Below are 115,343 nucleotides of genomic sequence, written 5' to 3' on the forward strand. Positions count from 1 at the left end.
CCGTCGGGCCCACCCCCGCGGACCGCTACGTGTCGGCCCACCTGGCGGCCCTCCGCGCGGCCGCCGGGATCCTCGCGGCGCGTCCGCGGCCGATGGACGGCCGCAGGCGGCGCCTGCGCAGCGCCTGGGAGCTGCTGCCGGAGGCCGAGCCCAAGCTCGCGGACTGGGCGGCCTACTTCGCGGTGAGCGCGACCAAGCGTGCGGCGGCCGAAGCCGGCATGGTCCGCGCCGTCACGCAGAACGACGCGGAAGAGATCATAGCGGAGGCGGACAGGTTCGTCGGCGAGGTCGAGTCGATCCTCGGCCTGCCCGGCCGTCCCACCCTGCCCATGGCCGGCTGACGCCGCGTCCTGGGCTGTGAGCCGGACCGTGACCGGACCCACCGGTGGGCCGGCGGTTCTGGCGCCGCAGACGCGACCGCCGACGTTCGCGTACTTGCCCGGCCCGTCTGCGGAACCGGCTGATTTCCTCGTCTGATCGACGATGCCGGAGGCGGCGCGGGGTACGCCCGCACGGCGACCATGTCCGCCCTCACGTCGTTGCTATTGGATCGCATCCCGGGTCCCGGTAGTGGGCGGGTGTGGATGATGGCGGGTATGGGAGGGGATCGTTGGCGCGGCCGTTTCTCGGCGGGCGCGTGTGTCCTGTTACTGATCGTGGCCGGCCTGGTGCTGTGGCGCGGCGTGCAGACGGCGAAGTTCGAGTTCGGCGACGTCGATCCCGCCAGTCTGGTGGTAGGGCTGGTCGCGCTGGCCCTGGCGGTATGGGCGGGGTGGCAATCCGCCCAGGCGCAGCGTGTCGGCGATACCGACACTGTGGCCTGGGCCGACCGGCTCGCCCAGGCGGTGCTGGTCGCCGAGACTCGGCAACGAGACCAGTTGCTGGGAGACGCGGGGCGGACGATCGATGTGGCTTTCACGCCGCGGCCCGCGCCCGCGCACAACGCGCGTGGTGCAATGCCTCATGGCGCCCTGGCCGACGTAACCGGCTATTTCGGCGACCTGTGCCCGCAGCGACTGGTCATCACGGGCCCACCCGGGGCCGGGAAGACAGTCCTGGCGGTCGAGCTCATCCTCGGAATGCTGGAGCGCCGCAAGCCCGGCGGGCCGGTGCCGGTGCGGATCTCGGCGGCCGGCTGGAATCCCGACGACGGAATGCAGTCGTGGCTGGTCGCTCACTTGATGCGGACCTTTCAGATGCAAGAGCGGGCGGCCGTGGCGCTGGTGGAGGCCTATCAGGTCATCGCGGTCATCGATGGGCTGGACGAGATGGACTCCGCGGATGAGCCCGGCTACGGTTCACGGGCCGGCCGGGCGCTGCGGGTCCTCAATCGCTACCAGCAGGGCCGGGACAAGGCGCGGCTGGTGCTGACCTGCCGCACCGGCCAGTATCAGGCGCTGACCGCCGGGCAGGTGTGGGCCCGCGACGCCGCGCGCATCGAGCTGGGGCCGGTCACTCCCGCCCAGGCCGGAACGTTCATCGAGGCGGCCGCCGGAACCGACCAGCTGACGCGCTGGCAGCCGGTGCTGCACGCCCTCAACCACCCCGGCCACCCGCTCGCCGGGGCGCTGGCCACCCCCTGGCGGCTGACCCTGGCGGTCACCGTCTACCAGCAGCGGCACCCTGCGACCGGCGCCTACCTGCGCGACCCCGCCGACCTGACCACCGGCCACGGCACCACAGAGCAGATCGGCGCCCACCTGCTGGATCTGTTCATCGACTCCGCCACCGCGGCTGCCACCGCAGCCGGTCGCAACCCTCGCGGTTACAGACCCGACAGGGTCCGCGCCTGGCTGACCGAACTGGCCGTCTACCTCACCTCCAACGCCACCCGGCCCCTGGTCGCCGGTCGATCCCTGTCCAGCACCGACCTTGTGTTGCACGAGCTGTGGCCGCTGGCCGGCGATCGCCCTCGCACTCTGACCCGTCTCCTGGCCGCCGTCGTCTTGCTGGCGCTCACACCGCTGGCCGCCGCTCTCCACTCCCGGCCGCTCTCGCTGATCGTTCTGCTGGTAATCGGCGGTGGCCTCATCGCGGCATGGAGGGATCACCCGTGGCCTGATCCGGCGAACATCGACCTGACGCAGCTGAAGACTCGCCGCGGCCGATGGAATTCACCATTTGGCTGGCGTTCGGGCTCGCGGGCGGGCTCGCGTTCACGCCCAGGTTCGGGCTCGCGGGCGGGTTCGGGCTCGCGTTCGGGCTCGCGGCCGGGCTCCTGGAGGGGCTCGAAGCTTCCGGTGTAAGCAGGGGGATCGATCGCCGCATGCCCCTGCTCAACGATCTCGCCGGCTGGCTCGGGACCGGGCTCCGATGGGCGGTCCTGGGTGTGGTGTTCACCCAGCATCCGGTCGGGCTGGCATTCGGGCTCACGCTCGGGCTCGTGCTCGGGCTCACGAGCTTCTCTGACGGGGGGCCTGTCGTAGCGCGGTACCTCATGTTGTTGATCGTCACTCGCGGTCGGTTGCCCTGGCGGCTGGGGCGCTTCCTGCGATGGTGCCACGCCGACGCCGGGCTGCTGCGAACCGCCGGCATCGCCTGCCAATTCCGCCATCGTGAACTTCAAGACCACCTGGCCGCGACCTCCCTGCCGTAGGCGCCGCCTGCGTCGTGCGGACGATGTGCACAGTCAGGGTGCGACCCGGATGAGCGCCGCCCCCCGGCCCGCCTGGGGCGGAGGACGGCTGCCGCCGTCTGCCGCCGCGCAGGGTGAGGATCGGGCGGACCGACATGTCCGCGATGGCGGCGGCATGGGCGTCGTGGGTGTCGAGCCCGGTGCCGCCATCGTGTGGACGAGCGTGACGGTCGTGGTCAGACGGGGTCGCGCTCCAGCGGGCAGCTCATGCAGCGGGGGCCGCCGCGTCCGCGGCCGAGTTCGCTGCCGCGGATCGTGATGACCTCGATGCCATGCCTGCGCAGGTGGTTGTTGGTCGTGGTGTTGCGTTCGTAGGCGACCACCACACCCGGCTCCAGCGCCAGCACGTTGCAGCCGTCGTCCCACTGCTCGCGCTCGGCCGCGTGCACATCCTGCGTCGGCGTGAGGACCTTGATGTCGTCCAGGCCGAGGGCCCGCGCGATCGCCTTGTGCATGTCCTCCGGCGGGTGGTCGGTGACCTTCAGCTCCTTGTCGGTGTCGCCCGGCTCCACGGTGTACGAGGGGAGCATGCCGAGCCCGGCGTACTTGGTGAACACGCCCACGTCGACGTTGGTCATCACGGTGTCGAGGTGCATGAACGCGCGGGTCTTGGGCAGGTCGAGCGCCACGATGCGGGTCGCCGACCCCGCCCGGAACAGGTTGGTGGCCAGCATCTCGACCGCCTGCGGCTGGGTGCGCTCGCTCACCCCGACGAGCACGACGCCGTCGCCGAGCACCAGCACGTCGCCGCCCTCGATGGTGGCCGGGGCCATGCGCACGCCCTCGTACCAGACGTTGAACCCGCCGTCGTCGGGATTGCCGTAACCCGCGGCGAACAGCGGATGCCAGCGATAGACGGCCTCGTAGTTGACGGTCTCCCGCCTGCGCGCCTTCTTGCGCATCGCGTTGATCGACACCCCGTCGTACACCCAGCAGGAGGTGTCGCGGGCGAACAGGTGGTTGGGCAGCGGCGGGAGGACGAAGTCGTCCATCGCGAGCGTGTGGAAGGTGATGGAGCCCGGGTCGCAGCCCAGCTCCATGATCTCGCGTTTGGTGATCCCGCCGGTCAGCAGCGGTGCGAGCGCGTCGGCGTCGAGGGAATCGAGCGTGTTGCGGATCGCGTCGGCGGCCAGCGGGCCGAACCAGTGCTCGTCGACGCTGCCGTCGAGGATGTGCTTGCGCGCGTCGGGGATCTCGATCACCTCGCGCAGGAGGTCACCGAGGTGGTGCACCGCGACGCCGCGTCCGGCGAGCACCTCGCACCACTCCCGGTGCTCCTCCAGCGCGCGCTGCACCCAGAGCACGTCGTCGAACAGCAGGCCGTCCTTGTTGCCCGGGGTGAGCCGCTTGAGCGCGAGTTCGGGAATGTCGACCAGGACGCGGCGAAGCCTGCCCACCTCGGAGCCCACGTGAAACGTCATGTCCTGCCTATCCCCGCGTGACAGGAATCACTCGTACCGACGGCTCCCCGATGCGGAGACGCCGCCCGTGACTACGCCGAGAGGGCGGGCACGGGGAGCCGCGTACGGGCCAAGACGGGAGGTCAGAAGGACTCGACGGCGCGGCGGGCCTCCGCGTCGAGCACGCCCCAGTGGATGAACTCCTCGGTCAGCTCGACCGGCGACTTGTCGTAGATGACCGCGAGCGAGCGCAAATCCTCCTGCCGGATGGACAGCACCTTGCCGTTGTAGTCGCCACGCTGGCTCTGGATCGTCGCGGCGTAACGCGCCAGCGGGCCGGCCTTGTCCTTCGGCAACTGCGACAGACGCTCCAGGTCGATGACCAGCTTGGGCGCGGGCGCGAGCGGGCTGGGCGCGGCTCCGCCGGGAAGAAGCTCCGACACCGGCACTCCGTAGAAATCCGCGAGCTCGGCGAGCTTCTGCACGGTCACCGCGCGGTCGCCCCGCTCATAGGAGCCCACGACGACGGCCTTCCACCGTCCGCGGGACTTCTCTTCCACACCGTGCAGGGACAGCCCCTGCTGGGTCCGGATGGCGCGCAGGCGCGCGCCCAGCGACTTGGCGTAGTCAGACGGCATCGTGTGGCCCCCGGCTTTCTATGTCTCTTCTCACTTGATTGTGCGTCCTTGTCCTAAGCGTTCCGAACACCGGGGCTGGTGGCCGAGACCGGCACCTTCGGTGACCGCTGCGTCGGGTTTTACCCAGGAAGGTCGCGTGTTGTGGTTACGGACAGTGACGGTAAAGCCGACACTCCCAAAGGTCAAGCTGATTGGAAAAAAGAGCGTCAAACAGTGCTCTCCCCGAAATCCCCGACACCCGGCGCCATGCGGCTTCCGATCCCCGATGCGTCACCGGCGCGTCTCCCGTCGCGTCCTCCCCGCGCCGCCGGCGAGCTCCCCCGGGGGTGCATCACCCCTGGCGGGAGGGGGGTTCGCAGACGGCCCTGATACTCTAAGCAGACCGAACACCCTTTAAGACCCGTCCTGTGAGGCGGGAAAGGCGGTGACTTTTTCATGTCTGATGCCCGAAATCCGGCCCGCGCCGTCCTGGAGGGGCCCGACATCCACCGGGCGCTCACCCGGATCGCACACGAGATCCTCGAACGGACCAGGGGCGCGGAGAGCGTCGTCCTGATCGGCATCCCCACCCGCGGCGCCACCCTCGCGCAGCGCATCGCCGGGCGCATCGCGCAGTTCGAGGGGATCAAGGTCCCCGTCGGCGCCATCGACGTCACGATGTACCGCGACGATCTGCGCCTGCGGCCCGCGCGCCCGCTCGGCCGCACCGAACTGCCCCCGGACGGCGTGGACGGCAGGACCGTCGTCCTGGTGGACGACGTCCTCTACTCCGGCCGCACCGTGCGCGCCGCGCTCGACGCGCTGAACGACGTGGGCAGGCCCAGGGCCGTCCAGCTCGCCACGCTCGTCGACCGCGGCCACCGGGAGCTGCCGATCCGCGCCGACTACGTCGGCAAGAACCTGCCGACGTCCAAGAGCGAGAAGGTCAAGGTCTTCCTGGAGGAGACGGACGGGCGCGACGCGGTCGTGCTCATCAAGGAGGACGACCGATGAAGCGTCATCTGATCTCGACCGGCGACCTCACCCGCGACGACGCCCTCCTCATCCTCGACACGGCCGAGGAACTGGCCCAGGTCTCGCAGCGGTCCATCAAGAAGCTGCCGACGCTGCGCGGCCGCACGGTGGTGAACCTCTTCTTCGAGGACTCCACCCGGACCCGCATCTCGTTCGAGGCCGCGGCCAAGCGCCTGTCGGCCGATGTGATCAATTTCTCGGCCAAGGGGTCGAGCGTGTCCAAGGGCGAGTCGCTGAAGGACACCGCGCTCACCCTGGAGGCCATGGGCGCCGACGCCGTGGTGATCCGGCACAGCGCCTCCGGCGCGCCGCACCGCCTGGCCAACTGGGTGCGCGGCAGCGTGGTCAACGCCGGCGACGGCACGCACGAGCACCCCACCCAGGCGCTGCTCGACGCCTTCAGCATCCGCCGCCGGCTGGGCCGGCTCGAGGGCCTGAAGGTCGCCATCGTGGGCGACGTGCTGCACAGCCGGGTCGCCCGGTCCAACGTGCTGCTGCTGCACACGCTCGGCGCGGAGGTCACGCTGGTCGCGCCGCCGACCCTGCTGCCGGTCGCGGTCGGGACGTGGCCCTGTCAGATCTCCTACGACCTCGACGCGGTGCTGCCCAAGTCGGACGTCGTGATGATGCTGCGGGTCCAGCTCGAACGGATGAACGCGGCCTACTTCCCCTCGGCGCGGGAGTACAGCCGCCGCTACGGCCTCGACCGCGACCGGTTCGCCCGTCTGCACGACGACGCCGTCGTCATGCACCCCGGCCCGATGAACCGCGGCATGGAGATCTCCGCGGAGGTCGCCGACTCGCCGCGGTCGACGATCGTCGAGCAGGTCACCAACGGCGTGACGGTCCGGATGGCCGTTCTCTACCTGCTGCTCGGCGGATCCGAGCCCGCGATCGGAGGCGCCGAATGAGCACCCACGAACTTCACGAGGGGACGGCTGTGAGCACCATCCTCATCAGGGGCGCCCGGATCCTGGGCGGCGCCCCGGGCGACATCCTGCTGCGCGACGGCGTCGTGGCGGAGACCGGCGACCTCGCGGGCGCGAGGGCCGACCAGACGGTCGACGCCGACGGGCTGGTCGCCCTGCCCGGCCTGGTGGACCTGCACACCCATCTGCGGGAGCCCGGCCGGGAGGACGCCGAGACGGTCGAGACCGGCACCCAGGCCGCGGCGCGCGGCGGGTACACCGCCGTCCACGCGATGGCCAACACCTCCCCGGTGGCCGACACCGCCGGCGTGGTGGAGCAGGTCTGGCGGCTCGGCCAGGAGCACGGCCACTGCGACGTGCAGCCCGTGGGCGCGGTGACCTCCGGCCTGGAGGGCCGCCAGCTCGCCGAGCTCGGCGCGATGGCCGACTCCGCGGCCCGCGTGCGGGTCTTCTCCGACGACGGCAAGTGCGTGTCCGACGCCGTGCTGATGCGCCGGGCGCTGGAGTACGTCAAGGCGTTCGACGGCGTCGTCGCCCAGCACGCCCAGGAGCCCAGGCTGACCGAGGGCGCCCAGCTCAACGAGGGCGAGGTGTCGGCCAGGCTCGGCCTGACCGGCTGGCCGGCGGTCGCCGAGGAGGCGATCATCGCGCGTGACTGCCTGCTCGCCGCGCACGTCGGCTCCCGGCTGCACGTCTGCCACGTCTCCACCGCGGGCTCCGTCGAGATCATCCGCTGGGCCAAGTCGAAGGGCTGGGACGTGACCGCCGAGGTCACCCCGCACCACCTGCTGCTGACCGACTCCTGCGCGGAGAGCTCGCCGCTCGGTTCGTACAACCCGATCTACAAGGTGAACCCGCCGCTGCGCACCGCCGAGGACGTGCGGGCGCTGCGCGAGGCGCTGGCCGACGGCACGATCGACTGCGTGGCCACCGACCACGCGCCCCATCCGGTCGAGGACAAGGAGACCGAGTGGGCCGCGGCGGCCATGGGCATGATCGGTCTGGAGACCGCCCTGTCCGTGGTCCAGGAGGCCATGGTCGACACCGGCCTGCTCGACTGGGCCGGGGTCGCCGACCGCATGTCGGCGCGGCCCGCGCGGATCGGCCGCCTGAGCGGGCACGGCCGCCCGATCGAGCCCGGCGCCCCCGCCAACGTCACCCTGTACGACCCGTCGGCCCGGCAGCCCGTGGACCCCGCCGCGATGGTGTCGAAGAGCCGCAACACCCCCTACGAGGGGCTGACCCTGCCCGGCCGCGTCGTCGCGACGTTCCTGCGCGGCCGCCCCACCGTTCTCGAAGGGAAGCTCGTATGACAGCCCTGCTCGTGCTAGAGGACGGACGCGTCTTCGAGGGAACGCCGTACGGCGCCGTGGGCGAGACGTTCGGCGAGATGGTCTTCAACACCGGGATGACCGGCTACCAGGAGACGCTCACCGACCCCTCCTACCACCGGCAGATCGTGGCGATGACCGCCCCGCACATCGGCAACACCGGCGTCAACGACGAGGACCCCGAGTCCCGCAGGGTCTGGGTCGCCGGCTACGTGGTGCGGGAGCCGTCGCGGATCCCGTCGAACTGGCGCTCCCGCAGGACGCTCGACGACTACCTGCGTGACCAGGGCGTCGTCGGCATCGCGATGCCCGGCACCCGGGCCCTGACCCGCCACCTGCGCGAGCGCGGCGCGATGCGCGCGGGCATCTTCAGCGAGGGCGGCGAGGTGGCCGAGCTCGTCGAGCGGGTGCGGCGCGCGCCCGGCATGGAGGGCGCCGACCTGGCCCGCGAGGTCAGCACGCCCGAGCCGTACGTCGTGCCGGCCGTCGGCCGCAAGCGCTTCACCGTCGCCGCGGTCGACCTCGGCATCAAGGCCATGACGCCGCAGCGGATGTCCGAGCGGGGCTGCGAGGTGCACGTGCTGCCCGCGACCGCCAAGGCGGCCGACATCCTCGCCCTCGACCCCGACGGCGTCTTCTTCTCCAACGGCCCCGGCGACCCCGCCGCCGCCGGCTACGCCGTCGAGACCCTGCGCGAGGTGCTGGGCGAGAGCGTGCCGTTCTTCGGCATCTGCTTCGGCAACCAGATCCTCGGCCGGGCGCTCGGTCTCGGCACCTACAAGCTGCGGTACGGCCACCGCGGGGTGAACCAGCCGGTGCAGGACCGCAGGACCGGCAAGGTCGAGATCTCCGCGCACAACCACGGCTTCGCCGTGCGCGCGCCGCTGGACGGGCCCTTCGAGACGCCGTACGGCGCCGCCGAGGTGAGCCACGTCAACCTCAACGACGACTGCGTGGAGGGGCTGCGCCTGCTGGACCGCCCGGCGTTCAGCGTGCAGTACCACCCCGAGGCGGCCGCGGGACCGCACGACGCCGCGTACCTGTTCGACGAGTTCTGCCAGCTGATGGACGACAAGAAGGGGGCCAAGGGTGCCTAAGCGTACGGACATCAGGTCCGTCATGGTGATCGGCTCCGGCCCGATCGTCATCGGACAGGCGTGCGAGTTCGACTACTCCGGCACCCAGGCCTGCCGCGTCCTGCGCAGCGAGGGATTCCGGGTCATCCTGGTCAACAGCAACCCCGCCACGATCATGACGGACCCGGAGTTCGCCGACGCCACCTACGTCGAGCCGATCACGCCGGACATCGTCGAGAAGATCATCGCCAAGGAGCGGCCCGACGCGCTGCTGCCCACGCTGGGCGGCCAGACCGCGCTCAACACGGCCGTGGCGCTGCACGAGGCGGGCGTGCTCGGCAAGTACGGCGTCGAGCTGATCGGCGCCGACATCGACGCCATCCAGGCGGGGGAGAACCGCGAGCGGTTCAAGGAGATCGTCGCGAAGGTGGCCGCCGAGCACGGCCTCAACGCCGAGTCGGCGCGCAGCGCGATCTGCCACACCATGGACGAGTGCCTGCGCGCGGCCGGCGAGCTCGGCTACCCCGTCGTCGTCCGCCCGAGCTTCACCATGGGCGGCGCGGGCTCCGGCTTCGCCCACGACGAGCAGGAGCTGCGCCGCATCGCGGGCGCCGGCCTCGACGCGTCCCCGACCACCGAGGTGCTCCTGGAGGAGTCGATCCTCGGCTGGAAGGAGTACGAGCTGGAGGTCATGCGGGACCGCAACGACAACGTGGTCATCGTGTGCTCCATCGAGAACATCGACCCGATGGGCGTGCACACCGGCGACAGCGTGACCGTGGCGCCCGCGCTGACCCTGACCGACCGCGAGTACCAGAACATGCGCGACGTCGCGATCGCGGTCATCCGCGAGGTCGGCGTCGACACCGGCGGCTGCAACATCCAGTTCGCGGTCGACCCGGAGACCGGCCGGATGATCGTCATCGAGATGAACCCGCGTGTGTCGCGGTCGTCGGCGCTGGCGTCCAAGGCCACCGGTTTCCCGATCGCCAAGATCGCCGCCAAGCTCGCGATCGGGTACACCCTCGACGAGGTCCCCAACGACATCACCAAGGAGACCCCGGCGTCGTTCGAGCCGTCGCTCGACTACATCGTGGTCAAGGTGCCCAGGTTCGCGTTCGAGAAGTTCGCCGGGGCCGACGAGACGCTGACCACCCACATGAAGTCGGTCGGCGAGGCGATGGCGATCGGGCGCTCCTTCCCCGAGGCGCTGCAGAAGGCGCTGCGGTCGCTGGAGAAGAAGGGGTCGTCGTTCAGCTGGGCGGGCGAGCCCGGCGACCGGGACGAGCTCCTGGAGGCCTGCCGCAGGCCGCACGACGGACGGCTGCGCACGATGCAGCAGGCCATCAGGGCGGGCGCCACCCCCGAGCAGGTCCACGAGGCCACGAAGGTGGACCCGTGGTTCGTCGACCAGCTCTTCGCGATCGACGAGGTCGCCCGGTCGATCACCGCGCTCGACCGGCCCACGCTGGAGCTGGCCAAGCGGCACGGGTTCAGCGACGCGCAGATCGCCGAGATCCTGGGCGTGCCGGAGGCCGAGGTGCGGGCCACGCGCCACGAGCTCGGCCTGCGGCCCGTCTACAACACCGTGGACACCTGCGCCGCCGAGTTCGCCGCGCGCACTCCGTACCTCTACTCGACGTACGACGAGGAGACCGAGGTGCCGGTGGGGGACCGGCCCAAGGTGATCATCCTGGGCAGCGGGCCCAACCGCATCGGCCAGGGCATCGAGTTCGACTACGCCTGCGTGCACGCGTCGTTCGAGCTGGCCAAGGCCGGCTACGAGACCGTGATGGTCAACTGCAACCCCGAGACCGTCTCGACCGACTACGACACCTCCGGCCGGCTCTACTTCGAGCCGCTCACGCTGGAGGACGTCCTTGAGGTCGTGCACGCCGAGCAGGAGACCGGGCCGGTGGCCGGCGTCATCGTGCAGCTCGGCGGCCAGACGCCGCTCGGGCTCGCCCAGGCGCTCAAGGACGCCGGAGTGCCCATCGTGGGCACCTCGCCCGAGTCGATCCACCTCGCCGAGGACCGGGGCGCGTTCGGCCGGGTCCTCGCCGAGGCCGGGCTGCCCGCGCCCAAGCACGGCACCGCGACGACGGTGGACGAGGCGAAGGCCGTCGCCGAGGAGATCGGCTACCCGGTGCTCGTCCGGCCGTCGTACGTGCTCGGCGGGGCCGGCATGGCCATCGTGTACGACGAGGACACCCTCGGGGCGTACATGGCCAAGGCGGCCTCCGAGCACCCGGTGCTGATCGACCGGTTCCTCGACGACGCCATCGAGATCGACGTGGACGCGCTGTTCGACGGCGAGGAGCTCTACCTCGGCGGCGTCATGGAGCACATCGAGGAGGCCGGCATCCACTCCGGCGACTCGGCCTGCGCCCTGCCGCCGATCACGCTGGGCGGCTTCGACATCAAGCGGATCCGCGCGGCCACCGAGGGCATCGCCCGCGGCGTGGGCGTGCGCGGCCTGCTGAACGTCCAGTACGCGATGGCCTCCAACGTGCTGTACGTCCTGGAGGCCAACCCCAGGGCCAGCCGTACGGTGCCGTTCGTGTCCAAGGCCACGGCGGTGCCGCTGGCCAAGGCGGCGGCGCGGCTGATGATGGGCGCGACGATCGCCGAGCTGCGCGCCGAGGGCATGCTGCCGGCCGGCTACGACGGCGGCACGCTGCCGCTGGACGCGCCGGTCGCGGTCAAGGAGGCGGTGCTGCCGTTCAACCGGTTCCGCGGCGTGGACACCGTGCTCGGGCCGGAGATGCGCTCGACCGGAGAGGTCATGGGCATCGACGAGTTCTTCGGCACGGCCTTCGCCAAGTCGCAGTCGGCGGCCTACGGCGCGCTGCCCACCAAGGGCCGGGCGTTCGTCTCGGTCGCCAACAAGGACAAGCGGGCCATGATCTTCCCCGTGAAGGCGTTGGCGGATCTGGGCTTCGAGATCCTGGCCACGGAGGGCACCGCCGAGGTGCTGCGCCGCAACGGCGTCCATGCCAAGATCGTGCGCAAGCACAGCGACGGCGCCGGTCCCGAGGGCGAGCCGACGATCGTGCGGCGCATCCTCGACGGGGAGGTGGACCTCATCGTGAACACGCCGTTCGGCAGCCCCGGCCAGTCCGGGCCGCGCCTGGACGGGTACGAGATCCGCACCGCCGCCGTCAACCGCGGCATCGCCTGCATCACGACCGTCCAGGGCCTGGCCGCCGCCGTCCAGGGCATCCAGCACATCGTCAGGGGCGACATCGACGTGCGTTCCCTGCAGGAACACGCCAGGAGGCTGCGAGACTAGCGCGGAGCCGCGCGAGCGGAGCGAGCGCCACGAACAAGGAGCGGAGAGTGGCCGGTAGTCCGGTTCAGGTCACGGGCACGGTGCTGACGACGCGCCGGGTGGACGCCTACCATGCGCTCACCGTCGTCGCCCCGGGCATCGCCGACCGGTTCCGGCCCGGCCACTTCGTCACGGTCGCCGTCGGAGGCCGCGACTCCTCGATGCTCACCCGGCGGGCCTTCGCCGTCCACGACGTCAAGCCGGACTACGGTGGCACGGTGGAGCTCGTCTTCGGCGTGCGCGGCGCGGGGACGGCCTGGCTCGCCGACCGCAAAGCGCGCGACACGCTCGACCTGGTCGGACCGCTCGGCCGCCCCTTCCCCCTGCCGCGCGACCCCTGCACCTGCGTACTGGTCGGCGACGAGCACGGCTCGGCGGCGCTGTTCGCGCTGGGGGACGCGCTGCAGCAGCGGGGCTGCCGCGTCGACTTCGTGCTGGGCGCGCAGTCGGCCGACCGGGTCTTCGGCGCGCTGCGGGCGCGGCGCATGGGCGAGACGACCACGCTGACGACCGAGGACGGCTCGCTCGGCATGCGCGGCACGGTGACCGACGTGCTGCCCGGGGTGATCGCCGACGCGCGGGCCGACGCGGTCTACGCGTGCGGGCCCATGGCGACGCTGCGCGGCGTCACGGCGGTCGCCGCCCAGTTCGGCATCCCCGTGCAGGTGGCCGTGGAGGAGTCCATGGCGTGCGGCATCGGCGTCTGCATGACGTGCGTCGTGCCCGTCATCGGAGACGACGGCGTGACCCGCATGGTCCGCGCCTGCACCGAGGGGCCGGTGTTCCGGGGCGAGCGGGTGCGGTTCGACGACGTCGGGACGATCCCCTTCGACGCGCTGGGCGCGCCCGGCGGGCGGCATGCCTGAGCCGGGACGGGAGGGCCGGCGGTGACGACCGACCTCCGGACCTACCTGGCGCACGTGGAGCTGCCCAACCCGGTCCTGACCGCCTCCGGCTGCGGCGGGACCGGCCGCGAGCTGGCCCACTTCTCCGACGTCCACCGGCTGGGCGCGTTCGTCACCAGGTCGATCACCATGGCCCCCCGCGCGGGACGGCCGACGCCGCGGATGGCCGAGACCCCCTCGGGGCTGCTGAACGCCGTGGGACTGCAGGGCCCGGGCGTCGAGGCGTTCCTGGAGCGCGAGCTGCCCTGGCTGGCCGAGCGCGGGGCCCGCACGGTGGTGTCGATCGGGGGCGGCACCGTGACCGAGTACACCGCGCTGGCGCGGCGCCTGGCCGGGGCCGAGGGCATCACCGCCGTGGAGATCAACCTGTCGTGCCCGAACGTCGAGGACCGCGGCAGGGTGTTCGCCCGCGACGGGTCCGCCGCGGCGGAGGTCGTGGCCTCGGTGCGCGCGGCCACGCCGTACGAGGTGCCGGTCATCGCCAAGCTGTCCCCGGACGTGGCGGACATCGTCGCGGTCGCGCGGGCGTGCGTGGACGGCGGCGCCGACGCCCTCGCGATGATCAACAACCCGGTCGGGATGAGCATCGACGTGGACACGATGCGTCCCGCGCTCGCCGCCGGGACCGGGGGCCTGTCGGGCCCCGCCGTACGGCCCCTGGCCGTGCGCTGCGTCTGGCAGGTCCACGCGGCGCTGCCCGGGGTGCCCATCGTGGGCATGGGCGGCGTGGCGACCGGCAGGGACGCCCTTGAGCTCGTCCTGGCGGGCGCCTGTGCCGTCGCGGTGGGCACGGCCCTGTTCCACGACCCCTACGCCTGCCCGCGCGTCCTGAGAGAGCTCGAGGAGCTTCTGCAGGCGCGCGGGTTCGACCGGCTCGCCGACGCGGTGGGCCTGGCCCACCGGCCGGCGGGCGCGCAACCACGAACGCGATCAGATCTCGAGGAGAGTTCGCTTTGACCACGCCCGCTCCCATCGCCGTAGCCCTGGACGCGCCCGACCTGGAGACCGCGGCCCGCTGGGCCGGCCTGGTCACCCCGCACGTCTCCACGGTGAAGGTCGGCCTGGAGCTCTACCTGCGGTACGGGCCCGACGTGATCGCCTCGGTGCGCGGCGCCAGCGGCGTGCGGGTCTTCCTGGACCTCAAGCTGCACGACATCCCGAACACGGTCGGCGCCGCCGCCCGCGCGGTCGCGCGGCTCAAGCCGACGTACCTCACCGTGCACGCCGCGGGAGGGCCCGCGATGGTCAGGGCGGCCGTCGAGGCGGCGCCCGGCACCCAGATCGCGGCCGTGACGCTCCTGACGTCCCTTTCCGAGGCCGATCTCGCCGGAATCGGCATCCAGGGACCCCCGGAGGACGTCGTGCGCCGTATGGCCGCCGTGGCCGTCGGGGCGGGCGCCCAGGCTCTCGTCTGCTCCCCCCGGGAGGTGGCCGCCGTACGCGCGGAGGTCGGCCCCGACGTGACGCTCATCACGCCGGGCGTGCGGCTCGCCGGCGCCGACACCCAGGACCAGGCGCGGGTGGCCACCCCGGAGGAGGCGATCGCCCAGGGGGCCGACCTCCTCGTGATCGGGCGGCCCATCACGGGGGCCCCCGACCCCGGCGCGGCGGCCGCCGGGATCGCCGCCGCGCTGCGCCGCGTCAGCCCCTGAGCGCTCGTCCGGGGGCGTGTCCGGCCGGAGCCGCGAAGCCGCCGGGAGGCGACCGCGCCCGGCCGTTCGCGGTCCGTTCCCGGCCCCTTCCCGGCGCGTGAACGTCTCATGCGCCCGTCACCAAGCGTCATCCGGTTCCGGTCCTGCTGAGGCGGTTTTGATCTACGAAGAGTAACTTTTCGAATACCAAAAGTAGTAAAATCAATTTTGTCGTCGCAGAACCCGCCCTTGACGTTGCCGTTACGGCCAAGACCAGCTAGTTTCCCCCATCGTCCGAGTACATCGACAAGAAATTCGAGGTGACCCGGCGTGGCTCTTCCTCCCCTGACCCCCGAGCAGCGCGCCGCAGCTCTTGAGAAGGCTGCCAAGGCACGCAAGGAGCGTGCCGAGGTCAAGAACCGACTCAAGCACGGCGCGGTTTCTCTGGCTGAGGTGCTGAAGGATGGGCAGACCGATGACGTCATCGGCAAGATGAAGGTCTCGGCTCTGCTGGAGTCGCTCCCTGGCGTCGGCAAGGTCCGCGCCAAGCAGCTCATGGAGCGCCTTGGTATCGCCGAATCCCGCCGCGTGCGGGGTCTCGGCGCCAACCAGCGCGCCTCCCTGGAGCGCGAGTTCGGCGGCGCCGAGAACTGATCTCGGCGGCGTACGAGCGAGTTTCACGGGGGTACGGAGTGACCGACACGTCCCGGTCCGCTGGAGATCGGGCCCACGAGGCAGTCGCGACCAGCGAGTTCCGGGCACGCGACGGTGACTCCTTGCCTCGCCCGCGCCTGACGGTCCTTTCCGGTCCGTCGGGTGTGGGGAAGTCCACGGTCGTCGCCGAGCTCCGGCGGTCCCACCCCGAGGTGTGGCTGTCGGTCTCGGTGACAACCAGGAAGCCCCGCCCGGGGGAGCGGCACGGCGTGGAGTACTTCTTCGCCGCCGACGACGAGTTCGACGAGCTCGTCGCCTCCGGCGAGCTCCTGGAGTGGGCCGAGTTCGCCGGCAACCGGTACGGCACGCCCAGGCGGCCGGTGCTGGAGAGGCTGGCGGCGGGCGTCCCCACCCTGCTGGAGATCGACCTGCAGGGCGCCAGGCAGGTGCGCACGACGATGCCCGAGGCCCTGCTGGTGTTCCTGGCCCCGCCGAGCTGGGAGGAGCTGGAGCGGCGGCTGCGCGGCCGCGGCACCGAGCCTCCCGACGTGATCGCCCGCCGCCTGGACGCGGGCCGGATCGAACTGGCGGCGGAGAAGGAGTTCGACCTCACGATCGTCAACACGTCCGTCAAGGACGTGTGCCACCGGCTGATAGCCTTGATGGGAAACTCACCTAGCTAGGGGAATCACTGACGTGGCAAGCAGCTCCGCCTACGCGGAAGGCATCACCAACCCGCCGATCGACGCGCTTCTCGACATCGTCGACAGCAAGTACAGCCTTGTGATCATGGGTGCGAAGCGGGCGCGCCAGATCAACGCTTACTACTCTCAGCTCGGCGAGGGCCTGCTGGAGTACGTGGGGCCCCTCGTGGAGACCCACGCCCAGGAGAAGCCGCTGTCCATCGCCCTGCGCGAGGTCTCCGAGGGTCTGCTCACCTCCGAGCCCATCGAGGGCTGAGCACCGCCTCGAGCCGATGACCTCTGTCGTGCTTGGCGTGAGCGCCGGCATCGCGGTCTACAAGTCCTGCGAGCTGCTCCGCCTTTTCACCGAGTCGGGCCACGACGTGCGCGTCGTGCCGACCCGGGACGCTCTGCGGTTCGTCGGCGAGCCGACCTGGGCGGCGCTGTCCGGCAATCCGGTGACCACCGAGGTGTGGGAGTCGGTGCACGAGGTGCCGCACGTGCGCATCGGGCAGTCGGCCGATCTGGTGGTCGTGGCCCCGGCGACGGCGGACGTGCTGGCCAGGGCCGCGCACGGCATGGCCAACGACCTGCTCACCAACACCCTGCTCACGGCGCGCTGCCCGGTGGTGTTCGCGCCCGCGATGCACACCGAGATGTGGGAGCACCCGGCCACGCGGGCGAACGTGGCGACCCTGCGCGAGCGCGGCGCGATCGTGATCGAGCCCGCCGTCGGCAGGCTCACCGGCGCCGACACCGGCCCGGGGCGGCTGCCCGACCCCGCCGAGATCTTCGAGGTGTGCCGCCGCGTGCTGGCGGGCGGGCGCGAGGACCTGGCCGGGCGGCACGTCGTCGTCTCGGCCGGCGGCACCCGCGAGGCGATCGACCCCGTGCGCTTCATCGGCAACCGGTCCTCCGGGCTGCAGGGGTACGCCCTCGCCCGTACGGCCGTCGCCCGGGGCGCGGAAGTGACGCTCGTGGCGGCCAATGTGACGCTGCCCGATCCCGCGGGCGCGAAGGTCGTGCGGGTGGAGTCGGCGCGGCAGCTGCGCGACGCGGTCCTGGCAGCGGCCGAGCACGCCGACGCGGTCGTGATGGCCGCCGCGGTCGCGGACTTCCGGCCCGTACGGCAGAGCGACACCAAGATCAAGAAGTCGTCCGCCGAGCCCGACCCGATCCAGCTGGTGAAAAATCCGGACATCCTGGCCGAGCTGGGTGAGATCCGCCGGGCCAGGCGGGAGGCGTACGCCGGGGGAGACGGGGCGTACGAGGCGCCGGCGGGCCGCGGGCCCGGAACCGGCGACGGCGCGGGCGCCCCGGAAGAGGCCGCGCCCGGCGGGCCCGGTCCCCGGGTGATCGTGGGGTTCGCGGCGGAGACCGACGACGTCCTGGCCAACGGCCGGGCCAAGCTGCGGCGCAAGGGCTGCGACCTGCTCGTGGTGAACCAGGTCGGGGAGAACCTGGCGTTCGGCACGCCGGACAACGCGGCCGTCGTCCTCACGGCGGAGGGCGGCTCCGTGGACATTCCGAGGGGTCCCAAAGAGGATCTCGCCGACGTAGTGTGGGACTTGGTGGCGCAGCGTCTCGCCTGACCTTCGCGTGGTGCCGGCGCGGGCGCCCGCCCCGCCCCCCGCAGGTCGTGCATCGAGGGAGCGATCGTCATGCCGGTGTCGGCCACGATCAGGGAGCGCTGCCGGGCGATGCTCGGCCCCGGCGAGGACATCCGCTACGTGTTTCCCGCGGTGGCCCTGCCGCCCCCCGCCACGATCGGGTTCCTCGTCGTGGTGACCGACCGCTCGATCACTCTGCTGTCCACCAAGATGTTCAGCAGGGACGAGCCGTCCGGGGTGTGGGCCCGATACCCCCGCCGCACCCGCCTCGGGCCGCTCGAGTTCGGGTCGGGCCCCCGGATCGAGATCGGCGGGATGACCCTGGAGGTCGACGACGAGTACGCGGCCGTGGTCGCGGCGGCGGACGCGGAGGCGTTCTCGCCCGGTGACCTGCCCAGAGATCCCTTACCCGACCTCTGACTCGCCGTCCGGGGGAGTGGCAGGCCTTCTCCCGGACTGCTGACCCTGTGACCGGAACCCGGACGGCTTCGCCGCTCCGCAGCGCCTAGGGCTAGACTCGCGTGAGCATCGGGTGGCCGCGGTAGGGCTCGGGCTCTACCGCCGGTCACTCATGGACGTCAGCAGCCGCTGCATGAGGAGCCCTGAGTTGTCCCGTCGCCTGTTCACCTCCGAGTCGGTCACCGAGGGCCACCCGGACAAGATCGCCGACCAGATCAGTGACGCGATTCTCGACGCCATGCTCAAGGACGACCCCAAGAGCCGGGTCGCCGTCGAGACGCTGATCACCACTGGCCAGGTCCACGTCGCCGGCGAGGTGACGACGGAGACCTACGTCGACATCCCCGCCCTGATCCGCGAGAAGATCCTCGAGATCGGGTACGACGCCTCCCACAAGGGCTTCGACGGCGCCTCCTGTGGCGTGTCGGTGTCCATCGGCGCCCAGTCGCCGGACATCGCGCAGGGCGTGGACGACGCCTACGAGCACCGTGAGGGCGAGGGCGCCGACGACTTCGACCGCCAGGGCGCGGGCGACCAGGGCCTGATGTTCGGCTACGCCTGCCGCGAGACCCCCGAGCTGATGCCGCTGCCGATCACGCTCGCGCACCGGATGGCCCGGCGGCTGTCGGAGGTCCGCAAGAACGGCACGGTTCCCTACCTGCGCCCGGACGGCAAGACCCAGGTCACGATCGAGTACGACGGCGACCGGCCGGTCCGCCTCGACACCGTGGTCGTCTCCACTCAGCACGCCCCGGAGATCGACCTGCGGGAGATGCTGACCCCGGACATCCGCGAGCACGTGGTCGAGCCGATCCTGGCCGACCTGGACATCGAGACCGAGGGCTACCGCCTGCTGGTCAACCCGACCGGCCGTTTCGAGATCGGCGGCCCGATGGGCGACGCCGGGCTCACCGGCCGGAAGATCATCATCGACACCTACGGCGGCATGGCCCGCCACGGCGGCGGCGCGTTCTCCGGCAAGGACCCGTCCAAGGTCGACCGCTCGGCCGCCTACGCCATGCGCTGGGTCGCCAAGAACGTCGTCGCGGCCGGTCTGGCCGACCGCTGCGAGGTCCAGGTCGCCTACGCCATCGGCAAGGCGCAGCCGGTCGGCCTGTTCGTCGAGACGTTCGGCACCGAGAAGGTGCCGGTCAACGTGATCCAGGACGCGGTGCTCCAGGTGTTCGACCTGCGTCCGGCCGCGATCATCCGCGACCTCGACCTGCTGCGCCCGATCTACTCCGAGACCGCCGCCTACGGCCACTTCGGCCGTGAGGGCTTCTCCTGGGAGTCCACCGACCGGGCCGACGCCCTGCGTACGGCCGCCGGTCTGTGACCCGCTCCTGACGCGTACGGCGACCACTGTCGCCCCAGGCGGCGCCCGCCCTTGCGGCGGGCGCCGCTCGCGTGTGCGCGCCGCCGGTCCGGGCCGTCGGTCCGGGCCGTCGGTGCGGGCCGTCGGTGCGGGCCGTCGGTGCGGGCCGTCCACAGGCGGCGGGCGTACGTGCGATTGCGGCGCGCCGGGTCTGGTAGGACGTAGGAGTGACCGAGCCGACCCCCGTTCCGCACCCGCAGGAGGCGCTCCTCCCGGTACCCCCCGCCGCCGCCATCGAGCGGCAGCGGGGTAGTGCGGAGCGGCAGCGGGGAGACAGCGAGCGGCAGCGGGGTAGTGCCGAGCGGCAGCGGGGAGGCGCGGGTGGGACGCGGACGGGCGCGGCCAAGGGCGCGCGCGAGGCGGCGCAGGAACTGCCCGTCGCCCGGGTCGTGGTGGACACGCCGCTGCCGCACCTCGACCGGCCCTTCGACTACCTCGTCCCCTCCACCTTGGACGCCGAGGCGGTGCCCGGCTGCCGGGTGCGCGTCCGCTTCGCCGGGCAGCTCGCCGACGGCTATCTCCTCGAGCGGCTGGCCGACAGCGAGCACACGGGCAGGTTGTCCTTCCTGGAACGGGTGATCTCCCCGGAGCCCGTCCTCACCGCCGACATCGCCCGGCTGGCCCGCGCCGTGGCGGACCGGTACGCCGGGACCATGCCGGACATCCTGCGGCTGGCCGTTCCGCCGCGTCACGCCCGGGTCGAGTCCGAGGCGAAGGCTCCCGCCCGCCGGGCGGAGTCCGCCGGCGGGGAGGTTCCGGCGCCCGCCGCGCAGCGCGTCCGCGCGACGCCGGACACCGGCGGCGCACCCTCCGCCGAGGGCGGGGAGATCGCGGGGCAGGAGCCGGTTCAGGAAGACACGGCGCACGCGCGCACGACCCACGGGGACGCGATCCGGGCGGACACCGCGGACGCGGGCACGGCTCGCGCCCGCGAGGGCGCGGCGCCGGACGACACGGCCCCGGACGACACGGCCCCGGACGACACGGTGCCGGACGACACGGTGCGGAAGGAGACGGCCGGGGCGGGTACGGCGCGCACGGACGGGGCCCGCGCGGAGGGGGCACACGAGGGCGCGGCGCCGGACGACACGGCCCCGGACGACACGGCGCGCGAGGCCGTGACAGGGGAGGGCACGCCGGGCGGGACGGCGGGACGGCGGGCGGCGCGGGCGTACGGTGACGCCTGGAGGGCCTACCCCGCGGGCGCGTCCTTCCTGGAGGCGCTGGCCGAGGGCAGGGCGCCGCGCGCCGTGTGGACGGCACTGCCCGGCACGGACGCCGGCGGGCCGTCGTGGCCGCACGCCATCGCGGCCGCCGCGCGGGCGACCCTCGACGGCGGCCGGGGCGTCGTCGTGGCGGTGCCCGACGGCAAGGACGTGGCGCTGGTGACCGCGGCCCTGGGCGAGACGCCGCACGTGGCGATCACGGCGGACCTCGGGCCCGCCGAGCGCTACCGGCGCTGGCTCAAGGCGCTGCGCGGCGAGGTCGGGATCGTGGTGGGCAACCGCCCCGCGGCCTACGCGCCGGTGGCCCGGCTGGGGCTGGCGGTCGTGTGGGACGACGGCGACGACCTGCACGCCGAGCGCCACGCGCCCTATCCGCACACCCGGGAGGTGCTCGGCCTGCGCGCCCACCAGGCCGGTGCGGGCCTGCTGGTCGGCGGCTACGCGCGTACGGCGGAGGCCACGGCGCTCGTCGAGACGGGCTGGGCCGCCCCGCTCGTCCCGGACCGGGCGGCCGTCAGGGCACGGGCGCCCAGGGTGCGCCCGGCGGGCGACGACGCGGAGCTGGCCCGCGACCAGGCGGCCAGGGCCGCCCGCCTGCCCAGCGTCGCCTGGCGGGCGCTGCGGGAGGGGCTGGAGCACGGGCCGGTGCTCGTCCAGGTGCCGCGCAGGGGTTACCTGCCCGCGCTGGCGTGCCGGCACTGCCGCGCCCCGGCGCGCTGCTCCGGGCTGCCACCGGCGCGCCCGGCCCCGCCGCCGGATGCCGCCCCGGGAGGCGCGGCGGCGCGCGGCGGCGACGCGCGGGGCCGTGACGGGACGGGACCCGGCCGCGGACCGGGTGTCCTCCCGGCCGTCCGCGGCGCCGAGGTCCGCACCGATGCCCACGGCGCCGGAGCCGGGACGGGCCCGGCGGGCGGCAGGGCGAGGATGCTCGCGGAGCCGGTGCCGGCGGAGTCCCCGGCCACGGGACCGGTCTGCTCGGGCCCGCTCGCGCTGCGCGGCGGGCACGCCGTGCCGTACTGCCGCTGGTGCGGCCGGATCGCGGGCGACTGGCGCTGCCCGTCGTGCGGCGGAACCGGCGTACGGGCCGTCATCGTCGGCGCGCGGCGCACCGCCGAGGAGCTGGGCCGGGCCTTCCCGTCGGTCGCCGTCCGCACCAGCGGGCGCGACGGCGTGCTCGCGACGGTGAGCGGCGCCCCGGCGCTGGTGGTGGCGACGCCCGGGGCCGAGCCCGTGCCGGACGGCGGCTACGCGGCCGCGGTGCTGCTCGACGGATGGGCGCTGCTGGGCCGCCCCGACCTGCGGGCGGCCGAGGAGGCGCTGCGCCGCTGGACCAACGCCGCCGCCCTGCTGCGGCCGGCGGGGGAGCTGGTGGTCCTGGCCGACGCCGCGGTGCCCGCCGTCCAGGCCCTGCTGCGCTGGGATCCCGTCACCTTCTCCGAACGCGAGCTCGACGAGCGGGCCGAGCTGGGCTTTCCCCCGGCCGTGCGGATGGCGACGCTGACGGGGCCGGCGGCGGCGATCAGGGAGACGCTCGCGGACGCCGTGCTGCCGCCGGGAGCGCAGATCCTGGGGCCGGTGCCGGTGGAGGGCGGGCCGGAGCGGGCCATGGTCCGGGTGCCGCGTCACCTCGGATCCGCACTGGCCCGCGCGCTCAAAGGCGCCTCCGGTGTGCGCTCCGCGCGCAAGGCGCCGGACGTGGTACGTGTGAACATTGATCCTCTCGACCTCATCTGACCGATTCGCCTCGCACTAAGCGAGCCGTTAGCGTGCCTGTGTGTCGATCGAATGGGTGAACCGGGCCATCGACGGCCTCCGCGCCTGGGGGCGCGAGCGGAACGTCGAGGTCGACGTCGACGAGGTACGTCTGCTGTGCGACTACGCCAGCGACTACCTAGAGGTGAACGAACTGGGTGATTTCCGGCCGGGCACCTTCGAGGAGCTCCTGCTGGAGATCTATCCGCGCAAGGTCATCGCGCCACCGGAGAGCGCGCCGGAGACGGTCGCCGCGGCGCGGACACTGGTCGAGTTCCTGCTGGACACGGGCGAGATCGGCAGCAAGACGGCCGTCCGCATGCGGGAGACCATCGACCGCATCGAGCCGGAGATGCCGCGAGCGCTCGCCGACACGTCCAAGTTCGGCATGGCCAAGAGCCTGTTCAGCGCCATCGGGCCCGACTCGCTGGAGCTCGACGCGGCCCAGGGCGCGTCCGCCGAGGGCGCCGCGGACGGCGGCGAGTGCGACTGCCCCGGATGCGCGCCCCTGCCGCCCGTACGGCTCGCGCCGCGCGAGGAGGTGGCGCGCGCCGTCCGCGAGGTGCCGCTGCTGCGCGACGCCCACCGGGTGGTGGGGTGGCTGGTGGAGGGCGGCCGGACGGTGACGACGCGCCGGTCCCTGCGGGTCAGGGACGCGCGCGCGTGCACGGCCGAGCTCGGCGTCGAGCGTCCCGAGCCGGCCTGGCGTCTCGCGCTCGACCTGGGCCTCGCCCGGCTCGACGGCACGGCCGTCGCGACCGGCGAGGTGTTCCGCGAGCTGAGCTCCCGCGGGGAGGAGGAGCTGCTCGGCCTGTGGCGGGAAACGCTGGAGTTCCTCGTCGAAAGATGCGGGTCGTTCACCGGGGAGGCGGTGGTGGACGAGGGGATGTCCCAGATCCACGACCTGCTCTACCGGCTGCAGTCGCCCGTCCCGGTGGACGCGCTCGCCGACTACCTGCGCGAGGTGGCCGCCGGGCGGCCGGTGGGCAGGCTCGACGAGGCGCTGAGCGCTCTGGCGTACGCGGGAACGGTCCAGCCCACCGAGGACGGCCTGGCCCTGACCCCGCACGCGCTGTGGGGCCTGCGCGAGCTGTACGCCGGCATGGGCCTGGACGCCCCGCTCGCGCCGGCCCCGGCCGAGGGGGACGCGAGCGGATTGATCGCCGGCCTCATCGGCGACGGCACGGCGGACGAGGCGGCCGAGCGGGACATCGCCGAGTGGCTGTCGCGGCGTACCCCCGAGCAGGCGGCGGCGGAGCTGCTGGCCGCCGTGGCCGGAGCCCCGGCGGAGGTGCGCGGGGTCGCGGTGACCATCGTGGACCGGCTGGGCGTGGAGGCGGCGGCGGTCGTGCGGTCCTACCTGGACGACGCCGAGCTCCGCCCGCACGCCATCCACTGGCTGTCCTCGCGCGGCCTCGACGCGCCCGCGCTCACCCCCGAGGAGGTCCTGTGGGTGAGCGTCGACATGCTCGCGCTGGCGCTGCCCGCCGCCGAGGCCGACCCGGAGGGCTTCGCGGAGAACATCGCGGCCTCGGGCCCGCCCGCGCACCTGATCGAGGACATGTGGCGGGTGGACCATCCCGACGTGGTCGAGGTTCTCGAACTGCTCGGCAGCACGCTGGCGGACCAGGCGGCGGCCAAGGCCGCCCGGAAAGCGGCTTTCAAGGCTCGTTCGCGGGGCATCAGGTGACTGCTGTGCAGTAAGTTGCTGGAATGGCCGACAGCGACGTGCTCACCTTCCCGCCGGTCGACATCGTCCCAGACGAGCAGCTCGTCCACGTGGTGCGGGAGGTCCCGCTCGTGCGGGACGCCCGCCGCCTCGCCGAGTGGGTCGGCGGCCGCTGCGACGCCTCCGCGCGGGGCGTCTGCGAGGTGACCGAGCAGGGGATGCCGCACCCGGCCGAGGCCGAGACGGCGATCGCCGAGCTGGGCCTGGAGGCCGCCAGGCTGCGCCTGCTGTGGGTGGTCGCGGTCAACGGCCGTCTGGTGGAGGTCACCCGGCAGGGCGCGCGCCCCGGGCCCGGCGTGCCCGATCCGATGGAGTTCTGGGACGGCGTGGTCATGGACGTGCTCGACCGGACCGAGGAGGGCCTGACCGGGTCGGCCGTCATCGACGAGCACCTGACCGAGATCCTCGCGACGATCTACTCGGTGCGTGAGGGGATGCCGCTCGCGGCCCTGGCCGGCGGCATCCTTCAGGCCCACGAGGTGGGCTGCGAGGCGCGGCCGGCGGATCTGCGGCGGCTGCGGATGACGCTGCCGGGGGAGCTGGCGGCGGCCATGGCGCTGCTGGAGTACTGCGGGCTGATCGAGCTGACCGGCGAGCTGGTCCGGCTCACCCAGCCGGGCGTGTGGGCCGTACGCCGGGACCTGCTCAGGGAGGGCCACGACGCGCCGTCTCTGGGAGAGGTGGCCGCGCTCGCCGAGCTGGGGGCCGCCGAGCTCATCGACGCCATGCTGACCGGCCGGGCCTCGGCCAGCGCCGCCACGCTCTGGCTGGAGCGCCGGGTGCCGGAGGACGCGGCGCGCGAGCTCATCAAGATCGCCGCGTCCGGCAACGCCGCCCAGCGCGGCACCGCGGGGACCGTGCTGGAGGAGCTGGGCCCGGAGGCCGAGCAGGCCGTACGGGAGGCTCTGGACGAGCCGATGATGTGGCGTTACGCCGCGGCCTGGCTGGGCGTGCGCGACCTGGACGCGCCGGCCCTCGGCGAGGGCGACGGCGCCTGGGTCGCGGTGGACACCCTCGCCGCCCTTCTCTACATCGGCGCCCCGGTCGACTCGGTGGCCCACTTCGACCTCCTCGGGGAGGACCTGCTCACGCTGGTGCCCGAGATGGGCCGCGCCGATCATCCCGATGCCCTGGCCGTGCTGGAGATGCTCGGCAGGCACCACCCCGATCCGCTGATCGCGAAGACCGCCAGGAAGACGGCGATGAAGGTGCGCTCACGCCCGTAGACTGAGGTGATCCTCCTCGTGTACGTGACGTGAACGGAGCCGACCCTTGGCCATTCAGCCGATCCGCCTGTTCGGCGACCCGGTGCTGCGCACCCCGGCCGAGCCGGTGGTCGACTTCGACAAGGAACTGCGCAAGCTCGTCAAGGACCTGACCGACACGATGATGGACGCGCCGGGCGCCGGCCTGGCCGCGCCGCAGATCGGCGTCGGCCTTCGCGTGTTCACTTACTACGTGGACGAGCAGCTCGGGCATCTCATCAACCCCGATCTCGACCTCGGCGGCGAGATCGACGAGGAGGGCGAGGAGGGCTGCCTGTCCTTCCCCGGCCTGACCTTCCCGACGCCCCGCGCGATCAGGGCGGTGGCCAAGGGCTTCAACATGTACGGCGAGCCGGTGACGCTCGAGGGCACCGACCTCATGGCGCGCTGCTTCCAGCACGAGACCGACCACCTCGACGGCGTGCTGTTCATCGACCGGCTGGACCCCAAGCAGCGCAAGCTCGCCATGAAGGCGATCCGCGAGGCCGAGTGGAGCGGCCTGTCGGCGCCGGTGGTGAAGATCTCCCCGCACGCGACGCAGGGGAGGGCGCTGTAGTGCGCCTGGTCTTCGCCGGCACCCCCGACACCGCGCTTCCGTCGCTGCGTGCGCTGCTGGACTCGCCCCGCCACGAGGTGGCGGCCGTGGTGACCCGGCCGGACGCGCAATCCGGCCGGGGGCGCAAGGTCCACCCCAGCCCCGTGGCCCAGCTCGCGGAGGAGTCGGGCATCGAGGTGCTCAAACCGGCCAAGGCCGGGGACCCGGAGTTCCTCGGCCGGCTGAGGGAGATCGGCCCCGACTGCTGCCCGGTCGTCGCGTACGGCGCCCTGCTGCCGCAGGCGGCGCTCGACATCCCCCCGCAGGGGTGGATCAACCTGCATTTCTCGGTGCTTCCGGCCTGGCGCGGCGCGGCGCCCGTGCAGCACGCCGTGCTGCACGGAGACGACGTCACCGGCGCCTCGACCTTCCGCATCGTGAAGGAGCTGGACGCGGGGCCGGTCTTCGGCGTGCTCACCGAGCCGATCCGCTCCGACGACACCAGCGGCGCGCTGCTGGCCCGGCTCGCGGAGGCCGGAGCGGGCCTGCTGCTGGCCACGCTCGACGGCGTCGAGGACGGCACGCTGGAGGCGCGTCCGCAGCCCGCCGACGGCGTCAGCCTGGCCCCCAAGATCACGGTCGAGGACGCCAGGATCGACTGGGCCGCGCCCGCCATGCGGGTGGACCGGCTGGTGCGGGCCTGCACGCCGGGTCCCGGCGCGTGGGCCGAGTTCCGCGGCCAACGGGTCAAGATCGGCCCGGTGCGGCTCGCGCCCGACGCCGGCAAGCTCGCGCCCGGGGAGATCGCGGCCACGCGGAAGACCGTCCTCGTCGGGACCGGCACCCACCCCGTCGAGCTCGGCGAGGTGCAGCCGCAGGGCAAGCGGCAGATGACGGCGGCCGAGTGGGGCCGCGGCGTCCGGTTCGCGGACGGTGAGACCCTGGTCTGAAGGACCGTCCCGCGGGGCTCGGCCCCGCGCCGGAAGGGCGCGTGCGCGGGGACGGCGGCGGCGGAGTGAAGGCCGCCAAGCCGGAGACGGCGGACCAGTGGCGGCGGATCGGCGATTGACAGGGTCGAAGGTGGCAGGGTCGAAGGTGACACCGTGAAGCAGGGCAGAGGTCAGGGCGGCGGCGCGCGGCGCGGCCAGGGCGGCGGCCAGAGCGGCCAGGGCGGAGGCGGCGGGCAGGTCCGTCCCGGGCACGGCGGCAGGGCGGGCCACGGCGGGCCGTCCGCGCACGCGGCGAAGGCCGGGCAGCGGCAGGGCCGCGGACGCCCGCCCCGCGACGAGGCGCGCAACGCCGCCTACGACCTGATGCGGGCCGTCGACGAGCGCGACGCGTACGCCAACCTGCTCATGCCGACGCTGCTGCGGCAGCGGCGGCTCACCGGCCGCGACGCGGCCCTCGCCACCGAACTCGCCTACGGCACGCTGCGCGGCCTCGGGACCTACGACGAAATCATCGCCGCGTGCAGCGACCGGCCGCCGGAGGAGGTGGACCCGCCGCTGCTCGACGCGGTGCGCCTCGGCGTCCACCAGCTTCTGCGCACGCGGATCCCGCCGCACGCGGCGGTCAGCGCCACGATCGACCTCGTACGGCTGCGGGTGGGGGCCGGGCCCTCCCGCTACGCCAACGCCGTGCTGCGCAAGGTGGCGGGCCGCACGCTGGAGCAGTGGCTGGAGATCGTCGCTCCGCCGCGCGCGCAGGATCCGGTGGGCAACCTGTCGGTCACCTACAGCCACCCACGCTGGATCGTCTCCGCCCTGCGGGACGCGGTCGGCGGGGACCCGGACGAGACGGCCGCGCTGCTCGAGGCCGACAACGAGCGGCCCCGGGTGGCGCTGGTGGCGCGGCCCGGGCGGGCCACGGTGGAGGAGCTGGTCGAGGCCGGGGCCGAGCGGGCCGCCTACTCGCCGTACGCCGCGTATCTGCCGGAGGGCGACCCGGGCGCCATTGCGGCGGTGGGGGAGGCGCGCGCCGCGGTGCAGGACGAGGCCAGCCAGCTCGTCGCGCTCGCGCTGACCCGCGTGCCGCTCGACCGCGACGCCACGTGGCTGGACATGTGCGCGGGCCCCGGCGGGAAGGCCGGGCTGCTCGACGCGGTGGCGACGCGGCAGGGCGCCCGGCTGCTCGGCGCCGACGTGCAGTATCACCGCGCCCGGCTGGTGTGGGGCACCACCCGTGAGGCGAGAGTGATCACGGCCGACGGCACCCGGCCCGCCTGGCGGCCCGGCGCGTTCGACCGGGTGATGCTCGACGCGCCCTGCACCGGGCTCGGCGCCCTGCGCAGGCGGCCGGAGGCGCGGTGGCGGCGCGACCCCCGCAGCATCCCCGAGCTCACCGCGTTGCAGCGGCGGCTGCTGGACTCGGCGCTCGAGGCCGTCCGGCCGGGCGGCGTGGTGGCGTACGTGACCTGCTCGCCGCACCTGGCCGAGACCCGGGCCGTGGTGGAGGACGTGCGCGACCGCGCCGAGGTGCTGGACGCGCGCGCGTTCCTGCCGGAGGTGCCCGGCCTCGGCGACGGGCCGTACGCGCAGTTCTGGCCGCATCGGCACGGCACGGACGCGATGTTCCTGGCGCTGCTGCGCCGTCCCTAGCGGGCGCCGCCGGCACCGGTCGTGACTCTTCGGAGGCCGTGAACACCACGGCCTCCTTCTCGCCCGAGATGACGTCCGCGCCCGGCGAACGGTCCTGCCCGTGGCGGCGGATTTCGCCCGCGGCGGGATTTTCGCGGCCGTTCCCGGGGTGCTGAGGGATCTTGGTTGGTAACGTTCGGGCCGTGCCGCCGTCCGGCGGCGCCCTTGTGAGCATGAGGCAGGCCCATGACCACGACCGACTTCGACCGCGCCCGGCTGACCAGCCCGCCGCGCATCCGCTCGCTGCGCCTGGGCGAGCTCACGGTCAGCTTCGTCCCGGACGGGGCGGGGCGCCTGAAGCGCGGATGGCTGCCCGCCGCCACCGCCGCCGACTGGGAGTCCCACCACGACTATCTCGACGAGGACGGCTTCCTGACCGGAGGCTTCGGCGCGCTGCTGGTGGAGCGGGGCGACCGGGCGCTGCTCATCGACACCGGTCTTGGGCCCGCCTCCCTCCCCGACGACCCCGACAACCCGCTGATGGGCAGCCTGTCCGGCGGTGAACTGCTCGGCAACCTGCGGCGGCTGGGCCGCGAGCCGGGCCAGATCGAGGCCGTCGCCATCACCCACCTGCACATCGACCACCTGGGCTGGTCCTGGAGCGCCGCCCCCGGCGCAGGCGCCCCGCCGTTCGCGCACGCCCCCCACCTCGTCGCGGCGCCCGAATGGGAGCGGCGCGATCTGGCCGCCCATGCCGGGGTGACCGAGGACCGGCTGGCCGCCTTCGCCTCCCGCGTCCGCACGGTCGACGACGGCGAGGAGATCTTCCCCGGCGTCCGGGCGTCGTTCGCCACCGGCCACACCGTCGGCCACACCACCTACGTCATCACCGGCGGCGACCAGAGGCTCATCGCCTTCGGCGACGCTCTCCACTCGCCGGTCCAGGTCATCCATCCCGAGTGGTCCTGCGCGATCGACCACGACCCCGCGGAATCGGCGGAGCGCCGCCGCCGCCTGATCGAGGAGCTGAGCCGTCCCGGCACCATCGGCTACGGCGGCCACTTCGCCGACGTCGTCTTCGGCCGGGCCGAGCGCCGCGCCGACGGCCGGTTCACCTGGGTTCCCGTCGCCTGACCGTTTCCCGGCGCCGGGGTGGGGCGGGCGGGACGCCCGGGCGAAATAGACTGCAGGGACTATGGCCGTTCAGATCTCGCCCAGCATCCTGTCCGCTGACTTCGCCCGCCTCGCCGACGAGGCCGCACGGGTGGAGAACGTCGCCGACTGGCTCCACGTCGACGTGATGGACTACCAGTTCGTGCCCAACCTCACGCTCGGACTGCCGGTCGTCGAGTCGCTGCTGAAGACCACCTCGACGCCGATCGACTGTCACCTGATGATCCAGGACCCGGACCGGTGGGCGCCGGACTACGCGGAGGCGGGAGCGGCGAGCGTCACGATCCACGCCGAGGCGGCCAAGGCCGCCGTGCGTACGCTGCGGGCGATCCGCGCCGCCGGGGCGAGGGCCGGTCTGGCGCTGAACCCGGCGACCGCCGTCGAGGGATACGAGGACCTGCTGCCCGAGATCGACATGCTGCTCGTCATGACCGTCGAGCCGGGCTTCGGAGGGCAGCGCTTCCTCGACATCGTGCTGCCCAAGGTGTCCCGGGCGAGGGCGCTGATCGACAAGCACGGCGGCGAGGTGTGGCTCCAGGTCGACGGCGGCGTCTCCACGGAGACGATCGAGCGCTGCGCCGAGGCCGGGGCCGACGTGTTCGTGGCGGGCAACGCCGTCTACGGCGCCGACGACCCCGCCCGCGCCGTCGCGGAGCTCAGGAGCCTGGCCGGGCGGGCCACCCCGCCCGCCTGACCACCCCCACCCAGGTGGTGATCTTGTAGTTTGTCGCAGAGACATGGCTTGACCTGCGCATCGCCGGTCCGTGATGTTGCAGTAATTCGCTACTTCATGCCCTGAGCAGGAAGAATGCCAGCCGTGATCTTGCAATCGTCTCACCAGTGCAAGATCACGGCTGGCGAGAGCGGAGGCCGGCCGGAATCGCCGGACGTGTTTGCATGATCGCGAATCATGTTCGCCGAGGTCGTAGCGGTGCGTTGCGACCTATTGCAAGATCACGATGAGCGGAGGCCGAGCTCGGAGGGGCCTCCTGCGACTAACTGCAAGATCAGGCGGAGGGGTCAGGCGAGGGCGGGGTCCAGCACGACGTCCTCGCCCTGTGTGGTGGGCGCCTCCGGGAAGTGGCAGGCGGTCAGGTGACCCTCGCGGTTGCCGCTGAGCCGCACCAGGGGCGGCACCTCGGTGGCGCACTTGTCCTGCGCCTTCCAGCATCGGGTGCGGAACCGGCAGCCGGACGGCGGATTGATCGGCGAGGGCACGTCGCCGGCCAGGCGGATGCGCTCGCGCGGCTCGCTCGACACGTCCGGATCGGGCACGGCCGACAGCAGGGCGTGCGTGTACGGATGCCGTGGCCGCTCGTAGATCGACTGGCGGTCGCCCACCTCGACGATCTTGCCGAGGTACATGACCGCGACCCGCTGGGAGAAGTGCCGTACGACGGCCAGGTCGTGCGCGATGAACAGGAACGCGATGCCGAGGTCGCGCTGCAGTTCCTGCAGCAGGTTCACCACCTGCGCCTGGATGGAGACGTCCAGCGCCGACACCGGCTCGTCGGCGATGATGAGCTTGGGGTCGAGCGCCAGGGCGCGGGCGACCCCGATGCGCTGCCGCTGGCCCCCGGAGAACTCGTGCGGGAAGCGGTTGTAGTGCTCGGGGTTGAGACCGACGATCTCCAACAGCTCCTGGACCCGCTTCTTGCGCCCGCCGGGCGGGTCGATGTCGTTGACCTCCATGGGCCCGCGGATGATCGTGCCCACGGTCTGGCGCGGGTTCAGCGAGCTGTAGGGGTCCTGGAAGATCATCTGGATCTCGGGCCGGATCGGCTTGAGCTGCCTGCGGGAGCTGTGGCTGATGTCCTGCCCCCGATACAGGATCTGGCCGGAGGTGGGTTCGAGCAGGCGCGCCGCCAGGCGGCCCGTCGTCGACTTGCCGCAGCCCGACTCGCCGACCAGGCCCACGGTCTCGCCCGCGCCGACCGCGAGGTCGATGCCGTCGACGGCGTGCACGGCCCCGACCTGACGCTTGATCAGCGTGCCACCGCGTACGGGGAAGTGCTTGACCAGCCCCTTGAGCTCCAGCAGCGTCTCGTTCATGCGTCGTCCCCGGTCTGCGCGGTGTCCTTGTTCTGCACGGATTCCCCGGCCTGCGCGGCGTCATCGGCATTCGCTGTGCCGTTGGCCCGCGCGATGCGGAGCTCCCTCTTCTGTCCGAGGGTGAGGTAGCAGGCGTCCCCGTGCCCGCTCTCCGGCGAAAGGGACGGCCGCTGGTTGAAGCACAACTCCGGCCCGGCGAGCCGCGGGTAGTCGCAGCGCGGATGGAACGGGCAGCCGGACGGCGGGTTGAGCAGGCTCGGGGGAGTGCCGCGCACCGGCATCAGCGGCACGTCCACCGACGAGTTCAGACGCGGCATGGACGACAGCAGCCCCCACGTGTACGGGTGCTGCGGCTCGCGCAGCACCTCGCGCACGGTGCCGCGCTCGGCCGCCCGCCCCGCGTACATCACCAGGACGTTGTCGGCGGTGTTGGCCACCACGCCAAGGTCGTGGGTGATCAGGATGATCGACGTGCCGAACTGCTGCTGGAGCTCCTTGAGCAGGTCGAGGATCTGCGCCTGCACCGTCACGTCGAGCGCGGTCGTCGGCTCGTCGGCGATGAGCAGATCGGGGTCGCACACCAGCGCCATCGCGATCATCGCGCGCTGCCGCATACCGCCGGAGAACTCGTGCGGGTAGCTGTCGACGCGGCGCTCCGGCTGGGGGATGCCCACGCGGCGGAGCATCTCGATCGCCCGCTCGCGGGCGTCCTTCTTGCTCGCGCCCTTGTGCTTGCGGTAGACCTCGCCGATCTGCCGGCCGATCGTGTGGAACGGCGACAGCGCGGTCAGCGGATCCTGGAAGATCATCGCGACGCGGTTGCCGCGGAGCTTCTCCATCGTGCCCTGACCCGCCGAAAGCAGTTCCTCGCCCTCCAGCCAGATCTCGCCGCCGATCTTGGTGTGGGCGGGATCGTGCAGGCCGAGGATGGCGAGGTTGGTCACCGACTTGCCCGATCCGGACTCGCCGACGATGCCGAGCGTGGTGCCCTTCTCCAGATCGAAGGACAGGCCGTCGACGGCGTGGACGATGCCGTCCTCGGTGCTGAACTCGACGCTCAGATCGCGGACGGACAGGAACGGCCCGGGGCCGCGCGAGGTCTCCGGCTCGCCGCTCCACGACACGGTGGTCACTTGCTGCTCCAGTTCCAGGTTCGACTAGGTGGGGCGGGGCTCAGCCCAGGCGGACCCGCGGATCGATGAACGCGTAGAGCACGTCCACGACGATGTTCAGCAGAACGATCGCCGCCGCGCCCACGATGGTCACGCCGAGCAGCATCGGCAGGTCGGTGTTCTGCACCGCCCGTACGGCGAGCTCGCCGATGCCGTGCAGGCTGAACGTCTGCTCGGTGATGATCGCGCCGCCCAGGAGCGTGGCCAGGTCGACGCCGAAGATCGTGACGATCGGGATCATCGCGCCGCGCCAGGCGAAGCGGAAGAAGACCGCACGGTTCGACATGCCCTTGGCGCGCGCCGTGCGCACGTAGTCCTCGGCGAGCTGTTCGACCATCTGCGATCGGGTCATACGCGTGTAGTTGGCGGTGAAGATGATCGACAGCACCACCCACGGCAGCATCAGGTGGGTGAACCACTCCACCGGGCTCTCGGTGATCGGCACGTAGGACGGACGAGGGATCAGCTGCATGGTGTCCACGAGGTAGAACGCCAGCAGCGGCCCCACGAAGTAGATCTGCAGGGAGGCGCCGATGACCGAGGACGCGCTGGCGACCTTGTCGAGCGGCTGCCCGACCTTCCAGGCGGCGATCATGCCGGTGAGGATGCCGAACGCCAGGATGACCACGGACGCGCCGACGGTGAGCGACAGCGTCACCGGGAAGCGGTCGACGATGGCGCCGAAGACGGGCTCCTGGGTGGCGAAGGAGTAGCCGAGGCACGGCGCGGGACACTCGCCGAACTGGACGAACTCACGGCCCACGAAGATGCCCACGAGCCAGTGCCAGTACTGCACGAACAGCGGCTCGTCCATGCCGAGGTTGTGGCGGATCAGCGCCAGCGTCTCGGGCTGGCAGATCTTGCCGCAGAACGCCCGGGCGGGGTCACGCGGGATCGCGTAGAAGAGGTAGAACGTGATCGCGCTGATGATCAGCAGGATCACGAGGGCGCCGGCGACGCGGCGTACCAGAAAGCTGGTCATGATCTCGCACTTGCTCCTGCGGGCGGGCCGGAGGTCCGCCGTCCCCCGTGACGGGGACGGCGGACCTGGTTGCTGCTACTTGACCCAGATGTCGAGCGCCGACTGCTCGCCCTCGATCGGGTCCATCTTCACCCCGCCGAGACCCGAGCCGTACAGGCCGAAGTAGGTCTGGTAGTACTCGGGCACGATCGCGGCCTGCTCCATGATCATCCTGTCGATCGCGGCCCAGGCCTTGCCCGCCTCGGCGGCGTCGGTGATCGCGTTGGCCTTGTCGATGGCCTCGTTGATCTCCGGCACGTTGAGGTGGGTGTAGTTCGGCGCGTTGTCCGCGATCTGGCGGCCGTCGAACTGCGGTTGGATCGCGGTCGAGCCGGTCGGCCAGTCGGCCGCCCAGCCGCCCCAGTAGATGTCGAACTTGTTGTCGACCGGACCGATGGCGTCGTAGTACGTCGTCGGGTTGAGCGGCTTGGCCACCACCTTGAAGCCGGCCTTGGTCAGCGCCTCCTTGATGGCGACGGTGACCTTCTCCTGCGTCGGCGTCTGGTTGTAGGCGTAGACGACGGTCGGGTTCGGGTTGCCCGAGTCGGCCAGCAGCTTCTTGGCCGCCTCGGGGTCGCCCTCGGGCTTGGCCAGCTTGCCGTACAGGTCGAACGCCTCGTAACCGAGGACGGTCGGGCTCATCACGGTCGTGGCGATCTTGCCGGTGTTCACCTCGCCGCCCGAGATCTGCTGGATCTGCTTGGCGGGCCAGGCCGTGATGATCGCCTTGCGGACGTTGACGTCGGTGATCCGCTTGGTGTTGATGTTGTAGAAGGTGGTGAACGGCGTCAGGCCCTGCACCGACCGCTTCATCAGTTCGGCGTTGCCCAGCACCTCCTGGACCCGCTCGGCCGCGACCGCGTTGTGGAAGGTGAACGCGTTCTTGTCGTTGCCGGTGTCGGCCATGAAGCGCTCGGTGGTCTGCTGCGCCTGGACCCCGAACTCCATGTGGAACTTGTCCGGGTAGGCGTGCCGGATCGGGTCGGTCTTCGGGTCCCAGTGCTCGTTGCGCTCCAGGTCCATCGACTTGTCCGTGATGTGGCTCACGATCTTGTACGGACCGGACGAGAACGGCTGCTTGTCGTACTTCTGCTTGGTGTCGTGCGCCTTGGGCACGGCGCCGTAGCCGGTCATGGCCACGGTGAAGTTGAAGTCCGGGTGCTCCCCGTTGAGGTGGAAGACCACCGTCTTGTCGTCCGGCGTCTCGATCGTGTCGAGCTCCTTGCCGTCGTACGGACCCTTGTACTGGTCGCGGAACGGCTTGTTCGGGTCGGGGACCAGCCAGGTCTCGGCGTAGTCGGGGCCCTCGGTGATGAAGTCGGCGAACAGGCGCTCGAAGCTGTACTTGATGTCAGCGGAGGTGATCGGCGCGCCGTCCTGCCACTTCAGGCCGTCCTTGAGCGTGAACTTCCACGTCTTGCCGCCGTCGTCGGTGGTGCCGGTGTCCGTCGCCAGGTCGCCGACGAGCTTGATGTTGCCCGACTCGTCGTGCTTGTACGCCGTCAGCGTCCGGGTGAACAGCTTGGACACCGAGGAGTTGTAGTTCACGTAGACGCGGCCCGGGTCCAGGTGGCTGAAGTCGTCACGGTCGATCATGTAGACCGTGCCGCCGGACTTGGCGCCCTGGATCTCCGGGGCGGGGCCCGTGGAGTCCTGGGGCGTGCCGACCGTGATCGCGCTGACCGCCTTGTTCTCGAGCGGCTTCTGGGAGGTGCTCGCGGCGCCCTGGGGCGCCCCGCCGCCACCGCCCTTGGCGCAGCCGGCGAGGGCGAGCGCACCCGCCGCGAGCACGGCCGTCATCGAGGCGATCCGCCTGCTATGCGATCTCATATGGTCCTTCCTATGGGGGAGAGCGCGTGTGGTCAGCGCTTGGTCTTGGGGTCGAAGGCGTCGCGGATGGAGTCCCCGAGCAGGTTGAAGGCGACGACGAAGATCAGCATCGACACGCCCGGGAAGATCAGGTACGTCACGTCGGAGTGGTAGACGTTGGCGCCCACCTGGAACATCCGGCCCCAGTCGGGGGTGGGCTCGGTCATGCCGACGCCCAGGAAGCCGAGGCCGGCCTCGGCGCCCACGTACAGCGGCAGCGCGAGGGTGGCCTGGATGATGATCGGCGTCCAGAGATTGGGCAGCAGTTCCTTGAAGATGACGCGCCCCGGCGAGGCGCCCGTGACGCGGGCGGCCTCGACGAACTCGCGGGTCCGCAGCGACAGCACCTGGGCGCGTAGCAGCCGGGCGATCGTGGCCCAGCCGAGGACGGTCAGGACGACGCAGATCGACACGTACCGGAGCCAGACCGGCGTCTCCTCCTCCGGCAGCACGATCGCGGCCTCGACGACCGGAAGGAAGACGATCAGGAAGAGCTGCGAGGGGAAGGCCAGCAGCGTGTCGATGACACGGCCGATCACGTAGTCGGTCTTGCCGCCGAGGTAGCCCGAGGTGATGCCCATGACGACGCCGATGATCGTGGTGATCACGGTCACGATGACCGCGATGCTCAGCGATGTGCGGATGCCGTACACGAGCTGCATGAACACGTCGCGGCCCAGGCCCGGCTCCAGGCCGAACCAGAACTCGCCGCTCATGCCGCCGTTCGGGGCGACGGGATAGCCGTACTCATTGAGCAGGCCCGGCTGGTTCTGCCCATATGTCGTGTACGGGTCCTTGCCGTACAGGGCGGAGATCACGGGCGCCAGGAGCGCGATCAGGAAGAACGCGAGCACGATGATCGCCGAGACCACGCCGGTCTTGTCGCGCCGGAACCGGCGCCACATGAGCTGACCGGGCGAACGGCCGACGATGGCGGGACCGGACTCGGACGACGCCGTCGTCTCCACGGAGTCCGCGGCGGCGTCGTCGGTCGTGGTCGAGGAGGGGAACGTCATGGTGCGGTGCTCCCGGATGGACCATTAACGATCGGAAGAGATCCGACTATAGGGAACCCTGGCAACTAATTTTGCGCGGGTCAATCACTTGGGGCGGGCAGTTCGCCACTTGCTTGCTTCGTTGTGCAAAGTAAATCACCTTGTGTCCTGCGACCGCATTGACCTCGGTATATGCGGCGCGAGAGACTGCTTATTACATAAATGCTGTTGTGTCACAACTTTGTGACACAACCCGCACATGCCTGAGACTGAGCGCTCCCGATAAGCGTGTGCCGCAGATCACCGCAATCCCGCGCTAGGGCAACGAGCCGGGCATCGCTACACTGGCGGGTAGCAGAGCAGCGTGCTCCGGGGTCGGTGTAATTCCGAACCGGCGGTGACACCCCTGCCCCCAGGGGTGACAGTCCGCGACCCGGCCGAAGCCATCGGCCGGTGGACCTGGTGAGATTCCAGGACCGACGGTGAAAGTCCGGATGGGAGGAAGCGCGCGAACGGGCGGCCGTGGTGCCGCCGGGCGGCCGTACGGCCGCGCCGGCAGCGATGCCGCCCGTGCGGGTGATGCGAGATCGCATCCCCGACCATCCCCGGGGCCCGCCGTGAACAACGGCGAGAGGAAGACCGGGGTGACCTCAGGGGACATCCTTCACATGCGGCGCGCCATCGCGCTCGCCGCCCGGGGCCTGGGCGGCACCAGCCCCAATCCCGTCGTCGGCTGCGTGGTCCTCGACTCGTCGGGCGAGATCGCGGGAGAGGGCTTCCACGCCTACGCCGGCGGCCCGCACGCCGAGGTCGTGGCGCTGCGCGAGGCGGGCGGACGGGCCAGGGGCGGCACGGCCTACGTGACCCTGGAGCCCTGCGACCACACCGGCAGGACCGGCCCCTGCACCGCCGCCCTCCTGGAGGCGGGCGTGGCCCGCGTCGTCGTCGCCGTCTCCGACCCCAATCCCAAGGCCGCCGGCGGAGCCGCCACCCTGCGGCGGCACGGCGTCGTGGTGGACGAAGGCGTGCTGACCGCCGAGGCCGAGGAGGTCAACGCCGCCTGGCTGACCTTCGTGCGGGCCGGCAGGCCGTACGTGACCTGGAAGTTCGCCGCCACGGTCGACGGGCGCTCGGCGGCCGAGGACGGCACCAGCCAGTGGATCACCTCGCCGGAGGCCAGGGCCGACGTGCACCTCCTGCGGGCCGCGAGCGACGCCGTCGTCGCCGGCATCGGCACCGTGCTCGCCGACGACCCCCGGCTCACCGCCCGTGTCCCCACCCCGTCGCGCGCGGCGCCCGTGCTGCGCGTGGTCGTGGATCCGGGCGCCCGCACCCCCGCCACGGCCCGCGTGCTCGACGACGAGGCCCCCACGCTGGTCGCCGTGGCCGAGGACGCCGCCGTCCCCGCCCACCTGTCCCGCCACGCCGTACGGCTCCCGCGGGTCCCCGGCGGGATCGACCTGCACGCCCTCCTGGCCGAACTGCACGGCAGGCAGGTCGTGAGCGTGATGGTCGAAGGCGGGCCCACCCTCGCGGGCGCCTTCCTCCGGGAGGGCCTGGTCGACCGGGTCGTCGGCTACCTCGCCCCGGCGCTGCTGGGCGCGGGGCCGGCCGCGCTCGGCGCCGCGGGAGTGTCGACGATCACCGGGATCCACCGGCTGGAGTTCGCCGAGGCGACCCCCGTCGGACCGGACCTCAAGCTGGTCCTGCGTCCGAAGTCCCCTGTGTCTCCGGAACCCACTTTGTCTCCCGAACCCACTGTGCCGCCGAGGTCCTCCGGCCGCACGTCCCCTAAGGAGAGCTGAATGTTCACCGGAATCGTCGAGGAGCTCGGCGAGGTCGTGGCACTCGAGCCGCGGGGCGACTCCGCGCGCCTCACGGTGCGCGGCGCGGTCGTCACCGGCGACGCCCGGCACGGCGACTCGATCGCCGTCAACGGTGTCTGCCTCACGGTGGCCGAGGTCGGAGGGGACTCCTTCACCGCCGACGTGATGAGGGAGACCCTCGACCGGTCCTCGCTCGGCGCCCTGCGCCCCGGCGCGCGGGTCAACCTGGAGCGGGCCGTACGGGCCGACCAGCGCCTCGGCGGGCACATCGTGCAGGGCCACGTGGACGGGACCGGGGAGGTGCTGTCGCGCGAGCCCGGGGAGCACTGGGAGATCGTACGGGTCTCGCTGCCCGCGGACCTCGCCCGGTACGTCGTGGAGAAGGGCTCGATCGCGGTGGACGGCGTCAGCCTCACCGTGGCCGGTGTGACGGAGGACTCCTTCGCCGTCAGCCTGATCCCCACCACCCTCGGGCTCACCACGCTGGGCCGCAAGCAGCCCGGCGAGCCGGTCAACCTCGAGGTAGACGTGATCGCCAAGTACGTCGAGAAGCTCACCCAGGGGGTGCGGGCATGAGCTGGGCGGACGCGGCGGCGTTCCACGTCTTCGGCAAGCCCGTGCTGTGGACCGACCTGGTGGGCAACGTGTGCGCGCTCGGCACGGTCTGGCTCGCGATCAGGAGAACGATCTGGACCTGGCCGGTGCAGCTGCTCGGGTCGGTGCTGCTGTTCGTGGCGTCGGTCGGCGCGCACATCACCGGCAACGCGCTCAAGCAGGCGTTGTTCGGCATCCTGGCCGTCTACGGCTGGGTGAAGTGGTCGCGCGGCACCCGCGGCGGCGCCGAGCTGCCCATCCGCTCGGCACGGCTCAAGGAGCGGGCGGCGCTCGTGGGCGTCATGGCCGCCGGGACGGTCGCGGTCGCCCTGCTGTTCACCTATCTCAACGCGCGGGGCCTGGACATCTCCTGGGCGCCCTGGCCCGACGCGTACATCTTCGTCGGCAGCGCGGTCGCGACGTGGGCGCAGGGCAGGGCCCTGGTCGACTTCTGGATCGTCTGGGTGGCCGTGGACCTCGTCGGCGTGCCGCTGGCGTTCAGCTCCGGGCTGGTGGTCTCCGGCCTGGTCTACGGGGTGTTCTTCGTGATGGTCATGATCGGTTTCCGCGGCTGGCTGCGGCAGTCGCGCGAGTTGCGGGCGGTGGTGGCATGAGTGGGATAAGGCTGGACCCGATCGAACGGGCCGTGAACGACATCCGGGACGGGCGGCCCGTCGTGGTCGTGGACAACGAGAACCGCGAGAACGAGGGCGACCTCATCTTCGCGGCGTCCAAGGCGACGCCGGAGCTGGTCGCCTTCATGATCCGCTACACCAGCGGCGTGATCTGCGTGGGCATGGAGGGCGCCACGCTCGACCGGCTCGGCCTGCCGCTGATGGTGCAGGACAACCGCGAGCGGCTGCGCACGGCGTACACGATCAGTGTGGACGCCAGGGACGGGGTGACGACGGGCATCTCCGCCGCCGACCGGGCCAAGACGATCAGGACGCTGTGCGACTCGGCCACCGAGCCGTACGAGCTGGTCCGGCCGGGGCACATCTTCCCGCTGCGGTACCGCGAGGGCGGCGTGCTGGTGCGGCCCGGGCACACCGAGGCGTCGGTGGACCTGGCCAGGCTCGCCGGGCTCTCCCCGGCCGGCGCGCTCGCCGAGATCGTCAACGACGACGGCACGATGGCCCGCCTGCCCCGCCTGCGCGAGTTCGCCGACGAGCACGACCTCGCGCTGGTGTCGATCGAGCAGCTCATCGAGCACCGCCGCAGGTCCGAGCGGATGGTCACCCGGGTCGCCGAGACGCGCATCCCCAACCGGTACGGCGTCTGGCGCGCGTACGGCTACGCCAGCGCGCTCGACGGCGGCGAGCACGTCGCGCTGGTGTACGGCGACATCGAGGACGGCGAGAACGTGCTCGTCCGGGCGCACTCGGAATGCCTCACCGGCGACGTGCTCGGCTCGCTGCGCTGCGACTGCGGCGTGCAGCTCGACACCGCGATGCGCATGATCGCCGAGGACGGGCGCGGCGTGATCGTGTACCTGCGCGGCCACGAGGGGCGGGGCATCGGCCTGCTGGCCAAGCTGCGGGCCTACAGCCTGCAGGACGACGGCAGCGACACGGTCGACGCGAACCTGGAGCTGGGGCTGCCGGTGGACGCCAGGGAGTTCTCCAACGCCGGGCAGATGCTCGCCGACCTCGGGGTGAAGTCGGTGCGGCTGCTCACCAACAACCCGGCCAAGGTGCGGGGGATGGACGGGTACGGCATCAAGGTCCTCGGCCGCGAGCCCATGCCGGTCGCGATGAACCCGTACAACGAGAGGTACCTGACGGCCAAGCGCGACCGGCTCGGCCACGAGATCTCCGGCGGCGTCCCGCGCGACATCCACGGCGAGCACTTCGGCAGGGAGGCCTCGTGAACGGCCGGACCGGCTCCGACCATGAGGAGGGCGTATGAGTGAGCGCAGCGAGCGAGTCGATAGGCACGGCGCGGTCCGCTCATGCGGCTCCGAGCCGTCAGGCGAGGAGGACGTATGAGTGAGCGCAGCGAGCGAGTCGATAGGCACGGCGCGGTCCGCTCATGCGGCTCCGAGCCGTCAGGCGAGGAGGACGTATGAGCGGCGAGGGACGGCCGGACGCGGGGGCGGTGGAGGCGGGCGGGCTGACCGTCGGCATCGTCGCCGCCCGGTGGCACGAGAAGATCACCGACCAGTTGCTGGCGCGGGCCGAGCGGGCGGCGCGGGACAGCGGCGCGGCCGTGGTCGCGGTCCGGGTGGCCGGGTCGCTGGAGATTCCGGTGGTCGCGCAGGCACTGGCCCGGCGCTGCGACGCCGTCGTCGCGCTCGGGGTGGTGATCCGGGGGGAGACGGCCCACTTCGACTATGTCTGCGACTCGGTGACCGCGGGCCTGACCAGGGTCTCGCTCGACGAGTCGACCCCGGTGGGCAACGGGGTGCTGACCTGTGACACCCTTGATCAAGCGATCGAGCGGTCCGGCGTGCCGGGCAGCAAGGAGGACAAGGGTTACGAGGCGACGATCGCAGCCCTGGAGACCGCGCTCCTCCTGCGCGGCCTCGCCCGCTGACTGGCCCGAACCTCGTAGCCGCAGCGCTCGCATCCGCAGCGCCGAGCCGGGAAGACTTGACTGGTGATCACGCAGCATCCGCCCGCGGCCCCGCCGGCCGGGCACGCCGTACGCCGCCGCGCAGTGCCCACGCGCGGGGGTGGTCATGTCTGAGAGCGCGCCGCCGCTGCCGGTCACCTGGCGGCCCCGCGTCACGACGGTCATCGCGTACGGCCTGGCGGCGGTGATGGTGATCGGGTCGATCTTGATGGCGGTCGGCCTGCCGGAGCAGTTCAAGCTTCCCGACCGGCTGGGCATGGTCGCCTTCGGCGTCGCGGTGGCGTGCGTGCTGCACCTGCTCGGCCGCCTGCGGGTGCGGGCGGACGAGACGGGCATCACGGTGGTGAACGCGCTGCGGGTCCACCGCTTCGAGTGGGCCGAGGTGCTCGACGTCACGATGGCGGAGGGCGACCCCTGGCCCAAGCTGGACCTCGCCGACGGCAACAGCCTGGGCGCGATGGGCATCCAGAGCACCGAGCGGGAACGCTCGCGCCGGGCGGTGGCCCAGCTCACCGCCCTCATCCGCGAACGCGGCGAGGCCCCCGACCGCCCGTGACGGCGGCGGGGGCCCCGGCGGGCCGTCAGGCGCTCAGCCGTACGGGCGCGGGCGCGCCGAGCAGGCCGCGCCGGCGCAGCTCGGGCAGCACGCCCTCGCCGAACCAGAAAGCCTCCTCCAGGTGCGGGTAGCCCGACAGGACGAACTCCTCGACGCCGAGCGAGGCGTACTCCTCGACGAGGTCGGCGACCTCCGCGTGGCTGCCGACGAGCGCGGTGCCGGCGCCGCCGCGCACCAGGCCGACCCCGGCCCAGAGACCCGGGTGGATCTCCAGGTCCCGTACGCTGCCGCCGTGCGAGCCTCCCCGGTAGCCCTCGTGGAGCGCGAGCATCCGCTGCTGCCCGACCGACTCGCTGCGGGACAGGACGGCCCGCGCCGACGCGATGTCCTCGGGGGAGATCTGGTCGAGCAGCCGCTTCGCCTCCGCCCACGCCTCCTTGGACGTGTCCCTCGTGATCACGTGCAGGCGTATGCCGAAGCGCAGCGTGCGGCCCTCGGCGGCGGCCAGCTCGCGCATCCGGTCGAGCTTGGCCGCGACCTGGGACGGCGGCTCGCCCCAGGTGAGGTAGACGTCGACGTGCCGGGCCGCCACCGGGCCCGCGGCGGCCGAGGAACCCCCGAAGTACAGCTCGGGCACCGGGTCGGGACGCTCGGCGACCGTCGCCCCCTCGACCTCGTAGTAGTTCCCCCTGAAGTCGAACGGGCCGTCCCACGCGCCGCGGACGATCGACAGGAACTCATCCGTCCGCGCGTACCGCTCGTCCTTGCCGAGGTGGTCGCCGAACCGCCGCTGCTCGGCCGCCTCCCCGCCGGTCACCACGTTCAGCAGCAGCCGGCCGCCGGAGATCCGCTGGTAGGTGGCGGCCATCTGCGCCGCGAGCGTCGGGGACAGCGCCCCGGGCCGGAACGCGACCAGGAACTTCAGCCGGGTCGTCACCTGGGTCAGCGCCGCGGTGACCAGCCAGGCGTCCTCGCAGTAGGTGCCCGTGGGGGTGAGCACGGCCTCGAACCCGGCCTGTTCCGCCGCGCGGGCCACCTGGGCGAGGTAGTCGATGGTGGGCGGCCGGGACGCGGAGGCCGCCGTCTGCCCGTGCCGGCGCGCCAGGCCGTGCCCGCCGCCGGTGATCGCCCTGCCGTCGCCCGAGGTGGGCAGGAACCAGTGAAATCTCATGGCTGCGCCTTTCCGACGACGTCGTTGAACCGGTCGTCCACGAACTGGGAGAACGTGACGGTGCCCGGGATGAGGCCCCCGGCGGTGAACGCGTCGGCGATCTCCTGCTCGGAGGAGACGACCGAGTCGTCGATCACGACAGGGGTGGCCACGGCGTTGGCGACGGCCGCGTCCGCCACCTCGACCGGCAGGCCGGTCTCCTGCGCCCACACCTTCGCCCACTCGTCCAGGTGGGTCGCGGCCCAGATCCGCGCCTTTGCCAGCCGCGTGAGGAAGTCGCCGACGGCGGCGCGCTTGCCCGCGTCGCCGAGCGCGGCGGGAGCGGCGACCTGGAAGCCCAGGCCGTTGACGACGCCCTCGCCGTCGACCAGCAGCCGGGCCTGGTGCTGGATCCTGGCCTGGGAGGTGAAGGGGTCCCAGATGGCCCAGGCGTCCACGGTGCCGGACGAGAAGGCCGCCAGGGCGTCGGCGGGCTGCAGATACTGCGGCTGGATGTCCGCGAAGGACAGGCCCTCCTTCTTCAGGACCGCCAGCAGGTGGTAGTGGGCCGAGCTGCCCTTCGCCACCGCGATCTTCTTGCCCCTGAGCTGGGCCGTCGAGGTGATCGCGGATCCGGTGGGGACGAGGATCGCCGATCCCTTGGCGCTCTGCCGGTACGCCGCCACGATTTTGATCTTCGAGCCGGAGGCGGCGGCGAAGACGGGCGGGGTGTTGCCCACGCCGCCGATGTCGACGGCCCCGGCGTTGACCGCCTCCAGCAGGGGCGGGCCGGAGGTGAACTGCGACCACGTGATGGCGTACGAGGTGCCGTCGAGCAGCCCCGCGGCCTTGAGGAGGGCCTGCGATCCGGCCTTCTGGTCGCCGACCCGCAGCGTGACGCGGCCGGAGGCCTGTCCGTCCTGCCCACCCGACGCGCCCTGTCCCGTCGAGGCGCAGGCCGTGCCGGCCGTCAGGACGAGCAGCAGCGCGGCGAGGAGTCTCCTGGTCATGCCGGTCCCTCCGGGGTGACGCCCAGCGCGGTCAGCAGTGCCGTGCGCAGGGTGAGCAGGTCGGGGTGGTCGCGGTGCCGGGGGCGCGGGGCGGCGACGGTCCACTCGTGCGCCACGCGCCCGCCGTCGAGGACCAGGATCCGGTCGGCCAGCAGCAGCGCCTCGTCCACGTCGTGGGTCACCAGCAGCACGGCCGGGCCGTGCGCCGCCCACAGGTCCAGCACCAGGCGGTGCACGGTGATCCGGGTCAGCGCGTCGAGCGCGCTGAACGGCTCGTCGAGCAGCAGCAGCCCCGGTTCGCGGACGAGGGCGCGGGCCAGGCTCGCCCGCTGGGCCTCGCCGCCGGACAGCGTCAGCGGCCAGGCCTCCGCCCGCTCGCTCAGGCCCACCTCGGCCAGCGCGGCCTCCGCCCTGCTGACCGGGTCGGGTGCGGTCAGGCCGAGCGTGAGGTTGTCGCGCACCCGCCTCCACGGCACCAGCCGGGGCTCCTGGAAGGCCACGGCCACCGAGCCGTCCACCTCCAGACCACCCTCGATCTCCTCGTCCAGGCCGGCGAGCGCGCGCAGCAGCGTGGACTTGCCCGAGCCGCTGCGGCCGAGGAGCGCGACGAACTCGCCGCGCCCGATCGTCAGGTCGAGGCCGTCGAGCACGGTGCGGTCGCCGAACCGGCGGGTGAGCCCGCGTACGGTGGCCTGCGCCGTGGTTCGCGCCGTGACCTGGGCGCCCGCCGTGACACTCGCGGGGACACTCGCAGGGACGTTCACCGGGACATTCACCGGGGCAGGAACTCGCGGCGCCATGCCAGTGCCCTCCTCTCCAGGAGCCGGACCAGGGCGTCGGTGAGCAGGCCGAGCGCGCTGTAGACCAGCAGGCCGACCACGATCACGTCGGTGCGCAGGAACTCCCGTGCGTCGTTGATCATGTAGCCGAGCCCGGCGTCGGCGTTGACCTGCTCGGCCACGATCAGCGCCAGCCAGGCCACGCCGAGGCTCTGCCGCAGCCCGACGAGCGTCTGGGGGAGCGCGCCGGGCAGCACGATGTGCCGTACGAGCGCGGCCCTGCCGAGCCTGAGCGTCCGGGCGACCTCGGCGAGCTTGCCGTCCACGCCCCGGATTCCCGCGAACGTGTTGAGGTAGAGCGGGAAGGAGACGGCGAGCGCGACCAGCAGCACCTTGGGCGTCTCCCCGATCCCGAACCAGAGGATGAACAGCGGGATCAGCCCGAAGAACGGCAGTGCCCGGAGCATCTGCATGATCGGGTCGACGGCGCTCTCGCCGGCCCGGCTCAGCCCGGCGACCAGCGCGAGGCCGACACCGGCGACCGCTCCGGCGGCGAAGCCGAGCAGCACCCGTTCGAGGGACACCGCGATCGCCGTGGGCAGCGTCCCGGTGCTCACGAGGTCGAGCGCGGTCGAGGCGATCTGCGACGGGGCGGCGAGCAGCCGGGCGGGCAGCAGCCCCGACGCGCTGGCGGCCTGCCACAGCAGCACGACCACGAGAGGGCTGACCCACCTGTGCCACCCCCTCCGAGGGCCGCGGGCCGTGGCGGAGCGGGGGCGGGGCCGGGGATCGGCCCGGACCGCACCCCCGAACTCGCCCTCGAGTTCGGCGACGGACATGAGACACCTCGCAGACGACGAAGGAAGATTCGCCACCAGAGTTGCCTATATTTCCTACCAAGTCAATAGGTTATGTCCCCGGAGTCCGGGCGGCGCGAGCGGCGCGGGCGGCCAGGGCGCGCAGATGCGCCCGCAGCTCCGGAGGCTCGTGCACCTCGAACTCGCAGCCGAGCAGGAGCAGGCGCGACGCGAGCCACTCCAGGGTGTCGGCCGGTCCGCGCAGGCGGCAGCTGTGGTCGTCGATCGGCTCGACGTTCCCCGCGGCGGCACCGAGCCGGTCCGTCACCTGACCGGCCGGAAGGCGCACGGTCGCCACCACCTCGTAGACGGGCGCGGACGAGTGCAGCTTGGCGGCGACGAACGCGGCCGGGTTCTGTTCCGGCGGCACGCGGGCAGGGACCCGTACGCCTGTCGCGTGCGGGTCGCCGATCCGGTCGGCGCGGAAGATACGCCAGTCGTCGCGGTCGTTGTCGTATGCCAGCAGATACCACCGGCGTCCGGCCGTGACCAGGCGGTACGGCTCGGTCAGGCGCCTGGTCTGTTCCAGCTTGGCCAGGGCGCGCACGGACGCCTCCTCGATGCCGTCCACCGGATGCGCGGCGGCCGTGCGCAGGCCGACGGCGATGGCCACCGCCTCCTCGTCGTCGAGCAGCAGCGGCGGCATGGCTGCGCCCGCGGCGAGCCGGTAACCGCCCACCGCGCCCATCGTCGCCTGGACCGGATATCCCAGCTCACGCAGGCGGTCGATGTCGCGGCGGATGGTCCGGGGGCTGACCTCCAGACGCTCGGCCAGCTCGCCTCCCGGCCACTCGCGCGGCGTCTGCAGCAGCGACAGCAGAGCGAGCAACCGCGCGGACATGTCACCCATGGCGCCGAGCATGCCCGGTCATCTAGGACGGGTCATGACCTACATGGCCCCCAGCGTCGATCTCGTCATCGCGACGCGACGGGAGAGACATGAGCACCGAGATCCGCCCAGTCCGTATCGAGATCGCTCCGGCCGACCTGGACGACCTGAACGACCGGCCGGACCGCGCCCGATGGCCCCGTGAGCTGGCCGGCGAGGGATGGAGCCGCGGCGTCCCCGGCGCCTTCCTCCGGGAGCTCGCCCGCCACTGGCGCCGGGAGTACGACTGGCGCGCACAAGAGGCGCGGCTGAACGAGTTCCCGCAGTTCATGACCGAGATCGACGGTCAGGACATCCACTTCCTGCACGTACGCTCGGCCGAGCCCGGCGCCCTGCCGCTCGTCCTCACGCACGGCTGGCCGAACTCGTTCCTGCAGTTCACCGAGCTCATCGGCCGTCTCGCCGACCCCCGTGCGTACGGCGGCGACCCCGCCCGGGCGTTCCACGTCGTGGTGCCCTCCCTGCCGGGCTTCGGCTTCTCCGCGCCGCCGCGCGGAACCGGCTGGACCGCGGCGCGCGTGGCGCGGACCTGGGCGGAGCTGATGCGCCGTCTCGGCTACGAGCGGTACGGCGCGCAGGGCGGGGACTTCGGGGCCTACGTCGCGCCGGAGATGGCCAAGGCGGCGCCGGGCAACGTGGCAGGTGTCTACATCATCAGCGGTCTCGGCTTCCCCACGGAGAAGGACCTCCCGGAGATGACCGAGGACGAGCGGGCCGCCTATGCCCGGCTGATGGAACAGGACTGGATGAACGGCGTCGACCACCACGGTCTGCTGCGCGCGGCGCCGCAGACCTTCGCGTACGGCTGGCACGACTCGCCGCTCGCGGCGCTGGCCTGGATGACTCAGAAGTTCCACGAGTTCAACGCCTCGGGCAAACCGCTCGAAGAGGTGATCGACCGGGACCTGTTCCTGACCAACGTGAGCCTGTACTGGTTCACCGGGACGTTCGGGACGTCGGCGTGGCCGTACTACGAGAGCACCGGCTTCGGCTGGCCGGAGGGCCAGACGGTCGTGCCGACCGGCGTGTGTACAGCGGCCCGCCCGGCATCCGCCGGCTCGCCGAACGCCACAACACCATCGTCCACTGGCCCGAGGACAACCCGGGTGGCCACCACTTCATCGCGATGGACCAGCCGGATCGCCTCGCCGCCGACATCCGCGCGTTCTTCGCCAAGGTGGGCTGACCGGGGCGGCCCGGCCGTGTCCTGCGGCGGAGGTCAGCTCGCGCCGGGGACGGTGACCTTCTGCTCCTTGAACCCGTAGCCGGTCTTCGAGGCGTCGCGCTGCAGGCCCGCCATCGAGCTCTTGCCGGCGTCGACGTCGGCCTCCGTGGCGGTGCCCTTCTGCAGCTTGCCGGTCAGCGCGGAGAACTGGTCGCTCACGCCCTGGACGGCCTTGCACAACGTCGGATTGGCCGCGGCGAAGCCCTTGGCGACCTTCAGCTCGTGCAGGGCGAAGGCGCCGGCGATGGCGGCCTTGGCGATCGTGCGCTTGCGCTTTTCCGCCCCGGCCTTGAAGCCGCCGCTGCGCAGTGGTTTGTAGATGTAGCGGTGGAAGGCGCCGAGGGCGAGACCCGCGTGCAGCGCGAACCGGGTCTTGGCGAACCGCTTGGCGTTGCCGCCGGTCGGGCACGGAGAGTTGTACTCGGTCTCGGCCGCGGTCGGCGTGACGAGCGCCGCGGGGCCGGCCATGGCGGCGTGCTCGGGCGCCGGGGCGGTGGTGCCGCCGCAGCCGACGAGCAGCGCCATCGACAGCACGGCCGCCGCCGCGAGTGCGGTGACGGATCGGACAGTTCGTGCGCTCATCGTTTCCCCCTGAGGACGGTGTGGACACTGGACGCCGTGGTCGCGGCGAGTGCGCGTCCCGGGCGACGGTTGCCGCCCTGCTGCCGACTATGCGGGCTTTTGCCGGGTTGAGGCGCTTCTCATGCCGGGGTCGGACGGACATTTGGCCGCCGGCTCACGGTTCGCGGGGGGCCGTGCCGTCATTCACCGATCCATGCCAATGACGCGATGGGGATTCGCATCGGATTGTCCCCGGTGGTGGGTGATGGGCTGGACGCGGCCACGAAGCGATCCGGACAATGAGGGAGAAATAGCTCGATCCGTCGCATCGCGGCCTGATCGGAGAGGAGAAAGGCCATGCGAGGTGGGCGATTCAGCATGATCATCGGTTCGGCGCTGCTCGGCGCGGTCGCGCTCTGGCCGGCGGCGGCGCCGGCGTCGGCGGCCACGGGCGCCGCCGGCGCGGCGGTCGCGCAGGCGGCTCCCGGCGATGCGTATGCGAAGCCGAAGCCACCCAAGTGCACCTACCGATGCACGAACCACCGTAAGTACAAATGCTGTCCCAAGTGCACGCGAGTAAAGGGGAAGTGCTGAGGGACGACCAGCCATGGCGGCCTCGGGGAATGTCAGGCGTCCCCCCGGCCGCCGTGGCGGCCGGGGGCGGGCGGGCGACGAAATCGCGGCCCGCGCCCCGGGTTATGCTCGCTCCCGGACAGGGGAGGGGTGCATGGCGGTGCTGATCGATCGGCCGAACTGGCCGGGGCCGCGGGGGCTGTTGTGGTCCCACCTGGTCAGCGACTCCTCCCTGGAGGAGCTGCACGAGTTCGCCCGCCTGCTCGGCGTGCCCGCGCGGGCCTTCGACCGGGACCACTACGACGTGCCGGAGACGGTCTACGACCGGGCGGTGGTCCTCGGAGCCGAGCCTGTCGGCAGTCAGGAACTGGTGCGCCGCCTGCGGGAGGCCGGCCTGCGCCGGCCGAAGACCCGCTCACGATCTACACTGTAAAGGCACCTGGCCGCGTCCCGATCTCAGAGGCGGGCCAGCTCCCCGGCGAGGTTCTCGCGCGCACGCCGCTCCCACAGATCGCGGCCCGCGGGAGTGCCGAACAGGCGGGGCTTGCCGAGCAGCTCCCGCAGCACCGCGGCCCGTCCGGCCCGGAAGGCGTCGTCCGGCACGTGCCGGTACTCCTCGCGTACGGCCCTCGTGTACGCCGCGTACGCCCCGGGCGGCGCCGCGAGGATCGCCAGGTCGGCGTCGCACAGGACGGCCGCGTTCACGTCGCCGGGCTCGTAGGCGTGCCCCGCCGTCAGCCGCACGAGCCGGGCGACCTCCCGCACACGCTCCGCCGGCAGGCCGCAGGCGGGCAGCCGGGCCCGGGCGAGCTGGGCGCTGCGCTCCTCGTCCCACCCCGGCCGCCCGTCGTAGACGGCGTCGTGGAACCACGCGGCCAGCCGTACGGCGGTGGGGTCTTCGGCCTGGGCGGCGAGCGGCTCGATCGCGGTCAGGACCGCCCGCAGGTGAGCGGTCGTGTGGTAGCGCCGGTGCGGCTCCGCCCAGCGGGCGGCCAGTTCGGCGGCGAGGGCCCGCCCGGCCGCTGAGCGCGTGAGGCAGGCGGGCGGCGCCGGGGTCTGATCGTCGCTCACGCTCCGACCCTAAGCGCGCGGGCGCGGCGTGGGCTTCAGGCCGTGCGGGCCGCGCGCTCCCGGACGAGGCCGGGGACCGCCGTGAGGAGGGCCAGGACGACCACCGCGCAGCCGTAAACGGTGGCCGTGGCGCGCAGGCCGAGCGACGGCACCGCGAGCCCCGCCGCGACCGCAGGCACGCTGAAGGCGAGGTAGCTGACGACGTAGACGGACGCGAACATCCCGGCCCGCTCGGCGGAGCCCGCCAGCGCCGCGAGCGAACGGAACGCGCCGAGGAAGGCGCTGCCGAACCCGCACCCCGCGACGACCGTCCCGGCGAAGAACACCGGCGTGGACGCGGCGGCGAGCGCCACCAGGGTCAGGCCGGTCCCGGCGGCGAGCACCAGCGACCCGCCCGTCATGACCCTTCTCGCCGGCAGGTCGCGCACGGCCAGCGACGCCACGGCCCCGGCGGCGGTGAGCGCGGTGACGACGAGCCCGCCGACCAGGTGGTCGGGAATGTGCAGGACGCCCGCCGTGAGCGAGCCGCCCAGCGACAGGTAGAGCCCGCCCATCGCCCAGGTGGCGACGAGGCAGGGGACGGCCGCCGCGAACGCGCCTCGGGCGGGCCGCGGCACGGCCACCCGCGGGCGCAGCGAGACGAGTGCGTCCCGGCCCCTGCCGGGACGGGGCGCGACCGGCTCGGGCAGCAGCGTCATCGCGGCCGCGAGCAGCGCGAAGCCGGCCGTGAGCAGGACGAAGATCGCCGTCGTCGGGGCCGTCGTGTAACGCACGAACAGTCCGGCGCCGAGCGCTCCCGCGGCCAGGCCGCCGGTCGGCGCGACGCTGTTGACCAGCGCGCCCAGTTGACGGACGCGGTGCGACCGCGGCTGCAGGTCCACCAGCCCCGCGCTGATCGCGCCCGTCGCCGCGCCGGTGGCCAGGCCCTGCACCGCCCTGGCCAGCAGCAGCGGCCCGACGCCGTCCGCGGTCAGGAACGCGACCATGGCGCCCGCCTCGGCCAGCAGGGCCGCGACCAGCACGGGCCGCCTGCCGACGTGGTCGGACAGCCCGCCGGCGGTGAGCAGCGCGACCAGCAGCGCGAGGGCGTAGACCGCGAAGACGGCGGTCAGCGTGGCCGCCGAGAACCCCCAGCGCTGCTGGTAGATCACATACAGCGGGGAGGGAACGCTCGCGGCGACCATGAACGCCACCAGCGTTCCGGCGAGCAGCCAAAAGCCGGCGCCGCGGGACATCCGGCCGCGGGCCCTCGTCCCCACCGCGGCCGGCGCGCCGCCGGCCGCGTCATCGCCCCGCCCGGGTTCCGGGCCCGGTGTCCGCGGGTCCCGATCCGCCTCCAGGATGTCCGCCGGCGTCGCGCGGTCCCCCGATGTCGTCATCACGGCACTCCCTTGGTCAATGGTTCCGGCGTGGTCAATGGTTCCAAAATTCTCAAACCGTCACACCGTACGACGAGGTGCCGAATTGTTCAACTATTATCGAACCATGCCTGGAGCCCGGGACCTGCCGCACCCCGACACCGCGACGCTGGTGCTGACCGACGTGCTGTTCGCGCTGAGCGACCCCTCGCGGCTGGCGCTCGTCCGGCGGCTCGCGCAGGGGCCGCTGGAGGTGGCGGCGTGCCAGCCCACCGGGGGAGAGGTGCCGAAGTCGACGCTGTCGCACCACCTGAAGACCCTCCGCGAGGCCGGCGTCATCCGCAACGTCCCGGATGGCCGGCAGCGGTACGTGAGCCTGCGCAGGCAGGACCTGGAGGAGCGGTTCCCCGGCCTGCTGGACGCCGTGCTGGCCGCGCCCCCGCAGTGAGGGCGGGCAGATCTGTGCGATCGTGGCGACACACGGCCCCGGGCCGCGCCCGGGTTTGGCGGATTCGGCCAGAGCCTCGCCGGACGACCCCCGCGTAGCCTGTCCGTGTGCTGCGGCGGACGACCACCATCTCGGGCATCGACGCGCCGGCGAGGCTGGCGGAGTTGCTCGACCACCACGACTACCTGGCCGACGAGGGCGTGACGACCGCGGCCTACCTCGCCCTGAGGATGGGCCGGCCGCTGTTCCTGGAGGGCGAGGCGGGCGTCGGCAAGACCGAACTGGCCAAGACGCTCGCGGCGATCCTCGACGCGCCGCTGATCAGGCTGCAGTGCCACGAGGGCCTCGACGCCGCGCAGGCCATGTACGACTGGGACTTCCCGCGCCAGCTCCTGCACCTCAAGGCGGCCGAGGCGGCCGGGGTGGCGGACGTCGCGGCGCTCGAGGGCGAGATCTACGACCGGCGGTTCCTCATCGCCAGGCCGCTGCTGCGGGCCCTGGAGACCCAGCCCAGCGTGCTGCTCGTCGACGAGATCGACCGGGCCGACGACGAGTTCGAGGCGTTCCTGCTCGAAGTGCTGTCGGACTTCACCATCTCGGTGCCGGAGATCGGGACGATCAGCGCGGCGACCCCGCCGGTCGTCGTCCTGACCTCCAACCGCACCCGCGAGGTGCACGACGCGCTCAAACGGCGCTGCCTCTACCACTGGCTGGAGCACCCGGGGTTCGACCGGGAGGTGGCGATCCTGCGCCGGCGCCTGCCGGGATGCGCCGAGCGGCTCGCGGCGGACGTGGCGCGGGCGGCGGGCCGGATGCGCGAGGCCGGCCTGCTCAAGCCGCCCGGTGTCGCCGAGACCCTCGACTGGACCGAGGCCATGCTCACGCTCGGCGCGGCGGAGCTCGACCCCGCCCTGGCGGCCGCCACGCTGGGCGCGCTGCTCAAGCACCGGGAGGACCAGGAGACGGTACGGGCCATGGGGCTGCTCACGCCGGGCGGCGGTCGTGGCTGACGGCGTCGCCGTCACGGGCCGGATCAGGGACGGCCGGAGCGGGGACGGTCCCGGGCCGGTCGCCGTGCTGGCCGGGTTCGCCCGGGCGCTGCGGGCGGCCGGGGTGGCGGCCGACCACCACCGCACCCGGAACTTCCTCGCGGCGCTCGGCCATCTCGACGCCGCCGACGGGCGCGACGTCTACTGGGCGGGCCGCCTCACGCTGTGCGCCGGGCCCGACGACCTGCCGCGGTACGACCGCTGCTTCGCCGCCTACTTCTCCGCATCGTTCGCCGCGCCGCGCCGGGTGCGGGGGACGACCGTGTCCGTGACCCGCCCGGTGGCCGCGCCGTACGGCGCCGGGGAGCCGGAGACGTCGGGCGAGCCCCACGCGCCCGCGGCCACGGCGAGCGAGGCCGAGGTGCTGCGGCACCGGGACGTGGCGCGGATGAGCGAGGCGGAGCGGCGGGAGGTGCACCGCCTGCTCGCGCTGCTGCGCGGCGCGCGGCAGCCGCGCAGGTCGCGGCGGTACCGCCCGTCGTCCCACGGCGGCGCGGCCGACGCCCGGCGCACGGTCAGGGAGATCCTGCGGCACGGCGGCGAGCCGGCCCGGCTGCGCCGGCGCGTGCGCGGGACGCGCCCGCGGCGGGTCGTCATGGTGGTGGACGTCAGCGGCTCGATGGCCGCGTACGCCGACACGCTGCTGCGCCTGGCCCACGCCCTGGTCCGCGCCGAGCCGAGGGCGACCGAGGTGTTCAGCGCGGGGACCCGGCTCACCAGGATCACGCCCGCGCTCCGGCACCGCGACCCCGGGCTCGCCATGGACGCCTGCTCGGCGGCCATCCCCGACTGGAGCGGCGGCACCCGGCTGGGGGAGGAGGTGCGGGCGCTGCTGCGCCTGCCCGACGCGCGGGGGGCCATCGTCGTGATCGCGTCCGACGGGTGGGAGCGGGGCCCGGCCGACCTGCTGGGCGCGCAGATGGCCCGGCTGTCCCGGCTGGCCCGCCGCGTCGTGTGGGTCAACCCCCACAAGGGCGACCCGGCGTACCGGCCGATGACCGCCGGGATCCGCGCGGCGCTGCCGTACGTCACGGACTTCGTCGCCGGGCACAGCCTGGCGGCCTGCGAGGAACTGGCCGCGCTGCTGGCCGGCGACCGGCCCGTACGAAGGGGAGGCGCCGAGGATGCGTGACGTGCTCGGCCAGGTGCTGCGCTGGTGGGAGGAGGGGCGGCGGTTCGGGCTCGCCACCGTCGTGGGCACCTTCCGCAGCGCGCCGCGCCCGCCCGGGGCGGCCATGGCCGTCCTCGACGGCGAGGCGGTGGGCAGCGTCTCGGGCGGGTGCGTCGAGGGTGCGGTCTACGAACTCGCCGCGCAGGTCGTCGCCACCGGGACGCCGGTGCTGCAGCGGTACGGCGTGAGCGACGACGACGCCTTCGCGGTCGGCCTGACCTGCGGCGGCATCATCGACGTGTTCGTGGAGCCGGTCTCGAAGGAGGACTATCCGGAGTTGGGCGAGGTCGCCGCCGACGTCGCCGCGCGGCGGCCCGTGGCCGTGGCCACGATCGTCGCGGGCCCCGGCCGCGTGGGGGCGCGCCGCGTGGTCTGGCCGGACCGGGCGGCCGGTTCGCTCGGCTCGGCCCGGCTGGACGACGCCGTGGACGACGACGTGCGCGGCATGCTCGCGCAGGGCCTGACCGGCGTGCGGCGCTACGGCCCCGAGGGGGAGCGGCGCCTGGACGACCTGGGGGTGTTCGTGCGGTCGTTCGCGCCGCCGCCGCGCATGCTGGTCTTCGGCGCGATCGACTTCGCCGCGGCGGTCGCGCGGATCGGGCGCTTCCTCGGCTACCACGTGGTGGTGTGCGACGCGCGGCCGGTCTTCGCCACGGCCAAGCGGTTCCCCGAGGCCGACGAGGTCGTGGTCGCCTGGCCGCACGACTACCTGGCCGCCGCCGAGGTCGACGAGCGCACGGCGATCTGCGTGCTCACCCACGACCCGAAGTTCGACGTGCCGCTGCTGGAGGTGGCCCTGCGCACTCCCGCGGCGTACGTCGGGGCGATGGGGTCGCGGCGCACGCACGCGGACCGGCTGGCGCGGCTGCGCGAGGCCGGCCTGACCGAGGGCGAACTGGCCCGGCTGCGGTCGCCGATCGGGCTCGACCTCGGGGCGCGCACGCCGGAGGAGACGGCCGTGTCGATCGCGGCCGAGCTGATCCAGCTCCGCTGGGGCGGCAGCGGCAGGCCGCTGACCGAGACGTCGGGGCGCATCCACGGTGATTCGCCGTGAACGGCGGGGTGGTCGCCGGGCTGCTGCTGGCCGCCGGGGGCGGCAGCCGGTTCGGCGGGCCGAAGGCGCTGGTGGAGTTCGAGGGGGAGCGGCTGGCCGACCGCGGCGTGCGGGTGCTCGCCGAGGGCGGGTGCCGGCCGGTGCTCGTCGTCCTCGGGGCCGCCGACGTGCCGGTCGCCGGCGCCGTCGTCGTGCGCAACCCCGAATGGGCGGCCGGGATGGGCTCGTCGCTGCGGGCCGGGCTGCGCGCGCTCCCGGCGGCCGCCCCCGCGGTGGTCGTCGCGCTGGCCGACCAGCCGCTGGTGCGGCCCGAGGCGGTGCGCCGGCTGATCGCCGCGTTCGGGGCCGGCGCCCGCGTCGCCGTCGCGGCGTACGGCGGGGCGCTCCGCAACCCGGTGCTCATCGCGCGCGAGCATTTGGCGGAGGTGGCCGCGCTCGCCGAGGGCGACGTCGGCGCGCGGCCCTTCCTGCGCGCGCACCCGGAGCTGGTGACGCCGGTGCCCTGCGACGACGCGGGCGACCCGGCGGACGTCGACACCCCCGCCGACCTGTGCCGACTCCGTAAGGGACGACTCCATAAGTAGCCATTCGCCCGATTCGCCGTCATCCATGGGCTCCGCCACAATGATCACGAAGGATGGTTCCGGCCGAGCGGGGGAGCGCGTCATGACGGAGCAGGCACCCGGCGGGCTGGACGTCACCCGGCCCAACGTCGCCCGCATGTACGACTACTACCTGGGCGGCAAGAACCACTTCCCGCCCGACCGGGCGGCGGCCGAGCGGATCATCGAGCTGTCGCGCGGCCACGTCAGGGAGGCGGTGCGGGAGAACCGCGCCTTCCTGGGCCGGGCCGTGCGCTACCTGGCGGCCGAGTGCGGCATCCGCGGGTTCCTCGACCTCGGCGCGGGGCTGCCGACACAGGGCAACGTCCACGAGATCGCGCTGGAGGAGGCCCCCGACGCGTTCGTGACGTACGTGGACAACGACGCGGTGGTGGCGGCGCACGGGCGGGCGCTGCTGGAGGGCGACCCCCGGGTGCGCTTCCTGCAGGGCGACCTGCGGCGGCCCGAGGAGATCGTGACGGCGGCCTCGGCGACGGGCCTCGACCTCGACCGGCCCGTGGCGGTGCTGCTGGTGTCCTGCCTGCACTTCGTTCCCGACGAGGAGGGCCCCGAGAGCGTCGTGGCGGCCTACCGCGACCTGCTCCCTCCGGGCAGCCACGTCGTCATCTCACACGTCTGCTCCGACCTCGTCCCGGAGGAGATGGCCCGGGCGGGCGACGTCTACGGCAACGCGAACGCGCCCTTCGAGGCCAGGCCGGGCGCGCAGATCGCGCGTTTCTTCGACGGGTTCGACCTGGTCGAGCCCGGCCTGGTCCCGCTGAACGAGTGGCGGCCCGGCGACGGCGCGCTGCCGCCGCGCGGCGGCTTCCTGCCGGTGCTCGGCGGAGTCGCGCGCCGCCCCTGACGGTGGTCACCGCCGGTCCACCTCGTTAGCCTTGGCATCCGGATACGGAACATCATTCGGTTACCGACGGGTTCACGCGGAAGGACGAGGCGGATGCGGATCGGAATGGCCCTTAACTACTCGGGGGGCTTCAAGGAGACCGTCGCCGAGCTGGCCGACTACGAGAAGGCCGGGCTCGACATCGTGTTCGTGGCGGAGGCGTACAGCTTCGACGCCGTCAGCCAGCTCGGCTACATCGCGGCGAGGACCGAGCGGCTGCAGATCGCCTCGGGCATCCTGCCGATCTACTCCCGCACGCCGGCCCTGCTGGCCATGACGGCCGCCGGTCTCGACTACGTCTCCGACGGGCGGTTCACGCTCGGCCTCGGCGCCTCCGGCCCGCAGGTCATCGAGGGCTTCCACGGCGTGCCGTACACCGCGCCGCTCGGCCGCACCCGCGAGGTGATCGAGATCTGCCGCAAGGTCTGGCGGCGCGAGCGGCTGGAGTACTCCGGCAAGCACTACACGCTGCCCCTGGAGGGCGGCACCGGCCTCGGCAAGCCGCTCAAGCTGATCAACCACCCCGTGCGCGAGCGCATCCCGGTCGTGATCGCGGCCATCGGGCCCAAGAACGTGGAGCTCGCCGCCGAGCTGGCCGAGGGCTGGGAACCGATCTTCTTCATGCCGGAGAAGGCCGGAGAGGTGTGGGGCTCCTCCCTGGCCGTCGGCCGCGAGCGCAGGGATCCCGTGCTCGGCGAGCTGGACGTGATCGCGCAGGCCGTGCTCGCGATCGGCGACGACGTCGAGGGCGTGCTGGAGCTGGGCCGTTCCATGGCCGCCCTCTACATCGGCGGCATGGGCGCCAAGGGCAGGAACTTCTACAACGACCTCGCCCGGCGCTACGGCTACGAGAAGGAGGCCGAGCAGATCCAGGACCTCTACCTGGAGGGCAAGAAGAAGGAGGCCGAGGCGCTGGTGCCGAGGGAACTGCTGGAGCGCATGTCCCTGGTCGGCTCGGAGGGGCACGTCAGGGAGCGGCTGGCCGCGCTGCGCGAGGCCGGGGTCACCACGCTCAACGTCGCCCCCGTGGCCCGCACCCACGAGGAGCGCGTCGCGCTCATCGAGAAGATCCGCGACCTGGCCTCCTGAGCCGTCCGGCGGCGCGGGAGCATGACCCGCGCCGGTCCGGGCGATCGCCGCAGTGACGTTTGACACCTCCTATAGGTAACGGCTATCTATTGGCTAACCGTTAGGGGGTGACATGCAGGACGCGGTGCTGGCGATGCTCGCCAAGGAGCCCTCGCACGGCTACCACCTGCACGCCCGGCTGCGGCGCGCCCTCGGCCCCCTGGGCGAGTCGATGAACCGCGGTCAGATCTACGTGACGCTGGCCCGGCTGGAGCGTGCGGGGCTGGTCGCCTGCGAGCGGGCGGACGGCCTGCCCGAACGGCCGGAGCGCAAGGTCTACGCGCTGACGCCGGCCGGGCAGCAACGCGTGACGACCTGGCTGGCCGAGGTCGGCTGGCCGAAACCGGACCTGGCGGAGTTCCATCTCAAGCTCGCCGCCGCAGCCGCGGCCCGGCTGGCCGATCCGGTGGAGCTGGTGGCGGCGCAGCGCCGGGAGTTGCTCCGCCACCTGCGTGAGGCGCAGCGGGCGGCGCTGGCCGAGCCGGCGGGCTCGGGCGCCGGCCTGCTGCTGGAAGGGGTCACGCTGCGGTTGCAGGCGGACCTGCGCTGGCTGGACGCCTGCGAGCGGGCCTGGTCCGGGGCCGGCCACGGAATCGAGGGCGGATGAACGTGTCGAGCGCCGTGGTCCGGGCCCGCGGCCTGGTGAAGACGCATGGTCAGGGGCAGGGCCGGGTCCGCGCCGTGGACGAGGTCGACCTGGAGGTGCCGCAGGGACAGACGCTGGCGGTGATGGGCCCCAGCGGCTGCGGGAAGTCGACTCTGCTGCACCTGCTCGGTGGCCTGGAGCGGCCCACCGGTGGCGAGGTGTGGATGGCCGGGCGGCGCATCGACACGCTGAGCGAGCGGGCGCTGGCGCGCATGCGGCGCAGGACGGTGGGGTTCGTCTTCCAGGCATTCCATCTGGTGGAGGAGTTGTCGGCGGCCGAGAACGTGGAGCTGCCCGCGCTGCTGGCGGGGCGCTCGCGCCGGCAGGCCAGGCGCCGCGCGAGCCTGCTGCTGGAGCGGGTCGGGCTCGCCGACCGCGCCCGGCACCTGCCGTCGCGGTTGTCGGGCGGGCAGCGTCAGCGGGTCGCCGTCGCCCGCGCGCTGGTCAACGACCCGCTGGTCGTCCTCGCGGACGAGCCGACCGGCAACCTCGACACCGCGGCGACCCTCGACGTGCTGAGGATCTTCGAAGATCTGCGCGCCGCCGGGCAGACCCTCGTGATCGTCACGCACGACGAACGGGTCGCGTCCACCGCGGACCGGCTGGTCTCGATGCGCGACGGGATGTTCGTCGACGACACCCGGCTGTCCGGCACCGGCACCGGCACCGGCACCGGCACCGGGCGGCTCGGCGGACTCGGCGGCCTGCTCGGGCTGGAGGGCTGAACGCCGTGGGCTCCGTCGTGCTGGTCGTGCGTCTGGTGCTGGCCGACATGCGCCGGCACCGGGCCCAGGCCGCGATGCTCCTGCTCGCGGTGACCGTGGCCACCGCCACGATGGCCCTGGGCCTGTCCCTGCACGGCGTGAGCGACGCGCTGTACGAGCAGACCCGCGCGGCCGCCGCCGGGCCGGACGTCGTGGCGCTCTCCGGCGACACCGGGCCCGAGGTGACCTCGGCCCTGGCCTCGCTGGCGGACGCTCCCGAAGTGATCGCCCACCACGGTCCCTACCGCATCGTCTACGCCGACCTCACCACGCGCGATTCCCTCTCGTCGCCGGTGGTGGTGCAGGGCTTCGCCGAGACGCCCGGCGCGGTCAACCGGCCTCTGGTGACCTCCGGCCGGTGGGTGCGCCCCGGCGGCACCGTCCTCGAACGCGGCTTCGCCACCGCGCTCGGCGTCGGCGTCGGCGACCGCGTCACCATCGCCGGCCGGTCGTACCCCGTCGTCGGAATCGCCGTCACCGCGGCCACCTCCATCTACCCCTGGGCGGCGCAGATCGGCCCGGGCGGCGGCCCCAGCGACTACAGCGGCCTGGCCTGGATGACCCGGTCGGACGCGCGGACACTGGCGTCGGCCAACGATCTGCCGGTGACCACGGCCGTGGACCTCAAGCTGCGCGACCCCGCCGCCGCCGACGCCTTCCGCCACGCCCATCGTGTCTCCGCCGCCAGGGTCAACTTCCACTCCTGGCGGTTCACCGCCGTACAGGACATGGTCATCCTCAGGAACAGCCAGCCGATCCTCGTCGCCGGCGGCTGGCTGCTCGGCTTCCTGGCCGTCACCGGAGTGGCGGCGCTGGCCGCGGGGCGCGCCGTCGAGCAGACGCGCCGGGCCGGGCTGCTCAAGGCCGTCGGCGCCGCCCCCGGTCTCATCGCCGCCGTCCTGCTCACCGAGTACCTGGCGCTGGCGCTGGCCGGCGACGCGCTGGGGCTGGTGCTCGCCCGGCTGACCGTGCCCGCCATCGCCAGCCCCACCGCCAGCCGGATCGGCGACGCGTACGGGCCCGGCGGCGCCGCCGTCGTCACGGCGACCGTCCTCGCCGTGGCCGTGGCGGTGCTGTCCACGCTGCCTCCCACGCTGCGGGCCATGCGTACGGCGACCGTCACGGCGCTGTCCGCCACGGCGCACCAGCCCCGTCACCGGCCCTGGCTCACCGCGTTGTCCGCTCTGCTGCCCACGCCGCTGCTGCTGGGGCTGCGGCTGACCGCTCGCCGGCCGGGCCGCGCCGTGCTGCAGGCGTGCGCCACCGCCACCACGGTGATCGCGATCGTCGCCCTGCTGACCCTCCACGCCCAGCCGGAGAGGGGCTACGGCCTGGACGGCTCCGCCGCCCTGCCCAACCTGCGCGGCGAGCACGACCGCCGGCTGATGCTGGTGGTCACCGTCCTGCTGATCGCACTCGCCGTCGTGAACACCATCACGTTCACCTGGACCACCGCCATGGAAGCGCGGGCGAGCATGGCCGTCGCCCGTACGCTCGGCGCCACCCCGGGACAGATCACCGCGGGGCTGTCCGCCGCCCAGCTCCTGCCCGGCCTGCCCGGTGCCCTCATCGGCGGTCCTCTGGGTGCGGGCCTGCTCTCACTCTTCGCACCCAGGAACGCGGTGGAACCACCCTCCGCCTGGCTGCTCGGCGCCGCACTCGCGACTCTCGTGGCGACGGCGGCGCTCACCGCCCTGCCCGCGCGCCTGGCGGCCCGCCGGCCCGTGGCGCGGGTCCTCAGCGCCGAAACGGCGTGACCGGCCCCGCGTCACGGGCCGCCCGTCGCTCAGGACGTTCTCGCTCAGGGGTTTCCGCGCAGCCGCCGAGGGAGCCGATGCCGTCGTCGAGGACCGCGGCGGCGCGGCGGACGTCGGCCTCGACGGCTCCGCGCAGCCGCGCGGAGGTCAGGCCGGCGGCGAGATGCCTGCCCAGGCTCCGGAACTGGACCTGCCACAGGCCGACGAGGGCGATCGCGGCGATGTGCGGTTCCGGCGCGTCGTGGTCCGCGCCCGCCCTCCCGGCCAGGAACCGGGCCGCGGTCGCGACGAGTCTGTCGACCGCGTCCCGCTGGTGGGCGCGTAGCGCGGGCGTGGCACGCAGCAGGGCGCCGAAGCGCAGGAAGAGCTCGGCGGCCCGGTCCGGGTCGTCCTGCGCGGACAACCAGGACACCAGGGCGGCCAGTTCGTCGGACAGGATCGCCAGCGCGGCCCGGACCGGCGGCACCGCCGGGTCGGCCAGGACGCCCAGGGACGCCGCCGTGGAGTCCCACAGGTCGAGGATCAGCGACTCCTTGGTGGGGAAGTAGTTGTAGACGGTCTTCTCCGTCACCCCGCACGCCTCGGCGATCTCCGCCACGCGCACCGCGTCGAAACCGCGCTCGAGGAACATCTCGGTCGCCGTGTCGGACAGCCGGCGGCGCATCAGCCGCTTCTTGCGCTCCCGTGGCCGCTCGTCCTCGGGAACGTGCCCGCCGGGGCCGCGCAGCATCGACCAGTCCACTCCGCGGGTACTCACGATCCCCAGATTATTACAGTCTCTGAAGTTTTGGGGTACGGTGTTTTTCAGTCACTGAAAAATCCGCCGAGGAGGCGCGACGTGTCCGAGATCCGCATCGTCTGCGACTACCCGCATGCCGTCGGCAAGGTATGGCGCGCCGTGACCGACCCGGAGCTCATCCCGCTGTGGACCGCGACCGGCGCCGGTGCGCGGCCCGAGGGCTTCGCCCCGGTCGCCGGCAACCGGTTCCGGTTCGTGGCCAAGCCCAAACCGGGCTGGAACGGCATCGTCGACTGCGAGGTGCTGGAGGTCGAGGAGCCGTCGCTGCTGCGCTACTCCTGGACCGGAGGTGACGGGCAGGGTGACACGACCGAGGTCGTCTACCGGCTGCGACCCTGCGACGGCGGCACCCGCTTCGCCTACGAGCACACCGGCTTCACCGGCGTCGGCGGGGCCTTCATGGCCCGCTTCCTGGGCCGCGTCCGCCGCAAGATGCTCGCCTCCGGCCTGCCCGCCCTCCTGGACGACCTCGACGAACACGGCCGGCTCCGGTCCGGCCGCCTCCCCGGCCCCGGCGCGTGAGGGGCGCCGCGCGGCGTAGAGTCCGGGGCGTGACGCACGCATCTCGCCGCGCGCGGCTGGCCGCGGCACTCCCCGAGCATGACACGGCCGCCGTTCTGGTGACCTGGCCGGTCAACGTCCGTTACCTGACCGGCCTGTCCAGCTCCAACGCCGCCGTGCTCGTCACCGGGACGGGCGAGGCGGCGCTCGCCACCGACTCGCGCTACCTGGAGACGGCCGAGGCCGTGTGCGAGGGCGTGGAGGTGATCGAGGACCGCGACGTGGCGGGGGCCCTGCTCGGCCGCGTGCCGCACACGGCGCGGGTCGCGGTGGAGGCCGGCCACATGTCGGTGGGACAGTTCGGGCGGCTCGCCGCCGCGCATCCCGGTCTCACGCCGGTGGATGGCCTCGTGGAGGCCGTCAGAGCCGTGAAGGACGAGGGGGAGATCGCGGCGCTGCGCCGCGCCTGCGCGATCACCGACGAGGCGTTCTCCCTGGTCGTGGAGCGCGTCGTCCCCGGCGTCACCGAACGGCGGGTCGCCCGGTGGCTGGAGGCCGCCATGGTCGAGCTCGGCGCGGACAAGCCGGCCTTCGACTCCATCGTGGCGAGCGGCCCCAACGGCTCGATCCCGCACCACTCGCCCTCCGACCGGCCGATCGAGCGGGGAGACCTGGTGACGATGGACTTCGGCGCCCGCTACGACGGCTACCACGCCGACATGACCCGCACGGTCGCCGTGGGCCCGCCGGCGTCGTGGCAGCGCGACCTCTACGACCTCGTACGGCGGGCCCAGCGCGCGGGCCGCCACGCCGTACGGCCGGGGGCGACGGCGGGCGAGGTGGACGCCGCGGCGCGTGCCGTCATCGCCGAAGCGGGTCAGGCCGAGCGGTTCGGCCACGGGCTGGGCCACGGGGTCGGCCTGGAGATCCACGAGCTGCCGTTCCTGGGCCCTGGCAGGACCGGTAGACTAGAGGATCGAGTTCCGATCACCGTCGAGCCGGGGGTCTATCTCCCGGGCAGGGGCGGTGTGCGCATCGAGGACACGCTGATCACGCGTGGTGACGGGCCGGAGCTTCTCACACTGACCACCAAGGAGCTGCTCGTCCTGTAGGGCAGCCGCACGCGGGAGACGCTACGTGGCGACGACGAACGACCTGAAGAACGGACTCGTGCTCAAGCTCGACGATGGGCAGCTGTGGACCGTTGTCGAGTTCCAGCACGTCAAGCCGGGTAAGGGCGGCGCGTTCGTCCGCACCAAGCTCAAGAACGTGCTGTCCGGGAAGGTCGTCGACAAGACCTTCAACGCCGGCGTGAAGGTCGACGTGGCGAACGTCGACAAGCGGGACATGCAGTACTCCTACCTCGACGGCGACGACTTCGTCTTCATGGACACCGAGACCTACGACATGGTCAACATCCCGCGCTCGGTCGTCGGCACCGCCGCCAACTACATGCTGGAGAACACGACGGCGACCGTCGCCTTCAACGAGGGCAACCCGCTGTACGTCGACCTCCCGGCGGCCGTCGAGCTGACGATCTCGCACACCGACCCGGGCCTGCAGGGCGACCGCTCCACCGGCGGCACCAAGCCCGCCACGCTGGAGACCGGCGCGGAGATCAAGGTCCCGCTCTTCATCACCACCGGCGAGAAGGTCAAGGTCGACACTCGCACCGGCGAGTACCTCGGTCGGGCCTGACGTGTCGGCTCGGGGGAAGGCCCGCCGCCGCGCCCTGGACATCCTCTTCGAGGCGGAGGCCCGGCAGGTGAGCCCGCTCGACGTCCTCGCCGAGCGGGTGGAGCGGTCGGACCCTCCGGTCAACGAGTACACCTCCTTCCTCGTCGAGGGCGTGGTCCGGCACCTGGAGCGCATCGACGAGCTGATCTCGACGTACGCCGAGGGCTGGACGCTGGAGCGCATGCCGGCCGTCGACCGCAACGTCCTGCGCGGCGGGACGTACGAGATGCTGTGGTCGGAGGAGGTTCCGGAGGGCGTCGTCATCAGCGAGTGGGTGCACCTGGCCGCGGAGCTGTCGACCGACGAGTCGCCGCAGTTCGTCAACGGCCTGCTGGCCCGCTTCAAGCAGCTCAAGCCCTCGCTTTCGCTCTGAACCCCACCGCCCCCGGCACCGCCCGGCGGACCGACAGCCCCGACAGGGAGGCCGCAAGTGCGTGACGCCACACGCCGCGCCGTCGTCTGGGAGGCGCTGCGCGCGCTCCTGGCCGAGCGGACGGCCGCGACCGGGCGCGACACGCTCGACATCGTGGACGCCGGCGGCGGCACCGGCGGGTTCGCCGTGCCGCTGGCGACGCTCGGGCACGTCGTGACCGTGGTCGACCCGACGCCCGACTCGCTGGCCGCGCTGGAGCGCCGCGCCGCCGAGACGGGAGTCGGCGTGAAGGGCCTGCAGGGCGACGCCGCCGATCTGGGCGACCTGCTCGAACCCGGCAGCGCCGACCTGGTGCTGTGCCACAGCGTGCTGGAGTACGTCGAGGATCCGGCGGGCGCGCTGGGCGCGGTCCACGGCATCCTGCGGCCGGGCGGCGTGGTGAGCGTGCTTGCCGCCAACTCGGTCGCCGCGGCCGTCCACCGCTCGCTGGCCGGTCATTTCGACGAGGCGCGCCGGGTGCTGTCGGACCCGGCCGGCCGCTGGGGGGACCGCGACCCCACGCCGCGCCGCTTCTCCCGTGAGACGCTGGGGGCGCTGCTGGAGGCGGCCGGGTTCGCCGTCGGCGACGTCCAGGGCGTGCGGATTTTCGCCGACCTCGTCCCGGGCATGCTCGCCGAGAGCGACCCCGACGGCCTGGTCGCGCTGGAGCGGGCGGCGGCGGCCCACCCCGTGCTCCGCGACGTCGCCACCCAGATCCACGTCACCGCGTACCGCGAGTAGAAACCATGTTCGGGTAGTGCGGTGCTCGGGTAGGGTGACCTCATGTCCCGGAACCAGCTGCTGCCTCGGGATCCCTCGCCTCCGCCGGACGGGCCGGTCGACGACAGCGGCTGCCCGATCCTGCACGTGGACATGGACGCCTTCTACGCCAGCGTCGAGCTGCTCGACCGCCCGGAGCTGCGGGGCGCCCCGGTCATCGTCGGCGCCACGGGCGCGCGCGGCGTCGTGCTCAGCGCCACCTACGAGGCGCGCCGGTTCGGGGTCCACTCGGCGATGCCGATGACGCGGGCCCGGCGCATCTGCCCGCAGGCCACGGTCATCCCGCCTCGCCACGCCAAGTACGCCGAGGTGTCCCGGGGCGTCATGGAGATCTTCCAGTCGATCACCCCCGAGGTGGAGCCGATCGCCTCCGACGAGGCGTTCCTCGACGTCGGCGGGGCCCGCCGCAGACTGGGCAGCCCCGCGGCCATCGCCCGGCTGATCCGCGCCCAGGTCGCCGAGCGGTACGGCATCACCTGTTCGGTGGGGGTGGCGAGCACGAAGTTCGTGGCCAAGCTCGCCTCGCGCCAGTGCAAGCCCGACGGCCTGCTCGTGGTCCCGGCCGGCAGGGTCGTGGAGTTCCTGCACCCGCTGCCCGTGGCCGCCCTGTGGGGGGTGGGGGAGCGCACCGAGCAGGCCCTCGTACGGCTCGGCATCCGCACCGTGGGGGATCTGGCCCAGGTGCCGGTGGCGACGCTCCAGCGTGAGTTCGGCGCCGTCGGCGCGCACCTGGCGGCCCTGGCCTGGGGACGCGACGAGCGACGGGTGGTGCCGCACGCGCCCGACAAGAGCATCGGCAACGAGGAGACGTTCCCGCACGACGTCGACGACCCGGAGACGATCAGGCGCGAGCTGCTGCGACTGTCGGAACGGGTCGCCGCGCGGCTGCGGGCCGGCGGGCACGTGGGCCGCACGGTCAGCGTCAAACTCCGCCGATCCGACTTCACGACCATCACCAGGTCGCGTACGCTGCGCGAGGCGACCGACGTCGCGAAGGAGATTTTCGACACATCATGCGAGCTCTACGAGGCTGCGGGGCTGGAGCGGGTACGACTGCGACTGGTCGGCGTACGCGTGGAGAACCTGGTCCCGGCCGCCGCGGCGACCCGCCAGATAAGCCTGGGAGAGCGGGAGACCGGCTGGCGGGAGGCCGAACAGGCCATGGACCGGGCGGCCCGCAGGTTCGGCCCGGACGCGGTGAAACCGGCGTCGCTTGTTCGCCGTCCATTTGGTCCAATAGGTCCATGACGTCACCTCCGGTTTGGACCGCGTTGGACGTTTTCTTTCGCCTACGTCTGAGGCCTCGTATTCTGGGGATAACCGACCGCGAGGTTCGGACACCCCGTGTCGTCCGTTGCCGTCTTCCCCTGAATGGGGCCGTCCTTGGGAGGCGCCGTGCCGCTGTCTGAGCACGAGCAGCGCTTGCTCGACCAGATCGAGCAGGCCCTCTATGCCGAGGACCCGAAGTGGGCGAACACCGTACGGATCAGCAATCCGCGTAGCCACTACAAGCGCCGCCTGGTGAAGGCCTCCATAGGCTTCGCACTCGGCGTGGTCCTGCTGATGGTCGGCGTCGTCGCGGCCCAGATCTGGCTCGGTGCCGCCGGCTTCGTGGTCATGCTGGCCACCTGTCTGTGGGGCCTGTCGAGCTGGAAACGCATGAGCGGGTTCGGTGACTCCCCGCCGTCCCGCGAGCGCGGCCGCCGCCCCCAGCAGCGGCAGAGCTTCATGGAGCGCATGGAAGAGCGCTGGCGCCGCCGCCACGACGAGCACTGATCCCCATCTGAGCCACCGCCGGTGGGCCCGCGAAGCGGGCCCACCGAGTCGTCTGCGGCGAGTAATCCTCTCCCCGGCGCGGACCGGCTGCCCCGTCACCCGGGCGCGGCCGTGCGCCGGAGTGACAGGGCAGCCGGAGTGACAGGGCAGCCGGAGTGCCGGGCCGGCCGGGTCACAGAACAACCGCGTGCCGGACCGGCCGGAGTGACAGCTCAGCGTCGGGTGCCGGTCAGAGTCCGGTCCTGTCCGGACCCGGCGGGACGCCCGGGCGTCGTGGCGGTCCCGTGTCCCGGCGATGTCCCCTTGGCCGGCCCGGGCCCCGTCCGCCGGAGCCCCGTCCGCCAGAGCCGGGGCCGCAGTCCCTCCAGCCGGTCGAACACGTCGAGCACGCTCTCGCCGGCCGCCCGCAGCCGCAGCAGGACGGACATCGGGACCAGCGTGGCGCCCAGCCGCCGCCATCGTGAGGTCTTCGACGCCAGATCGCGCCTGATGCGGCGCAGGTCCGCGGGGACGGGGCCCGACGCCGACGGCGCGGGGGCGTACCTGAGCCGTTCCTCCGAGGTGACGACGCGGGCGAGCGACTCGGCGGCCTGCGGCCCGGGGGAGTACCGCTCGGAGATGCGGCGGCCGAGCGCGCGCGGCGTCTCGCTCGGCTCCCCGGCCATGCCGAGGTCGGTGAGGATGTCGCGCAGCTCCGCCCAGGCGGCGTGGCCTCCCGTGGCCGGCCGCGTCAGCCGGCGCAGCCGCCGGCGGCGCACCAGGAGCCGTGCGGCGGCGGGCAGCAACAGCAGGGCGAGCGCGGCGGCGGCGCCGATGCCGAACGTGACCGCCGCGGGCGTGCCCGGGTCGGCCGCGATGGGCGTGCCGTCGAGGTCGCGGTCGAGCTGGCGCGGGTTGGGCCGGGCGGGTCCCGCGCTCTGACCGGTGTCCTCGTCGTCCGACGACGGCCCCTCGGACGCGCCCGCACTGGGCTCGGCCGTCGGCGTGACGGGCAGCGAATACGCCGGCACCTGGGCCGTGCCCTGACCGCCCGCCCCCGCGGGGGTGGGCTCGAACCGCAGCCAGCCGATGCCGTCGAAGAACAGCTCGGGCCAGGCGTGCGCGTCATGGGTGCGGACCGTCCACACGTCACCGATTTTGGTGCCGCCCGTGTAGCCGATCGACACCCGTGCCGGAATGCCGAGCAGGCGCGCCATCACGGCCATCGCCCCGGCGAACTGCTCGCAGTAGCCCCTGCGGTCGCGCAGCAGGAAGCGGGACAGGGCCTGGGCGCCCGATCCGGACGCGCGCAGGTCGTAGGTGAAACGGCCGTTCCGGGTGAACCACTCCTGGAGCTCGACCGCGCTCTCGTACGGCGTGGCGGCGTCGGCGGTGACCCGCCGCGCGAGCGCCTCCACCCGGGGATCGAGCCCGTCGGGCAGCTGCAGGTAGCGGTCGCTGTCGGGCAGCGTCACCGCCGTGCGCAGCTCCGTCGTGGTGGGCTCGGGCTCCTCGGTCACCACCCGATACTCCAGCCCGGCCGCCTCGTCCTCGGTGGAGAAGACCATCAGCGAGGCCCGGTCGGCGCGCCAGTCTCCGTCCGCCTCGACCTGCCGGGCCGGATACGGCAACGGCAGGAAGTTGAGCTCGTCGATGTCCTCGCTCATCGCGACCCGCATCTCGGCCCGCTTCAGCGTCACCCCGGGACGCAGGCCGGGAGCGGGCGGCAGCGGCCCCTCGGACACGCGGTCCTCCGGGCGCCCGCGCAGCGGGGCCAGCGTCCACTTCGTCCCGTCGAAGATGTCGAGGGAGTAGATCCTCAGGTAACGCGGCACGTCGTCGCTGCTGGTGTAGGTGAGCACGGTGCCGTTGCCCTGCTGCCTGAGCTGGCCGCCGAGCTTGGCGATGGCGTCGGGGATGCCGATGTTGCCGCCGCCTCCGCCGAGGCCGTTGCCCACGCCGAAGCCGAACAGCGGGTCGGGGGTGAGCGCGGGCAGCACCGCGGGCACCAGGATCGCCAGCGCGATCGCCGTGACGCCGATGCGCTTGCCCGACAGGGCGAGCCGCTCGGTGTCGGGGGCGGCGCCGCGCGCCGAGCCGGCGGAACGGCGCACCACCACGGTGCGGCCCCAGCGGCTCAGGCGGTCCCGCCCGTCGGCGACGAGCAGGCCGATGTAACCGAACGCCGCGACGACGAACGCGGGCCACCCGATCGGCTCCGTCATCACCGCGGCGGGCACGGTGAACAGGGCGAGCAGTGGCAGCCCGGCGAGCGCCGCCCGGCGCAGCCGCACCGCGAAGACGTCCACGAGGAGGGCGATCAGCGCCACGCCCGCCGTGGTGAGCAGCGTGATGCCGGGCTGGACCGGCACCGGGGCGGCGAACCGCTGGATGTCGTCGAACCCGGAGCCGAGCAGCTCGCCGAGCAGGACGACCGAGTCCCTGGTGGGGACGGCCCGCAGCCACGCCTCCTCCGGAGCGAAGACGGCCGTCAGATAGAACAGGACCGCGACGGGCGTCACCGCCGGCGCCACCCATGGACGGGCGCCCAGGCGGGAGGCCGCCGCCCCGGCCAGGGTGGTGACGAGGACCGCCCCCACGCAGGACCAGAACCAGGACCCGCCCTCGAAGAGGGGGTAGAGCGTGACCGTGACGGCCGCCGTGGCCAGCCCCGCCGCAACCGGCAGTTTCATTCCTTCTACCTTCCGTCCCGCCGGACCGGCCGGTTCAGGCCGCGCTCCGCTTGCTGCCGGCCTCCGGCCACACGCCGGCCAGCGAGGCGCCGGCGGGCAGGTCGAGCACCCGCCATCCGCCGCCGGTCAGCACGGACCGCGCGGTCCGCGCGTTCTCGGCGGCGGCGTCGTCCCAGGAGGCCCCGTTCCCGGAGGCCCCGTTCCCGGAGGCGCGGTCCCAGGAGGCGAGGTCGAGCAGGACCGCGACGGCGGTCACGCCCGAGTGCCTGAGCTGGGCGAGGGTCCGGGCCTCCTCGGGGTCGAGCGCGCCGAGGACCGCGATGATCAGTCCCTCCCCGCCGCCCTGGCGCAGCGCGCCGACGCCGTGCTCCAGCGACCGCGCCGTGCTCTGGCGGACGACGGCGAGCGTGTCGAGCAGGGACCACGACTGGCCGCTGTCCACCACATGCCGCGCGCCCTGGTCGGTGACCAGGCGTAAGGCGAGTCCCTCGGCGGACAGGTGCACGCCGATGGACGCGGCGGCCGAGACCGCCACCTCGAACGACGAGCGCGGCCCCTCGCCCCGGTGCGCGTGCCTGCGGGTGTCGAGCAGCAGCGCGCCCCGGCTCTGCCACTCCTGCTCCTCGCGCCTGACCATCAGCTCGCCGCGCCGCGCTGTCGAGCGCCAGTGGACCCGGCGCAGGTCGTCGCCCTGGCGGTACTCGCGGGGCGCCACGTCGTCGTCGCCCGCCGCGGCGACCGACCGCGTACGGCTGTCGCCGCCGCCGCTGTACTCGCCCGCCAGGCGTACCGGCGGCAGCGGCACCACCTCGGGGGTGACCACGAGCGTGTCGGTGACGGTGAACGAGCGGGTCAGCTCGACCAGCCCGAACGGGTCGGCGATCCGCACGGAAAGCGGTCCGATCGGGAAGCGCCCGCGTAGGTCCGAGCCCACCTTGTAGTCGATCTCCCGGATGCCGCGCGGCTCCATCCGGTCGAGGACGAACCTCGGCCGGGTGCCCAGCGCGTACTGCAGGGTGTCCTCGACCAGCAGCAGCCCGGTGGGCAGCCGGGTGACGTTCTCCAGGCGCAGTGTGACCGTGCTCTCCTCGCCGGTCTGCACCCGCGCCGGGCTCAGCCGCCGGGCGGAGGCGAGCCGGTATCGCGTACGCGCCACGACCATCGAGGCGAGCAGCGGCATCGCGATGATCAGCACGGCCACGCGGAGCAGGTCCTGCTCCCCGAGCACGAGGGCGCACAGCAGGGCCGCCACGCCGGATGCGAGGAACGACCGTCCCCGCGGAGTCAGAGCCTTCAGCCCGGTCATGGGCCCTCCGTCACTTGCTCACTGTCACTGCGCCGGACACGCGCCCGGCTCACTTGCGTCCGCTACTTGGCGTCGGGGACGGGAACGCGGCGCACCAGTTCGCCGACGATCTGCTCCGCGTGGCGGCGCTGGCCCTGCGCCTCCAGGCTCGGCAGCAGGCGGTGCGCCAGCACGGGGACGGCCAGGTCCTGCAGGTCGTCGGGGATCACGTAGTCGCGACCGGCCAGCGCGGCGTGGGCCCGCGCGCCGCGCACCAGATGAAGGGTGGCCCGCGGGGAGGCGCCCAGCCGCAGCTCGGGGGAGTGCCTGGTCGCCGCCACCAGGTCGACCGCGTAACGCTTGACCGGCTGCGAGACGTAGACCGCGCGGACGGCCCGGATCAGCGCGGCGACCTCGGCCGTGGTCGCGACCGGTTCCATCTTGTCCAGCGGCTGGGAGGCGCCGTGCACGTCGAGCATCTCCAGCTCGGCGGCCGTCTCCGGGTACCCCATGGCGATCTTCGCGGTGAAGCGGTCGCGCTGCGCCTCGGGGAGGGGATAGGTGCCCTCCATCTCGATGGGGTTCTGCGTCGCGATGACCATGAAGGGCGACTCCAGCGCGTACGTCGCGCCGTCGACCGTGACCTGGTGCTCCTCCATGCACTCGAGGAGGGCGGACTGCGTCTTGGGGGAGGCGCGGTTGATCTCGTCGCCCACGACGATGTTGGCGAAGATGGGCCCGGGCTTGAACTCGAACTCCCGTGTCTGCTGGTTGTACGCGCTGACCCCGGTGATGTCGCTCGGCAGCAGGTCGGGGGTGAACTGCACGCGCTTGACCGGGCAGTCGATCGAACGCGCCAAGGCCTTGGCGAGCATCGTCTTGCCCACGCCGGGCACGTCCTCGATGAGCAGGTGGCCCTCCGCCAGGAGCACGGTGAGAGTAAGGCGGACGACGTCGCTCTTGCCCTCGATCACTGATTCGATCGCGTTGCGGATCCGGTGGGCGGTGTCGACCAGATCCTCGAGCCGGGCTGCCGCATCGGTGACGTCGGGAGTTACTGCCACCAGGCCTCCATGAGGGTGCGTCCCCGAGAATGGGGCGTTAAACGTTCCTTTTCCATTCTGTGCACTGACCCTATGTCCCCTGTGCTTGTAGGGCGACTTTGTCCGGAAATCCGGGTGAACTGCCCACAGTGTTGTGGCCTCTCTTCGCGGTCGCGTTCCGCGCTCGTCCGAATCCCGTGACATCCACGACATCCCGCGACATCTCGGGACACGGGAACCCCGGGCGGTCCCCGTGCGCTCCACTTCCCTCCACCGGCCCCCGGCCCGGCACCGGGAACCCCGTACGCGCCGGGGTTTCCGGTGGTGCCGACACGCCCGTGCGGGGGCCGGGGGGCGCCGCCGCGCCCCACTCCGACCCACCCCATTTCACCTGCGAAAACGCCGCGCATTTTGAATGCGGACACGCTCAGAATCAGTTGACGGTGGGGAGAAGTGGAGTATGGTGGTGCGCAGTGGAGGGCAGGGGCTATAGCGCTGGGCGCTCCACAAGGCACAGGAGGTGGGTCCGGTGTTCCTCGGCACCCACCACCCGCGCCTCGACGACAAAGGACGGCTGTTCCTGCCGGCGAAGTATCGCGAGGAGCTGGCGGAGGGTCTGGTGATCACCAAAGGCCAGGAGCGCTGCCTCTACGTCTTCCCCGTAGAGGAGTTCCAGCGCATCACCGAGGCCCTGCGTACCGCTCCGGTTACGGCGAAGGCGGTCCGCGACTACAGCCGTGTCTTCTTCGCCAGTGCGTCCGACGAGGTGCCGGACAAGCAGGGGCGCATCACGATTCCCCAGACGCTGCGGCGCTACGCCGGGCTGGAACGTGACTGCGTCGTGATCGGCGCCAACACGCGACTGGAGATCTGGGACGCCCAGGCATGGGACACCTACCTGGAAGCCCAGGAGCAGGCCTTCTCCGACCTGTCGGAGGAGGTGTTGCCCGGGATTCTGTAGACCGGTCCTTTCTTTTTCGATCGATTGACCCGTCGGTGACGTTCGGCGAGGTCTCCACCCGCTCCCAAGTGGCAGCTGATGCACCTTCCCCGGTGTCAGACGCCACGGCCGGCGACGCGGATGGGGACCTGGCCGGACGGGTCGGTTCCCAGGGAACCGGCATGGGTGGGGGTCCGTTGGGTAGTCACCGGCGGCACAGCCGCGAATCCGCGAGTACTGCGGCGTAATGGGGGTTGGAAGCGTTGTCGCACGAGCCCGGTCAGCCGGGTGGTCACGTTCCGGTCATGCTCGATCGCGTGCTGGAGTTGCTCGCTCCGGCGTTGTCCGGACCGGAGCCGGTGGTCGTGGACGCCAACCTCGGTCTCGGCGGGCACGCCGAGGCGCTGCTGGCCGCCCACCCCTCCCTCCACCTCGTCGGCATCGACCGCGACCCCACCGCCATCGAGCGTTCCACCGCCCGGCTCGCGCCGTACGCCGACCGGGTCACTCTGGTGCGCGCCGTCTCCGACGAACTGGCCGACGTGCTCCACGACGCCGGTCGGCCCCGCGTGGACGCCGCGCTGTTCGACCTCGGCGTGTCCTCCCCTCAGCTCGACGAGGCCGAGCGCGGTTTCGCCTACTCCTACGACGCCCCCCTCGACATGCGGATGGACCGCGAGCAGGAGCTCACCGCCGAGCGTGTGGTGAACACCTACTCCGCCGCGGACCTGACCCGCATCCTGCGCGACTACGGCGAGGAGCGTTTCGCGGCACGCGTCGCGAGCCTCATCGTCAAGGAGCGCGCCAAGGACCCCATCACCAGCACGAAACGGCTTGCCGACCTGGTCCGCGCGGCGATACCCGCCGCGACGAGGCGGACCGGGGGCAACCCGGCGAAGAGAACGTTCCAGGCGCTGCGCATCGAGGTGAACGGGGAGCTGTCGGCGCTCGAGCGCGCGCTCCCCGCCGCGCTCGACGCGCTGACGCTGGGCGGGCGCGTGGTCGTGCTCGCCTACCACTCCCTGGAGGACCGGCTCACCAAGCAGGTCCTCGCGGCGCGAACCAAGGACACCAGCCCTCTCGGGCTGCCGGTCCCCCTGGAGGCTCACCAGCCCCGGTTCCGCCTTCTGACGAGGGGAGCGGAGCTCCCGGACGACGAGGAGGTGGCCCGCAACCCGCGGGCGGCCTCGGCCCGCTTGCGGGCGGCAGAGAGGATCCGCGAGGGATGAGGACAGAGCAGGAGAGCAGGAGGGCGGCGGGCCGCACGGCCGCACCACCCCGCGTGCCGGGCCGGACCGCCGCGACGGCGGACGAGGCCGTCACCACTCCGAAGGAGCGCCGCGTCCGCCCCGGCGCGCCCACGCCCGGTGACGACCGCCGGCGCGAGGCCGTCCCGGCCCCCCGCGTAGGCGGTACGGAGAGTCGTCGCCGTGAGGCCGCCCCGGCCTCCCGCCAGGGCGCGGACGGCAGGCGCCGGCGTGAGGCGGCTCCGGCCGCCGGGCCGGGCGGCGCACCGGCGGCGTCCACCGGGTCCGTCGCGTCCCCGAAGCGCGACGGCTCCCGGACGCGTACGGCCACCCGCGCCGCCTCCGGCACGGCCGCTCCCCGCACGGCCGCTTCGCGCGCAGCCGCGTCCCGCACGGTCACCCGTCCCGCGCCGCCCGGTGAGACCCACGGCCGCACCGAGGTCGCGCCCGCTCCGCGCCGCGTCCGGCGCGGCGGTGCGGAAACCCGGCCGGCGACGTCGGCGCGTGCCACAATGGCGCGGCGGGCGTTCCGGCGGCCGCCGCGTGCGCCGTTCGTGCTGCTCGTCGTGGGTCTCATGTGCGGCGGCCTGGTGACCCTCCTGCTGCTCAACACGGTCCTCGCGCAGGACTCGTTCCGGCTTACCGACCTGCGGTCGAGCATCGACGAACTGCACGAGCAGGCCGCGGAGCAGGAGAACCAGCTCCGCCGGTGGACGCAGCCGGACGTGGTGGACGAGCAGGGCAGGGCGCAGGGCCTCGAGGAGGACAAGACCGCGCCGAAGTTCCTCGACCCCGGCGGCACGGGCACGGGCGGCACGGCGCAGGAGCAGGCCCAGAAGGAGGGCACGGACCGGTGAGAGACAGCGGCCGGAACCCGGGTCCCGGCCGCGGGGGTCCCAGCGGGCGAGGCGGTGGCCAGGGCCCGGGCGGTGACAGGCGGAGCCCGGGCTCCCCGGGGCGGCCGTCCCGGCAGGACGGGCCGCCGAGGCCGGGCCGTCCCGGCCGGCCGGCCGACCCCGGGCGCGACGAGGCGACGGGCGGCCCGGTACGGCGCGGCCGGAACGGCGGCGCCCCGGAAGGCGGCGGCAGGCAGGGCGGCGCAGGACAGGGCGGCCGGACGGACGGCGCACGCACGCCGCGAAGGGGCGAGCCCGGCGTGCCCGGCGGCGGCCCGCGCCGCGCCGGCACGCAGCATCCCGGCGGAGGCGAAGGGCGTCCGCGAGGCGGGCGCGCGAGCGGACCGGGCGAGGCCGGCGGCAGGCCGCGCGGCGCCGCCGCATCGGGCGACGACAAGCGGTCCGCGACGGGGTCGGGGCAGCCGCGGCCGGGCGCGTTCGGCGCCCCCGGCCGACCGGGCGCCAACGGCAAGCCCGCTGCCGCGGGAAAGCCCACTGCCGTGGGACGGCCCGGTGTCGCCGGCAAGCCCGGTGTCGCCGGCAGGCCCGGCGTTTCCGGTAACGGCGCTCCCGGACACAGCGCTCCCTCGACCGGTGCGCCCGGCAGGGCCGGCACGGGCCGTCCCCGTCCCGGCGGCGCCCCGTCCGGCCCGCAGCGCCCGAATCCGCAGCGTCCCGCGGGACCGCCGGGCCCGCCGCGTCCGCCCGCCGTGCTCCGGCTGGGCAACCCCGCCCGCCGGCTGAGGGCGGCGCTGGTGGTGATGGCGATCGTGCTGTCGCTGTTCGCCGGACGGCTGGTCCAGCTGCAGGGCTTCGACTCCAAGGTGCTCCAGGCGAAGGCCGCCCAGCAGCGCGTGCAGCCGGAGACGCTGCCCGCGCGCCGCGGCTCGATCACCGACGCCGGGGGACACGACCTCGCCGTGACGGTCGAGGCCAGGGAGGTCTACGTCGACCCCAAGGACGTCGACCCGGCCAAGCGCGACCTGGTCGCCACCACACTGGCACGGGAGCTGAACAAGCCCAAGGAGGAGATCGCCGCCGCGCTGGCCAAGACCGAGCAGCGGTACATCCCGCTGGCCCGCGACGTCGAGCCGCCGCGGGCCAAGCGCATCATGGGCTTCGAGCTCAAGGGCGTCGGCGTCAAGGAGACCTACCGCCGTCTCTACCCCGGCAACTCGCTCGCGGGCGGCCTGCTCGGCTTCGTCGGCGTCGACGGCAGGGGCCTGGAGGGCCTGGAGAGCGCGTACGACGACATCCTGGCGGGCAAGGACGGCAAGCAGAGCATCGAGCTCGGCGCCAACCGGCAGCGCATCCCGATGACGCGCAGCCAGCGCGAGGCGCCGGTGCCGGGGCGCGACGTGCGCCTGACCATCGACAGGGACATCCAGTGGGCCGCGGAGGAGTCGCTGGCCCGGCAGGTCCGCCAGACGGGGGCGCGCAGCGGCAGCGTGATCGTCATGGACGTGCGGACCGGTCAGATCCTGGCCATGGCGAACGCGCCCCAGGCCAACCTCAACAGCTGGCAGTCCGCGCCGGCGGAGGACCGCGCCAATCGCGCCGCGTCGGAGATCTTCGAGCCGGGCAGCACCAACAAGGTCATCACGGCGGCGGCGGCGATGGAGGCCGGCGTGGTGGACCCCGACACCGCCTTCCGCGTGCCCGACCACATCCAGTGCGCCGACCGGCAGCTCAGGGACTCCCACCCGCACGCACCCGAACTGCTGACGTTCACCGGGATCCTCGCCGAGTCGAGCAACGTCGGCACGATCATGGTAGCGGACAAGATCTCCAGCCAGCGGCTGTACGACATGTTCCGGTCGTTCGGATTCGGCGCGCGCAGCGGGGCCGGGATCCCGGGCGAGCAGGCCGGCCTGCTGCCGCAGTGGCAGACGTGGTCGGGCAGCCAGCGCTGTACCATCGCCTACGGTCAGGGCATCTCGGTCACCGCGCTGCAGATGGCCGGCGTCTACCAGACGATCGCCAACGGCGGAGTGCGGGTGACCCCCTCGATCGTCGCGGGCACGACCGACGCGCACGGGGCGTTCGTCCCCAGCCCGGCCGCCAAGGGCACCCGCGTCATCAGCGAGACGACCGCCCGGCGGATCGCGCTGATGCTGGAGGCCGCGGTGGGCCACGAGGGCACGGGGGAGGAGGCCTCGATCGAGGGCTACCGTGTCGCGGGCAAGACCGGCACCGCCATGCGGTACGACGAGAAGTGCGCGGGATACTGCGGGTACACCGCCACGTTCGTCGGCTTCACCCCCGCGGACCAGCCCCGGCTGATGGCCCTGGCGGTCATCCAGGATCCGAAGAAAGGCCACTACGGCGGCGCCATCGCCGCCCCGGTGTTCAAGGACGTCATGACTTTCGCGTTGAAGAGCAGGAAGATCCCCCCTACGGGTACGAAGGCGCCCGAGATGCTCCTTCGCCCGGCGGAGTGACCGGCGAGTGACGGGAGCCGGAGTGGCCGGGACGAGCGACGGAGGGGGGTACGCTCTCGCCGTGCGTTCCCCGTCGTCCATGCGTCCCGAGGCCGTCCAGGCCCGCCCGCTGTCCGCGCTGGCGTCCCTGCTCGGCACGTCGTCGGCCGTCCCGTCGCCCGGCGCGCGTGCGGTCCGCGGCACGGTCACCGGCATCACCCTCGACTCGCGCCGGGTGCGGCGCGGCGACCTCTACGTGGCCGCGCCGGGCAACGCCCGGCACGGCGCGGAGTTCGCCGCGGACGCGCTTGCGGCGGGCGCGACGGCGATCCTGACCGACCCCGACGGCCGCGACCGTGCCGCCGCCACCGGACTGCCGGTGCTCGTCGTGCCCGATCCGCGGGCGGTGCTGGGGCAGGTCGCCGCCTGGGTGTACGGCAGACCGGCGGCCGGCGTCACGCTCATCGGCGTCACGGGCACCAGCGGCAAGTCCACCACGACGTTCCTGCTGGAGGCGGGGCTGCGGGCGGCGGGCCACCGCACCGGCCTGGTCGGCGGTGTGGAGATCCGCGCCGGCGACGTGCGTTTCACCCCCGAGCTCACCACCCCCGAGGCGACCGACCTGCAGGGGCTGTTCGCGCTGATGCGCGAGCGGGGCGTGAGCGCCGCGGCCATGGAGGTCTCCAGCCACGCCCTGGCCCTCGGCCGGGTCGACGGCCTCTTCTACGACGTGTCGATCTTCACGAACCTGTCGCAGGACCACCTGGACTTCCACCGGGACCTGGACGACTACTTCGCGGCCAAGGCCCGCCTGTTCACCCCGGAGTTCAGCCGGGCGGGCGTGGTGAACATCGACGACGCCCACGGACGCGAGCTGGCCGCCACGGCCAAGATCCCGATCACCACGTTCTCCGCCACCGGGGCGCCGGAGGCCGACTGGCGCGCCGAGGACGTGCGCCTCGGCGCCGCGGGCAGCCGGTTCCGCCTGGTCGGTCCGGGCGGGGTCGAGGCCGAGGTGTCGGTGGCCCTGCCCGGCCCGTTCAACGTGGCCAACACCCTCGGCGCGCTGGTGGCCCTGGTCGAGGCGGGGGTCCCGCTGCAGGCCGCGGTGACCGGCGTCCGCGACTTCTCCGGCGTGCCGGGACGGATGGAGCGGGTGCCGGGCGCGGACGACGTGCAGGTGATCGTCGACTACGCGCACAAGCCGGGCGCGGTGGAGTCGGTCCTGCGCTCGCTGCGCGCGGTGCTCGGTGACGGGCCCGGCGGCCGCCTGGTCATCGTGCTGGGCTGCGGCGGCGACCGCGACCGCGGCAAGCGCCCGATGATGGGCGAGGCCGCCGTCCGCCTCGCGGACCTGGCCGTGTTCACCAGCGACAACCCTCGTACGGAGGACCCGCTCGCGATCCTCGCCGCGATGCTGGAGGGCGCGCTGCGGGTACCCATCGAGGAGCGGGGCCACGTCATCGTGGAGCCGGACCGGGCGGCCGCCATCCGCCTGGCGATCTGCGGTGCCGCGCCCGGAGATGTGGTAGTTGTGGCCGGCAAGGGACACGAGCAGGGGCAGTATGCCGGGGGCCGGGTCGTCCCCTTCGACGACCGCGAGGTGGCCGCCGCGGCCATCGCGGAACGGAGCCTGGCACGGCGGGCGGCGCGGGAGGCCGCCGATGCGTGAGCCGATGCCGGGCCGTGCCCTGGCGGCCGAGTTAGCGACGCGAAAGAGAGCAGGAAAGACACCATGATCCCGTTGCCGCTGGCCCGGGTCGCCGAGATCACGTCCGGAGCGCTGAACGCGGCGGCCGACCCCTCGGCCGTCGTCCGGGGACCCGTCGTGATCGACTCGCGGGCGGCCGGACCGGGTTCGCTGTTCGTGGCGATCAAGGGCGAGCGGGCCGACGGGCACGACTTCGCCCGGCAGGCCCACGACGCCGGCGCCGTCGCCGTCCTCGCCACCCGGCCCGTCGAGGCGCCGGCCGTGATCGTCGACGACCCGCTCGCGGCCCTGGCCTCGCTGGCCACGGCCGTGGTGGCGGAGCTGCCCGCCGCGACCGTGGTCGGCGTGACCGGGTCCGCGGGCAAGACCACGACCAAGGACCTGATGGCCGGCCTCACCGCGCGGCTCGGCCCCACCATCGCCCCCGTCGGCTCGTTCAACAACGAGATCGGCCACCCGCTGACCGTGCTGAAGGCCGACGAGGCCACCCGGTTCCTGGTCCTGGAGCTGAGCGCCCGCAACGTCGGTCACATCGCCTACCTGGCGAGGATCGCCCCGCCCCGCATCGGCGTGGTGCTCAACGTCGGCGCCGCGCACCTCGGCGTGTTCGGCGGCAAGGAGGCGATCGCCCGGGCCAAGGGCGAGCTGGTCGAGGCGCTGCCCGCCGACGGGGTCGCCGTGCTCAACGCCGACGACCCGCTGGTGCGCGCGATGGCCGGCCGTACGCGCGCGCGGGTGACCTACTTCGGGCGCTCGCCCGAGGCGCACGTGCGGGCGGAGGACGAGGCGCTGGACGCGACCGGCCGCGCCTCGTTCACGCTGCGCACCCCGTCCGGCGCCGCGCCGGTCCGGCTGCGCCTGCACGGCGCGCACCTCGTGTCCAACGCCCTCGCCGCGGCGGCGGCCGCCCACGAGCTGGGGCTGCCGGTGGCGGACATCGCCGAGGAGCTGTCGGCGGCCGAGCCGCGCAGCCGGTGGCGCATGGAGGTCACCGAGCGGCCCGACGGCGTGACCGTGATCAACGACGCCTACAACGCCAGCCCCGACTCCGTACGGGCCGCCATCGGCAGCCTCGCGGTCATCGGCGAGGGGCGGCGGCGGTTCGCGGTGATCGCCGCGATGCGCGAGCTGGGCGAGCACGGCCCGGCGCTGAACGAGGAGTTCGGGCGGCTGGCCGCGGACGTGGGACTGGAGGCGCTGGTCGTCGTGGGGGAGGACGCCGAGCCCGTGCTCGCCGGCGCGCCCGCCGCGATCTACGCGCCCGACGTCGCGACGGCGGCCAGGGAACTGTCGGACCGGCTCGCGCCGGGCGACGTGGTGCTGGTGAAGGGGCCGCGTGCGGCCGGGCTCGAGCGGGTCGCCGAGGCGATCCTCGGAGGTGACGCCCGGTGAGGAACATCCTCATCGCGGGGGCGATCTCGCTGATTCTGTCCATGGTCGGCACGCCGCTGGCCATCCGGCTGTTCGCCCGCAGGGGCTACGGCCAGAACATCCGTGAGGAGGGGCCGTCGGGGCACTACGACAAGAAGGGCACCCCGACGATGGGCGGCACGGTGATCGTCATCGCGTCGCTGATCGGCTACTTCGTCGCCCACGGGGTGACCGTCTTCGCGGAGGTCGGCGACCCCCCGACGGCCTCGGCCCTGATGGTGCTGTTCCTGATGACCGGCCTCGGCGCGGTCGGCTTCCTCGACGACTTCATCAAGATCTACAAGCAGCGGAGCCTCGGCCTGCGCAGCGGCGCCAAGGCCGGCGGGCAGCTCGTCGTCGGCGTGATCTTCGCGGTGCTCGTCCTGCGGTTCCCCAACGCCTACGCCGTCACCCCGGCCACCACGCACGTGTCGTTCCTGCGGGACATCGGGCCGTCCATCGGCCTGATCGGCTTCATGATCTGGGTCGTGTTCTTCATCGTGGGCTTCTCCAACGCGGTGAACCTGACCGACGGCCTCGACGGCCTGGCCTCCGGCGCCACCTGCCTGGTCCTCGCGGCGTACGTGCTGATCGGCAACTGGCAGCTGCGCAACAGCTGCACGACGGTCGGCTTCGGGCCCAACTGCTACTGGGTGCGAGATCCGCTCGACCTGGCGGTGGTCGCGGCGGCGGTGCTGGGCGCCTGTCTGGGCTTCCTGTGGTGGAACGCCCCGCCCGCCAAGATCTTCATGGGTGACACCGGATCGCTGGCCCTCGGCGGCGTGATCGCCGGCCTGGCCTTCACCACCCGGACCCAGCTCCTGCTCGTCATCCTGGGCGGCCTGTTCGCGATCATCACGATGTCGGTGATCATCCAGGTCGGGTCCTTCAAACTGACCCGCAAACGCGTCTTCCGGATGGCGCCCCTCCAGCACCACTTCGAGCTGTCGGGCTGGGCCGAGACGACGATCGTGGTGCGCTTCTGGCTGATCGCCGCGCTGTGCGTCGCCGCCGGTCTCGGACTGTTCTACCTCGAATGGATGCCGAAACAGTGAACGTCGTCGTCGCCGGCCTCGGCGTGTCGGGCGCCGCCGCGGCGCGGGCGCTGGCCGCCCGCGGCGAGCGCGTGATCGTGCTGGAGGCCGCGGACGGCGAGCGGCAGCGCGCGACGGCCGCCGAGCTCGCCGCGCTGGGCGTGGAGGTGCGCTTCGGCGAGCCCGCCCTGCCCGCCGGCGCCTCGCTCCTGGTCACCTCGCCGGGCTGGCGGCCCGCCACCCCGCTGCTCGTCGCCGCCGCGGACGCGGGCGTCGAGGTCATCGGGGAGGTCGAGCTGGCCTGGCGGCTGCGGGAGGAGCCGGCCGCCCCCTGGCTCGCGCTGACCGGCACCAACGGCAAGACCACCGCCGTCCGCATGCTCGCCTCCATGCTGTCCGCCGCCGGGCACAAGGCCCTGGCCGTGGGCAACGTCGGGGTGCCCATCGTGGAGGCCGTGGACGGGCCGTACGACGTGCTGGCCGTGGAGCTGTCGAGCTTCCAGCTCCACTGGTCCTCGACCCCGGCCCCGCTCGCGGCGGCCGTGCTCAACGTCGCGCCGGACCACATCGACTGGCACGGCTCGATGGAGGAGTACGCCGCGGCCAAGGCGCGCGTCTTCGCGCACGCCGGGACCGTGGTCTACAACGCCGACGACCCGTGGTCGTCCCGCCTGGCCGAGCCGTACGCCTCGCGGGTGGGCTTCACGCTCGCCGTGCCCAGGCCCGGGCAGCTGGGAGTCGTGGAGGACCTGCTCGTCGACCGGGCCTTCGTGGCCGACCCGGCGACCACGGCGGAGGAGCTGGCCTGCCTCGCCGACGTGCGGCCGTTCGCCCCGCACAACGTCGCCAACGCGCTCGCCGCGGCCGCCCTGGCCCGCGCGTACGGCGTGCCGCCCGAGGCCGTACGCCGCGGCCTGCGGGAGTTCACCCCCGACCCGCACCGGATCGCGCACGTCGCCCGGGTCGGCGAGGTCGACTACGTGGACGATTCCAAGGCGACGAACCCGCACGCGGCCGCCGCGTCGCTGGCCGCCTACGAGTCGGTCGTGTGGATCGCGGGCGGGCAGCTCAAGGGCGCCGACGTCGACGAGCTCGTACGGCAGGCCGCGCCCCGGCTGCGCGGCGCCGTGCTGCTGGGGGCCGACCGGGACGCGATCCGCCGGGCATTGGCGCGACACGCCGCGAATGTCCCCGTCGTGGACGTGCCTGGGCAAGACACTGGGGTCATGGACCGCGTCGTCGCCGAAGCCGCCCGGCTCGCCACCCCGGGCGACACCGTGCTGCTCGCCCCCGCCGGGGCCTCGCTGGACATGTTCACCTCGTACGGAGCGCGTGGGGAGGCCTTCGCCCGAGCCGTGCAGCGGCTGGCGGACCGGTGACGGGCCCCGCGGCCGGCCCCGCCGGCGCCGCGCCCGCGCGGAAGACCGAGCGCCAGGGGCCCGAGCGCCAAGGGTCCGAGCGTCAGGGGCCCGAGCCCATCGGCTGGGCCGCCGCCCAGCTCGCCGCGCTGCGCGAGCTGCTCGGCCGCCCGCTGACGTCCTACCACCTCGTGCTCGGCTGCAGCGCGCTGCTGCTGGCGCTCGGCCTGATGATGGTGCTGTCGGCGTCGAGCATCGAGGCGCTGCAGCGGACCGGCGACCCGTTCTACTGGTTCCTCAAGCAGGTCACGTCCGTGGCGATCGGGCTCCCCCTGATGTGGGTCTGCTCCCGGCTGCCGCAGCGGTTCTTCCGCCTGGCCGGCTATCCGCTGATGGGCCTGTCGATCCTCGGCCTCCTGATGGTCATCTTCCTCGGCCAGGAGCTGCTGGGCGCCCAGCGGTGGATCGTCATCGGCCCGTTCTCGGTCCAGCCGTCCGAGCCGGCGAAGCTGGCCCTGGTGCTGTGGGGGGCCGACCTGCTCGCGGCGCGGGCGCGCGCCGGGCGCATCGAGTGGCGCCAGCTGCTGATCCCGCTGATGCCGGGCGTGGCCCTGCTGGCCGTCCTGGTCATGCTGGGGCGCGACCTCGGCACCACGCTCGTGCTCATGATGATCTTCCTCGCGCTGCTGTGGGTGGTCGGCGCGCCGGTGCGGCTGTTCGGCGGGATCCTCGCGCTGCTCGTGCTGGCGACCGCAACTATGATCATCGTCGAGCCGTACCGGCTCGGCCGTCTCACCGGCTTCATGCACGTGTGGGAGACCGCGCAGGACGAGGGGTTCCAGTCCGCCCAGGGACTGATGGCGATCGGCTCGGGCGGCTGGTTCGGCCTCGGGCTCGGCGCGGGCCGGCAGAAGTGGAACTACGTCCCGCACGCGGAGAGCGACTTCATCTTCTCCATCCTGGGCGAGGAGCTCGGGCTGATGGGGACGCTCGTGGTGGTCGCGCTGTTCGGCCTGCTCGGCTACGCCGGGCTGCGCATCGCCATGCGGACGAAGGATCCCTTCGTCCGGCTGTCGGCCGCCGCCACCACCGCCTGGATCGCCGGGCAGGCCGTCGTCAACATCGGCGCCGTCATCGGGGTCTTCCCGGTCACCGGCATCCCGCTGCCCCTGGTGTCGTACGGCGGATCGGCGCTGCTGCCGACGCTCGCGGCGCTCGGCATGCTGCTGTCGTTCGCCAAACAGGAGCCCGGGGCGGCCGAGGCGCTGGCGGCTCGTGGCCCGGGACCGGCCGCGCGGGCTCTAAGCTGGCTTGGCCTGAACGGCCGCGCCAGGCGGCGGCCCGCGGCCTCGCGGGCACCGGCCCGGCAGCAGGCGGCGCAGAAAGCGCGGCCGCGGACGGCACGGAACGGAACGACGCGGGAACGGACGCGGGACAACTCGCGAGAACATCCGCGAGAACATCCGCGAGAACAGGGAGTGACATGAGGGTGGTCCTCGCCGGCGGCGGGACGGCCGGCCATATCGAGCCGGCGCTCGCGCTGGCCGACGCGCTTCGCCGGCTCGACCCGGGGATCGGCATCACCTGCCTCGGCACCGAGCGCGGTCTGGAGACCCGCCTGGTGCCCGCCCGGGGTTACGAGCTCGAACTCGTGCCCGCGGTGCCGCTGCCCCGCTCGCTCAGCCCTCAGCTCCTCACCGTGCCCGGCCGCCTCGCCGGGGCCATCGGCAGCGCCGCGGGCATCCTCGACAGGGTCGGGGCGGACGTCCTCGTCGGCTTCGGCGGGTACGTCGCCACGCCCGGCTACCTCGGCGCCCGGCGGCGCGGGGTGCCGATCGTGGTCCACGAGGCCAACCCCCGGCCCGGCCTGGCCAACCGGCTCGGCGCCCGTCTCACCGAGCACGTCTTCACCGGCCACCCGGAGGCCGCGCTCCCCAACGCCGAGTACATCGGCATCCCGCTGCGCCGCGAGATCAGCATGATGGACCGGCTGTCGATGGGCGACAAGGCGCGGTCGTACTTCGGGCTGGAGTCCGACCGGGTGACGCTGCTGGTGTTCGGCGGCTCGCAGGGCGCCCGCTCCATCAACCAGGCGGCGCTGGAGGCCGCGCCCTACCTGCGGGCGGCCGGCGTCCAGGTGCTGCACGTGATCGGGCCCAAGAACACCGTCGAGGTGGAGCCCCCGCCGGGCGACCCGCAGTACGTGATCCTGCCGTACGTCGACCGGATGGACCTCGCCTACGCCGCCGCCGACCTCGTGCTGTCCCGCGCGGGCGCCATGACGTGCGCCGAGCTCACCGCAGTGGGGCTGCCCGCGGCGTTCGTGCCGCTGCCGCACGGCAACGGCGAGCAGCGCCTCAACGCCGAGCCCATCGTGCGGGGCGGAGGCGGCCTGATGGTCGACGACGCGAACCTGTCGGCCGCCTGGATCGTCCAGACGCTGCTGCCGATCCTGAACGACCCCGAGCGCGTGGTCGCGATGTCCGAGGCCGCGTCGCGGATGGGCCGCAAGGACGCCGACACGGCGCTCGCCCGCAAGGTGCTGGAGATCGCTCACCGATGAGTCTCGTGAAGCTCGTGGATCCCGTGCCCGCGGCCGACCTGGGGCGGGTGCACTTCATCGGCATCGGCGGCGCCGGGATGTCGGGCATCGCCCGGATCCTGCTCAAGCGGGGCGTGCCGGTGTCGGGCAGCGACGCGCGGCCCTCGGAGCTGCTGACCGAGCTGCGTGAGCTGGGCGCGGTCATCCACGTCGGCCACGCCGCCTCGCACATCAAGAACGTGGACACGGTCGTGGTGTCCACCGCGATCCGCGACTCCAACCCCGAGCTGGGGGAGGCGCTGCGGCAGGACCTGCGGGTGATCCCGCGCGCCGCCGCGCTGGCGTCGGTCATGACCGGCCGCACCGGCATCGCCGTGGCCGGCACGCACGGCAAGACCACGACCACCTCGATGCTGACGGTGGCGTTGCAGAAGTGCGGGGAGGACCCGTCGTACTGCGTCGGCGGGCAGCTCGTGACGACCGGGCTCGGTGCCGACGACGGCGCGGGCGAGGTGTTCGTGGCGGAGGCCGACGAGAGCGACGGCTCGTTCCTCATGCTCGCGCCGGGCATCGCGGTGGTGACGAACGTCGAGGCCGACCACCTCGACAACTACGGCGACCCCCAGGCCGTCCACGACAGCTTCGCCCGCTTCGTCGAGCGGATCGGGTCGCTGCTCGTGGTCTGCGCCGACGACCCGGGCGCCGCCGCCCTCGTGCCGGTCGCGCGCGAGCGCGGCCTCACCGTCGTGACGTACGGCGAGAGCCAGGGCGCCGACCTGCGCACGACCGACGTGGTGCCGCGCGGCCTCGGCGTGGAGTTCGCCGTCGAGCTGGGCCCCGCCGCGCCCGGGGGACCGGGACGCGGCGAGGTGCGCCTCGCCGTGCCCGGCCGGCACAACGCGCTCAACGCCACCGCGGTGATCGCCGTGGCCCTCCACCTCGGCCTGCGCTTCGACGACGTGAAGGAGGGCCTGGCCGCCTTCGGCGGGGCCAAGCGGCGGTTCGAGTCGAAGGGCGAGGCCGGGGGCGTGACGGTCTACGACAGCTACGCCCACCACCCGACCGAGCTGACCGCCGACCTGCGCGCCGCCCGCGACGTCGTGACCGGCGACGGCCGGGTCATCGCGGTCTTCCAGCCGCACCTGTACTCGCGGACGCGGTTCTTCGCCGACGAGTTCGGCGCGGCGCTCGGCCTCGCCGACGAGGTGGTCGTGCTCGACGTGTACGGCGCGCGCGAGGACCCCGAGCCGGGGGTCTCCGGCGCCCTCGTCGCGGGGAAGGTCCCGCTGCCCGCCGAGCGGGTCGTCTACGCGCCCGACCGGCAGGCCGTGCCCGCGCTCGTCGCCGGCCGGGCCCGGGCCGGCGACATCGTGCTCACCATGGGCGCGGGAGACGTGACGGAGCTCGGCCCGAGGATCGTCGCGGAGCTGTCCGCCCAGTGATCCGGGGCGTGATCCGGGACGCGAGCCGGAGCGTGGGGGACCGGTGAGGCGGGCCGTCCGGCGTTCGGCCCTCGCCACCCTGCTGACCGGCGGGGTGGTGGGCGTCGCCACGTGGGTCGTGTTCTTCTCGCCCGTCCTCGGCGTGCGGGAGGTCGAGATCACCGGCAACAGCCGGATCCCCGCCGAGCAGCTGCGCCAGGCCGCGGGGGTGCGCACCGGCACCCCGCTCGCCACCGTGGACCTCGCCGAGGTCGAACGGCGGCTGCGGGCGATGCGGGCGGTCGAGTCGGCCGCGGTCGACCGCGGCTGGCCCGGGACGCTGCGCGTCAGCGTGGTCGAGCGCGTCCCCGCCGCCGCCGTGCCCATGGGCCCGACGACCGCGGTGATCGACCGGTACGGCGTCGTGCTGCAGCAGGTCACCGTGGCCCCGCCCCGGCTGCCGGTGCTGCGCGTCCAGCGGGCGGCCGCGGACGATCCCGCCACCAGGGCCGGGCTCACCGTGCTGCGGGCGCTGCCCGAGCGCGTGCTGGAGCGCCTGCGGGAGCTGCGCGTCCCGTCGCCCCGGTCGATCACGCTCAAGCTCACGGACGGCCGTACGGTGATCTGGGGGGACGCGGGGCGCTCGGCGCAGAAGGGACGTGTCCTGCTCGCCGCGCTCGCCAAGCCGGGCACCAGCTACGATGTCAGCTCGCCGCAGGTGGTGACGGTCAGGTGAGAAATCTCACGGGCCGGGAACGCATGATCCGAATCCGGCTCAGGACGGGGCATCGTGCGAATGGGACAGCCCGCGACACGCCGGACGGCCTTGCGGCGCGGTTAGTTGACCCTGGGGGACGCGCAACCCTACTGTCCGTATCAATCCTCAGGTTGACATAACTCTAAATCTCAACTTGAGGGTGAGAGTTCAGAAGACACGCGGGCCATGCCCGCATGAAACGCAAACGAGCGGAAAGGCCCCTCGTCGTGGCAGCACCGCAGAACTACCTCGCGGTCATCAAGGTCGTCGGCATCGGCGGCGGCGGAGTGAACGCCGTCAACCGGATGATCGAAGAGGGACTCAAGGGCGTCGAGTTCATCGCCATAAACACTGACGCCCAGGCGCTGCTGATGAGTGACGCCGACGTGAAGCTCGACGTGGGGCGCGAGCTCACCCGGGGCCTCGGCGCGGGCGCCAACCCGGAGGTGGGCCGCAAGGCCGCCGAGGACCACCGGGAGGAGATCGAGGAGGTCCTCAAGGGCGCCGACATGGTCTTCGTGACCGCGGGCGAGGGCGGCGGCACCGGAACCGGCGGCGCGCCGGTGGTGGCCAGCATCGCCCGTTCGCTCGGCGCCCTCACGATAGGCGTGGTCACCCGGCCCTTCAGCTTCGAGGGCAAGCGCCGGGCCATGCAGGCCGAGGCCGGCATCGAGACCCTCCGCGAGGAGGTCGACACGCTGATCGTCATTCCGAACGACCGGCTGCTGTCGATCTCCGACCGCCAGGTGAGCGTGCTCGACGCGTTCAAGGCCGCCGACCAGGTGCTGCTGTCCGGTGTGCAGGGCATCACCGACCTCATCACCACGCCCGGTCTGATCAACCTGGACTTCGCCGACGTGAAGTCGGTCATGTCCGGCGCGGGCTCGGCCCTCATGGGCATCGGCCACGCCAGGGGCGACGACCGGTCGGTCGCCGCCGCCGAGATGGCGGTCTCCAGCCCGCTGCTGGAGGCGAGCATCGACGGCGCCCACGGCGTGCTGCTGTCCATCGCGGGCGGCTCCGACCTGGGCCTGTTCGAGATCAACGAGGCGGCCCAGCTCGTCAGCAACGCCGCCGCGCCCGACGCCAACATCATCTTCGGCACGGTCATCGACGACGCCCTCGGCGACGAGGTGCGCGTCACGGTCATCGCGGCCGGGTTCGACGAGCCCGCGCCGGCCAAGCCGGCGGCCGCGCCGCTGTCGCGGCCCCAGCAGTCGTCCCGGCCCGCGCAGGCCGCGCCGGCGGCCCGTCCCGCGTCCGCCCCGGCCAAGCCGGAGCCCGCGCAGCCGCCCGTGCGGCCGGTCGGCGGCACGGTGGGCGCGGCGCAGCCCGCCCCCGCGCAGGCGCAGCCCGCGAACGCCGCGCCGCCGGTGACCCAGCTTCCGGTGAACGCGCATTCGGCCCCCCCGGCGCCGCCGGCGCAGCCCGTGAGCCAGCCGGTCCAGCAGGCGGCGGCCGCGCCGCAGGCCCAGCAGGCCGACCCGGTCACGCCGTTCCCGCGCGACGCGCAGGCCGACGGCGGACGCGACCAGGGCGCCACCGGGCCGCTGTCGATCCCGCGCCCCGCTCCCGAGCCGCCGACCCCGATCACCTCCAGGACCACCCAGCCGGGTCCCCGGCGTCCGGTCGTGTTCGAGGAGCAGGAGGAGGAGCTCGACGTGCCGGACTTCCTCAAGTGACCCTGCACGTCCGTACGGCCGGGGGCGCTGTCCGTGGGTGACCGGCGCGAGGAGCTGGCCGCGGCCCTGGCCGAGGTGGAGCGGCGTGTCGAGGACGCCTGCCGGGCCGCGGGCCGGTCGCGGTCGGATATCACCCTGATCGCGGTGACGAAGACGTACCCGGCCTCCGACGTGCGGCTGCTCGCGGAGCTGGGCGTGTCGCACGTCGGCGAGAACCGCGACCAGGAGGCGGCGGCCAAGGCGGCCGAGTGCGCCGGTCTCGGCCTCACCTGGCACTTCATCGGCCAGCTGCAGTCCAACAAGGCCCGCTCGGTCGTCTCCTACGCCCACATGGTCCACTCGGTGGACCGCTCCCGCCTGGTGGACGCGCTCAGCCGCGAGGCCGTGCGCGCGGGGCGCGAGGTGGACTGCCTCGTCCAGGTCGGGCTGGGCGAGGGGGCGGGACGGGGCGGCGCCGCGCCGGAGGAGGTGCCGGCGCTCGCCGGGCTCGTCGCCAAGGCGGAGGGGCTGCGCCTGCGGGGGGTCATGGCGGTCGCGCCGCTGGGGGAGGACCCGGCCGCCGCGTTCGCCCGGCTGCGCGCCGTCGCCGGGCGCGTGCGCGAGGAGCATCCCGCCGCGGACGTGATATCGGCCGGAATGAGTGGAGACATCCCTCAGGCTGTGATGAATGGCGCGACACACCTGCGAGTCGGTACGGCGTTGCTCGGCCGCAGAAAGCCCTTCGTCAGGTAATGTCCCCCAAGTGGACCATGGTGTCCGCGCTCAGGTAGAGGTCGATCAGCGGTGAGCTCAAAGGGGGGTACGGCTACCGCCCTGGCCTTCCGAAGGGACCTTGAAGGCACCAGTAACGCGGAGGACGACGAGCGATGGCCGGCGCGATGCGCAAGATGGCGGTCTACCTCGGTCTCGTGGAGGACGACCGCTACGAAGACAGGTACGCGGCAGAGTACGGCACCGACGAGGAGTACGGCGACGAGGAGTACGACTCGCCGCGGCGCGGCTTCACCGCCCCCTCGGGTGCGCACTCCGGGCCCCTGGAGCGCGAGGACGACACCGAGACGGCCGTCCCCGCTCCGCGTCCCCCCACGACCGTGCTGGAGCGCCGTACGACCGATCTGGCGCGAATCACCACCCTGCATCCCCGCACGTACAACGAGGCGCGGACGATCGGCGAGCACTTCCGCGAGGGCACGCCGGTCATCATGAACCTGACAGAAATGGTCGACAGCGACGCCAAGCGCCTTGTCGATTTCGCGGCAGGTCTCGTCTTTGGCCTACACGGCAGCATCGAACGTGTTACCAACAAGGTGTTCCTGTTGTCCCCCGCCAACGTTGAGGTGACCGCCGAGGACAAGGCCAGAATCGCGGAACGCGGCTTCTTCAACCAGAGCTAGAGTTCCATACATGAACAGTGACCGGCTTAGCGGTGCCCGTGCGGCCCGAGGACGGCTGGACCGAGGGGAGGCGGGGCTCGACTGTGGGGATCATTAGCGAGATCTTGGTCATCGCCCTGACCCTCTTCCTGGTTCTGCTGATCGGCAGAATGATCATAGATACGGTGCAGGCGTTCGCCCGCGCCTGGCGGCCCACCGGGGTCGTCCTGGTGCTGGCGGAGGTCGTTTACACAGTGACCGACCCGCCTCTCAAGTTCCTCCGCCGTTTCATTCCGCCCCTCAGGTTGGGTACGGTGGCCTTTGACCTGAGCTTCACAGTGCTGTTCATTGTGGTTTTGGTCTTGATCCAAGTCGTGAACGCGCTTCGTTGATCGGGTACCGTCCGACCGGACAGACTCCAAGCGCGCCAAGGAGACCCAAATGCCGTTGACGCCCGCCGATGTGCGGAACAAGCAGTTCAGTACCACCCGGCTGAGGCCGGGGTACGACGAGGAGGAGGTCGACGCGTTCCTCGACGAGGTCGAGGCCGAGTTGGACCGTCTCATCCAGGAGAACGAGGAACTCCGCGCGAAGCTGGCCGAGTGCCTCAGGGGCAAGGTCCCCGGGGGCATGGGCATGCCCGGCTCCATGCAGATGGCTCCCGCTCCGGTGGCCGAGCCGAAGCCCGAGATGATGGCCCCCCAGCCGGAGCCGATCAAGCCTCCGGAGCCGGCCCGTCCCGAGCCGGTGCCCGTCGGCATGGGCCTGCCGCCCGCCGAGGACAACATGGACACCGCGGCCCGCGTGCTCGCCCTCGCCCAGCAGACGGCCGACCAGGCGATCGCCGACGCCCGTCGCGAGGCGGACGAGACCGTGACCCGCGCCCGGCGCGAGGCCGACGACATCCTCGGCAAGGCCCGCCGTCAGGCCGAGCAGATCATCGGCGACGCCCGCGCCCGCGCCGAGACGCTCGAGCGCGACGCGCAGGAGCGGCACCGTCAGGCCATGGGCACCCTGGTGCAGACCCGCGACGAGCTGGAGCGCAAGGTCGAGGAACTGCGCAGCTTCGAACGCGAGTACCGCAGCCGCCTCAAGCTCTACCTGGAGAACCAGCTCGCGGAGCTGAACGTCGCCGGTGAGGGCAGCGGAGGCTTCCCGATCGTGGGCGCCGCCCCGGCCATGGCCCACGCCGTCGCCCCCGGTCCCCAGCAGATGGGCGCCGCCCCCAACCCGTTCGGCCAGGAGCCCTCGCAGCACTCCGGCGCCTTCCCCGGTCCCGACGGCCCCCACAACGACCGCCGGTAAGCAGTGGCGGGTCCTCGCAGGGACCCGATAGCTCGGAGAACCCCCCGTGATCCTCATCAGCGCCGCACTGGTCCTCGCCGCAATCGTCCTGCTCATCGCGGGCGTCGTGCTGGGGACACCCCCTCTCGTGATGTGGTCGATCGTCGTCAGCGTGCTGTCGGCGGTCTGCCTGCTGATCGGGGCACTGCTGAGGCGCCACGAGCTGTTCCCGGCCGGCGGGCGTGCCGCCGAGGGAACGGCTCCCACCCCCCCGGGTTCGTCCGTGCCCCAGCTCGCGCACGTCGGTGCCGTGAGCGGGGCGTACGGCGGAGCCCTCGCCGGGGCGCCGGCGCATCCGGTGGCGACGCCCATGGTTGCGGCACCGCCGGTCACGCATCACGGGGCACTGCCCCCCCAGACCTTCCCGTCCCCGCCGCCCCAGCGGACGGGACCGATCGCGCGGCCCCCGGCCGCCTCGGGGCGCGGCCTCGCCCCCGACGCGATCGTCCTCGTGATTCCCGGGCGCAAGCGCTTCCACCTGGCCACCTGCCGTCAGCTCGTCGGGCGGGAGACCGAGGAGCTGACCCACGAGGAGGCCCGCGAGGAGGGCTTCACCCCCTGCACCACCTGCCTCCCCGAAGCCTCGGCCCGTATGGCCGAGCCGGAGGAGGCCGCGCCGCGCGGCGATTCGATCCGCGGCGATTCGATCGGCGACGAGAGCCTGCGCGCCGAAGCGGCTCCCACGACCACCATGCCTGCGGCCGGGAGCACCGGCACGACCGGCGGCGAACCGACCCGTCCCACGCCCGCTGACCCGGAGCCGCCCTTAGCGCGGCTTCCTCAGCCCGGCGTCCCGGGGCCGCGCCTGCCCGAGTCGCCCGCCCCCGAGCCGTCCGTTCCGCCCGCGCAGGCCGATGACACGCAGGCCGGGGACACGCCGTCCGGTGACGAAGCGCGTGAAGAGTCCTCCGAGACGCCTCGAAAGGCGCCCGGCGGTCCGGAGGCCGAAACGGCCGACGCGGCCGACGCGGCCGACGCCGGCGCCGAGGACGACGGGCACACGCCGGTCGACTGGTTCGGCCGCGGCGGGGCGCAGCCGTCCGATGCCGACGCAGACGCTGCGGTGCCGGAGCGCGCCGCACCGTCCGAGCCGCCGTCCGGATCCTCCGCGTCGTCCCGGCCATCCGCCACGTCATGGTCCGCACCGGCCTGGTCTCCGCCGGCAGCGGGATCGGCGTCGGGCCCGACGGACGACGAGACGGACGAGTCGATCACCGACACCGCCGAGCACGACTGGTTCCGGCCCGGCCGGGTCTCCCGGCCGTGGGACCCCGCGCGGTCCAAGGCGGCCGAGGCGGCGGAGGACGCACCGTCGTCCGGGGACGGCGACCCCGGGGACGACGCGGCAGGGGAGAAGACGCCCCAAGAGACTCCGGCCTCTTCGCGGACGGCCGGCTCCTCCCCTGCGGACGACGAGCAGGCTCGTGACACCCAGACCTCCCGCAAGCAGGGCGACCCCGATGCGGACGCGAACGCGTCCCCGGCGGACGCCCCCACGTCCCCGCCCGCGGGGACCGGAGAGCCGGTGGAGCCGGCAGAGATCCGCGAATCCGGGCGCGCCGGATTCGCGGCCTCGGCCGGCTCCACCTCCGGCGGCCGGAAGACCGGCGAGAGGGCCGGTGCGGACTCCTCATCCGACGAGCCCGGCGCCGATGAGGCGGGCCGCGGCTAGAAGGCCGGTCACCGAGGACGACCAGGCCGCGCCCGGCACGTCCCCGCCCTGCCGCGCCGGGTCGGCCCGGCCGCCGTGAACTCCGGCCGTGTGCGATGCGCTCGCGCAGCCGCCCGCCTCGGTGAGGCGAACCTTGAGCGCAGGGTCCCGTGTCGCGTCACCGGGGCCGTATGGACGTATGGACCGGCCCCGGTGACGTCGGGCGACAGCCCGGCTCAGGCCTTGCGGAGGCGGAAGGACAGGCCGAGGTCGGCGTCCTCGTGGACCGGCAGGTCCTCGTCCGGGGCGCCTTCCGCGATCCGGGAGGCGAGCACCTCGTCGGCCACGGCGCCGGCGGCTCCGCGCAGCGCCTCGGCCAGCTCACCCTCGGCCGACCACCACAGGTCGATGCGGTCGGTGATGGACAGCCCGGTCGACTTGCGGGCCTCCTGGACGAGCCGGATCACGTCGCGGACCAGACCCGCCCGGCGCAGTTCGTCGGTGATCGCCAGGTCCAGGGCCACGGTCTCGCCGGTGCCGGTGTCCACCGCGCCGGTCTCCACAGCCCAGCCCGACTTGGGCTGCTCGGTCACGATCACGTCGTCCGCGCCCAGCTCCACCGTGCCCAGCTCGCCGGCCTCGACCGTCGCGGTCCCGCCCGAGCGCAGGGCCCGGGCCAGCGCCGCGGGGTCGGCCGCCGACACGGCGGAGGCGACGAGCTTGGTCTGCGAGCCGAACCGCTTGCCGAGGCTGCGGAAGTTGGGCTTGACCGTGAACGTCACCAGGTCGGCGGAGAAGCCGGACAGGTCCTCCAGCCGCTGGACGTTGAGCTCGTCGGCGATCAGCTCGCGCAGCTCGCCGGGGAGCGCGGCCCAGCCGGGGGCGCCGACCAGCGCCCGGCCGAGCGGCTGGCGGGTCTTGACCGACGAGGACGCGCGGGCCGAACGGCCCAGCTCGACCAGGCGGCGCACCAGCGCCATCCGCTCCGACAGCTCGGGGTCGAGCAGCGCGGTGTTCACCTCGGGCCAGGCGGCCAGGTGCACCGAGGCCGGGGCGTCCGGGTCGCGCAGCACGTCCCACAGGTAGTCGGTGAGGAACGGCACGAGCGGGGCCATGAGACGGGTGACGGTCTCCAGGCACTCGTACAGCGTCGCGAAGGCCGACGCCTCACCGGACCAGAAGCGGCGGCGCGAGCGGCGGACGTACCAGTTGGACAGGTCGTCCAGGAACTCGGTGAGCCGCCGCCCGGCCCGGGCGGTGTCGAACTCCTCCATCGACGCGGTGACCTCGGCCACCGTGCGGTGCAGCTCCGCCAGCGCCCACCGGTCGATCAGCGGCCGCTCGGCGTACGCCGGGGCGTCGGCCATCCGGGCCGGCGACCACGACTCGGCGTTGGCGTAGAGCGCGAAGAACGACGCGGTGTTCCAGTAGGTCAGCAGGACCTTCCGGACGATCTCCTCCAGCGCGGCGTGGCCGATCCTGCGCGGGGCCCAGGGGGACCCGGAGGTGGCCATGTACCAGCGCAGGGCGTCGGCGCCGTGCTGGTCCATCAGCGGCATCGGCCGCAGCACGTTGCCCAGGTGCTTGCTCATCTTGCGGCCGTCCTCGGCGAGGATCAGGCCGAGGCAGAGCACGTTCTCGTACGACGACCGGCCGAACACCAGCGTGCCGACGGTCATCATCGAGTAGAACCAGCCACGGGTCTGGTCGATCGCCTCGCAGATGAACTGGCCGGGGAAGGAGCTCTCGAAGACCTCCTTGTTGACCAGCGGCGCGCCCCACTGGGCGAACGGCATGGCGCCCGAGTCGTACCAGACGTCGATCACGTCGGGCACGCGCCGGGCCTCCGCCTGACACGACGGGCAGGGGAAGGTCACGTCGTCGACGTACGGGCGGTGCGGGTCGAGTCCGGTCAGGTCGCGGCCCGCCAGCTCGCCCAGCTCCTCCAGCGAGCCGACGCAGGTGACGTGGTCCTCGTCCCGGGAGCAGACCCACAGCGGCAGCGGCGTGCCCCAGTAGCGGGACCGCGACAGCGCCCAGTCGACGTTGTTGCGGAGCCACTCGCCGTACCGGCCGTGCTTGATGGTCTCGGGGAACCAGTTGGTGCGCTCGTTCTCCGCGAGGAGCCGGTCCTTGATCTCCGTGGTCCTGATGTACCAGGACGGCAGCGCGTAGTAGAGGAGCGGGGTGTGGCAGCGCCAGCAGTGCGGGTAGCTGTGCTCGAAGTGCTCGCCGCGGAACAGCAGGCCGCGCTCGCGGAGGTTGTCCGTCAGCGGCTCGTCGGCGTCCTTGAAGAACAGGCCGCCGACGAACGGCACGTCCGGCAGGAAGCGACCGTCCGGGCCGATCGGGTTCACCACCGGCAGGCCGTAGCGCTTGCAGACCGTCATGTCGTCGGCGCCGAAGGCGGGGGCCTGGTGGACCAGGCCGGTGCCGTCCTCGACCGTGACGTACGTGCCGAGCACGACGTAGTGGGCGTCCTCGATGTCCACCAGGTCGAAGGGGCGCCGGTAGGCGGTGTGCTCCAGCTCGGAGCCCTTGTAGGTGGCCAGCACCTCGGCGTCCTCGCCGAGGACCCGCCGCAGCAGCGGCTCGGCCACCACGAGCACCTCGTCGCCGCGCCGGGCCGCGACGTACGTCACGTCGGGGTGCACGGCGACCGCGGTGTTGGACACCAGGGTCCAGGGCGTGGTGGTCCAGATCAGCAGCGAGGCGCCCAGCTCGGCCAGGGGGCCGGACACGACGGGCATCCGCACGTACACCGACGGGCTGGAGACGGTCTCGTAGCCGCCGGGCTGGCCGAGCTCGTGGTCGGACAGGCCCGTGCCGCAACGGGGGCAGTACGGCGTGATGCGGTGGTCGCGGAACAGCAGGCCCTTGTCCCAGACGACCTTGAGCGACCACCAGACGGCCTCGACGTACTGGGGGTCCATCGTGCGGTAGGCCTGGGACATGTCGACCCAGTAGCCCATCCGCTCGGTCATCTCCTCGAACGCGTCCACGTGCCGCAGCACCGACTCGCGGCAGCGCGCGTTGAACTCGGCGATGCCGTACGACTCGATCTCGGGCTTGCCGGACAGGCCGAGTTCCTTCTCGACGGCGACCTCGACGGGCAGGCCGTGGCAGTCCCAGCCGGCCTTGCGGGGGACGTGGTAGCCGCGCATCGACTTGTAGCGGGGGAAGACGTCCTTGAAGACGCGGGCTTCGACGTGGTGCACGCCGGGCATGCCGTTGGCGGTGGGCGGGCCCTCGTAGAACACCCAGGACGGGCCGCCGGCGTTCTGCTCCAGCGAGCGCTCGAAGACCTTCCCGTCCCGCCAGCGTTCGAGGACCTCGTGCTCGAGGGCCGGCAGGTCGACCTGCGCGGGAAGTGAGCGGAAATGGTGGGAAGACATCGTCGGGCGGAACCTCCACGCGGTGGCTGTGACAGCGCTGCTGACATGGCGTGAAGGGACGAAGCCGGGTGCGGCTCCGCGGTACCACCCTTCTTGACGCCCGGCCGGTGGCGGACGCCCTCTCGTTTTGTCTCCGCTGCCGGTTCTACTCGGCCGGGACGGCCTTTCCTCCGGCGGCTCCGGGGTGATCTTCCCTCCGTGGCCCGCCCCGGGCTCACACCGTCCCCGGGTCGCTGAGCGGGCGGATGCGGAGGTACTCGTCCCCATCAACGCCTTGCAGACTACGACGATAACGCAACCCGGCCGCGAGGGCTTCCCGATATACGGCCGGCGATCCGGGTGAGACCCGGCTCGTCGCGGGAATACGGGGGAGGACGCCGGTGGCACCACTCGCGACAAAGAGATCGAAATAGAGGGCGACGAGGAGGAGCTGGCTGAATGCGCCATCCGGGTACGGGTGGGGTAAAAGCCTCGGCGAGTCCGTTGCCGATCCGTTATCGGCGACTTATTCTGCCCGGACCGGCCCGATGTGCGCCCTGCCCCCGAGGGCAGGGGCTCGAAGGGTTCCTGGGCGAAGGGGAGGCCCGCAATGACGACGCGCACGGCGAGAACCGCCATCGGTGAGGACGTCTGGTCCGAGGAGGAGCTCGCCGAGGTCCGGGAGCGGCTGCGGCACGAGATCGAGGAGTTGCGCGCCGACATCGCCAGGGCGGAGGAACAGCTCGCGTCCGGTGACGTGAGCCAGGGCGCGGGGGACGATCCGGCCGATGCCGGGGCCAAGACGTATGAGCGTGAGCGTGAGATCGCCCTTACCCTGAATGCGCGCGACCTGCTCGCGCAGAACGAGCGGGCGATCGCCCGCGTCGAGGCAGGGACTTACGGAGAGTGCGAATCGTGCCACAAGCCGATCGGCAAGGAGCGCCTGAGGGCATTCCCGAGAGCGACGCTGTGCGTAGCGTGCAAGCAGCGGGAGGAGCGTCGCTGAGCGGCTCCGGCCCCGCGAGGCCCGACCGGGCGCGGAGGATCGCCCTCCTCGCCCTCCTGGCTTCGGTCGTCTACGTGCTCGACCAGGTCAGCAAGTTCCTGGTCGTGGAGTTCCTGGAGCACGAGGAGCCGCTCACCGTCGTTCCCGGCGCGCTGGTGCTGACCGTGATCCGCAACCCCGGCGCCGCCTTCAGCATCGGCACCGGCATGACGATCGTGTTCACGGTGATCGCACTGGCCGTGGTCGTCGCCATCGTGCGTACGGCGCGGCAGTTGCGCAGCCTGCCCTGGGCGATCACGCTCGGCCTGCTGCTGGGCGGCGCGGTCGGCAACCTGACCGACCGCGTCTTCCGGTCGCCGGCGCCGCTCCAGGGGCACGTGGTCGACTTCATCCAGGTGTTCCCCGTCACCCGGTTCCCGGTGTTCAACGTCGCCGACTCGGCCATCGTGTGCGGCGGCGTGCTCGCCGTGTTCCTCGCCTGGCGCGGCTACCAGATCGACGGCACCCGCCAGACGGACGAGCAGGCCGAGGACCGTGCCGACGAGCAGGCCGGCGAGCGGGCGGGGGAGCGGGCCGATGGGTGACCAGCGCAGTCTGCCCGTCCCGGACGGCCTGGAGGGCGAGCGTCTCGACGCCGCCCTGGCCCGGCTGTTCGGCTTCTCCCGCACCCGCGCGGCCGAACTGATCGCCTCGGGGGACGTGCTGGTCGACGGCGCCGTCCCGGCCAAGTCCGACCGCGTCCACGCCGGGGCCTGGCTGGACGTCACGATCCCGCCGCCGCCCGCGGCGCCGATGCCCGTGGCCGAGCCCGTCCCGGGCATGACGATCCTGCACGAGGACGACGACATCGTCGTCGTGAGCAAGCCGATCGGCGTCGCGGCGCACCCGACCGTCGGCTGGACCGGCCCCACCGTGATCGGCGGCCTGCTCGGCGCCGGCCACCGGGTGTCCACGAGCGGCGCGGCCGAGCGCCAGGGCATCGTCCACCGGCTCGACGCCAACACCACCGGCGTGATGGTCGTCGCCAAGAGCGAGCGGGCCTACGCCCACCTCAAGCGGGCGTTCAAGGAGCGCACGGTCGACAAGCGCTACCACGCGCTCGTCCAGGGGCACATGGACCCGCTGCGCGGCACCGTGGACGCGCCGATCGACCGGCATCCGTCGGGCGACGGGCGCTTCGCGGTGGTGGCCGGGGGCAAGGACTCGGTCACGCACTACGACACGATCGAGGCGTTCCGGGCGGCGTCGCTGCTCGACATCAAGCTGGAGACCGGCAGGACCCACCAGATCCGGGTCCACATGGCCGCGCTCCGGCATCCCTGCGTGGGCGACCTGCTGTACGGCGCCGATCCCACCCTCGCCGCCCGTCTCGGCGTGAGCCGGCAGTGGCTGCACGCCGTCTCGCTGTCGTTCGAGCACCCCGCGACGGGGGAGTGGATGACCTTCACGAGCGACTACCCCGCCGACCTGGCCCGCGCGCTGGAGATCCTCGCGGACGAGGGCTGACGGGGTCCGTCACGCCCCCCAGTCGTTCTCCGGCTGGGTGTAGCCGTCGGGGATGTCAGCGGTGTCCTCGTCCGTGGTGGCCGTGTGGCCCTCGCCTTTTCCCGGGCCTCCACTCTTGCCCTGGGTCGGCGCGACGGATCCGCCGCCCTTCCCGGACTTGGGTGTGGAGGGCTGCCCCTTGCCGGACCCGTTGCCGGGGTGGTTCGCCTGGCCGGAGCCCTTGTCGGGCTTGGACGCGGCTCCGTCGGGCTTTCCCTTGGGCTTCGCACCGCCGTTCCCGGCGGCGGAGTTCCCGGTGGGCCCGTTTCCGGGTCCACCGCGGTGGTCCGGGCGTTGCCCGCTCCCGGGGTTGGCCACCGGCTGGGTGGCCGCCTTCCGCTCCGCCCCGCTGCTCTCTGTCCGCCTGCCGCTCTTGGCGGCCTCGGGAGTCTTGGTCGTGAAGACCGTCACCGTGGGCGTGCTCACCACGGTGGTTCCCCGGGGGTCGGCCGGAGGCCGGGCGGTGGCGAACGCGACGGCGCCCGCCGCCAGGCCGACGAGCGCGACGAGGGCCCCCGAGCCCGCCGCCAGCGCCCACGGGCTGCGGCGTCCGTTCACCGGCACGTGAGCGGGGACCGGGGTCGGCGCCGGGGTGATCCCGGGGAGGGGCGCGGGCGTGGGCGCGGGAGTCGGCGCGGTGCCCTCGAACCCGGGCATCAGCCGGGCGAACCTGGGCGGCTGCCGCGGGCGCGGCACGACCGGGCCGGTCACCTGGCCGGTGGCCACGGCGTGCAGGTGCTGCGCGGCGTAGTCCGCGCTCATCCTGCGGTCCGGGTCCTTGACCAGCAGACCCTCGATGACCGGCGCGAGCGGGCCGGCGTTGTGCATCGGGCCGGCCTCCTCGTACATGACCGCGGCCAGCGTCGCCAGCGCATGGCCGCGGTTGAACGGCGAGCGCCCCTCGACCGCCAGGAACAGCGTCACCCCGAGCGACCACAGGTCCGACGCCCGCTGCGCCTGCCGGCCCGCGGCCCGCTCCGGGGCGATGAACGCCGGGGTGCCGATCAGCATGCCGGTGCGGGTGACGGGCGAGTCGTCCTCCATCGCGGCGATGCCGAAGTCCGTCAGCACGACTCTGCCGTCGTCGGCGAGCAGCACGTTGTCGGGCTTGACGTCCCGGTGCAGCACCCCGTTGGCGTGGGCGACGCGCAGCGCGGCCAGCACCTGCGACCCGATCTCCGCCACCCGCCGGGGCGGCAGGGGGCCCTCGTCGCGGATGACCGACCCCAGCGTCCGGGACGGGATAAGTTCGAGGACGATCCAGGGGTAGCCGTTCTCCTCGAAGGCGTCGTACACTGCCGCGACGCTCGGATGGCTCAGCCGCCCGGCGGCTCTGGCCTCGCGGAAGGTCCTGATGGTGAAGACCTCCCGCTCCGGGCCGGTGAGCTCGGCCGACGCGAGCAGCTCCTTGACGGCGACCTCACGTTCGAGCACCTGGTCGACGGCTCGCCACACGGTGCCCATGCCGCCCCGCCCCAGCGGCTCGATCAGGCGATAGCGTCCTGCCACGACACGTTCGGAGGTCTGCGCTTCAGCCATGATTGTCGCGCTACCCCACTTGGGCGAACGCATGCGACATCATTGCTCTTCAGGGGCGAAATCGCCCTTGACCTGCGGATCTTAACCGAATCGTTATTTCGGCCTGAAGGTGCGCTCGAAGACGCGGAAATAGGACAAACCGGAAGTCCATCGGGAGTCGGCGACCTGCCAGTAGAGGGCGACGCAGCGGCCGTCGTCGAGCCGGAAGGCGCGGTCGAGCACCCGTACCCGGCCGGCGTCGGTCCTGTGCGTGAACTCCCAGTCCGCGGCGGGCACACCGAGGTATTCCGTGGACGTGACGCCGATGCGCTCGTAGTCGCGCAGGTACCCCTTCTTGGTCGAGGCCGACTCCACCGTGCGCACCGCGGCCATCGGGTCGTCGGTCTCCCACGGGGTCAGGTCCACCTGCAGGTAGTCGCGCCCGCTCGGGTGGTGGAAGCGCACCCGGGTGGCCTCCCTGAGGTACGGGACCCAGCCGGAGGGCAGGGCGATCGAGAAGCCGAGCCGGTCGTGGTGAACCTTCCAACCGGCGGGCAGTGTGGCGGCCGTCGGCGTGGGGGATTTCGGGGACGGCTCCGCGGAGGGCTCATCCGACGGTGTCTCCGACTGCCGGGGGTCCTCGGCGGGCTCGGCGTCGTCGCCGGAGGCGGAGTCCGCGGTGGAGTCTGAGGTGGAGTCCGCGGTGGAGTCCGAGGTGGAATCCGGGCCAGAGGTGGGGCGGTAGCCCGTCGGCGTGAGGTCCTCGGCCGCGGTCCCGCCGCCGTTCAGCTTGCTGTAGCCGTACCAGCCGCCCGCGGCGAGGGCCACGAGCAGCAGCGGTAACAGGACGAGCAGGGTCACTCTGAGAGCGGAGCCGCGCCTCGCAGGGCGCGCGCCCGGTGCGGTGTGCGCGCCGTACGGATGGGCGCCGTACGGCGGAGGGGCGCCGGTCGGCGCGCCGTTCCAGGGGCCGGACTGCCCCGGGTGGCCCGGCGTGGACGGCGAACTGTTCCAGGGGCCGCCGTAGGGCTGCCCGGTCGGCGCGCCGTTCCAGGGGCCGGGCTCGGGCCCCGGTCCCGCGGGGACGGCCTCCTGCCCGGCCGACAGGGCCGCGTTGAGCAGGGCGGCGGCCTCGGCCGCGCCGATGCGCCGGGCCGGGTCCTTGCGCAGCAGGCCCTCGAGCGCCGGCGTCAGGGCGCCCGCCCGCAGGGGCGGGGCCGGGTCGTCGTGCAGGATGGCCGCCATCGTGGCCACGGGGGAGTTGCGGTCGAACGGGGTCCTGCCCTCGACCGCCGCGTACAGCGTGGCGCCGAGGGACCACAGGTCGGACTCGGGGGTCGCGGGGTGGCCGTTCAGCCGCTCCGGCGGCATGAACGCGGGGGTGCCGGTGATGCCGCCGGTCATGGTCAGCCCGGCCTCCTCCGGCATCGTCGCGATGCCGAAGTCGGTCAGCACCACCCGGGTCTCCCCGTTGAGCAGCACGTTCTCCGGCTTGACGTCCCGGTGCAGCACGCCCGCGGCGTGCGCGGTGCACAGCGCGTCGAGCACCTGCAGGCCGATCGCGGCGACCCGGGCGGGTGGGAGCGGGCCCTGGTCGCGCAGCACCTGGCCCAGCGACCGCGACTGCACCAGCTGCATCACGATCCAGGGGCGGCCGTCCTCCTCGATCACGTCGTGGACGACGACGACGTTCGGGTGGTCGATGCGGCCGGCCGCCCGCGCCTCGCGGATGGTGCGCCGGTTGAAGGTCTGCCTGTCCTCTTCCGAGGTGGGGTGGTAGAGCACCTCTTTCACGGCCACCGTACGGTCGAGCAGGTCGTCGTGGGCACGCCAGACGACGCCCATGCCCCCGCGGCCGATCGGTTCGAGCAGGTGGTACCTGCCCGCCACCCGACGCTCCTCGTCCACCCTGTCCTCCTCCAAATCTTCTGAATGGTCCCACAGGCCGGAGCGTGGCCGTCCGCCCCGAACCCGGCGAGACCGGAAGAAGTGCGCGGTGAACGACGGGCGAACCCGATGCCCACTTGTTATCGGACGTTATATAAGGAGGATTCGGTCAGGTGGTGGCGCGACGACATGCGGAAACGTGACTGCTCACACTTTCCGTCGCGCTGCGGTTATATTTCGCGCCTCTTGTCCGGTTTATTCCCTCCTAATACTGTCCGCAGTGACTTTGTCGTTTCCCGGACGGGGTGCTCCCCCGAGACATCCCCGTCCCCCGCCTGGAGGCGAGATGCGGTTACGCACGACCTTGTGCGGAAGATCCCCCTACGGCATCGCGCTCGGCGCCGCGGTCCTGGTGTCGGCCGCGCTCACGCTGACGCCGGCGTCCCCCGCGCAGGCCGGCCCGGCCGGTAAGGCACCCGCGCGGTGCAGTACCGACCCGGACGCCCACCTGGCCGGAGTGCCCGATCCGGCGCAGTTCTTCGGTTTCCCGCTGGGCAAGGGGCAGCCCCGGGTGCTCACGACCGAAGAGATCAAGAAGTACGTGGACGCCGTGGCAGGCGCCTCGGACCGCGTGGTCACGGGCACGGTGGCGCACAGCGTCACCGGCCAGGAGCTGCCGTACGCCATCGTGTCCGACTCCCGCAACATGGTCCCGGGTCAGCTCAAGAAGATCGCGGACCGGATCCGCTCGCTGCGCGACCCGAGGTCGCTGAAGGCGGACAAGGCGGCGCGCATCGCCGCCGACTCGCCCGCCATCGTGTGGATCGCCGGGAACGTCCACGGCGGCGAGAAGAGCGGCGCCGACGCCGCCCTCAAGACGCTGTACGAGCTGGCCGGCGGCCTGTCCTGCGACGTCGCCAAGCGCAACGACAACCTGGTCACGGTCATCATGCCGACCCAGAACCCGGACGGCCGCGACGCGAGCCGCAGGACGAACGAGTACGGCTTCGACCTCAACCGGGACTGGTTCGCCCGCACCCAGCCGGAGACCGACGGCAAGATCGAGATGCTCCGGCGGTTCCCGCCGCAGGTCTTCGTCGACGCGCACGAGATGGGCGGACGGCAGTACTTCTTCCCGCCCAACGCCGACCCGATCCACCACGAGATCCCCGACCAGCCGGTGGACTGGATCAACCGCATCGGCGCGGCGAACGCCGCGGGATTCGGCTACAACGGCGCATGCGGCGGCGCGGTCACCACCGAGTGCTACTTCAACTACGCGACCTACGACCTGTTCTACATGGGCTACGGCGACAGCGTCCCGGCCGCCGGTTTCGGCGCCGCCGGGATGACGTTCGAGAAGGGCAGCTCGTCGGCGGTCGAGGACCGGGTGCAGCAGCAGTTCAACACCCAGTGGGCGACGACCGGCTGGGCCGCCGACAACCGGCGCGAGATCCTGGACGGCTACTACTCGATCTGGCGCACCGCGCTCGCCGAGGGGGCCGCGGGCGCCCTGGAGCCGAACGAGGTCGTCCAGCCGTCCAACACGGTCCGGTTCCCGGTGCCCGACGTGACGGTCCGGTCCTACTTCCTGCTGCCCGACCGGCAGCTCGGCGACGTGCGCCGGCTGGTCGAGCGGCTGCGCCGCATGGACGTCGAGGTCTACCGGGTGCGCAAGCCCGTGAAGGTGCCCTCCGCGCGGGTCTTCGGCGGCCGGACCGCCGCCGACGTGACGGTCCCCGAGGGGGCCTACTGGATTCCGATGGACCAGCCGCAGAAGCACTGGATCCAGGCGGTCATGGGAGAGGACCCCTACGTTCCGTTCCCCTACTTTTACGACGTCTCCTCGTGGAGCAACCCCCTGCTCGCGGGCGTGAACGCCATGTCCACCGGCGACGCGCTGTCGCCGAAGGCCGACCTCGTCAAGGACGTCGACGGCGGCGTGGCCTCCGCCGCGCCACGGGGCGGGTCGTACTCCTACCCGATGGACTCGGCCGCCGCCGCCGAACTGACCTTCCGGCTGCTCGGCGCGGGCGTGCCGCTCACGCGTGACGCCGGTAGCGGAGTCGTCGGCCTGCCCGCCGCGGCGATGAACCGCGGCGAGCTGGACAAGCTCGCCCGCTCGCTGGGCGTGACGGTCGAGGGCCGCGCCGCCCCGGCCTCCGGCGCCGCGCTGCGCACGCCCGACGTCGGCCTGTTCGCCGGCACCGGCGTCTCCACCGCCTCCGGGTCGTACGGCGAGGCCCGCTACGTGCTCGGCGACCGCTGGGGCCTCGACCTCAAGCCGGTGACCACGGCCGACGTCAACGGCAACACCCCGGCCTTCACCGAGCGGACCGTCCTGCTCGTCCCGGACGGCAGCAGCTCCAACGGCGGGCTGACCGCGCAGGGCCTGGCCAACCTCAGGCAGTGGGTGGCCGCGGGCGGCACGTACGTCGGGCTGCGCAACGAGGGCACCCGGGTCGCCAGGTCCGCCGGCCTCACCTCCACGACCGAGAAGGCCAAGCCGACCGGCTACCAGGTCATCGGCTCGCACTTCCGGGTGGACGTGACCCAGGGCAGCCCGGTGTCACTCGGCCGGCCGGCGGAGGACTTCCAGTTCAACAACGGCGACCCGATCCTCAGCCCCAGCCAGACCGGGGTGAACGTGCTCACCTACCCCTCCGACGACACGTTCTGGTCCAACGGCTACACGGTGGGCGCCGAGGCGCTCAAGGGCACCGTCTCCCTGGTCGACGAGCCGACCGGCGCCGGACACGCCGTGCTGTTCGCCTACAACCCGCTGTTCAGGGCGTACAACGAGAACGGCATCCACCTGCTCGCCAACGCGCTGCTGTATCCGGCGGGCGCGCCGCAGACGTCGCCGCAGGCCAAGCAGCGCACCGCCCCGGTCCCGGACCCGCTGCGCGTCGCCGCGGCGGCGGCGGAGGAGCCGCCGAACCTCGGCGGGGAGTGGCGGCCGATCGTCATCCAGGTGGCCGACGCCGACCTCGCACGCACCCGCGCGGTCGTCGAGCGCTACACGGACACGGCGCTGACCGCGTCCGCGGACGGCTCGTCCTACGTCACGATCCCGAACCCCGACGGCCTGTCCGCCGACGAGCACCCGTTCGTCCGCGACCTGGTCCGCGACCTCGGTGCGGCGGGCATCCCGCTCCGCTCCGTCGTCGCCTGACCCCCGCCCGACTCCATTGAAAGGAACTCACATGCCATCGTCCCGTTCGCGCCGGGCGGCGCGGATCGGCGGCGCCGCGCTCGCGGCCGCGCTGCTCACCGCGACCCAGGCGACCACGGCGCTCGCGGCGCCCGGGAACCCCGGGGAGCCGCGCTACTCCGCGGGCGCCCCCTCGCTCGGCGACCCGTACTTCCCGGACCAGGGCAACGGCGGCTACGACGTGCGGCACTACGACGTCACGTTCTCCTACGACCCCGCCACCAAGGTCATGGACGCCACGACGGTGATCACCGCGGTCGCCACCCAGGACCTCGACCAGTTCGACCTGGACTTCCGCGGCCCGGAGATCACGTCGCTGAAGGTCGGCAAGCACCCGGCCGGCTACCGGCGGGACGGGCAGGAGCTCGTCGTCACCCCGCGGCCGAAGCTCAAGACCGGGGAGACCTTCACGGTCACGGTGACGTACGCCGGGACGCCGCCGGTCGTCACCGATCCGGACGGCTCGATCGAGGGCTGGGTGCCGACCGACGACGGCGTCTTCGTGCCGGGCGAGCCGCAGGGCGCGCCGGCGTGGCTGCCCTCCAACGACAGTCCCGCCGACAAGGCGACGTTCACCTTCCGGGCGACGGTCCCCGAGGGCGTCACGGTGGTCGGCAACGGCCGCCTGGTGTCCAGGACGACCGCGAACGGCAGGACGACGTTCGTGTGGGACTCGGCCGAGCCGATGGCGACCTATCTCGCCACGGTGACCCTGGGGAACTTCGTCGTGACCGAGACGACCACGCCGAGCGGCATCCCGGTCTACACGGCCGTGGACCCGCGCCTGGTGACCCAGTCGGCCGCGGCCGTCGCCCGGATTCCCGACATCCTTGAGTACTTCTCCTCGATCTTCGGGCCGTACCCCTTCAACCAGGCGGGCGCCATCATCGACCGCGCGCCGGACGTCGGCTACGCCCTGGAGAGCCAGACCAAGCCGATCTTCTCCAGCGCGCCCGGCGTCGGCACGATGGCGCACGAGCTCGCGCACCAGTGGTACGGCGACAGCGTGAGCGTCGGCAAGTGGTCCGACATCTGGCTGAACGAGGGCTTCGCGACGTACGCGACCTGGCTGTGGACCGAGCACAGCGGGGGCGCCACCGCCCAGCAGACGTTCAACAGCGCGAGCAACTACGGCCGGGCGGCGACCTCGTCGTTCTGGCAGGTCGTCACGGCCGACCCCGGCCCCGAGGACATGTTCGGCAACGTGCCGTACAACCGGGGCGCGATGACGCTGCACGCGCTGCGCGGCAAGATCGGCGACGCCGCGTTCTTCACGCTGATCAAGGACTGGGCCGCCGAGCACCGGTACGGCAACACGAGCACCGCCGACTTCGTCGCGGCGGCGGAGAAGGTCTCGGGCATGGACCTGAAGGCGTTCTTCGACGTGTGGCTGTTCCAGAAGGGCAAGCCCGCCTCCTGGTGACCCCTCACCGGCGGCTCCCGTCCGCGGGAGCCGCCGGTCACGCGCGCAGGTGCAGGGCGAGCTGAATGCGGTCGCGCAGGCCCAGCTTGCGCAGCACGCTGGACACGTGGTTCTTGACGGTCCCCTCGGTGATGAACAGCCGCGCCGCGATCTCCCTGTTGGCGGCCCCGGCGGCGACCATCCGCGCCACCTCCACCTCGCGGGCGGACAGCAGCTCCTGCCCGCGGAAGGCGACCGGGCTCACCGGCAGGTGCCGCAGCTCGGCGACCAGGCGGGCCGCCACCGGGCTGCCCAGCACGGTCTCCCCGCGGCTCACCCGGTGCACGGCCGCGACCAGCTCCTCCGGCGAGCAGTCCTTCAGCAGGTAGCCGGTCGCGCCGCCGCGCAGTGCGCCGAAGATGTACTCGTCCTCGTCGAACGTGCTGAGCACGACGACCGCCACCTCCGGGTGCTCGGCGGCCAGGCGGCCGATCAGCTCCACGCCGTTCATGCCCGGCATGCGCATGTCCACCAGCGCGACGTGCGGGCGGCGTTCGGCGACCACCCGCAGCGCCTCGTGCCCGTCGGCCGCCTCGCCCACGACCTCGATGCCGTCCTCGACCTCGAGCAGCTTGCGCAGCCCCTCGCGCAGCAGCGCCTGGTCGTCCACCAGCACGACCCTGACCGGCGTCATGCCCGCACCTCCGACAACGGCAGCTCCGCGCGCAACTCGAACCCGCCGCCCGGCCGGTTGGCGCCGGCCAGCGTGCCGCCCAGGGCCCTGGCCCGCTCCGCCAGCGACGTCAGCCCGAAACCGCCGGCGGGCCGGTCGTCCCTGCCCTTCCCGTCGTCGCTGACCATGAGCACGACGCGGTCGTCGCCGAAGGCGAGCGTGCCGCGCACGTGCTCCGCCTTCGCGTGCCGCAGCGCGTTGGTGAGCCCCTCCTGCAGCACCCGGTAGAGGACGAGCTCGGTGTCGGGCTCCAGCCGCCGCTCCTCGCCCCGCACCTCGAAGCTCACGCTGATCCCGGTGCCGTCGAACGACGCCGCGAGCCGTTCGAGCGCGGCGCTGCCGACGCGGCCGTCCAGCGCGAGCGGCCGCAGCGCGCGCACCCAGCGCCGCGCGTCGGTCAGCGCCTCCACGGTGAGCTCCTTGGCCTGGCGGACCTCCCCCCAGGCGGCCTCGGGGCGTCGCTCGCGGAATCGCTCGGCGTTCTCCAGGCCCATCTTGATGACCGTGAGGTGGTGGCCGACCGAGTCGTGCATCTCCGCCGCCATCCGCGCCCGTTCCTCGGCGACGGCCAGCTCCCTGATGCGTTCCAGCAACCCCTGGGCCTCCTCGCGCCTGCGCCGCGCCTCCAGCGTGGACGCCGCCATGCCGAGGCCGACCGCCGCGAACACCGCCATCGTGGCGGCCTGGGCGAAACCTTCGGTGACCGTTCTGCCCTCGAGCAGGGGCACGACCGCGCACAGGGCCGTGACGCAGGACAGGAGAGCGGTCGCGACGCGCATGCCGTACACGAAGGCGAGGTTGGCCATCGCGATGAGGACCAGGGGCATGTGCGTCTCCACGGACCCCGTGACCCCCAGCGCGAGCGTCGCCGCCAGGAACAGCGGCGCCACCCAGCGGCGGCGCGCCGCCCGCTGCCACGGCAGCGCCGGCCAGAGCGCCGCGACCAGCACGACGTTGGCGGCGAACAGCACGTACTCCGGCATGCCGCTGCCCCGGCCGGTCGCGACCGCCTCCGCGAGGCCGATGGTCAGCAGGGCCGTCATCGCCCAGAACGCGACGTTCAACAGGGACGGCCGGTCGGCGTCCCGCAACCAGTCGAAACGCGCCATGACCCGACCCTAGATCTCCGCGACGCGGATGTGACCGGCCGCCGGGAAATCCATGACCGTGGTCATGGCCGCGTCCCAGGCGCCGCCGGACGCGCGGGGCGGTTCCTAGAAGATGGGCTCCGGCTGGGGGACGACGGCGCCCCGGACGGCGTCGCAGTCCCGGCGGAGCACGGCGACGTGGAGTTCGCGCAGCTCGGCCGATGGGTCGAGGCCGAGCCGGTCGCCGAGCACGGCCGTGGCGCGTCCCCAGGCGGAGATCGCCCCGGCCACATCCCCGCCCAGGTAGTAGGCGCGCATGAGGTGCGCCCAGCTGGTCTCCCGGAAGGGGGCGTCGCCCAGCACCTCCAGGATCTCGGGGATGAGATCGGTCGTGTGGCCCAGGCCCAGGCGGGCCTCCACCAGGCGCTCGCGCACCGTCAGGTGCAGCTCGGCGAAGGCGGTGAACCGCGACCGCAGCAGTTCCGAGGCGGTGCAGTCCTGCCCGATCGGCCCCTGCCACAGATCGAGGGCCGCGCCGAGCGCCTCCTCGGCCGCGCCGGGTCGCCGGGCGCGCAGCCGGGCGAAGCCCTCCATGGCGAGCCGCCTGAACATGACCGCGTCCACCTCCTCGGGCACGGCGAGCAGCCGGTAGCCGCCCTCGCCGCCGCCTCCCCGGAGAGTGACCAGGCGGTCGCGCAGCCCGAGGACCGCCAGCCGGGTACGCAGCCGGGCGACGTGCAGTCTCAGGTTCTTGCGGGCCGAGCCGGGCGGGTCCTCCCACAGGCATCTCATCAGTTGCTCCACAGGGACCGAGCGTCCCTCTTCGAGCAGCAGCGCGGCGAGCAGCCCCCTCACCGGGGCCGATCCGATGGCCAGGGACGCGTCGTCGTCGCCGACCTGAACACGTCCCAGCAGGCGGAAAAGCATGTCGTGGCCTTTCTCGGGCACTCGATTCTGCGGCCTCAGGAAGGGGGCCGGAACATCGCGCGGCGAAGTGGAAGGGCCGGGACGGCCGGCGCGCGTCGCTCCCAGCGCGTCCACGTTGACGGGCCTGGCCGTTGTTCTCATCCTGCCCGATGTACGAGACGGGCGAGGATAGCCAGTTGTCCGGCATTAACAGTCTTTAGTGGACAGGTGCGCGCGCCGCGTCAGCAGGGGCAGGGCACCGTGTGGTCCAGGCAGCGGGTGATCCTCGCGAGTGTGCGGGACAGCACCGCCTCGGACAGGTGGTTGTGGCTGACCAGAAAACCGTTCCGGGGCCGTACCAGGCCGCTCCACTCGTACCGCGCGGTGGTCGGCGTCACGATCCCCCGCCGTTCGAGCGTCAGGGCGATCCGGCCGGCGGGCAGGCCGGGACGCAGCTCGACGTGCACGTGCGACCCCGAGCGGGTGCCGTTCAGCCGCTCCACGGCCGGGTGGTCCGCCAGGGCCTCCACCACGAGCTGCCGCTTGGCCTGGTACGCGTGACGCAGCCGGTCGACGCGGGCCCGGGTCTCGGCCGAACCGAGCATCTCGGCCACGGCGCGCTGCGCCACCGCGACCGTGCCCGACTGACGCAGCGACAGGTGCTCGGCCAGCTGCCGCAGCCGGCGCCCGCGGGCGAGGATGTAGCCGGTGCACACCACGTCCGGGAGCAGCCGGCACAGGCAGCCCACGTAGACGACGTCGTCGGTGCGGTCCCGGCTCAGGTCCCACAGCGACTGCGGCCGGATCGCCTCGGTGAAGTCGTGGTCCCGGTCGTCCTCCACGATCAGCGCGCCACGGGTGACGGCCAGCTCGACCAGTGCGCGCCGCCGTGACAGGGACAGCTCCACCCCCAGCGGCATCTGATGGGAGGGGCGCACCACGACCGCCCCCACGCCGCGGGGGACGGCGTCCACCAGCGCTCCCTCGGCGTCCACCGGCACGGGCACGGTGACGACGTCGTGCTGGCGCAGCAGCCGGATCACCGTGGGCAGGCAGGGGTCCTCGACCGCCGCGACGGTGCCCGGCTGCATCGCGACCGCCGCCACCAGGTCCAGCGACTGGCGGGCCCCGGTGGTGATCAGCACGTTCCCCGGATCGGCGTCCAGGCCGCGTACCGCCCGCAGGTGCGCGGCCACCGCGCGGCGCAGCACCTCCTCGCCGGGCCCCTCCACCATGTCGGGGATCCGGTGCGCCGCCCGGCGCCACGCGGCCCGCCACACCGGCACCGGGAAGTCCTCCCCGGACGGCTGGTCGGGGGACAGGTCGACGAGCGTCCCGTGGGCCCGGTCCGCGGGCGGCTTCCCCCGATGCGGCTCCCCGGTGGCCTTCTCCGGCCGGGCCCGCCTGACGTAGGTCCCCGACCTACGCCTGCTCTCGATCAGGTCCTCGGCTTCGAGAGTGCGGTAGGCCTCCTGCACCACCGGCCGGGACACCCGCAGCAGCTCGGCGAGGGTCCGGCTGGACGGCAGGCGCGTGTCCGGCGGCAGGCGGCCGTCCTGGACGGCCTGCCTCAGCTGCCTGGCCAATTGGGCCGCCATCGACTCGGCAGAACCGCGTGCCAGCTCGACATAGATCGACAGAGTCGTCGACGTCCGCATCATGCCCCTTCGCCCGTCCTGCATCGTGTACCAGGGGAAGGCAATCTCAGACGACTTTCAGTTGGCTTACAGAAGCGTTGCAAAACGCGGCGGGCCTTGAACGCGCGGACGCTCGGGAGCGGCCCCCGCACCGGGCTTGAACCTGCCGCGACGGGAGGTCGTAGCGTTGCGGGCGTGATCGGGGCGAACGACGCCGGACGGCGGTGGTCCATCGGCGAACTGGCGCGCGCGACCGGGACGACGGTGCGCGCGCTGTACCACTACGACGAGATCGGGCTGCTGACCGCGAGCGAACGCACGCCCTCGGGACATCGCCGGTACACCGAGTGCGACCTGCGCCGGCTGTACCGGGTGCGGGCGCTGCGCGCGCTCGGCCTGTCTCTGGAGGAGGTCGCGGCCGTCCTGGCGGGCGCCGCGGACGACCCGGAGTCGCTGCGCCACCTGCTGGCGGCGCAGCTGCGCCGGCTGAACGAGGACGCGGAGCGGATCGAGGCGCTCCGGGGCCGGGTCGGCGAGATGCTCGGCCGGCTGGACGGCTCGTCCGCCCCCGATCCCGGCTGGTTCATGACGACCTTGGAGATGATGTCGGTGTACGAGAGCTACTTCACGCGGCAGCAGCGGGAGCAACTGGCCGAGCGCAGGGACGCGCTGGGCGCCGAGGCGGTGGAGGCGGCCAAGCGCGAGTGGACGGGGCTCGTCGAGGAGGGGCTGCGGCTCATCGAGAGCGGCGTTCCCGCGGACGACCCGCGCGCCGGGGACCTCGTACGCCGCTGGGACGCGCTGGCGGGCGGGTTGCACCCCGCAGGACCGGCCGGCGCGGAGACCAAGGCGGCCGCCCGGAGGCTCTGGCAGGACAACGGCGCGGAGATCGGCCGGAGCCTGCCCTGGCCGGCGGAGCGGATGACCGGGCTGGTCTCCTACCTGGAGCAGGCCCGCCAGGCCGGCTGAGGTCCGGGGACCGAGGCGCCCGGTCCCCGCTACTTCTTGGCCGGCTTGAAGGTCGCGGCCATGGTCTCGAAGAGCTTCTTCTTCTTTTTCCAGTCCTTGTCCTGGGTCTTGTAGAGCAGCGCGTAGCCGTTGTTCTTGTCGGTGACGAAGCCGCGGTCGATCACCCGGGACCGGTAGCGGCTGTCGCCGAAGGTGAACTCCCAGTCGGCCGCGGTCTTCCAGTAGTCCTTGACCTCTCTGATGGCGATGAGTTTGTAGCCGGGGAAGTTCCGGCTCATGCCCGGCACGTCGCGCTGCCAGACCTTCAGCGCGTCCGACTCGGGGCTGGAGGTGTGGTGCACCTCCAGGTAGGTGTGCGAGTCCCCGCGGAAGCGCACCTCGCCGTTGCCCCTGCCGTCGACGCGCCATCCCTTCGGCAGCGCGATGGAGAACCCGCTCGAGTGCTTGTACTTGTGCCAGCCGTCGGGGACGTCCCCGGGGCCGGGGCCGTCGTCGTCGCTCGGGGAAGGCTCGGGAGAGGCCGACTCCGACGGATCGTCCGAGGAGGACGCCGACGGCTCGGCCGAGGGCGCCGTCGCGGAGGGCTTGCCGGTGGTTGTCCCGGTCGACGGGTCCGACCCCGCTGCGGGCTTTCTCTCCGGGTCGTCCCCGGCTGCTTGTAGCCCGAAATAGCCCGCGACGCCCGCGATGAGCAGCAGTGCGGGGATGAGGACGAGCGCGACCTTGAGCATGCCGCCCCGCGATCCGGGCTCGACCGGGGAGGTGGACGCGGCGTGCCACACCGCCCCGCCCTGGGTCGGCGTCGCGGGCGGCTCCTGCCGCAGCCCGGCGAGCGGGCCGCCGGCGTCGGCGATCCCGGCCGCCTCGGCCGAGCCCTCCGGCGTCTCACGGTCCTTCTTCGCGGCCGCACCGCCGACCGCACCGCCGACCGTGCCGGAGGTGACGGCGGGGGCGACCTTGGTGGTGCCGGCCTCGCCGTCCCCGCCGGCCTTGGCGTCCCCGCCGGCCTTGGCGTCCTTGCTGTCTCTGACGTCCTTTTCGCCCGCCGCCGGGTCGCCTTCGTCCGAGGGCGTCGTACGGCCGGGCGGGGCGGCCTGCGCGCCGGTCTCCGGCATGGGCGCCGGGACGTCCTCCTTCTTGGGGGTGCCGGGAACGTCCTGGACGACGGGGATGGGTGAGGTGATCTCGCCGGGACCCGCCGCCGCGTCGCGGGGCTCCGCGGGCTCCGGCGGCGGGGAGGAGGACACGGGCGGGTACGGCGCCGCGCCCCGGGGCGCCTTGCCCGCGGCCGGGCCGGCGGGCCGGGACGGCGGCGGGGCCAGGTCCCTCGACGCCCGCTTGAGCAGGCGGGTCAGCTCCTCGTAACCGGGCCGGTCGGCGGGCTCCTTGGCGAGCATCCGCAGCAGCACGGGACCGAGCGCGCCCGCGCGCCGCGGCGGGGCCGGGTCCTCGTTCAGCACGGCGTGCATGGTGGCCATCGCCATACCGCGGTCGTGCGGCGGCTTGCCCTCGACCGCGGTGTAGAGCGTGGCGCCCAGCGACCACAGGTCCGACTCGCGCTGCGCGGCCTCCCCGCGGAGCCGTTCCGGGGCGATGAAGGCGGGGGTGCCGACGAGGCCGGTGCGGGTCATGGTGGAGTCGGCTTCGAGCCGGGCGATGCCGAAGTCGGTCAGGACCACCCGGCCGTCGTC

The 115,343-nt window shown here is 72.9% G+C and carries 102 protein-coding genes and 1 riboswitch (1 of these 103 running past the window's edge); of the genes, 74 read left to right on the plus strand and 28 right to left on the minus strand.

What is annotated here, in order from left to right; translation table 11 throughout:
* The 3 genes from AAH991_RS25625 to AAH991_RS25635 form a co-directional block, all read left to right on the plus strand.
* Nucleotides 1–341: SAV_6107 family HEPN domain-containing protein (locus tag AAH991_RS25625; RefSeq protein ID WP_346228459.1), on the plus strand; the 341-nt coding region annotated here is incomplete at its 5' end.
* 255 nt (nt 342–596) lie between these two features.
* Nucleotides 597–2,246 carry an NACHT domain-containing protein gene (locus AAH991_RS25630; protein ID WP_346228460.1) on the plus strand — a complete coding sequence of 550 codons (1,650 nt, stop codon included), beginning with the start codon at nt 597–599 and terminating at the stop codon, nt 2,244–2,246.
* 20 nt (nt 2,247–2,266) lie between these two features.
* Nucleotides 2,267–2,596, plus strand: a complete 330-nt coding sequence (locus AAH991_RS25635; RefSeq protein ID WP_346228461.1) for a hypothetical protein — start codon at nt 2,267–2,269, stop codon at nt 2,594–2,596.
* A gap of 215 nt (nt 2,597–2,811) precedes the next feature.
* Here AAH991_RS25635 and AAH991_RS25640 read toward each other — a convergent pair whose 3' ends face one another.
* Complete coding sequence (locus AAH991_RS25640) at nt 2,812–4,056, minus strand: arginine deiminase (protein WP_346228462.1); 1,245 nt, start codon at nt 4,054–4,056, stop codon at nt 2,812–2,814.
* Nucleotides 4,057–4,178: 122 nt separating this feature from the next.
* Complete coding sequence (bldD, locus tag AAH991_RS25645) at nt 4,179–4,673, minus strand: transcriptional regulator BldD (RefSeq protein ID WP_030508976.1); 495 nt, start codon at nt 4,671–4,673, stop codon at nt 4,179–4,181.
* Nucleotides 4,674–5,108: 435 nt separating this feature from the next.
* On the opposite strand from bldD, the gene pyrR reads away from it, so the two are divergent.
* From pyrR to rpe, 22 genes are all read left to right on the plus strand, one after another.
* On the plus strand, nt 5,109–5,666 hold the full coding sequence (pyrR, locus tag AAH991_RS25650) for a bifunctional pyr operon transcriptional regulator/uracil phosphoribosyltransferase PyrR (protein WP_169978594.1): 558 nt from the start codon (nt 5,109–5,111) through the stop codon (nt 5,664–5,666).
* A complete protein-coding gene (locus AAH991_RS25655) occupies nt 5,663–6,598 on the plus strand; it encodes an aspartate carbamoyltransferase catalytic subunit (RefSeq protein WP_346228463.1) in 936 nt (311 codons plus the stop codon). The genes pyrR and AAH991_RS25655 overlap by 4 nt, the downstream gene beginning before the upstream one ends.
* Nucleotides 6,599–6,627: 29 nt before the next feature.
* Nucleotides 6,628–7,929: a dihydroorotase gene (locus AAH991_RS25660; protein ID WP_346228464.1), complete on the plus strand. Its 1,302-nt coding sequence runs from the start codon at nt 6,628–6,630 to the stop codon at nt 7,927–7,929.
* Nucleotides 7,926–9,044, plus strand: a complete 1,119-nt coding sequence (gene carA / locus AAH991_RS25665) for a glutamine-hydrolyzing carbamoyl-phosphate synthase small subunit (RefSeq protein ID WP_346228465.1) — start codon at nt 7,926–7,928, stop codon at nt 9,042–9,044. The genes AAH991_RS25660 and carA overlap by 4 nt, the downstream gene beginning before the upstream one ends.
* Nucleotides 9,037–12,315: a carbamoyl-phosphate synthase large subunit gene (gene carB / locus AAH991_RS25670; RefSeq protein ID WP_346228466.1), complete on the plus strand. Its 3,279-nt coding sequence runs from the start codon at nt 9,037–9,039 to the stop codon at nt 12,313–12,315. The genes carA and carB overlap by 8 nt, the downstream gene beginning before the upstream one ends.
* 47 nt (nt 12,316–12,362) lie before the next feature.
* Complete coding sequence (locus tag AAH991_RS25675; protein ID WP_346228467.1) at nt 12,363–13,220, plus strand: dihydroorotate dehydrogenase electron transfer subunit; 858 nt, start codon at nt 12,363–12,365, stop codon at nt 13,218–13,220.
* A gap of 21 nt (nt 13,221–13,241) precedes the next feature.
* Nucleotides 13,242–14,216 carry a dihydroorotate dehydrogenase gene (locus AAH991_RS25680; RefSeq protein WP_346228468.1) on the plus strand — a complete coding sequence of 325 codons (975 nt, stop codon included), beginning with the start codon at nt 13,242–13,244 and terminating at the stop codon, nt 14,214–14,216.
* Complete coding sequence (gene pyrF / locus AAH991_RS25685) at nt 14,213–14,911, plus strand: orotidine-5'-phosphate decarboxylase (protein ID WP_346228469.1); 699 nt, start codon at nt 14,213–14,215, stop codon at nt 14,909–14,911. The genes AAH991_RS25680 and pyrF overlap by 4 nt, the downstream gene beginning before the upstream one ends.
* 309 nt (nt 14,912–15,220) lie before the next feature.
* A complete protein-coding gene (mihF, locus tag AAH991_RS25690) occupies nt 15,221–15,544 on the plus strand; it encodes an integration host factor, actinobacterial type (protein ID WP_169978578.1) in 324 nt (107 codons plus the stop codon).
* 122 nt (nt 15,545–15,666) lie between these two features.
* Complete coding sequence (gmk, locus tag AAH991_RS25695) at nt 15,667–16,227, plus strand: guanylate kinase (RefSeq protein WP_346228470.1); 561 nt, start codon at nt 15,667–15,669, stop codon at nt 16,225–16,227.
* Between the two features lie 13 nt (nt 16,228–16,240).
* Nucleotides 16,241–16,504 carry a DNA-directed RNA polymerase subunit omega gene (gene rpoZ, locus AAH991_RS25700; RefSeq protein WP_169944735.1) on the plus strand — a complete coding sequence of 88 codons (264 nt, stop codon included), beginning with the start codon at nt 16,241–16,243 and terminating at the stop codon, nt 16,502–16,504.
* A 16-nt stretch (nt 16,505–16,520) separates the two neighbouring features.
* Complete coding sequence (gene coaBC / locus AAH991_RS25705) at nt 16,521–17,819, plus strand: bifunctional phosphopantothenoylcysteine decarboxylase/phosphopantothenate--cysteine ligase CoaBC (protein WP_346228471.1); 1,299 nt, start codon at nt 16,521–16,523, stop codon at nt 17,817–17,819.
* A 69-nt stretch (nt 17,820–17,888) separates the two neighbouring features.
* Nucleotides 17,889–18,257, plus strand: a complete 369-nt coding sequence (locus AAH991_RS25710; protein WP_169978572.1) for a hypothetical protein — start codon at nt 17,889–17,891, stop codon at nt 18,255–18,257.
* 187 nt (nt 18,258–18,444) lie between these two features.
* A complete protein-coding gene (gene metK / locus AAH991_RS25715) occupies nt 18,445–19,632 on the plus strand; it encodes a methionine adenosyltransferase (protein WP_346228472.1) in 1,188 nt (395 codons plus the stop codon).
* A gap of 206 nt (nt 19,633–19,838) precedes the next feature.
* Complete coding sequence (locus AAH991_RS25720) at nt 19,839–22,631, plus strand: primosomal protein N' (protein WP_428834028.1); 2,793 nt, start codon at nt 19,839–19,841, stop codon at nt 22,629–22,631.
* Nucleotides 22,632–22,671: 40 nt separating this feature from the next.
* Nucleotides 22,672–24,339, plus strand: coding sequence for a hypothetical protein (locus AAH991_RS25725; protein ID WP_346228473.1), 1,668 nt, complete (start codon nt 22,672–22,674; stop codon nt 24,337–24,339).
* A 23-nt stretch (nt 24,340–24,362) separates the two neighbouring features.
* Nucleotides 24,363–25,604 carry a hypothetical protein gene (locus AAH991_RS25730; protein WP_346228474.1) on the plus strand — a complete coding sequence of 414 codons (1,242 nt, stop codon included), beginning with the start codon at nt 24,363–24,365 and terminating at the stop codon, nt 25,602–25,604.
* A 46-nt stretch (nt 25,605–25,650) separates the two neighbouring features.
* The gene (gene def, locus AAH991_RS25735) at nt 25,651–26,199 is read left to right on the plus strand and encodes a peptide deformylase (protein WP_346228475.1); all 549 of its coding nucleotides are present in this window, start codon (nt 25,651–25,653) and stop codon (nt 26,197–26,199) included.
* On the plus strand, nt 26,199–27,128 hold the full coding sequence (gene fmt / locus AAH991_RS25740; RefSeq protein WP_346228476.1) for a methionyl-tRNA formyltransferase: 930 nt from the start codon (nt 26,199–26,201) through the stop codon (nt 27,126–27,128). Before def ends, fmt begins: the two co-directional genes overlap by 1 nt.
* 363 nt (nt 27,129–27,491) lie before the next feature.
* Complete coding sequence (locus AAH991_RS25745; RefSeq protein WP_346228556.1) at nt 27,492–28,775, plus strand: RsmB/NOP family class I SAM-dependent RNA methyltransferase; 1,284 nt, start codon at nt 27,492–27,494, stop codon at nt 28,773–28,775.
* 225 nt (nt 28,776–29,000) lie between these two features.
* Nucleotides 29,001–29,888, plus strand: a complete 888-nt coding sequence (locus tag AAH991_RS25750; RefSeq protein WP_346228477.1) for an MBL fold metallo-hydrolase — start codon at nt 29,001–29,003, stop codon at nt 29,886–29,888.
* A gap of 61 nt (nt 29,889–29,949) precedes the next feature.
* Nucleotides 29,950–30,621 carry a ribulose-phosphate 3-epimerase gene (gene rpe, locus AAH991_RS25755; RefSeq protein ID WP_346228478.1) on the plus strand — a complete coding sequence of 224 codons (672 nt, stop codon included), beginning with the start codon at nt 29,950–29,952 and terminating at the stop codon, nt 30,619–30,621.
* A 326-nt stretch (nt 30,622–30,947) separates the two neighbouring features.
* Here the strand turns inward: rpe and AAH991_RS25760 are convergent, their stop codons facing one another.
* The 5 genes from AAH991_RS25760 to AAH991_RS25780 all read right to left on the minus strand — a co-directional run bounded on the left by AAH991_RS25760 (nt 30,948) and on the right by AAH991_RS25780 (nt 37,057).
* Nucleotides 30,948–31,979, minus strand: coding sequence for an ABC transporter ATP-binding protein (locus AAH991_RS25760; RefSeq protein ID WP_346228479.1), 1,032 nt, complete (start codon nt 31,977–31,979; stop codon nt 30,948–30,950).
* On the minus strand, nt 31,976–33,112 hold the full coding sequence (locus AAH991_RS25765) for an ABC transporter ATP-binding protein (protein ID WP_346228480.1): 1,137 nt from the start codon (nt 33,110–33,112) through the stop codon (nt 31,976–31,978). The genes AAH991_RS25760 and AAH991_RS25765 overlap by 4 nt, the downstream gene beginning before the upstream one ends.
* 40 nt (nt 33,113–33,152) lie before the next feature.
* Nucleotides 33,153–34,133 carry an ABC transporter permease gene (locus AAH991_RS25770; RefSeq protein ID WP_346228481.1) on the minus strand — a complete coding sequence of 327 codons (981 nt, stop codon included), beginning with the start codon at nt 34,131–34,133 and terminating at the stop codon, nt 33,153–33,155.
* Between the two features lie 75 nt (nt 34,134–34,208).
* Complete coding sequence (locus AAH991_RS25775) at nt 34,209–36,002, minus strand: ABC transporter substrate-binding protein (RefSeq protein WP_346228482.1); 1,794 nt, start codon at nt 36,000–36,002, stop codon at nt 34,209–34,211.
* Nucleotides 36,003–36,034: 32 nt separating this feature from the next.
* Nucleotides 36,035–37,057 (minus strand): ABC transporter permease, encoded by a 1,023-nt coding sequence (locus AAH991_RS25780; RefSeq protein ID WP_346228483.1) that lies wholly within the window; start codon nt 37,055–37,057, stop codon nt 36,035–36,037.
* Between the two features lie 339 nt (nt 37,058–37,396).
* Nucleotides 37,397–37,548, plus strand: a riboswitch (FMN riboswitch).
* A 132-nt stretch (nt 37,549–37,680) separates the two neighbouring features.
* Here AAH991_RS25780 and ribD point away from each other — a divergent pair.
* The 6 genes from ribD to AAH991_RS25810 all read left to right on the plus strand — a co-directional run bounded on the left by ribD (nt 37,681) and on the right by AAH991_RS25810 (nt 42,586).
* Nucleotides 37,681–38,841, plus strand: a complete 1,161-nt coding sequence (gene ribD, locus AAH991_RS25785; RefSeq protein ID WP_346228484.1) for a bifunctional diaminohydroxyphosphoribosylaminopyrimidine deaminase/5-amino-6-(5-phosphoribosylamino)uracil reductase RibD — start codon at nt 37,681–37,683, stop codon at nt 38,839–38,841.
* Nucleotides 38,842–39,438 carry a riboflavin synthase gene (locus AAH991_RS25790; protein ID WP_346228485.1) on the plus strand — a complete coding sequence of 199 codons (597 nt, stop codon included), beginning with the start codon at nt 38,842–38,844 and terminating at the stop codon, nt 39,436–39,438.
* On the plus strand, nt 39,435–40,070 hold the full coding sequence (locus AAH991_RS25795; RefSeq protein WP_346228486.1) for a nicotinamide mononucleotide transporter family protein: 636 nt from the start codon (nt 39,435–39,437) through the stop codon (nt 40,068–40,070). The genes AAH991_RS25790 and AAH991_RS25795 overlap by 4 nt, the downstream gene beginning before the upstream one ends.
* The gene (locus AAH991_RS25800; RefSeq protein WP_346228487.1) at nt 40,067–41,326 is read left to right on the plus strand and encodes a bifunctional 3,4-dihydroxy-2-butanone-4-phosphate synthase/GTP cyclohydrolase II; all 1,260 of its coding nucleotides are present in this window, start codon (nt 40,067–40,069) and stop codon (nt 41,324–41,326) included. Before AAH991_RS25795 ends, AAH991_RS25800 begins: the two co-directional genes overlap by 4 nt.
* Before the next feature lie 194 nt (nt 41,327–41,520).
* The gene (gene ribH, locus AAH991_RS25805; RefSeq protein WP_346228488.1) at nt 41,521–41,991 is read left to right on the plus strand and encodes a 6,7-dimethyl-8-ribityllumazine synthase; all 471 of its coding nucleotides are present in this window, start codon (nt 41,521–41,523) and stop codon (nt 41,989–41,991) included.
* 145 nt (nt 41,992–42,136) lie between these two features.
* Nucleotides 42,137–42,586: a PH domain-containing protein gene (locus AAH991_RS25810; protein WP_346228489.1), complete on the plus strand. Its 450-nt coding sequence runs from the start codon at nt 42,137–42,139 to the stop codon at nt 42,584–42,586.
* Between the two features lie 25 nt (nt 42,587–42,611).
* Here the strand turns inward: AAH991_RS25810 and AAH991_RS25815 are convergent, their stop codons facing one another.
* The 5 genes from AAH991_RS25815 to AAH991_RS25835 form a co-directional block, all read right to left on the minus strand.
* Nucleotides 42,612–43,757, minus strand: coding sequence for an LLM class flavin-dependent oxidoreductase (locus AAH991_RS25815; protein ID WP_346228490.1), 1,146 nt, complete (start codon nt 43,755–43,757; stop codon nt 42,612–42,614).
* Nucleotides 43,754–44,746: an ABC transporter substrate-binding protein gene (locus AAH991_RS25820; RefSeq protein WP_346228491.1), complete on the minus strand. Its 993-nt coding sequence runs from the start codon at nt 44,744–44,746 to the stop codon at nt 43,754–43,756. Before AAH991_RS25820 ends, AAH991_RS25815 begins: the two co-directional genes overlap by 4 nt.
* Nucleotides 44,743–45,510: an ABC transporter ATP-binding protein gene (locus AAH991_RS25825; protein ID WP_428834029.1), complete on the minus strand. Its 768-nt coding sequence runs from the start codon at nt 45,508–45,510 to the stop codon at nt 44,743–44,745. The genes AAH991_RS25820 and AAH991_RS25825 overlap by 4 nt, the downstream gene beginning before the upstream one ends.
* Nucleotides 45,511–45,518: 8 nt before the next feature.
* Complete coding sequence (locus AAH991_RS25830; RefSeq protein ID WP_346228492.1) at nt 45,519–46,364, minus strand: ABC transporter permease; 846 nt, start codon at nt 46,362–46,364, stop codon at nt 45,519–45,521.
* 70 nt (nt 46,365–46,434) lie between these two features.
* Entirely contained in the window at nt 46,435–47,232 is a 798-nt protein-coding gene (locus AAH991_RS25835) for a helix-turn-helix transcriptional regulator (protein ID WP_346228493.1), read from the minus strand.
* A gap of 89 nt (nt 47,233–47,321) precedes the next feature.
* On the opposite strand from AAH991_RS25835, the gene AAH991_RS25840 reads away from it, so the two are divergent.
* Nucleotides 47,322–48,536 carry an epoxide hydrolase family protein gene (locus tag AAH991_RS25840; protein ID WP_346228494.1) on the plus strand — a complete coding sequence of 405 codons (1,215 nt, stop codon included), beginning with the start codon at nt 47,322–47,324 and terminating at the stop codon, nt 48,534–48,536.
* On the opposite strand, the gene AAH991_RS25845 is transcribed toward AAH991_RS25840, so the two are convergent.
* Together AAH991_RS25845 and AAH991_RS25850 are read right to left on the minus strand one after the other, a co-directional pair.
* Nucleotides 48,491–49,078, minus strand: a complete 588-nt coding sequence (locus AAH991_RS25845) for a hypothetical protein (RefSeq protein ID WP_346228495.1) — start codon at nt 49,076–49,078, stop codon at nt 48,491–48,493. The genes AAH991_RS25840 and AAH991_RS25845 overlap by 46 nt on opposite strands.
* A gap of 179 nt (nt 49,079–49,257) precedes the next feature.
* A complete protein-coding gene (locus AAH991_RS25850) occupies nt 49,258–49,575 on the minus strand; it encodes a hypothetical protein (RefSeq protein WP_346228496.1) in 318 nt (105 codons plus the stop codon).
* A gap of 209 nt (nt 49,576–49,784) precedes the next feature.
* On the opposite strand from AAH991_RS25850, the gene AAH991_RS25855 reads away from it, so the two are divergent.
* The gene (locus tag AAH991_RS25855; RefSeq protein ID WP_346228497.1) at nt 49,785–50,063 is read left to right on the plus strand and encodes a DUF4031 domain-containing protein; all 279 of its coding nucleotides are present in this window, start codon (nt 49,785–49,787) and stop codon (nt 50,061–50,063) included.
* 23 nt (nt 50,064–50,086) lie between these two features.
* On the opposite strand, the gene AAH991_RS25860 is transcribed toward AAH991_RS25855, so the two are convergent.
* Complete coding sequence (locus AAH991_RS25860; RefSeq protein ID WP_346228498.1) at nt 50,087–50,701, minus strand: HD domain-containing protein; 615 nt, start codon at nt 50,699–50,701, stop codon at nt 50,087–50,089.
* A 35-nt stretch (nt 50,702–50,736) separates the two neighbouring features.
* Nucleotides 50,737–52,080, minus strand: coding sequence for an MFS transporter (locus AAH991_RS25865; RefSeq protein WP_346228499.1), 1,344 nt, complete (start codon nt 52,078–52,080; stop codon nt 50,737–50,739).
* Between the two features lie 106 nt (nt 52,081–52,186).
* Here AAH991_RS25865 and AAH991_RS25870 point away from each other — a divergent pair, with 106 nt between their 5' ends.
* The 10 genes from AAH991_RS25870 to AAH991_RS25915 all read left to right on the plus strand — a co-directional run bounded on the left by AAH991_RS25870 (nt 52,187) and on the right by AAH991_RS25915 (nt 61,582).
* A complete protein-coding gene (locus AAH991_RS25870) occupies nt 52,187–52,507 on the plus strand; it encodes an ArsR/SmtB family transcription factor (RefSeq protein ID WP_346228500.1) in 321 nt (106 codons plus the stop codon).
* A 107-nt stretch (nt 52,508–52,614) separates the two neighbouring features.
* Nucleotides 52,615–53,517, plus strand: a complete 903-nt coding sequence (locus AAH991_RS25875; RefSeq protein WP_346228501.1) for an AAA family ATPase — start codon at nt 52,615–52,617, stop codon at nt 53,515–53,517.
* Nucleotides 53,510–54,688, plus strand: coding sequence for a vWA domain-containing protein (locus tag AAH991_RS25880; RefSeq protein WP_346228502.1), 1,179 nt, complete (start codon nt 53,510–53,512; stop codon nt 54,686–54,688). The genes AAH991_RS25875 and AAH991_RS25880 overlap by 8 nt, the downstream gene beginning before the upstream one ends.
* Nucleotides 54,681–55,781 (plus strand): XdhC family protein, encoded by a 1,101-nt coding sequence (locus AAH991_RS25885; RefSeq protein WP_346228503.1) that lies wholly within the window; start codon nt 54,681–54,683, stop codon nt 55,779–55,781. The genes AAH991_RS25880 and AAH991_RS25885 overlap by 8 nt, the downstream gene beginning before the upstream one ends.
* On the plus strand, nt 55,778–56,365 hold the full coding sequence (locus AAH991_RS25890) for a nucleotidyltransferase family protein (RefSeq protein ID WP_346228504.1): 588 nt from the start codon (nt 55,778–55,780) through the stop codon (nt 56,363–56,365). Before AAH991_RS25885 ends, AAH991_RS25890 begins: the two co-directional genes overlap by 4 nt.
* Nucleotides 56,366–56,447: 82 nt before the next feature.
* Nucleotides 56,448–57,248, plus strand: a complete 801-nt coding sequence (locus tag AAH991_RS25895; RefSeq protein ID WP_346228505.1) for an SAM-dependent methyltransferase — start codon at nt 56,448–56,450, stop codon at nt 57,246–57,248.
* Between the two features lie 93 nt (nt 57,249–57,341).
* Nucleotides 57,342–58,376, plus strand: coding sequence for an LLM class F420-dependent oxidoreductase (locus AAH991_RS25900; RefSeq protein ID WP_346228506.1), 1,035 nt, complete (start codon nt 57,342–57,344; stop codon nt 58,374–58,376).
* A gap of 112 nt (nt 58,377–58,488) precedes the next feature.
* Entirely contained in the window at nt 58,489–59,022 is a 534-nt protein-coding gene (locus AAH991_RS25905) for a PadR family transcriptional regulator (RefSeq protein WP_346228507.1), read from the plus strand.
* A complete protein-coding gene (locus AAH991_RS25910; protein ID WP_346228508.1) occupies nt 59,019–59,786 on the plus strand; it encodes an ABC transporter ATP-binding protein in 768 nt (255 codons plus the stop codon). Before AAH991_RS25905 ends, AAH991_RS25910 begins: the two co-directional genes overlap by 4 nt.
* 5 nt (nt 59,787–59,791) lie before the next feature.
* Nucleotides 59,792–61,582, plus strand: a complete 1,791-nt coding sequence (locus tag AAH991_RS25915; RefSeq protein WP_346228509.1) for an FtsX-like permease family protein — start codon at nt 59,792–59,794, stop codon at nt 61,580–61,582.
* Here AAH991_RS25915 and AAH991_RS25920 read toward each other — a convergent pair.
* Nucleotides 61,563–62,339, minus strand: coding sequence for a TetR/AcrR family transcriptional regulator (locus tag AAH991_RS25920; protein WP_346228510.1), 777 nt, complete (start codon nt 62,337–62,339; stop codon nt 61,563–61,565). The genes AAH991_RS25915 and AAH991_RS25920 overlap by 20 nt on opposite strands.
* An 81-nt stretch (nt 62,340–62,420) precedes the next feature.
* Here AAH991_RS25920 and AAH991_RS25925 point away from each other — a divergent pair, with 81 nt between their 5' ends.
* From AAH991_RS25925 to AAH991_RS25955, 7 genes are all read left to right on the plus strand, one after another.
* Nucleotides 62,421–62,903, plus strand: coding sequence for an SRPBCC family protein (locus AAH991_RS25925; RefSeq protein ID WP_346228511.1), 483 nt, complete (start codon nt 62,421–62,423; stop codon nt 62,901–62,903).
* 29 nt (nt 62,904–62,932) lie between these two features.
* Nucleotides 62,933–63,994, plus strand: a complete 1,062-nt coding sequence (locus AAH991_RS25930) for a M24 family metallopeptidase (RefSeq protein WP_346228512.1) — start codon at nt 62,933–62,935, stop codon at nt 63,992–63,994.
* Between the two features lie 25 nt (nt 63,995–64,019).
* Nucleotides 64,020–64,580, plus strand: a complete 561-nt coding sequence (gene efp / locus AAH991_RS25935) for an elongation factor P (protein WP_346228513.1) — start codon at nt 64,020–64,022, stop codon at nt 64,578–64,580.
* A gap of 1 nt (nt 64,581) precedes the next feature.
* Nucleotides 64,582–64,992, plus strand: a complete 411-nt coding sequence (gene nusB, locus AAH991_RS25940; RefSeq protein ID WP_346228514.1) for a transcription antitermination factor NusB — start codon at nt 64,582–64,584, stop codon at nt 64,990–64,992.
* Nucleotides 64,993–65,049: 57 nt separating this feature from the next.
* Nucleotides 65,050–65,772 (plus strand): methyltransferase domain-containing protein, encoded by a 723-nt coding sequence (locus AAH991_RS25945; RefSeq protein ID WP_346228515.1) that lies wholly within the window; start codon nt 65,050–65,052, stop codon nt 65,770–65,772.
* Nucleotides 65,773–65,814: 42 nt separating this feature from the next.
* Nucleotides 65,815–67,059, plus strand: coding sequence for a DNA polymerase IV (locus tag AAH991_RS25950; RefSeq protein WP_346228516.1), 1,245 nt, complete (start codon nt 65,815–65,817; stop codon nt 67,057–67,059).
* A gap of 147 nt (nt 67,060–67,206) precedes the next feature.
* On the plus strand, nt 67,207–67,587 hold the full coding sequence (locus tag AAH991_RS25955; protein WP_346228517.1) for an SCO2097 family morphological protein: 381 nt from the start codon (nt 67,207–67,209) through the stop codon (nt 67,585–67,587).
* A gap of 212 nt (nt 67,588–67,799) precedes the next feature.
* On the opposite strand, the gene AAH991_RS25960 is transcribed toward AAH991_RS25955, so the two are convergent.
* From AAH991_RS25960 to AAH991_RS25970, 3 genes are all read right to left on the minus strand, one after another.
* Nucleotides 67,800–70,259 carry a transglutaminaseTgpA domain-containing protein gene (locus tag AAH991_RS25960; RefSeq protein ID WP_346228518.1) on the minus strand — a complete coding sequence of 820 codons (2,460 nt, stop codon included), beginning with the start codon at nt 70,257–70,259 and terminating at the stop codon, nt 67,800–67,802.
* A 34-nt stretch (nt 70,260–70,293) separates the two neighbouring features.
* Entirely contained in the window at nt 70,294–71,565 is a 1,272-nt protein-coding gene (locus tag AAH991_RS25965; RefSeq protein ID WP_346228519.1) for a DUF58 domain-containing protein, read from the minus strand.
* A 62-nt stretch (nt 71,566–71,627) separates the two neighbouring features.
* Nucleotides 71,628–72,608, minus strand: coding sequence for an AAA family ATPase (locus tag AAH991_RS25970; protein WP_346228520.1), 981 nt, complete (start codon nt 72,606–72,608; stop codon nt 71,628–71,630).
* 508 nt (nt 72,609–73,116) lie between these two features.
* Here AAH991_RS25970 and mraZ point away from each other — a divergent pair.
* The 18 genes from mraZ (at nt 73,117) to AAH991_RS26060 (ending at nt 94,394) form a co-directional block, all read left to right on the plus strand.
* Nucleotides 73,117–73,548, plus strand: a complete 432-nt coding sequence (mraZ, locus tag AAH991_RS25975; protein WP_079318531.1) for a division/cell wall cluster transcriptional repressor MraZ — start codon at nt 73,117–73,119, stop codon at nt 73,546–73,548.
* 284 nt (nt 73,549–73,832) lie between these two features.
* Complete coding sequence (rsmH, locus tag AAH991_RS25980) at nt 73,833–74,756, plus strand: 16S rRNA (cytosine(1402)-N(4))-methyltransferase RsmH (RefSeq protein WP_346228521.1); 924 nt, start codon at nt 73,833–73,835, stop codon at nt 74,754–74,756.
* Nucleotides 74,753–75,631, plus strand: coding sequence for a cell division protein FtsL (gene ftsL / locus AAH991_RS25985; RefSeq protein ID WP_346228522.1), 879 nt, complete (start codon nt 74,753–74,755; stop codon nt 75,629–75,631). Before rsmH ends, ftsL begins: the two co-directional genes overlap by 4 nt.
* Before the next feature lie 749 nt (nt 75,632–76,380).
* Nucleotides 76,381–78,111 (plus strand): peptidoglycan D,D-transpeptidase FtsI family protein, encoded by a 1,731-nt coding sequence (locus AAH991_RS25990; protein WP_507185155.1) that lies wholly within the window; start codon nt 76,381–76,383, stop codon nt 78,109–78,111.
* A 79-nt stretch (nt 78,112–78,190) separates the two neighbouring features.
* Nucleotides 78,191–79,762: a UDP-N-acetylmuramoyl-L-alanyl-D-glutamate--2,6-diaminopimelate ligase gene (locus AAH991_RS25995; RefSeq protein ID WP_346228558.1), complete on the plus strand. Its 1,572-nt coding sequence runs from the start codon at nt 78,191–78,193 to the stop codon at nt 79,760–79,762.
* A 63-nt stretch (nt 79,763–79,825) separates the two neighbouring features.
* Nucleotides 79,826–81,193 carry a UDP-N-acetylmuramoyl-tripeptide--D-alanyl-D-alanine ligase gene (locus tag AAH991_RS26000; protein ID WP_346228524.1) on the plus strand — a complete coding sequence of 456 codons (1,368 nt, stop codon included), beginning with the start codon at nt 79,826–79,828 and terminating at the stop codon, nt 81,191–81,193.
* Entirely contained in the window at nt 81,190–82,266 is a 1,077-nt protein-coding gene (mraY, locus tag AAH991_RS26005) for a phospho-N-acetylmuramoyl-pentapeptide-transferase (RefSeq protein WP_346228525.1), read from the plus strand. Before AAH991_RS26000 ends, mraY begins: the two co-directional genes overlap by 4 nt.
* The gene (murD, locus tag AAH991_RS26010) at nt 82,248–83,624 is read left to right on the plus strand and encodes a UDP-N-acetylmuramoyl-L-alanine--D-glutamate ligase (protein WP_346228526.1); all 1,377 of its coding nucleotides are present in this window, start codon (nt 82,248–82,250) and stop codon (nt 83,622–83,624) included. Before mraY ends, murD begins: the two co-directional genes overlap by 19 nt.
* Entirely contained in the window at nt 83,621–85,090 is a 1,470-nt protein-coding gene (gene ftsW, locus AAH991_RS26015; protein ID WP_346228527.1) for a putative lipid II flippase FtsW, read from the plus strand. Before murD ends, ftsW begins: the two co-directional genes overlap by 4 nt.
* Nucleotides 85,087–86,166 carry an undecaprenyldiphospho-muramoylpentapeptide beta-N-acetylglucosaminyltransferase gene (gene murG, locus AAH991_RS26020; protein ID WP_346228528.1) on the plus strand — a complete coding sequence of 360 codons (1,080 nt, stop codon included), beginning with the start codon at nt 85,087–85,089 and terminating at the stop codon, nt 86,164–86,166. The genes ftsW and murG overlap by 4 nt, the downstream gene beginning before the upstream one ends.
* Entirely contained in the window at nt 86,163–87,587 is a 1,425-nt protein-coding gene (murC, locus tag AAH991_RS26025) for a UDP-N-acetylmuramate--L-alanine ligase (protein ID WP_346228529.1), read from the plus strand. The genes murG and murC overlap by 4 nt, the downstream gene beginning before the upstream one ends.
* A 43-nt stretch (nt 87,588–87,630) precedes the next feature.
* Nucleotides 87,631–88,302: a cell division protein FtsQ/DivIB gene (locus tag AAH991_RS26030; protein WP_346228530.1), complete on the plus strand. Its 672-nt coding sequence runs from the start codon at nt 87,631–87,633 to the stop codon at nt 88,300–88,302.
* A 248-nt stretch (nt 88,303–88,550) separates the two neighbouring features.
* On the plus strand, nt 88,551–90,005 hold the full coding sequence (ftsZ, locus tag AAH991_RS26035; RefSeq protein ID WP_346228531.1) for a cell division protein FtsZ: 1,455 nt from the start codon (nt 88,551–88,553) through the stop codon (nt 90,003–90,005).
* A gap of 27 nt (nt 90,006–90,032) precedes the next feature.
* Nucleotides 90,033–90,737 carry a YggS family pyridoxal phosphate-dependent enzyme gene (locus tag AAH991_RS26040; protein WP_346228559.1) on the plus strand — a complete coding sequence of 235 codons (705 nt, stop codon included), beginning with the start codon at nt 90,033–90,035 and terminating at the stop codon, nt 90,735–90,737.
* Between the two features lie 134 nt (nt 90,738–90,871).
* Nucleotides 90,872–91,399: a cell division protein SepF gene (locus AAH991_RS26045; RefSeq protein ID WP_346228532.1), complete on the plus strand. Its 528-nt coding sequence runs from the start codon at nt 90,872–90,874 to the stop codon at nt 91,397–91,399.
* An 83-nt stretch (nt 91,400–91,482) separates the two neighbouring features.
* Nucleotides 91,483–91,770 carry a YggT family protein gene (locus AAH991_RS26050; RefSeq protein ID WP_030509057.1) on the plus strand — a complete coding sequence of 96 codons (288 nt, stop codon included), beginning with the start codon at nt 91,483–91,485 and terminating at the stop codon, nt 91,768–91,770.
* A gap of 49 nt (nt 91,771–91,819) precedes the next feature.
* Entirely contained in the window at nt 91,820–92,683 is an 864-nt protein-coding gene (locus tag AAH991_RS26055; protein ID WP_142568625.1) for a DivIVA domain-containing protein, read from the plus strand.
* 46 nt (nt 92,684–92,729) lie between these two features.
* Nucleotides 92,730–94,394, plus strand: a complete 1,665-nt coding sequence (locus AAH991_RS26060) for a hypothetical protein (RefSeq protein WP_346228533.1) — start codon at nt 92,730–92,732, stop codon at nt 94,392–94,394.
* Between the two features lie 215 nt (nt 94,395–94,609).
* Here AAH991_RS26060 and ileS read toward each other — a convergent pair whose 3' ends face one another.
* Nucleotides 94,610–97,768, minus strand: a complete 3,159-nt coding sequence (gene ileS / locus AAH991_RS26065) for an isoleucine--tRNA ligase (protein ID WP_346228534.1) — start codon at nt 97,766–97,768, stop codon at nt 94,610–94,612.
* Nucleotides 97,769–98,357: 589 nt separating this feature from the next.
* Here ileS and AAH991_RS26070 point away from each other — a divergent pair.
* The 3 genes from AAH991_RS26070 to AAH991_RS26080 are packed head-to-tail and all read left to right on the plus strand — an operon-like array spanning nt 98,358 to nt 100,259.
* Nucleotides 98,358–98,753, plus strand: coding sequence for a TraR/DksA family transcriptional regulator (locus tag AAH991_RS26070; protein ID WP_169978451.1), 396 nt, complete (start codon nt 98,358–98,360; stop codon nt 98,751–98,753).
* Nucleotides 98,726–99,337 (plus strand): signal peptidase II, encoded by a 612-nt coding sequence (gene lspA, locus AAH991_RS26075; protein ID WP_346228535.1) that lies wholly within the window; start codon nt 98,726–98,728, stop codon nt 99,335–99,337. Before AAH991_RS26070 ends, lspA begins: the two co-directional genes overlap by 28 nt.
* Nucleotides 99,330–100,259, plus strand: coding sequence for an RluA family pseudouridine synthase (locus tag AAH991_RS26080; RefSeq protein WP_346228536.1), 930 nt, complete (start codon nt 99,330–99,332; stop codon nt 100,257–100,259). Before lspA ends, AAH991_RS26080 begins: the two co-directional genes overlap by 8 nt.
* A 9-nt stretch (nt 100,260–100,268) precedes the next feature.
* Here AAH991_RS26080 and AAH991_RS26085 read toward each other — a convergent pair whose 3' ends face one another.
* Both AAH991_RS26085 and AAH991_RS26090 read right to left on the minus strand, forming a co-directional pair.
* Nucleotides 100,269–101,837 carry a serine/threonine-protein kinase gene (locus tag AAH991_RS26085; protein WP_346228537.1) on the minus strand — a complete coding sequence of 523 codons (1,569 nt, stop codon included), beginning with the start codon at nt 101,835–101,837 and terminating at the stop codon, nt 100,269–100,271.
* Nucleotides 101,838–101,930: 93 nt separating this feature from the next.
* Nucleotides 101,931–103,724, minus strand: a complete 1,794-nt coding sequence (locus AAH991_RS26090; protein ID WP_346228538.1) for a serine/threonine-protein kinase — start codon at nt 103,722–103,724, stop codon at nt 101,931–101,933.
* A gap of 325 nt (nt 103,725–104,049) precedes the next feature.
* On the opposite strand from AAH991_RS26090, the gene AAH991_RS26095 reads away from it, so the two are divergent.
* Complete coding sequence (locus AAH991_RS26095) at nt 104,050–106,878, plus strand: M14 family zinc carboxypeptidase (RefSeq protein ID WP_346228539.1); 2,829 nt, start codon at nt 104,050–104,052, stop codon at nt 106,876–106,878.
* A gap of 31 nt (nt 106,879–106,909) precedes the next feature.
* On the plus strand, nt 106,910–108,340 hold the full coding sequence (locus AAH991_RS26100) for a M1 family metallopeptidase (RefSeq protein WP_346228540.1): 1,431 nt from the start codon (nt 106,910–106,912) through the stop codon (nt 108,338–108,340).
* Nucleotides 108,341–108,377: 37 nt separating this feature from the next.
* Here the strand turns inward: AAH991_RS26100 and AAH991_RS26105 are convergent, their stop codons facing one another.
* The 4 genes from AAH991_RS26105 to AAH991_RS26120 form a co-directional block, all read right to left on the minus strand.
* Nucleotides 108,378–109,013, minus strand: coding sequence for a response regulator (locus AAH991_RS26105; protein ID WP_346228541.1), 636 nt, complete (start codon nt 109,011–109,013; stop codon nt 108,378–108,380).
* Nucleotides 109,010–110,161, minus strand: a complete 1,152-nt coding sequence (locus tag AAH991_RS26110) for a sensor histidine kinase (RefSeq protein WP_346228542.1) — start codon at nt 110,159–110,161, stop codon at nt 109,010–109,012. The genes AAH991_RS26105 and AAH991_RS26110 overlap by 4 nt, the downstream gene beginning before the upstream one ends.
* Nucleotides 110,162–110,266: 105 nt before the next feature.
* A complete protein-coding gene (locus AAH991_RS26115) occupies nt 110,267–111,067 on the minus strand; it encodes an AfsR/SARP family transcriptional regulator (protein WP_346228543.1) in 801 nt (266 codons plus the stop codon).
* Between the two features lie 221 nt (nt 111,068–111,288).
* Nucleotides 111,289–112,632, minus strand: coding sequence for an aminotransferase-like domain-containing protein (locus AAH991_RS26120; RefSeq protein WP_346228544.1), 1,344 nt, complete (start codon nt 112,630–112,632; stop codon nt 111,289–111,291).
* A 246-nt stretch (nt 112,633–112,878) separates the two neighbouring features.
* Here AAH991_RS26120 and AAH991_RS26125 point away from each other — a divergent pair, with 246 nt between their 5' ends.
* A complete protein-coding gene (locus tag AAH991_RS26125) occupies nt 112,879–113,652 on the plus strand; it encodes a MerR family transcriptional regulator (RefSeq protein WP_346228545.1) in 774 nt (257 codons plus the stop codon).
* A 29-nt stretch (nt 113,653–113,681) separates the two neighbouring features.
* On the opposite strand, the gene AAH991_RS26130 is transcribed toward AAH991_RS26125, so the two are convergent.
* A protein-coding gene (locus tag AAH991_RS26130; protein WP_346228546.1) for a serine/threonine-protein kinase crosses the window boundary here: on the minus strand, nt 113,682–115,343 show its 3' portion. The gene runs 444 nt beyond the window's last position; 1,662 of the gene's 2,106 nt are visible here — the last part of the coding sequence; its start codon lies beyond the right edge, outside the window — the gene reads right to left on this strand; the stop codon is at nt 113,682–113,684.

The organism is Microbispora sp. ZYX-F-249, from assembly GCF_039649665.1.
Lineage (GTDB): Bacteria > Actinomycetota > Actinomycetes > Streptosporangiales > Streptosporangiaceae > Microbispora > Microbispora maris.

What these genes read in the sequence shown, in the direction of transcription:
- ribH (WP_346228488.1), top strand. Translation starts at nt 41,521, where the DNA reads ATGAGCGGCGAGGGACGGCCGGACGCGGGGGCGGTGGAGGCGGGCGGG.
- AAH991_RS26000 (WP_346228524.1), top strand. Translation starts at nt 79,826, where the DNA reads ATGATCCCGTTGCCGCTGGCCCGGGTCGCCGAGATCACGTCCGGAGCG.
- murD (WP_346228526.1), top strand. Translation starts at nt 82,248, where the DNA reads ATGGATGCCGAAACAGTGAACGTCGTCGTCGCCGGCCTCGGCGTGTCG.
- AAH991_RS25640 (WP_346228462.1), bottom strand. Translation starts at nt 4,056, where the DNA reads ATGACGTTTCACGTGGGCTCCGAGGTGGGCAGGCTTCGCCGCGTCCTG.
- AAH991_RS25795 (WP_346228486.1), top strand. Translation starts at nt 39,435, where the DNA reads ATGAGCTGGGCGGACGCGGCGGCGTTCCACGTCTTCGGCAAGCCCGTG.
- pyrR (WP_169978594.1), top strand. Translation starts at nt 5,109, where the DNA reads ATGTCTGATGCCCGAAATCCGGCCCGCGCCGTCCTGGAGGGGCCCGAC.
- AAH991_RS25775 (WP_346228482.1), bottom strand. Translation starts at nt 36,002, where the DNA reads ATGAGATCGCATAGCAGGCGGATCGCCTCGATGACGGCCGTGCTCGCG.
- AAH991_RS25730 (WP_346228474.1), top strand. Translation starts at nt 24,363, where the DNA reads ATGGCCGACAGCGACGTGCTCACCTTCCCGCCGGTCGACATCGTCCCA.
- AAH991_RS25655 (WP_346228463.1), top strand. Translation starts at nt 5,663, where the DNA reads ATGAAGCGTCATCTGATCTCGACCGGCGACCTCACCCGCGACGACGCC.
- AAH991_RS25960 (WP_346228518.1), bottom strand. Translation starts at nt 70,259, where the DNA reads ATGAAACTGCCGGTTGCGGCGGGGCTGGCCACGGCGGCCGTCACGGTC.
- AAH991_RS26070 (WP_169978451.1), top strand. Translation starts at nt 98,358, where the DNA reads ATGACGACGCGCACGGCGAGAACCGCCATCGGTGAGGACGTCTGGTCC.
- ftsL (WP_346228522.1), top strand. Translation starts at nt 74,753, where the DNA reads ATGAGGACAGAGCAGGAGAGCAGGAGGGCGGCGGGCCGCACGGCCGCA.
- AAH991_RS25950 (WP_346228516.1), top strand. Translation starts at nt 65,815, where the DNA reads ATGTCCCGGAACCAGCTGCTGCCTCGGGATCCCTCGCCTCCGCCGGAC.
- AAH991_RS26100 (WP_346228540.1), top strand. Translation starts at nt 106,910, where the DNA reads ATGCCATCGTCCCGTTCGCGCCGGGCGGCGCGGATCGGCGGCGCCGCG.
- AAH991_RS25835 (WP_346228493.1), bottom strand. Translation starts at nt 47,232, where the DNA reads ATGGGTGACATGTCCGCGCGGTTGCTCGCTCTGCTGTCGCTGCTGCAG.
- AAH991_RS25965 (WP_346228519.1), bottom strand. Translation starts at nt 71,565, where the DNA reads ATGACCGGGCTGAAGGCTCTGACTCCGCGGGGACGGTCGTTCCTCGCA.
- AAH991_RS25900 (WP_346228506.1), top strand. Translation starts at nt 57,342, where the DNA reads ATGCGGATCGGAATGGCCCTTAACTACTCGGGGGGCTTCAAGGAGACC.
- AAH991_RS25745 (WP_346228556.1), top strand. Translation starts at nt 27,492, where the DNA reads ATGCGGGCCGTCGACGAGCGCGACGCGTACGCCAACCTGCTCATGCCG.
- AAH991_RS25910 (WP_346228508.1), top strand. Translation starts at nt 59,019, where the DNA reads ATGAACGTGTCGAGCGCCGTGGTCCGGGCCCGCGGCCTGGTGAAGACG.
- AAH991_RS25865 (WP_346228499.1), bottom strand. Translation starts at nt 52,080, where the DNA reads ATGACGACATCGGGGGACCGCGCGACGCCGGCGGACATCCTGGAGGCG.
- AAH991_RS26115 (WP_346228543.1), bottom strand. Translation starts at nt 111,067, where the DNA reads ATGCTTTTCCGCCTGCTGGGACGTGTTCAGGTCGGCGACGACGACGCG.
- AAH991_RS25790 (WP_346228485.1), top strand. Translation starts at nt 38,842, where the DNA reads ATGTTCACCGGAATCGTCGAGGAGCTCGGCGAGGTCGTGGCACTCGAG.
- murG (WP_346228528.1), top strand. Translation starts at nt 85,087, where the DNA reads ATGAGGGTGGTCCTCGCCGGCGGCGGGACGGCCGGCCATATCGAGCCG.
- bldD (WP_030508976.1), bottom strand. Translation starts at nt 4,673, where the DNA reads ATGCCGTCTGACTACGCCAAGTCGCTGGGCGCGCGCCTGCGCGCCATC.
- AAH991_RS25845 (WP_346228495.1), bottom strand. Translation starts at nt 49,078, where the DNA reads ATGAGCGCACGAACTGTCCGATCCGTCACCGCACTCGCGGCGGCGGCC.
- AAH991_RS26105 (WP_346228541.1), bottom strand. Translation starts at nt 109,013, where the DNA reads ATGACGCCGGTCAGGGTCGTGCTGGTGGACGACCAGGCGCTGCTGCGC.
- AAH991_RS26095 (WP_346228539.1), top strand. Translation starts at nt 104,050, where the DNA reads ATGCGGTTACGCACGACCTTGTGCGGAAGATCCCCCTACGGCATCGCG.
- AAH991_RS26055 (WP_142568625.1), top strand. Translation starts at nt 91,820, where the DNA reads ATGCCGTTGACGCCCGCCGATGTGCGGAACAAGCAGTTCAGTACCACC.
- AAH991_RS26080 (WP_346228536.1), top strand. Translation starts at nt 99,330, where the DNA reads ATGGGTGACCAGCGCAGTCTGCCCGTCCCGGACGGCCTGGAGGGCGAG.
- AAH991_RS25635 (WP_346228461.1), top strand. Translation starts at nt 2,267, where the DNA reads ATGCCCCTGCTCAACGATCTCGCCGGCTGGCTCGGGACCGGGCTCCGA.
- AAH991_RS25630 (WP_346228460.1), top strand. Translation starts at nt 597, where the DNA reads ATGGGAGGGGATCGTTGGCGCGGCCGTTTCTCGGCGGGCGCGTGTGTC.
- carA (WP_346228465.1), top strand. Translation starts at nt 7,926, where the DNA reads ATGACAGCCCTGCTCGTGCTAGAGGACGGACGCGTCTTCGAGGGAACG.
- AAH991_RS25770 (WP_346228481.1), bottom strand. Translation starts at nt 34,133, where the DNA reads ATGACCAGCTTTCTGGTACGCCGCGTCGCCGGCGCCCTCGTGATCCTG.
- AAH991_RS25830 (WP_346228492.1), bottom strand. Translation starts at nt 46,364, where the DNA reads ATGTCCGTCGCCGAACTCGAGGGCGAGTTCGGGGGTGCGGTCCGGGCC.
- AAH991_RS25885 (WP_346228503.1), top strand. Translation starts at nt 54,681, where the DNA reads ATGCGTGACGTGCTCGGCCAGGTGCTGCGCTGGTGGGAGGAGGGGCGG.
- rsmH (WP_346228521.1), top strand. Translation starts at nt 73,833, where the DNA reads ATGCTCGATCGCGTGCTGGAGTTGCTCGCTCCGGCGTTGTCCGGACCG.
- coaBC (WP_346228471.1), top strand. Translation starts at nt 16,521, where the DNA reads ATGACCTCTGTCGTGCTTGGCGTGAGCGCCGGCATCGCGGTCTACAAG.
- AAH991_RS26045 (WP_346228532.1), top strand. Translation starts at nt 90,872, where the DNA reads ATGGCCGGCGCGATGCGCAAGATGGCGGTCTACCTCGGTCTCGTGGAG.
- AAH991_RS25820 (WP_346228491.1), bottom strand. Translation starts at nt 44,746, where the DNA reads ATGACCAGGAGACTCCTCGCCGCGCTGCTGCTCGTCCTGACGGCCGGC.
- AAH991_RS25895 (WP_346228505.1), top strand. Translation starts at nt 56,448, where the DNA reads ATGACGGAGCAGGCACCCGGCGGGCTGGACGTCACCCGGCCCAACGTC.
- AAH991_RS25800 (WP_346228487.1), top strand. Translation starts at nt 40,067, where the DNA reads ATGAGTGGGATAAGGCTGGACCCGATCGAACGGGCCGTGAACGACATC.
- AAH991_RS25840 (WP_346228494.1), top strand. Translation starts at nt 47,322, where the DNA reads ATGAGCACCGAGATCCGCCCAGTCCGTATCGAGATCGCTCCGGCCGAC.
- AAH991_RS25710 (WP_169978572.1), top strand. Translation starts at nt 17,889, where the DNA reads ATGCCGGTGTCGGCCACGATCAGGGAGCGCTGCCGGGCGATGCTCGGC.
- AAH991_RS26085 (WP_346228537.1), bottom strand. Translation starts at nt 101,837, where the DNA reads ATGGCTGAAGCGCAGACCTCCGAACGTGTCGTGGCAGGACGCTATCGC.
- AAH991_RS25810 (WP_346228489.1), top strand. Translation starts at nt 42,137, where the DNA reads ATGTCTGAGAGCGCGCCGCCGCTGCCGGTCACCTGGCGGCCCCGCGTC.
- AAH991_RS25815 (WP_346228490.1), bottom strand. Translation starts at nt 43,757, where the DNA reads ATGAGATTTCACTGGTTCCTGCCCACCTCGGGCGACGGCAGGGCGATC.
- AAH991_RS25760 (WP_346228479.1), bottom strand. Translation starts at nt 31,979, where the DNA reads ATGAACGAGACGCTGCTGGAGCTCAAGGGGCTGGTCAAGCACTTCCCC.
- AAH991_RS25750 (WP_346228477.1), top strand. Translation starts at nt 29,001, where the DNA reads ATGACCACGACCGACTTCGACCGCGCCCGGCTGACCAGCCCGCCGCGC.
- AAH991_RS25905 (WP_346228507.1), top strand. Translation starts at nt 58,489, where the DNA reads ATGCAGGACGCGGTGCTGGCGATGCTCGCCAAGGAGCCCTCGCACGGC.
- AAH991_RS26110 (WP_346228542.1), bottom strand. Translation starts at nt 110,161, where the DNA reads ATGGCGCGTTTCGACTGGTTGCGGGACGCCGACCGGCCGTCCCTGTTG.
- AAH991_RS25855 (WP_346228497.1), top strand. Translation starts at nt 49,785, where the DNA reads ATGGCGGTGCTGATCGATCGGCCGAACTGGCCGGGGCCGCGGGGGCTG.
- murC (WP_346228529.1), top strand. Translation starts at nt 86,163, where the DNA reads ATGAGTCTCGTGAAGCTCGTGGATCCCGTGCCCGCGGCCGACCTGGGG.
- rpe (WP_346228478.1), top strand. Translation starts at nt 29,950, where the DNA reads ATGGCCGTTCAGATCTCGCCCAGCATCCTGTCCGCTGACTTCGCCCGC.
- AAH991_RS25870 (WP_346228500.1), top strand. Translation starts at nt 52,187, where the DNA reads ATGCCTGGAGCCCGGGACCTGCCGCACCCCGACACCGCGACGCTGGTG.
- AAH991_RS25995 (WP_346228558.1), top strand. Translation starts at nt 78,191, where the DNA reads ATGCGTCCCGAGGCCGTCCAGGCCCGCCCGCTGTCCGCGCTGGCGTCC.
- ileS (WP_346228534.1), bottom strand. Translation starts at nt 97,768, where the DNA reads ATGTCTTCCCACCATTTCCGCTCACTTCCCGCGCAGGTCGACCTGCCG.
- AAH991_RS25780 (WP_346228483.1), bottom strand. Translation starts at nt 37,057, where the DNA reads ATGACGTTCCCCTCCTCGACCACGACCGACGACGCCGCCGCGGACTCC.